Source organism: Cupriavidus sp. 01L43 (assembly GCF_056399925.1).
On record NZ_JBFTSH010000001.1, the window covers coordinates 390099 to 502896 of the forward strand.

Sequence of the window (112798 nt, forward strand, 5' to 3'; positions counted from 1 at the left end):
TGCGCGGCACGGCAATCGTCTTCATGCCGTCCTGCACCTGCCCGACGTTCTCGAAGATGCCATTGACCACCCACATGATCCAGCCGGACATATTGTTGATGCGGATGACCAGCCCGGTCGTCAGTGCGATGGCGCCCGTGGAGATCAGCCCCTGGTTCCACAGCCACAGCGCCAGCCCGGTCGTGCCGGCGATCAGCGCGCCGTTCATCGCCGTGATGGTCACGTCCATGGCGCTGACCATCCGCCCGGCCATGCGCATCTTGTCGGTGTGACTGGCCATGGCGTCGCGCGCGTAGCTTTCCTCGTGGCGCGTGTGGGCGAACAGCTTCAGCGTGGTGATGTTGGTGTAGCCGTCCACGATGCGGCCCATCAGCCGCGAGCGCGCCTCGGTGGCCACCACGGAGCGTTCCTTCACGCGCGGCGTGAAGTACGCCAGGGCGGCGATGTAGCCGGCAATCCACAGGATCAGCGGGATCATCAGCCGCCAGTCCGCCTCGGCGAACAGGATCAGCGCGCTGATGGCGTAGATGATCACGTGCCAGAGTGCATCGAGCGCATGCACGGCCGAGTCGCGCAGCGAGAACCCGGTCTGCATGATGCGCTGGGCAATCCGCCCCGCGAAGTCGTTCTGGAAAAAGGACAGGCTCTGCTGGAGCAGGTAGCGGTGGTTCTGCCAGCGGATCAGGTTGGCCAGGTTGGGGTTGATGACCTGATGCAGCAGCACATCGTGCAGGCCGAAGAACAGCGGGCGCAGCAGCAGCGCCACGGCGGCCATCCACAGCAGTTCATTCTGATGGCGCGCGAAGAACTGCCCGTCCGGTGTTCCCTTGGCGAGGTCCATGATCCGGCCGAGGAAGCTGAACAGCGACACCTCGATCAGCGCGGCGATCAGGCCCACCACCAGCAGCGCGAACAACACCCCCCGCACCTCGCGCAGGAAGTGCGCGTAGAACCGCCAGATGCTGGCCGGCGGCTGCGTATCCGGCATGTTCCGGAAGGGATCGATCAATCTTTCCAGGCGGCGAATCGGCATACGGCGGTCCCTCATCTCGTCTGTTGGAGTGAACCGGTGATGATACGCCCAACAAAAAGCCCCGCCATGAGGCGGGGCTTGTCTGCATGCCTGGTCGAGCAGGCAATGTCAGGGAATCGCCATCAGTGAATCACCATGTGCGTGAACGGCGGCACGTACGCCTGCAGGGTCACGAACAGGCCGACGAGGATGGCCAGCACGACCGAGTGGAAGAATACGTAGCGCAGGATCTCGCCCTCGTGGCCGTACCACTTGGTGGCGGTGGAGGCCACCACGATCGACTGGGCGTCGATCATCTTGCCCATCACACCGCCCGAACTGTTGGCGGCCGCCATCAGCACCGGCGACAGGCCCAGCTGCTCCGCCGTGGTCTTCTGCAGGCCGCCGAACAGGACGTTGGACGCCGTGTCGGAACCGGTCAGTGCCACGCCCAGCCAGCCCAGCATCGTGCCGAACAGCGGGTAGAACACGCCGGTCTGCGCAAAGGCCAGGCCCAGCGTGGCGTCGAGACCCGAGTAGCGGGTCAGGTAGCCGATGCCGAACATGGCGCAGATGGTCAGCAGCGAGTAGCGCACCAGCTTGATCGTCTCCCAGTACTCCTTGAGCAGGCGCGGCACCGAGTAGCCCATCAGCAGGCCGCCGACCAGCGCCGACACCAGGATGCCGGTGCCGGCCATCGACAGCACGTTGAAGTTGAACACCGCCCCTTCGACGATTTCCTTCGGCACCACCGGCGGACCCTTGATGATGGCCTTGTCGAGGCCCGGTATCGGGAATTTGTACTGCCAGATGCCGTCCACGAGCTTCTTGAACTCGGGGATGCCCCAGACGAACACGAACACGGTCAGGATGACCCACGGCATCCACGCCTTGACCACCGAAATGCCGACCGACGCCGCGTTGGCACGGGCTTCGGCTTCCAGGGCTTCGGGGTGATCGACCTTCGAGTCGTCGTGGCGGCCCAGGATGCGCGTGGAGGTCCAGATCTCCTTCGGATGCCAGATCTTCAGGAAGGCGGTCAGGGCCCCCATCGAGATCAGCGCGGAGATCACGTCCACCAGCCACGGGCCGTGGTAGTTCGAGACCAGGAACTGCGGCACGGCGAAGCTGACGCCCGCCACCAGGATGGCCGGCCAGATGGCCAGCATGCCGCGGAAGCCCGCGAACGCCCAGATCAGCCAGAACGGCACCAGCACCGAGAAGAACGGCAGTTGGCGGCCAATCATCGCGGAGAGCACGGTCTGTTCGATGCCGGTCACCGACGAGAGGCCGATGATCGGCGCGCCGAGTGCGCCAAACGCCACCGGAGCGGTATTGGCGATCAGCGCCAGGCCGGAAGCGGCCAGCGGCGAGAAGCCCAGCCCGATCAGGATGGCGCCGGTCACGGCCACCGGCGTGCCGAAGCCGGCTGCGCCCTCGAAGAACGCACCGAAGCTGAAGGCCACCAGCAGCAGTTGCAGGCGGCGATCTTCGGTCACGCCCGAGATCGAGTTCTGCAACACCCTGAATGACCCGTTAAGTGTGGTCAGCCGGTGCAGGAAGATGATGTTGAGGACGATCCACCCGATCGGAAACAGCCCGGAGACGATGCCCAGCCCGGCCGCCTTGCCGGCCATGGCCGCAGGCATGCCGAACACGAACGACGCCACCGCGATGCCGACCGCCAGCGCCAGTCCGGCAGCGATGTGGGCCTGCATGTGAAAGAATGCCAGCGCTGCGAGCAGCACGGCCACAGGGACCCCCGCGGCAATGGTAGACAGCGCCATATTGCCGAGCGGGTCATAGATTTGACTCCACACGATTGAATCCTCCTCTGGGTTTGGAAGGCAGCCGTGCCTCTGTCGGGCCTGGACTGCCGCTACTGCATAGCAACTGGGCGTGCGGCGGCAAGCGCATCGCTGCGCACAGAAAGGCGATTGTAAGGACGCGAGTTCCCCGCAATCGCTTAAATCCGGTCACCGGGTCGATGAATCGGATTCAGGGATCAGGGTTTGTTCGGGGGGAGCAGAGCGCACCTCACAACTCTCGGGCGAGGGTACTCCTAAAACGGACGTTCGAATTTGGCGTGGCCGTCGAGTGCGGCCAGGGAAAGTGACGCCTGCGCCGCTAGTCAGATCGGACAAAAACCGATCGACCAAAGGCGCAGGACGATTCAGCGCAGCGGCAGGACGAGGATGCCGGTGGCCGCCGGCCGGGCGCGCATGTCGTCCAGCCAGCGTTCGAGGTTGGGCCGTGCCGTGTGGGGCACGGGCGTGCCCATCCAGCGGTGTGCCGCGCAGGCCAGCGCGATGTCGGCCATGGTGAAGCGGTCGCCGCCGATGAACTCGCGGCTGGCGAGCGCCTTGTCCAGCATCGCGGCCAGCGGCTCGGTCCGTTCGCACGACTTGGCGATGACCGCCTCGTCGCGCTTCTCGACCGGCACGCGCACCATCTGCAGGAAGGCCGAGACCATGGCCGGGCTGAACGCCGTGGTCTGCCAGTCCATCCAGCGATCGGCGGAGGCGCGCTCCTTGACGTCGGACGGCCACAGCGTGCCTTCGCCATAGCGCGCGCACAGGTAGCGCACGATGGCGTTCGATTCCCACAGCACGAAGGGCTCGCCGGCCACGTCCGTATCGCGGAAATCCTCGATCACCGGAATCATCCGGTTCGGATTCAGGCGAATGTAGGCCTCGGTGTCCAGCTCGCCCTGGTGATTGCCGATGTCGATGCGCTCGTGGTCCAGGTGCAGCTCGCGCGCGCACCAGACCACTTTCTGCACATTGATCGACGACAGGCGGCCCCAGATGCGCAACAGGCCTTGCGGCTCCTCCACGTCCATGGCGATCGGCTCTCCTTCAGGGTTCCGAGGCTAGCCTCAGGCAGCGCGCGGCTGCGGCGCTGCCTTGGCGATGGCTTCGCGGAACAGTTCGCCGAGGATCGTCACGCCTTGCTCGATCCGCTCCGGCGGCACCGTCACGAAGGCCAGGCGCAGCGTGTTCATGCGCGGATTGCCCGCATAGAACGGCGCGCCCGGCACGTAGGCCACGTTGCGGCGCACGGCTTCCTCGAGGATCTTCATGCTGTCCAGGCCCTCGGGCAGTTCCACCCAGATGAACATGCCGCCTTCGGGCTGGTTCCACGTCACGCCGGCGGGCATGTGGCGCTTGAGTGCGTCAAGCATCACTTCGCATTGCTTGCCGTAGAGCGCGCGGATGGTCGGGATATGGCGTTCGAGCAGGCCGTCGCGCACGGACTCGTAGGCCATGCGCTGGGTGAAGCTCGGCGTGTGCAGATCAGATGCCTGCTTGGCCTGGCACAGCTTGAAGTGCAGTTCGGGCGGGGCGATCACGAAGCCCAGGCGCAGGCCGGGGGCCAGCACCTTCGAGAACGAGCCCATGTAGATCACGCCGTCCGGGTTCATCGAGAGCAGTGTCGGCAGGATGTCGCCGGTGTAGCTCAGTTCGCCGTAGGGGTCGTCTTCCACCAGCAGCAGGTTCAGTTCCTGCGCGCGCTTGACCAGCGCCTGGCGGCGCTCCAGGGGCAGGCGGCGGCCGGTGGGGTTCTGGAAGTTCGGCAGGGCGTAGAGAAAGCGGGCGCCGGCGGCCAGCTCCGGCGTCAGCGCCTCGGGCACCAGTCCGCGCTCGTCGGTCGGCACCGAGACGAACTCGGGTTCGAACAGCGAGAACGCCTGCAGGGCGCCGAGGTAGCTCGGCGTTTCCACCAGCACCGGGCTGCCCGGGTCGATCATCACCTTGGCGATCAGGTCCAGCGCCTGCTGGCTGCCGGTGGTGATCAGCACGCGCTCCACCTCCACGTTGTAGCGCTTGGCCACGAATTCGCGCAGCGGCAGATAACCCTCGGTGGCGGCATATTGCAGCGCGCCCTGGGGGTTATCGGCGAATACGCGGGCCACCGCCGCTTCCATGGCCGCTACCGGGAACGACGCCGGGGACGGCAGGCCGCCGGCGAAGGAAATGACTTCCGGACGCTCGGTGACCTTCAGGATTTCGCGGATGGCCGAGCTGGTCAGTTGCTGTGCTCGGCGGGAGATGGCCCATTTCATGATCTGTCTCTGGTGGGGTGAATCTTGGACTGCGTGGTGGAAAAAATACGAATTATGCGATTTCGACAATCATTTCGATCTCGACGCAGGCGCCCATCGGCACCTGGGCCACGCCGAACGCGCTGCGCGCATGGCGGCCCTTGTCGCCGAAGACCTCGACCAGGAACTCGGATGCGCCGTTGGTCACCAGGTGCTGCTCGGTGAATTCCAGCGTGGAGTTGACCAGGCTCATCACCTTGACGATGCGCTGGACCCGGTTCAGGTCGCCGATATGGGCGTGGAGCGTGGCCAGCAGGTCGACGGCGATGGCGCGCGCGGCGGCCTTGCCGGTCTCGGTGTCGACGTCCTTGCCGAGCTTGCCGGCCCAGACCTTGCCGTCCTTGCGGGCGATGTGGCCCGAGAGAAAGACGGTGTTGCCGCTGGTCGCGGCCATGACATAGGCGGCGGCGGGGGCGCTGACGGGGGGCAGTTCCACGCCGAGGCGGGCGAGGGTGTCATATACGGACATGCATGGCTCCTGTTAGTGAAGTCGTCCTGGAAATATGGGGGGCGCCCCTTCGGCCGCGCTGGCGGCCGGTGGCGTGGCGGGTGCCGTGTTGCGCACGGCGGCGCGGCGGCCAAGGGCCACCACGGCAATCACCGCCACGGCAAAGGCGAGGGTGGGGGCGTCGAGGGGCTCGGCCAGGATCACGGCGCCGCCCGCCAGCGTGAGGAACGGCTGGAGCAATTGTATCTGGCCTACGCGGGCCACGCCGCCTTTTGCGAGTCCGGCGTACCAGAACAGGAAGCCGATGAACATCGAAAAGACCGAGACATAGGCCATGCCGAGCCACGCCCGGGAGGATGCCGCGCCGATCTCGGGCCCGTGCGCCACGGCCAGCCACGCCACCACGGGCACCAGTACCGGCAGGGACACGACCAGCGCCCAGCTGATGGTTTCCAGCCCGCCCAGCTCCCGTGACAGCTTGCCGCCCTCGGCATAGCCCAGCGCGCCAAGCACCACGGCGGCGAACAAATACCAGTCGGCATGTTGCAGGCCGCCGGCCCCCTGCCACAGGGCGAAGGCGATCACCAGCGCGCTGCCGGCCACGGCCGAGAGCCAGAAGGCCGGGGAAGGGCGCTCGCTGCCGAACCACGCCGCGAACACGGCGGTGGCCAGCGGCAGCAGGCCAATCACGATGGCGCCATGGCCGGCCGGCACCTCGCGCATGGCGAGTGACGAAAACAGCGGAAAGCCGACCACCACGCCCAGCGCCGTCACGGCCAGCCGTGCCCACTGGCGCCCGCGCGGCCGCCGTGCCGGGGCCAGCGCGCCGCGCAGGGCGAGCAGGCCCAGCGCCAGGCAGGCCGCCAGCACCGCGCGGGCCAGCGCCACGAAGATGGGGTCCAGCTCGGCCACGGCCATGCGCGTGAACGGGAGCGTCTGGCTGAAGATCGCCACGCCGATGAAGCCGAGCCACATGCCGCCGGAAGCGGGCGGATGGGAGGGAGAAGCAGAAGCAGAAGGATTTGCCATGATGGGGAGGCCCGGGAAGATCAGTGCGGCTGCGCGGCAAGGGCGATCCAGACCGCCGTCACGCCGAGCGCCAGCCCCATCGTTCCATTGAACCAGCGCACGCGGTTGCCCTGCGCCAGCCAGTGCCGCAGCGAGGCGCCGAGCAGCCCATAGGCGCCGTTGCTGAAGAAGCCGAAGACCCCAAACACGGTGCTGACCAGCGCGATGCGCTGCGCGGGCGAGGGCGCGCCGGCCATGTACGAGGCCGCCACGGCCAGCGCCAGCATCCACGCCTTGATATTGGCGTACTGGAACGCGGCCGACTGCCAGACGTTCATCGGCTTGAGCACGGTCTTCTCGGCCAGCGAGGCGCTCCGGGCAATTTTCCACGCCAGCCAGAGCAGGTAGGCCACGCCGACGACATGGATGGCGCGCGCCAGCATCGGGCTGGCCAGTATCAGGGCGCCCACGCCGGTGGCGCACAGCGCGACGATGCTCGCGAAGCCGAACGCCACCCCGATGCAATGCGGCAGCGTGGCGCGCAGCCCGAAGTTGGCCCCGGTCACGGCGGCGATGGTGGTGTTGGGGCCGGGCGTGAACGCGCCCACGGCCAGCAGCGTGATCAATGCGAGGAACTGGGCCATCGACAGGCCCGTCAGCCAGTTGGCATCCATGACGGCGACCTCAGGCCAGCGCGGCGAAGTTGACCACCACGCGGCGGTTGGTGCGGCTCTTCTTCTCGATCTTGGTCACGGAGACCGCGCCGATCTCGCCCGTATTGGCCACGTGGGTGCCGCCGCAGGGCTGGCGGTCCACGCCGGGGATCTCGATGATGCGGATGGTGGACGTGCCGGCCGGCGGCGCGGCGCCCACGGTGCGCACCAGGTCGGGCTGCGCGGCGAGCTGCTCGGGCGTGATGCGGTCGATCCGCACATCGGTCTTCGCGCCGATCAGTGCGTTGAGCTGTTCGGTCAGTTCGGCCTTGTCCAGCGTGGACTCGGGGAGGTCGAAGTCGATGCGCGCGGAATCGGGCGAGATGCTGCAGCCGGTCACCGGCACCGGGATCAGCGATCCCAGCAGGTGCAGGCAGGTGTGCAGCCGCATCAGCTTGTGGCGGCGCGCCCAGTCGATGCGCACTTCGCCCTGATCGCCGGGCTGCACCGCCGGGGCGTCCGGCGCCGGCACGTGGAGGATGCGGGTGCGGTCCTCGGCGTAGATCGTGTCGATCAGCGCCACCACGCGGCCATCGGCCAGCACCAGCGTGCCGGTGTCCCCGGCCTGCCCGCCGCTGCGCGCGTAGCAGACGGTCTGGTCCAGCTCGATGCCGGCCTCGCTCACGGCCACGACCGTGGCGTTGCAGTGGTCGAGATAGGCGTCGTCGTCGAAACGCTTGGTGGTGGTGGCGGACATCGTCGGGGGCTCCTTCGGGGGTATCTATATAGTCAGCGCAGGGTCTTGGTGCCTGCTGGGGTGTCGATCTCGGCCACCAGTTGTGGCGGCCCATCGGTCTGTTCGATCTCGATCAGGTCTGCCGCGCCGATCCACGCCAGCCCCTGCCGCAGCAGTTCCGCCTGTGGATGGCTGCCGCGCAGCCGACGCAGCGCCAGGTCCTGGCGCGGGAGGCTGATGGCGGGGTGGTTGGGCACGTCCCACTGGATCAGCGTGGGGAACAGGCCATCGCCCGCATGCGTCGCCTCACCCGGCCAGGCCGGCAGGCTGCCGTCGTCGGGCACGGTCAGGCGCCAGTGCAGGGCGCCGCGCGTCATCGGAATGGCCGGGGCGATGCGGTCCGGGTACTGCGCCTGCCAGCGCGACAGGTCGATCGGCCGTTCCACGCGGGCGGCCCAGTGGGCCAGGAACGGGCCGTCGGCCAGCCGCTCGCGGATGGCTTCGCTGTCCAGCCCGAACCAGCGCGGCCGATCCGGCGCCGGGGCGGCCGGGTCGATCGCGATCACTTCGAGGTACATCCCGCCGAACAGCCCCATGACGCGGTTGTGCGTGCCCATGCGCGGGTGCGCGCCGCCGCCTTGCGGGGCAACGCCGAGCAGGTCGGCAACATGGTTCGCGCCGGATTCCAGATCCGGGGCCGCGATCACGAGGTGGTCTATGGCGAGCGTCATTGTCGGTTGATGGTAGACAAGGTTATCGGTACAGTACCGATACAGTTCAGCAGATCGTATTCAGTACAGTTGCGGGAGCACCACATGGAAGGCAGCGAAGCGGACGAAAGGCGGCACCCCGGGCCAGACCGCAAGGATAGCGGAGGCCGCTCGGGTGCGTCGGGCGGCACACGGCCCTTGAGGCTGGTGATGCCGACGGCCGGCCACGAGCAGTTGCCGGACCCGATTCCTTCGGCCCAGATGACGCTGGTCGAGCAATTGACTGAATGGGCACGGCTGCGCATCGACGAACGGGTGTTCCGGGCCGGCATGCGCATGCCGTCAATCCGGCAACTGGCCACCGAGAAGGGGATTTCGCGCTTCACCGTGGTGGAAGCCTATGAGCGGCTGGTGGCGCTGGGCTACCTGGAGTCGCGGCGCGGCTCGGGGTTCTATGTGCGGGAGCGCGTGGCACATCCGTCCACGGCCGCCACGCCGCCTTCGGACGCCATCCGCAATATCGACGTGACCTGGCTGCTGCGCAGCATGTTCCATTCGGCGGAGAGCCACAAGGCGCCGGGCTGGGGCTTCCTGCCGAACGAGTGGCTGGACGGCGAGCTGATGTCCGGCGCGCTGCGCAGCCTGGGGCGGCAACCGGGCAACCATTTTTTGTCGAGCGGCACGCCGCAGGGCTTCCTGCCGTTGCGGCAGCAGTTGCGCACGCGGCTGGAGGAGCTGGAGATCGGCGTCACGCCGGACCAGATCGTGATGACCTCCGGCATCACGCAGGCGTTCGACCTGATCGCACGGCAATACCTGCACCCCGGCGATACCGTGCTGGTCGGCGATCCGGCCTGGTTCGTGATGTTCGCGCGCTTCGCCGCGCAGGGCGCCCACGTGATCGGCGTGCCGTACACGGCCGATGGCCCGGACCTGGACGCGCTCGAGCGCGTGGTGCAGGCCCATCGGCCCAAGCTGTTCGTGGTCAATTCCGTGCTGCACAACCCCACGGGCACCTCGCTCTCCGCCGCCCGGGCCTTCCGGCTGCTGCAACTGGCCGAGCAGTACGACTTCCTGGTGGTGGAGGACGATATCTATTGCGACCTCTGCCCGCCCGGCCACGCCGCCACCCGGCTGGCCAGCCTGGACCAGCTGCGGCGCGTGATCTATCTCGGCAGCTTCTCCAAGACGCTGGCCGCCAACCTGCGCGTGGGGTTCATCGCCGCCAGCCCGGAGCTGGCCGTGACGCTGACCGACAGCAAGCTGCTGACCGGCATGGCCACGCCCGAGATCAACGAGCGCGTGGTCTACAAGGTGCTGACCGAGGGCCACTACCGCAAACACGTGGAGCGCGTGCGCGGCCGGCTGGACCGGGCGCGCGACGAGACCCGCCACCAACTCGAACGGCTGGGTTTGCGGATGTTCCCGGGCCAGCACGCCGGCATGTACCTGTGGGCCGATACGGGCGTGGACACCAATGTCATCGCTACGGCGGGGCACGAGGAGGGCTACCTGTTCGCCCCGGGCAGCCTGTTCTCGCCCAGCCAGATGCCATCCACCTGGACGCGCTTCAACGTGGCCAGCAGCGCCGATCCCGGCATGCTGCGTTTCCTGGCCGCGCAGATCGAGCGATTATCCGGCCAGCCGGCCTCTGGCACCCATACCGCCCATGCCCCCGCCACCCCGGGGGCTTGAAAAACCGTCCGTCCATCCCGATTTGAAGGGCCATCGACCCCGCCGCGCACCGCGCCCGGGGCAACCCCGGATGTGCCCGCTTTGTTTTCAAGCTTTCAAGAGGAGAACCATGACCGCACCGCACGAAACGATGAGCTTCCAGGCGGAAGTGAAGCAGCTGCTGCACCTGATGATCCACTCGCTGTACAGCAACAAGGAGATCTTCCTGCGCGAGCTGGTGTCGAATGCTTCGGACGCCACTGACAAGCTGCGCTTCGAGGCGATCGCCAACCCGTCGCTGCTCGAGAACGATGCCGACCTGGCCATCCGCATCGAAGCCGACGCCGCCAGCCGCACGCTGAAGATCACCGACAACGGTATCGGCATGAGCCGCGACGAGGCGATCCGCAACCTCGGCACGATCGCGCGCTCGGGCACCAAGGAATTCTTCCAGCAACTGTCCGGCGACCAGCAGAAGGACGCCGCGCTGATCGGCCAGTTCGGCGTGGGCTTCTACTCGGCCTTCATCGTCGCGGACAAGGTCACGGTGGAGACGCGCCGCGCCGGCGCGACCGCCGACGAGGCCGTGCGCTGGGAAAGCACCGGCGACGGCGAGTTCACGGTGGACGCCATCTCGCGCGCCGAGCGCGGCACCACCATCACGCTGCACCTGCGCGAGGGCGAGGACGACTTCCTGTCGTCGTACCGGCTGCGCCACATCATCCAGAAGTATTCGGACCATATCTCGCTGCCGATCCGCATGCCCAAGGAAGAGTGGGATGCCGAAGCCAGCGCCCCCAAGACCACCGGCGAGTGGGAGAGCGTGAACCAGGCCAGCGCGCTGTGGACGCGCGCCAAGTCCGACATCACCGACGAGCAGTACCAGGCGTTCTACCAGCACATCGCCCATGACCAGGAAGCCCCGCTGACCTGGACCCACAATCGCGTGGAAGGCCGCAGCGAGTACACGCAGCTGCTGTTCATCCCGGCGCGCGCCCCGTTCGACCTGTGGGATCGCAACCACAAGGCCGGCCTGAAGCTGTACGTGAAGCGCGTGTTCATCATGGACGACGCGGACCAACTGCTGCCGGCGTACTTGCGCTGGGTCAAGGGCGTGGTGGATTCGGCCGACCTGCCGCTGAACGTCTCGCGCGAGTTGCTGCAGGAGAGCCGCGATGTGCGCGCGATCCGCGAGGGCAGCACCAAGCGTGTGCTGTCGATGCTCGAATCGCTGGCGGACAGCGAGGACGAAGCCGATCGCGCCAAGTACAAGACCTTCTGGGAGCAGTTCGGCCAGGTGCTCAAGGAAGGCATGGGCGAGGACCAGGCCAACGCCGAGCGCATCGCCAAGCTGCTGCGCTTCGCGTCCACCCACAGCGACACGGCCGAGCAGTCGGTCTCGCTGGGCGACTACGTGAGCCGCATGAAGGAAGGGCAGGACAAGGTCTTCTACGTCACCGCCGACACCTGGGTGGCCGCCAAGTCGAGCCCGCATCTGGAAGTCTTCCGCAAGAAGGGCATCGAAGTGCTGCTGCTGACCGAGCGCGTGGACGAGTGGATGCTGTCCTACCTGCACGAATTCGACGGCAAGGAACTGGTGTCCGTGGCGCGTGGCGACCTGGACCTCGGCGCCCTGGCTGACGAGACCGAGAAGGCCGAGCAGGAAAAGGCCGAAACCGACTGGAAGGACGTGGTCGACCGTGCCAAGGGCGTGCTGGAAGGCAAAGCCAAGGACGTGCGCGTGACGCTGCGCCTGACCGAATCGGCTTCGTGCCTGGTGTCGGACGATGGCGACATGAGCGGCTACCTGCAGCGCCTGCTCAAGCAGGCCGGCCAGAAGGCGCCCGACGCCCAGCCGATCCTGGAGCTGAACCCCGAGCACGCGCTGGTGAAGAAGCTGCGCGACGTGGCCGGCGACGAAGCCTTCGCCGACCGCGTCAGCGTGCTGTTCGACCAGGCCCTTCTGGCCGAGGGCGGCATGCTGGAAGATCCGGCCACCTACGTGCAACGCGTGAACCGCCTGCTGGCCTGAGGCCGGTTTGCGGCCCCGCTCCCGCCTGCGGGGGAGGGGCCGCCAGCGAAGACCCTCCCAAGATGACCACCAAACGCTGTTTCCCGCCGGTCGTCGATGCCCACACCCGCGTCCTCGTGCTCGGCAGCCTGCCGGGCGAGGTCTCGCTCGCCCAGAACCAGTACTACGCGCACAAGCAGAACCGCTTCTGGCACCTGATGGGCGATGTCCTCGGGGTCGATCTCGTCGGCCAGGACTACCCGGCCCGCCTGCAAGCGCTGCTTGGGCACGGCGTGGGGCTGTGGGACGTGGTGGCCGAGGCGCGGCGCGATGGCAGCCTCGACAGCAATATCCGCGACCATGCCGGGAACGACCTGCTCGGGCTGATCGGCACGCTGCCGAACCTGCGGGCGATTGCCTTCAACGGCGGTACGGCCGCGAAGATCGGGGAAAAGGCGCTGGGGGCGCTGGGGGCGCTGGAGGAGCATGGCGACCGCCATGCCATCCTGCGGCTGCCGTCGAGCAGCCCGGCCTATACGCTGGCCTATGCGGAAAAGCGGGTCGCGTGGCAGGCCTTGCGCGCCTGGCTGGACTGAATCGCCCAGCCAGGCGTGGGGCGTCTTCTTTCGATGACGAAGGGGCGACGCCGTTCAGGCCGTCGTGTTGACGATGTTCCCGGTGCTGGAGGCGCCGGCCTGCTGAATGGCTTCGGCCAGCTTGGCGACGGCCTGCTGGAGCGACGCCGAGGTCGACGTGACACCGGCCTGCAGCGCGGCCACGGTGCTGGCCTTGGTGCTGTCGTCCGCGCCGCTGTTCTGCGCGGCCTGGAGCTGCTGCATCTGGGTTGCCAGCTGCTTCTGCAGCGCCTCGATCTGCTGCTTCAGCGCCTTGATGACCGCCGAGTCGCTGTCTTCGCTGCTGGCCGCGCTGGCGTCTGCGGGACCTGCGCCGCCCAGGCGTCCGGCGCCGCCCGGGCCCTTGATGTCGCCGCTGGCGCTGGCCGAGGAAGCCGAGGAAGCTGAGGAGGCCGACGCGCTGCCGTCCGTGCTGGCGGCGGCTTGCGCCGCGTCGTCAGCCGGCGCGGTGAAGCGGCGGGTGTTGGTTACGTTGGCGTCACTGGCGGTGACGATCTGAGGGGTAACGCTGCTGATTGTTGTCATATGCGTGGTTCCGATCGGGAGAGAGCCCACCCCTTCTTCGGCGCAAATCCGCAAAACTTTAGGCGTACCGAACAAGTCTCACCGTCAGTCACTTCTGTCACAATCGCGGCCATGGCTCGCCCCGCGCGGCGGGCCGGCCTCCCATTTCCATAAATTCCTATGTCCAGTCTCGGCCTTGGCGGTATTGGTGGCATCGGCCTGCATGTCATCGTCGCCATCTTCTTCGCGGTGCATGCGGTGCGCACGCACCAGAATATGTACTGGCTCCTGCTGCTGTTCCTGTTCCCGGGGCTCGGCAGCGTGGTCTATTTCTTCGCGGTCTACCTGCCCAGCCTGCGCCAGACGCGCGGGGCGCGGGCGGCGGGACGGGCGATCCGGCAGATCGTGGATCCGAACCGTGCCGTGCGGGAGGCCCGCGACGCCTTCGACCGGGCACCCACCGTGGACCACCGCATGCGCCTGGGCGCCGCGCTGCTCGATGCCGGCCAGCCGGCCGAGGCGCTGACGCACTACCAGACGGCCGCCAACGGCCCGTTCGCCTCCGACCCGGCCTTGCTGGAAGGGCTGGCGCGCGCCCAGGTGGCCACCGGCCAGCCCGGGCCGGCGCAGGCCACGCTCGAGACGCTGTTCTCGCACCACCCGCAGGCGCGCGAGCAGGCCACGCCCTCGCTGCTGTACGCGCAGACGCTGGCCGCTACCGGCGCGCCGGGCACGCGGGCTGCGTTCGAGCAGGCCCTGACCAGCGCCAGCGATGCCGCGCCGCGCTGCCTGTTTGCCGACTGGCTGACGGCCCAGCCCGATGCCGCCGACCGCGAGCGCGCGAAAGCGCTCTATGCCGATATCGTCCATGACGCGCGCCACTGGCCGCGCCATGCCCGCGAACACAATCGCGAATGGCTCCAGCGCGCCCAGACCGCGCTGGGCCAATGATTCGCCCCCATGATCCGCGCCCTTGGCGCCTTTTTCTCCGCTATGACGCTTCTGAAACGCAAATCGATCGAGGCCGTGGCCTCGCGCCGTCCCGCCCGCGGACACCGTGACGCATCGCGCGGCAACCTGAACGCCCGGCAGGATTCCCGGCAGGACCCCCGTCACGAAGCCCGCATGAAGCCGCGCTTCGCGCCGGTGACGTTCTCCGAGATGGACGGCGTGCGCTACCTGCATTTCGGCACGGAATGGGTCCAGGGCGCGATGCGCCTGCGCAAGCCGGACGCCATCGAGCTCGAATACGCGCAGCAGATGATGGCCTGGCTGCTGTTCCAGTCACCCTCGGTCGATGACTTCCACGTGGTGCAGTTGGGCCTCGGGGCTGCCGCGTTGACCAAGTTCTGCCATCGGCAGTTCGCCCGCGCCAAGGTGACGGCGGTGGAGCTGAATCCGGCCGTGATCGTGGCCGGCCGCAGCATGTTCGGCCTGCGCGAAGATGACGCGCGCCTGACCGTGCGCGAGCAGGACGCCTGGGACTTCGTGATGGACAGCGCCAGCACGGCGGCCATCGATACGCTCCAGGTGGACCTCTACGACGCCACCGCGCGCGGCCCGGTGCTGGACACCACGGCGTTCTACCGCGCCTGCCGCCGCGTGCTGAAGACGCCCGGCGTGATGACGATCAACCTGTTCGGCGACCACGAGAGCTTTCCGAAGAACATCGTGCGGATCTGCGATGCCTTCGACAACCGCGTGCTGGTGTTCCCGGAAGTGCATGACGGCAACGTCATCGCCATGGCGTTCAACGGGCCGGCCATCGACGTCTCCTGGGAAACGCTGGAAGCGCGCGCGGACGTGGTGGAAGCCGCGACCCAGCTGCCCGCCCGGGACTGGGTCAAGAAGCTGCGCGCGGCCAATGCCAATCAGGAAGACCGGCTGGTGATCTGATCGTTTTCCCGTGGAAAACGGTCATTCCTTGTGGAAGAACTGCGCCAGCGACCATTCGTCGGTGCGGGCCTCGTAGCGCAGTCCCTTGCGCATCGCCCACATCGCCAACTGGCTGTGCGAGGGGATGATGGCGTGATCCGCCAGCGCGACCTTCGCCGCGGCGCGCGCGGCTTCCTCGCGCGCCTTGTCGCTGCTGACCGTGGTCAGTGACGTTTCGATCAGCTTGTCGAGCTGCGGATTGCTGTACTTGCCCCAGTTCCACGTGCCATAGCCGGTCTTCGGGTTGGGCGTGCCGGTGATCGAGCGCAGCGCCACATCGGCCGCCGCCGAGCCCCATCCCAGCATCTGGAACGAGAACTCGCCCTGGCGCGCGCGCGTGAAGTAGGCTGCCACGGGCAGGGTCTCCACCTTGGTCTGGATGCCGATGCGCGTCAGCATGCCGGCCGTGGCCTGCGCCACCTGGCCGTCGTTGAGGTAGCGGTTGTTGGTGGCGTGCAGCGTCAGCGCGAAGCCATCGGGGTAGCCTGCCTGGGCCAGCAGCTTCTTGGCGCCCTCGACATCGTAGGCGTCCGGCTTGGTGCCCGGATGGCCGAAGATCTGCGGCGAGACGATCGACGAGGCCGGCACTGCCAGCCCCTCCATGATGCGGCTGACGATGGCGTCCCGGTTCAGCGCCTTGCTGACCGCTTCCCGCACGCGGGCGTCCTTGAACGGGTTCTTGGCCAGCGGCTTGCCGGCCTTGTCGGTCACGAACGGCGAGTTGTCGCGCGACTGGTCCATCTGCCAGAAGATGGTGCGCCACGACACCGTCTGCTCGATCTTGAACTTCGGATTCTGCTTGAGCTTCGCCACGTCGGCCGAGGGCACGCTCTCGATCACGTCCACGTCGCCGGCCAGCAGCGCCGCGCTGCGTGCGCCGTTGTCGGTGAGGATGCGGAACACCGCGCGGTCCCAGTCCACCTTCGGCCCCCAGTAGTCGGGGTTCTTCGCCATCACGATTTCCTGCCCGCGCGCGAAGCGCACGAACTTGAACGGCCCGGTGCCGATCATCGCCTTGCCCGAGTCGAAATCGGCCTGGGTCAGCGTGGCCGCGACCTTCTTCGGCATGATCGGCACGCTGTTCAGGTCGTTGGCGAGGTTGGCGTAATTCGGCACGTTCATGGTCAGGCGCACGGTGAGCGCGTCGGGCGTGTCGATGCGGGCGATCGGCTTGGTATAGCTGGTGAACGAGCCGGGGCTGTTGGTCAGCTTCTCGGGCCGCTCCAGGGACGCCTTGACGTCCTCGCTCGTGAACGGCGTGCCGTCATGCCACTTCACGTTCGGGCGCAGCTTGATCTCCCACGTGATGGCGTTCACCGGCTTCCAGGACAGTGCCAGCCCGGGGATATAGCGGGCGTTCTTGTCCATGAATACCAGCGATTCGAAGATATGCAGCGCGATGGCGTTGTTCGGGCCCGCGTTGTTCCAGTGCGGGTCCATCGAGGTGACATCGGCAGCCAGGCCGATGCGCAGGTCCTCGGCGTGCGCGGCGCCCACGGTCACCCCGGCGGACATCGCAACGGAGAGCAGGGTGCCCAGCAAGGCATGGCGGATCTTGGCGGAACGATGGCTCGCTTTCATCGACAGGCTCCTCGGGTGGTGCGGGATGTGGGATGGGATGCCATGCATTGTGCCGTCAAACGTACACGCCTGCGTGGGTTGGGGGACTTCCTGGGCGATGGCACGGGTATGGGGTGTTTTCGGCACTTCCGGTTGGCGGCACCTTCCGCCGCTTCGCGCCGATAAAAAAACCCGCTTGCGCGGGTTCTTTTATGAGTCGGCGGCCAGCTTAGTGGAACAGCGGCTGCTGGGTCGGCGCGTCCTCGGGCAGTTCGGCGTGGACGATCTCGCCCGAACGGTCCGCATAGAGCGGCGTACCGCAGTCTTCGCAGTACTCGGGGTCGAACAGCGCGGCGTGGCGGAAGATCTCCTCCACGCCGGCGTTGCGCAGTTCCTCGCAGATCTGCTCGAGCGGGTTGCCCTTTTCCTCGGCATCGACTTCGCCGGCCTCGCGGCCATAGACGGGCCAGACAATGCCGTAGATCACGTCCTTCTCGCCGCGCATGGTGAAGCCGACGCGGTATTCCTCGACCACTTCCTCGCCGAACGAGGCCACCACGGCAGCCAGTTGGCCGGCGGGCACGTCCAGCGTGCCGCACAGGTAGTTCACGGCGGCGCGCACGGTCAGCGGGCGGATGCTCTTGTCAGATTCGCGGCACGACAGGAAGAACGCATCGGGCAGCAGCAGTTCGAATTCGCAGCCCGGCAGCAGCACGGCCACGGACGGCTGCACCTGCTGGCGCCATTGCTCCAGGCAGGTGGAACGCTCGGCGTGGTGCTCCTTGGCATCTTCCTGCCAGCGGAACAGGGCGCCTTCGTGCGGCGCCACCACCACGGCCAGCAGGTAGCGCGGATCGGCCAGGATCGGGGCGGTTTCGGGCAGGTCGCGCAGATCCACCTTGGGCACCGTGCCGGCCAGCGCCGCCGAGGCGAGCTTGTGGGTCAGGGCGAAGGTGTCGCTATGGGTGCGCGGGAGCTGGTCGATGCTATATAGATACGGCGACAGCGCCACCTGGGTCTGCGTGGCCAGCACGTGGGCCTGCAGGTGCACGGCCAGCGTCTGGGCCAGCTCGGGCTTGAGCGCGCCGGACGGAATCGCGTAGCGGGTATGGGCGAGGATCGGCGCGGCGATCAGCAGGGCGTCATGCTGCACGCCGTCGATCTCGACCGTGGCGGACTCGGCCAGCGTCTCGGCCTGCTCGGCCAGCACGTCGGAGGCATCCGCGTTGTGCTTGAACAGGTGTTCGAGCGCGGCGTCGAGGGCGGTCTGGCTGCCGTTCTTCAGGAGGCGGCCCAGGCGCTGCGACAGCCGCCGCTCCCAATACCCGTCCTCCATGCGGCTGCCCGAGGCGTCGAGCGCAAGCGCGTCGGCCACCAGTCGCTCGGCATCGGGCGAGAGTCGGGGGGAAGACTTGGGGCGAAAACCTGCCATATGTGAAGACCGTCCGTTTTACGTAAAACGGTATTCTACTCGCTGCGTTGACAAACACCGCGCCTGGCGGCGTTCCGTCTTATTTCTGTGCGGGCGCTGCCGGGGCCTCGGCGGGGGCCGGGGCGTGGGTCTCGGCGCCGTGCTGTTCGCCGCCCATGGAGACGTCGCCGCCACCCTTCGTCAGCAGATACAGGGCGGCGCCGGCGACGACGATGAAAGCGATGAGGATCTTGACCATGGTGTCTCCAGTCGGTGCGGGGGCGTGCCGTGGCCGCGCCCGCTTATAGGGATGAACGCCGAATTGCGTAGGGACCAGTCTGGCAGTGCAGCCTTGCGTGGAACTTACGTGCCGGATCGGGGATAACCCGCAAGCTGGCCCGGCCGCGCGGCGCCCAGCAATGAAAAACGGCGCACCGTGGGGTGCGCCGTTGTCACTTCCTGGCCGGGGCCGGGACCGCTTATGCGGCCAGCAGCTGGCGCAGCACGAACGGCAGGATGCCGCCGTGGTTGTAGTAGTCCACCTCGATCGGGGTGTCGATGCGCAGCAGCACCGGCACGCGCTGCGTGTCGCCGTTGGCGCGATGGATCACCAGCACCACATCCTGCTGCGGCTTCAGGTCGCCCTCGATGCCTTCCACGTCGAAGGTCTCGTTGCCGATGATGCCGAGCGACTGCGCGCTGTCGCTGCCCTTGAACTGCAGGGGCAGCACGCCCATGCCGACCAGGTTCGAACGGTGGATCCGCTCGAAGCTGCGCGCCACCACGGCCTTCACGCCCAGCAGCTGCGTGCCCTTGGCCGCCCAGTCACGCGAGGAACCCGTGCCGTACTCTTCGCCGCCGATTACCACCGTGGGCGTGCCCTCGGCGATGTACTTCATGGCGGCGTCGTAGATCGACATCTGTTCGCCGGTGGGCTGGTGCAGCGTCAGGCCGCCTTCCACGCGCGAGCCGTCGGCCTTGGGCGGGATCATCAGGTTCTTGATCCGCACGTTGGCGAACGTGCCGCGCATCATCACTTCATGGTTGCCGCGGCGCGAGCCGTAGCTGTTGAAGTCCGCCTTCAGCACGCCGTGCGCGAGCAGGTACTTGCCCGCCGGCGAGGTGTCCTTGATCGAGCCGGCCGGGGAGATGTGGTCGGTCGTCACGGAGTCGCCGAACACGCCCAGCGCCCGCGCGCCGCGCACGCTGGCCGAGGCAGCCTTCGGCTCGAGCTGGAAGTCCTGGAAGAACGGCGGCTCGGCGATGTAGGTGGAAGTCGGCCAGTCATAGACCTGCCCCGTGGTGCCCTTGATGTTGGCCCACAGCTTGCTCGGCTTCTTGACCTGCTCGTAGTTCGTCTTGAACACCTCGGCGTCCAGCGCGAACTTCAGCAGCGCCTGGATTTCCTCCGACGTCGGCCAGATATCGCCCAGCCAGACATCCTTGCCGTTCTTGCCCTTGCCCACCGGCTCGGTCATCAGGTCGCGCGTGACGTTGCCGGCGATGGCGTAGGCCACCACCAGCGGCGGCGAGGCGAGGAAGTTGGCGCGGATGTTCGGGTGGATGCGGGCCTCGAAGTTGCGGTTGCCCGACAGCACGGCGGCCGCGACGATGTCGTTCTGGACGATGGCCTCGTTCAGCGCCGGGGTCAGGTCGCCCGCATTGCCGATGCAGGTGGTGCAGCCGTAGGCCGTCACGCCGAAGCCAAGCTTCTCCAGGTACGGCAGCAGGCCGGTGGCGGTCAGGTACTCGGTCACCACGCGGCTGCCCGGGGCCAGCGACGTCTTGATGTGCGGCGCCACGTTCAGGCCGGCTTCCACCGCCTTCTTGGCCAGCAGGCCGGCGGCCAGCAGCACGCTCGGGTTGGAGGTGTTCGTGCACGAGGTGATGGCGGCGATCAGCACGTCGCCGCTCTTCACCTTCACGCCGTCGGTGTTGGTGTACTCGCGGTCCAGGTCATCAGCATTCTTGTTGAAGCCGTTCTCGGCCACCGGCTTGGAGAACAGCGAGGCGAAGGTGCTCTTGACGTTGCCGATCTCGATGCGGTCCTGCGGGCGCTTGGGGCCGGCCAGCGACGGCGCCACCGAGCCCAGGTCGAGCGTCAGCGTGGTGCTGTAGTCGATGTCGCCGGCCATCGGCACGCCGAACATCTCCTGGGCGCGGAAGTAGCCCTCGAACGCGGCGATTTCCTCGGCGGTGCGGCCGGTGCCCTTGAAATAGTCGATGGTCTTCTCGTCCACCGGGAAAAAGCCCATCGTGGCGCCGTACTCGGGCGCCATGTTGCCGATGGTGGCGCGGTCCGGGGTGGTCAGGCTGGCGGTGCCTTCGCCGAAGAACTCGACGAACTTGCCGACGACCTTCTCGCGGCGCAGCATTTCGGTGATGGTCAGCACCAGGTCGGTGGCGGTCACGCCCTCGCGCAGGCGGCCCTTCAGTTCCACGCCGACCACGTCAGGCGTCAGGAAGTAGACCGGCTGGCCCAGCATGCCGGCTTCGGCCTCGATGCCGCCCACGCCCCAGCCCACCACGCCGATGCCGTTGATCATCGTGGTATGCGAGTCGGTGCCAACGAGCGTGTCCGGATAGTAGACACCGTCCTTCTTGTGCACGCCGCGCGCCAGGTATTCGAGGTTCACCTGGTGGACGATGCCGAAGCCCGGTTGCACCACGCCGAAGGTGTCGAAGGCCTGCATGCCCCACTTCATGAACTGGTAGCGCTCGTTGTTGCGCTTGAATTCCAGCTGCATGTTCAGGTCGAGCGCCTTTTTCTCGCGGAAATGGTCGATCTGCACCGAGTGGTCGACCACCAGATCCACAGGCACCAGCGGCTCGATCTTCTTGGGGTTCTTGCCCATCTTCTCGGCCACGTTGCGCATTGCGGCCAGGTCGGCCAGCAGCGGCACGCCCGTGAAGTCCTGCAGCACCACGCGGGCTACCACGAACGGGATCTCGTCCACGCGGTCGGCCTTGGGCTTCCAGTTGGCCAGTTGTCGAACGTGTTCCTCGGTGACCTTCTTGCCGTCGCAGTTGCGCAGCACCGATTCCAGCACCAGCCGGATCGAAATCGGCAGCCGTTCGATCTTCACGCCCAGTGCCTTGCCCAGCTGCGGCAGGGAGTAGTACTGGCCGCGGCCGCCGGTGGCGAGCTTGAATTCCTTGAGAGTTTTATTGAGATTGTGGGGCATTGCCTGACTCCAATCGAGGGATGACGCGGGACGCGATTTTCTAAACTTTCTTCTTCTTCAGACCCCGGTGCACGAGAGGGTTCCGCCGCCTTGACGCGGCGCGGCCGGAGATTCCCCGGACGCGCACCGTGACAACAAACTCAACTGCCGCGCGGCGAGGGGCCGCGCGAAGTACTGCAATGATCGCAAATTTACGACTTTACTGCTTCGGAGCCTGGGCGGCGGGGGCGGGCTGGGCTTCGGCGGCCGGGGCCGGAGCCATCAGCAGCGGCGTGGCCACCGGTGCGCGCAGGGCGCCGGCCTGGGTCGGGGCCGAGCCACCGGCCTGCATGTCGGCGTTCTGGCATTCGTCGGCCAGGCGCTGGCCCAGGTTCTTGTTGAACAGCATGGCCTTGCCCGGGATCACGACGAGGTCGAGGCCCGATTGCTGGTCGAAGTAGCGGTCGGCGCCGGTCACGGTGGACTGGCGCGGCAGGCGGTAGTCACGGCCTTGCCAGTGCACGGTCAGCACTTCGTCGCGCAGCATGTTGCCATTGATATAGATGACGTTGCCCAGCTCGCACTGCCACTTCTCGCCGGACGGCGTGGCGGGGGCGGCGGCAGCAGTCGTGGCCTTCTTGCTGGACTTGGCGGGCGCTTTCTTGGTCGCAGCCGGCTTCTTGGCGGGTTCCTGAGCCATGGCGGTGGAGGCGACGGTCAGCGAGAGGGCGCCGAGCAAGGAGGCAAGCACGATCTTTTTCATGGGTATTCCTTCCGGATTTTGAATGATTACTTGGGGGCTCTGATATTGGGCGGGGCCGGGTGCCCGTGCGGACGCCCGGCAACTTTCCGCCGCTATTCTCTACGATTTGCCTGACAGGGCGAAGTCCGTCATCTATTGGTTACACAATCGGAAATGTCTGGTTTGCCATGGGGCACTTCAGGCCGGAAAAGGGCAGTATCCGCGCGCGGAGGCGTCACCCGGGTCATTCAGTCGAAGAACAGCTCGGCCGCCGCTGCCGGCAGGTGGGTGCCCGTCGCGTGGGCACGCTGCAACAGCGCCCAGTAGTACCGGTAGCTGGCGCGGTCGTGCAACTGGCCGTCATGGCGGATTGGCGCCCAGTTGTTCTCGTGCGCGGCCAGCAGAATCTCGCTGGCCGCGCCGATCTCGGTGTCGGTGGGGCGGAAAGCGGCCACGATCGGGGCAATCTGACCCGGATGGATGCTCCACTTGCGCAGGTAGCCGAACTCGGCGCGGGCGCGGCTGGCGTCTTCGCCGGCGCGCTGCGGATGCTGAACGTCCGTGCTGACGTTGTGCGACGGCACTTTGCCGTGGCGATGGCAGGCCGCCGAGATCTCCAGCATCGCGCGGCGGATCAGCGGGTATTCGAACTGGCCCGGCGAGCGCATCGCATCGCCCGGAATGGCGCCGTGGTGCGCGGAGACGAAGTCCATCAGCCCGAAGCTGAGGCACTCCACCTGGACCAGCGCGGCGATATCGAAGACCTGTTCGAGTGCTGCATGTGTCTCAATCAGCACATGAATCGGGATATGCCGGGCGATGCCGGCACTGCGCGCCACGTGGTTGACGTGGTCGGTCACCCGGGCCACTTCCACCACATCGGTCACCTTCGGCACCACGACGTAGGCCAGCCGCGCGCCAGCGGCGGCGACCAGGATGTCGATGTCCTCGCGCCAGTGCGGGTGGGCCGGGTCGTGGATGCGCACGCCCACGCGATTGTGGACGTTCGCGGGGCTGTTGATCAACTGGGCGCACAGCGTGGCGTGCTCGCGCTCCAGGCCGACGGCGGCGCCGTCCTCGCAATCGAATGTGATGTCGAACACGGGCCCAAGCTCTTGCTGCAGGGCCAGCGACTTGCGCATGAGCTTTTCGCTGCCGGCATAGTGGTCACACACCGGCAACTGGACCGGGATGGCTTCGCCCTGGAACAAGACCTCGGAAGGATGCACGTTGAATACTTATGGAGTGGGGGGTAATTGACGAGACAAAGCCCGCGCCCATGAAAAAACCGGGGTCCGCGCCGATTGTTGCATCGATGCGGGACCCCGGTTCGTCATGCGCGGGAAGCTCCGGAAGATCAGCCCAGCAGATGCTGCACGCCGGCCTTTTCTTCTTCCAGTTCCTTCAGGGTGATGTTGATCTTTTCCTGGCTGTAGGCGTCGATCTCCAGACCCTTCACGATTTCATACTTGCCGTTGGCGGTGGTCACCGGGTAGCCGAACATGGTGTCGGCCGGGATACCGTATTCGCCGTTCGACGGGATGCCCATCGTGACGACCTTGCCGTTCGAGCCAAGTACCCAGTCGTGCACGTGGTCGATGGCGGCGTTGGCGGCCGAGGCAGCCGACGACAGGCCACGGGCCTCGATGATGGCGGCGCCGCGCTTGCCAACGGTCGGCAGGAACACGTCGTTGTTCCAGACCGGGTCGTTGATCATGTCCTTGACGCTCTTGCCGTCCACGGTGGCGTAGCGGTAGTCGGCGTACATGGTCGGGCTGTGGTTGCCCCACACGAACATCTTCTCGATCGACGCCACCGGCTTGCCGGTCTTGGCGGCGATCTGCGACAGCGCGCGATTGTGGTCCAGGCGCAGCATCGCGGTGAAGTTCTCGCGCGGCAGGCTCGGGGCCGACTTCATGGCGATGTAGGCGTTGGTGTTGGCCGGGTTGCCCACCACCAGCACCTTGACGTTGCGGCTCGCCACTTCGTCGAGCGCCTTGCCCTGCACCGTGAAGATCTGGGCGTTGGCTTCGAGCAGGTCCTTGCGTTCCATGCCCTTGCTACGGGGACGGGCGCCAACCAGCAGGGCCACGTCGGCGTCCTTGAAGGCAACCTTGGGGTCGTCGGTGATGACCACGCCGGCCAGCAGCGGGAACGCGCAGTCTTCCAGTTCCATCACCACGCCCTTGACGGCGGCCTGGGCTTGCGGGAGGTCGAGCAGTTGGAGGATAACCGGCTGGTCTTTGCCGAGCATGTCGCCGTTGGCGATGCGGAACAGCAGGGAATAGCCGATCTGGCCAGCGGCGCCGGTCACTGCGACGCGCATTGGGGCTTTAGCCATGAGTAAATCTCCAAACGAAATGAGGGGTAACCGGTCAGTGGCGCCTGCCGCACGGGGCGGGCGCGTCGCGTGTCGCCACGGGGCAGGCTGGCGTCCGCCGCGTCGGGGGCGACAAGGCGTAAGTCTACTACTGCTATGTGGTGCGCCGCATCCCGAACGGTGCCGCAATGCCCGAATCCGGGTCTTGCGGGGGATGGCGGCCGGGGGCGGCGGCGCGGACTGCGCGAGTGTAGGACGGGCCTCCGTGACTGTCAATTTATATGTCTTATATAAGACATAAGACATTTCATAGCGTGCTGGACGCGATTCTCGATTTTGTGGTGAAATCCGGGCTATGTCATCCCTGCCCACGTCCCTGTCCGCCGCAGCCGGCAACGGCGCGCCGGAATCTGGCGCCCCCCAGAGCGGTGCCGGGACGCAGCCGCCCGCGGCCAATGCGCCGGCCGGCCCGGTCAATCCCTCGCCGACGTTCAGTCCCCTCTATCAGCAGATCAAGGCCCTGATCACCCAGAGCCTGCAGTCCGGCGAATGGAAACCGGGCGAAATGATCCCGAGCGAGATGGACCTGGCCGCGCGCTACAAGGTCAGCCAGGGCACGGTGCGCAAGGCCATCGACGAACTGGCTGCCGAGAACCTGGTGGCCCGCCGGCAGGGCAAGGGCACTTTCGTGACCACGCACTACGAGGACGTGGTCAAGTTCCGTTTCCTGCGGCTGGTACCCGACGAGGGCGAGCCGCACTATGGCGCGAGCCGGGTGCTGGAATGCAAGCGCCTGCGCGCGCCGGCCGAGATCGCACGGCTGCTGGACATCCGAACCGGCGACAGCGTCGTGCAGATCCGCCGCGTGCTGACATTTTCGAATGAAGCCACGGTGCTGGACGAGATCTGGCTGCTGGGTACCAATTTCAAAGGACTGACGGCCGAGAAGCTCAACGAGTGGAAGGGCCCGATGTACGCGCTGTTCGAGGCCGAGTTCGGCACGCGCATGATCCGCGCCACGGAAAAGATTCGGGCGGTTTCTGCCGATAATACGGCGGCCGAGTTGCTGTCCGTGGCCGCGGGTACGCCGCTGCTGTCGGTGGAGCGGGTATCGTTCACCTATGGCGATCGTCCGGTGGAAGTCCGCCGCGGCCTCTATGTGACCACCCGGCACTATTACCAGAATGACTTGAGTTAATGCATGGTGGCGATGCTCGCCAGGGTCGGGGCGCGATTATTGCGGCGCCTGCAGATGACCTGTGCCGACCGTTGCGGCCATTGAATGGAATCATCGGGAATGCGCCGGGGAGAAGTCCGATCCGGCGTGGTGCGCGAAGTATTGCGTGCGATTGTCGGGCACGCCGGGTTGGTGCGCGATAGCTGAAAATTATTGGTGCGGCGCGCAACAAAGGCGCTAAAATCATCTGGATTTGCTCCAGTGCATTCATTTGCATCCAGCGCAACCCACGCGCAGGATCCAAACCGGTGCGCACCGGAAGGCGGGTGTGTCCCGTGCCTTCAAGGTACCCGGAGTCGCGTCACTGCGCAATCGTGTAGCGATCCGGTGAAACCCGGAGCAATGGCAGTTTTCGTTCTTTTGCAGTTTTTTTTCTACCGCAAATGGGGTCTCGCATGGCTGAAGCCGTCAAACAAGCCAGGCCGGAGTTCCGGAACATCGGTATTGCGCAAATCGCGCGTTATCGGTTGCCCTGGGCCGGCAAGGTATCCATCCTGCATCGCGTCAGCGGTGCATTGATGTTCCTCCTCCTTCCGTTCGTTCTGTACCTGTTTGAGCAGAGCGTCACGTCCGAGCTGAGCTTCGCCAAGTTCTCGGCACTGCTGTCCAACGGCTTCGTCAAACTGGTCATCCTGGCGCTGATCTGGGGTTACCTGCATCACTTCTGCGCTGGCATCCGCTTCCTGCTGCTCGACGTGCACGTCGGCGTGGCAAAGCCCACGTCTGCAAAGTCGGCCGTCGCGGTGCTCGTCGTCAGCCTGCTGCTCACCCTGATTTTCGGGCTGAAGCTATTCGGCCTGTTCTGAGGAGAATCAAGGTGGCAAACAATAATATCGGTCCCAAGCGTCTTGTCGTCGGTGCGCACTACGGTCTGAAGGACTGGCTGGCGCAACGCGTGACCGCCGTGATCATGGTGCTGTTCACCGTGATCCTGGCGGGTGTGTACCTGGCCTTCGGCAATCCGTCGTACGAAGGCTGGGCAGGTCTCTTCTCCAACCAGTGGATGAAGATCCTGACGTTCCTCACCATCCTCTCGCTGCTGTATCACGCCTGGTTTGGCGTGCGCGACATCTGGATGGACTATGTGAAGCCGATGGCCGTGCGCCTCGTGCTGCAAGTTCTTACGATTCTGTGGCTCGTCGGTTGTGCGGGCTACGCTGCTCAGATTCTCTGGAGGGTGTAATAAATGGTCGCAGTCAAGACTGGATTGCCGCGTCGTCGGTTTGACGTGGTCATCGTCGGGGCGGGCGGCGCCGGGATGCGCGCATCCCTCCAGCTCGCGGAAGCCGGCCTGAACGTGGCCGTGCTGTCGAAGGTTTTCCCCACCCGCTCGCACACCGTGGCGGCGCAGGGTGGCATCGGTGCCTCGCTCGGCAACATGAGCGAGGACAACTGGCACTATCACTTCTACGACACCATCAAGGGCTCGGACTGGCTGGGCGACCAGGACGCCATCGAGTTCATGTGCCGGGAAGCGCCGAAGGTCGTGTACGAGCTCGAGCACTTCGGCATGCCGTTCGACCGTAATGCCGATGGCACGATCTACCAGCGTCCGTTCGGCGGCCACACGGCCAACTACGGCGAGAAGCCCGTGCAGCGTGCCTGCGCCGCGGCTGACCGTACCGGCCACGCGCTGCTGCACACGCTGTACCAGCGTAATGTGCGCGCTAAGACACATTTCTTCGTCGAATGGATGGCGCTGGATCTGATCCGCGACGAAGACGGTGATGTGCTGGGCGTGACCGCGCTGGAAATGGAGACCGGCGAGGTCTACATCCTCGAAGCCAAGACCACCCTGTTCGCCACCGGCGGCGCGGGCCGGATCTACGCGGCTTCCACCAACGCCTTCATCAACACGGGCGATGGCCTGGGCATGGCGGCACGTGCCGGCGTACCCCTGGAAGACATGGAGTTCTGGCAGTTCCACCCGACCGGCGTGGCCGGCGCGGGCGTGCTGATCACGGAAGGCGTGCGTGGCGAGGGCGGCATCCTGCGTAACAAGGATGGCGAGCGCTTCATGGAGCGCTATGCCCCGACGCTGAAGGATCTGGCGCCGCGTGACTTCGTGTCGCGCTCGATGGACCAGGAAATCAAGGAAGGCCGTGGCTGCGGCCCGAACGGCGACTACGTGCTGCTCGACCTGACCCACGTCGGTGCCGAGACCATCATGAAGCGCCTGCCGTCGATCCGCGAAATCGGCATGAAGTTCGCCAACGTCGACGCGATCAAGGAACCGATCCCCGTCGTGCCGACCATCCACTACCAGATGGGCGGTATCCCGACGAACTTCCACGGTCAGGTCGTGGTGCCGAAGAACGGCAACCCGAACGAGATCGTGAACGGCTTCTACGCGATCGGCGAATGCTCCTGCGTGTCGGTGCACGGCGCCAACCGCCTGGGCACGAACTCGCTGCTGGATCTGGTGGTGTTCGGCCGTGCGGCCGGCAACCACATCATCGCCAACGCGAACAAGCAGAAGGAACACAAGCCGCTGCCGGCTGACGCCGCGGACCGCGCCATGTCGCGCCTGGCCAAGCTGCAGGGCACGACCTCGGGCGAATACACCCAGGACGTGGCCAACGACATCCGCCGCAACATGCAGTCGCATGCCGGCGTGTTCCGTACGCAGAAGCTGATGGACGAAGGCGTCGAGCGCATCCTGGAAGTGGCGGAGCGTGCCAACAACATCCACCTGAAGGACAAGTCCAGGGTCTTCAACACCGCGTTGGTGGAAGCCCTGGAAGTGTCGAACCTGGTGGAAGTGGCCAAGGCGACGATGATCTCGGCCGCGGCCCGCAAGGAATCGCGTGGCGCCCACGCCCACAGCGACTTCCCGAACCGCGACGACAACAACTGGCTCAAGCACACGCTGTTCTACAGCGAAGGCAACCGCCTCGACTACAAGCCGGTGAAGATGGAGCCGCTGACAGTGGAATCGGTTCCGCCGAAGGCCCGTACCTTCTGAGCCCCGCATCGTAGAGACAACAGGACCCACAGAAATGAAGCGTATTTTCGAAGTCTACCGCTACGATCCGGACAAGGACGACGCGCCCCGCATGCAGACCTACGAGGTAGAACTCGACGGTCACGAGCGCATGCTGCTCGATGCGCTGGTCAAGCTGAAGAAGCTCGACGAGACCATCTCGTTCCGCCGTTCGTGCCGTGAAGGCGTGTGCGGTTCGGACGCGATGAACATCAACGGCAAGAACGGCCTGGCCTGCCTGACGAACATGCGCGAGCTGCCGGACCGCATCGTGCTGCGTCCGCTGCCCGGCCTGCCGGTGGTGCGCGACCTGATCGTCGACATGACGAACTTCTTCAAGCAGTACAACTCGATCAAGCCGTTCCTGATCAACGACGAGCCGCCGCCCGAGAAGGAGCGTCTGCAGTCGCCGCAGGAACGTGACGAGCTGGACGGCCTGTACGAGTGCATCTTGTGCGCGAGCTGCTCCACGTCCTGCCCGTCGTTCTGGTGGAACCCGGACAAGTTCGTCGGCCCGGCCGGCCTGCTGCAAGCCTACCGCTTCATCGCGGACAGCCGCGATCAGGCCACCGGCGAGCGTCTGGACAACCTGAACGACCCGTACCGCCTGTTCCGCTGCCACAGCATCATGAACTGCGTCGACGTGTGCCCGAAGGGTCTCAACCCGACGAAGGCCATCGGCAAGATCAAGGAACTGATGGTTCGCCGCGCGGTATAAACCAGCGGTATAAACTGCCTCCTGCCACCACGCGGGAGGCTGCAGTATCGCAGTCTGCAGTTGAAGTAAGCGGCGCGTCAGCCTGTTGAGGTATATCAGGTGACGCGCCGATCGCAAGAAGGCTGACCATGAGTCTTTCCACCACTTTCTCCCATCAGGCCGATCCGCATAAGCGCGCCCGGTTGCGCTGGCGTGCCCGCCGCGGCCTCCTGGAGAACGACATCATCGTCGAACGTTTCTTCAACCGTTACGAGGAGAGCCTGTCCGATGAGGACGTGGCATCGCTGGGCGAGCTGTTCGAGCTCAGCGACAACGAGTTGATGGACCTGCTGCTTGTCCGCAAGGAGCTGGACGGTGAGCTCGACACGCCCCCGATGCACCGGGTCCTGGACCTGCTGCGTTCGGTCTGAGTTTGGTCAACACTATTATTCACAGCATTTGAAGGAACCGACATGACGCCGTCCGATGTGAAAGCCACGCTATCGTTTTCCGATGGTTCCCCCAGCGTTGAGCTGCCGATCTACAAGGGTACCGTTGGCCCCGACGTGATCGACATTCGCAAGCTGTACGGACAGACCGGCAAGTTCACCTATGACCCGGGGTTCATGTCGACTGCGTCGTGCAACTCCAAGATCACCTACATCGACGGTGACAAGGGCGAACTGCTGTACCGCGGCTATCCGATCGAGCAGCTGGCAGGCAAGTGCGATCACCTGGAAACCTGCTACCTGCTGCTGAAGGGCGAACTGCCCAACGCCAAGCAGAAGGAAGAGTTCGTCAACAGCGTGATGAACCACACGATGGTTCACGAGCAGCTGCAATTCTTCCTGCGCGGCTTCCGCCGCGATGCCCACCCGATGGCCGTGCTGACGGGTCTCGTGGGCGCGATGAGCGCGTTCTACCACGACGCGATGGACATCGATGATCCGCACCAGCGTGAGATCTCGGCCATCCGCCTGATCGCCAAGATGCCGACCCTCGTGGCCATGGCATACAAGTACAACATCGGCCAGCCGTACATCTACCCGCAGAACGACCTGTCCTACTCGGGCAACTTCCTGCGCATGATGTTTGGCACGCCGTGCGCCCCGTACACCGTGAACCCGGTGCTCGAGCGCGCGCTGGACCGCATCTTCATCCTGCACGCAGACCACGAGCAGAACGCCTCGACCTCGACGGTGCGCCTGGCTGGCTCGTCGGGCACGAATCCGTTCGCCGCCATCGCCGCTGGCGTGGCCTGCCTGTGGGGTCCGGCCCACGGCGGCGCCAACGAAGCTGCGCTGAAGATGCTGGAAGAGATCGGCAGCGTGGACAACATCAACGAGTTCATCAAGCAGGTCAAGGACAAGAACTCGGGCGTGCGCCTGATGGGCTTTGGCCACCGCGTGTACAAGAACTACGATCCGCGCGCCAAGCTGATGCGCGAAACCTGCCATGAAGTGCTGAACGAACTGGGCCTGCACAACGACCCGCTGTTCAAGCTCGCCATGGAACTGGAAAAGATCGCGCTGGAAGACGAGTACTTCGTGAGCCGCAAGCTGTACCCGAACGTGGACTTCTACTCGGGTATCGTGCAGCGCGCGCTGGGCATCCCGACCTCGCTGTTCACCTGCATCTTCGCCCTGGCACGTACGCCGGGCTGGATCTCGCAGTGGGAAGAGATGATCACGGACCCCGAGTACAAGATCGGCCGTCCGCGCCAGCTCTTCAACGGCAACGCCGCCCGCGAAGTGCCGGACATGGCCAAGCGCTGATCCCGCCGCGCGAGCGCAGGGTGGCCTAGTCGCCTTGCACTGCAGCAAACACGAACGCCCCGGCTTGCCGGGGCGTTTGTTTTTCCGGCGGCGTGGCGTTGTGCGGCGCCGCGCGAGGGTCATCGGCGCAGCTATGCACAACAGTTGTGAAAGGCCATTTTTGCGACGATTCCTGCCATGCGAAGGTTGCAACTGTCTACATTTGTTGTCTGATTTTCGGCAAAGTCGGGAACTATCGCCCCAACGGGTTGCAACTTCCCTCTATAATGCGGGCTGCTTTTGCCACCGGCAGCCGGGCCACCCTTCCGGCACGTCGCGAGGCAAGGCGGGGCAGGCGAAGCGCTTGCGCAATAGAGAACGCATCAACGTTGTCTTTCCGAACTTTTGGCGCCACGGGCTTCCGGGCGCTGACACATGCCGGGCCCCGCATCGCTTCACGTCTTCATCGCAGGCCCGTCTTCCGCTTCGGGTCGTCCCTCCGCCACCTCTGGCGGCTCTCCCCGCGGGTGTTGTTCGATTGCGCTGGTCATGCCGCCTCTGCCCGGAATGACCTAAACATAATCGAGGAGCTCCTGATGACGTTGTCCCGTCTCACGTCCACTGCCATGGCCGCCGTGATTGCCACCGCCGGCCTCACTGCCGCCAGCCTGGCCCACGCCGAAACCGTCAAGATCGCCATCGCCGGCCCCATGAGCGGCTCGGTCGCCCAGTACGGCGACATGGTCAAGGCCGGTGCCCTGACCGCCATCGAACAGATCAATGCCGCGGGCGGTGCCGGTGGCAACAAGCTCGAAGTGGTGCTGATGGACGACGCCTGCGAGCCGAAGCAGGCCGTGGCGGTTGCCAACAAGGTCGTGAGCCAGAACATCCGCTTCGTGATTGGCCACGTGTGCTCCGGCTCGACGATCCCGGCATCGGATATCTACGAGAACGAAGGCATCGTGATGGTCACGCCGTCGGCCACCGCGCCGCAGCTGACCGAGAACAAGAAGCGCAAGTTCATCTTCCGCACCATCGGCCGTGACGACCAGCAGGGTCCTGCCGCTGCCCAGTACATCATCGGCAAGGTCAAGCCGAAGAAGGTGGCTGTGCTGCACGACAAGCAGTCGTACGGCCAGGGCATCGCCTCTTCGGTGAAGAAGGACCTGGAAGCGGCCAAGATTCCCGTGGCCGTGTTCGAAGGCATCAACGCCGGCGATTCGGACTACTCCGCTGTCATCACGAAGCTGAAGTCGCAGGGCGTGGACTTCGTCTACTTCGGCGGCTATCACCCGGAAATGGGCCTGCTGCTGCGCCAGGCGCGCGAGCAGGGCGTGAAGGCCACGTTCATGGGCCCCGAAGGCGTGGGCAACAAGGACGTGACGGCCATCGCCGGCCCGTCGTCGGAAGGCATGCTGGTCACGCTGCCGGCCGACTTCTCGGCCGACCCGGCCAACGCCGCGCTGGTGAAGGCCTTCGCCGACAAGAAGCGCGACGCCAACGGCCCGTTCCAGATGCCCGCCTACGCCGCCGTGAAGATCATCGGCGACGCCATCGCCGGCGCCAAGAGCACGGACCCGGCCAAGGTGGCCGCGTACATGCACAAGAACGCGTTCACCACGCCGATCGGCAAGGTCGAGTACGACGAGAAGGGCGATCTGAAGTCGTTCAAGTTCGTCGTCTACACGTGGCACAAGGACGCCACGAAGACCGCCGCCAACTAAGTCCGGCGCCAGTCTGGCGAAACGCCTCGCTCCCGCATAGGGAGCGGGGCGTTTTGGTATCGGTTCGATGTCGGATAGTCGTCACATCATGATGGCCCGCGCGCCGCATCGGGCTCCCCGATCCACAAGGTCCCCCGCATGAACGAATTCCTTCCACAGTTCACCCAGCAGCTGGTCAACGGCCTGACACTGGGTGCGATCTATGCGCTGATCGCCATTGGCTACACCATGGTCTACGGCATCATCGGCATGATCAACTTTGCCCACGGCGAGATCTACATGATCGGCGCCTACGTGGGCCTCGTGACCCTGACCGCCATCGGCGCGCAGGCCGGCTACCCGCTGCCGCTGGTGCTGGGTGCTGCGCTGATCGTGTCCGTGGCCGTCACCGGCTGTTATGGCTTTGCCGTGGAGCGCGTGGCGTATCGCCCCTTGCGCGGCGGGCCGCGCCTTGTGCCGTTGATCTCGGCCATCGGCATGTCGATTTTTCTTCAGAACTACGTCCAGATCGGGCAGGGCGCGCGCGACGTGTCCGTGCCGGTGCTGATCTCGGGTGCCATCGAATTCCAGATGGGCAGTGACTTCGTCGTGACCGTGCCGTATTCGCGCCTGCTGATCGTGGGCGTGACGCTGGTGCTGATGGTGGCGCTGACGCTGTTCATCGGCCACTCGCGCATGGGCCGCGCCTGCCGTGCCTGTGCGGAGGACATGCGCATGGCCAACCTGCTCGGCATCGACACGAACCGCGTGATCTCGTTCACCTTCGTGCTCGGCGCGATGCTGGCCGCCGTGGGCGGCGTGCTGATCGGGCTGACCATCGGCAAGCTCAATCCCTTCATCGGTTTCATTGCCGGCATCAAGGCCTTTACGGCCGCCGTGCTGGGCGGCATCGGCAGCATTCCGGGCGCGATGCTCGGCGGCGTGCTGCTGGGTCTGGCCGAAACCTTCGCCTCCGGCTACATGCCGGCCGAGTACAAGGACGTGGTGGCGTTCGGCCTGCTGGTCCTCGTGCTGCTGTTCCGTCCGACCGGCCTGCTTGGCAAGCCGGATGTGGAAAAGGTCTGAGGAGGGCGCCCCATGACACAAGCGATGTATCAAAAATCCGTCTCGCATTCCGTCGCGCAGACGATGAAAAACGCGGTGACGGCGGCCGTGATGACGGCCATCCTCACCATTCCCGTGCTGGGCCTGCAACTGAAGCTGGACGGCTACAAGGTGGTGCTGGAGCCACACTGGCGGCCGGTCTGGATCGCCGTGGCGGCCGTTTTCGTCTTTCAGCTGCTCAAGCCGCTGCTCACGCGGGCCCGTAGCGCCGTGAAGCTGCCCGCCGCGCCGGCGATGGGCGCGCAGCAGCAGCGCGTGGTGATCTGGGTGCTGCTGGCGGTGGGGCTGGTCTGGCCGTTCTTCGGCTCGCGCGGCGCGGTGGACGTGGCCACGCTTGCCCTGATCTACGTGATCCTGGGCCTGGGCCTGAACATCGTGGTGGGCTTCGCTGGCCTGCTCGACCTGGGCTACGTGGGCTTCTACGCGGTGGGCGGCTATACGTATGCGCTGCTCAACCAGTATTTCGGGTTCACGTTCTGGGAGTGCCTGCCGATTGCTGCGGGCATGTCGGCGCTGTTCGGCTTCGTGCTCGGCTTCCCCGTGCTGCGGCTGCGCGGCGACTACCTGGCCATCGTCACGCTCGGCTTCGGTGAAATCATCCGCCTGCTCTTGAACAATCTGACCAGCCTGACTGGCGGCCCGGACGGCGTCTCGGGCATTCCGAAGCCGACCGTGTTCGGCATCGAGATGGCGCGCAGCGCCAGCGTGGAAGGCACGCGCACGTTCCATGAAATGATCGGGCTCGATTACACCGGCCAGCACATGGTGATCTTCCTGTACCTGCTGGCGCTGCTGCTGGTCGGCTTCACCCTGTTCGTGACGAGCCGCCTGATCCGCATGCCGATGGGCCGCGCCTGGGAGGCGCTGCGCGACGACGAGATCGCCTGCCGCTCGCTGGGCCTGAATCCCACGCGCATCAAGCTGTCGGCATTCACGCTGGGCGCCTCGTTCGCGGGGCTGGCCGGCGCGTTCTTCGCGGCGCGCCAGGGGCTGGTCAATCCGGAATCGTTCACGTTTATCGAATCGGCGTTGATCCTGGCCGTGGTAGTGCTGGGCGGCATGGGCTCGCAGCTGGGCGTGATCCTGGCAGCCATCCTGCTGACCGTGCTGCCCGAGGTGGCGCGCGATTTTGCCGAATACCGCATGCTGATTTTCGGCCTGGTGATGGTGCTGATGATGATGTGGCGTCCGCAGGGCTTGCTGCCCGCGAGCCGTCCCCACGTGGAGTTGCCGCAATGAGCGCGGAAATGCTGAAAGTATCCGGCCTGCAGATGCGCTTTGGCGGGCTGCTGGCCGTGGACGGCATCGATTTCGATGTGCGTCGCGACGAGGTCTTCGCCATCATCGGCCCGAACGGCGCCGGCAAGACCACGGTGTTCAACTGCGTGGGCGGCTTCTACAAGCCCACCGGCGGCGAAGTCACGCTGGACGGCCAGGCCATCGCCGGCCTGCCGAGCCACCAGGTGGCGCGGCGCGGGCTGGTGCGCACGTTTCAGAATATTCGCCTGTTCAAGTCGCTGACCGTGGTGGAGAACCTGCTCGTGGCGCAGCACCTGCAGGTCAAGGCCGGCCTGCTGCGCGGGCTGTTCGCCACGCCGGCCTACCGCCGCGCCGAGCGCGAGGCGCTGGAGCGCGCCGCCGTCTGGCTCGAACGCATGGGCCTGACCTCGGTGGCCAATCGCGAGGCGGGCACGCTGTCCTATGGACACCAGCGCCGGCTCGAGATCGCGCGCTGCATGATCACCAAGCCGCGCCTGCTGATGTTGGACGAACCGGCGGCGGGCCTGAATCCGCAGGAAAAGATCGAACTGCAACAATTGATCGACAAATTGCGCCACGAATTCAACATTTCGGTGCTGCTGATCGAGCATGACATGAGCCTCGTCATGGGCGTGTCCGACCGCATCCTCGTGATGGAGCACGGCAAGCCGATCGTCATCGGCAAGCCGGACGAAGTGCGCAACGACCCGCGCGTGATCAAGGCCTACCTGGGAGAGGACTGATGCTGAAGCTGGAACAGGTCCATACCCACTATGGCGCCGTGGAGGCGCTGAGCGGCGTATCGATCGAAGTGAACAAGGGCGAAATCGTCACGCTGATCGGCAGCAACGGCGCAGGCAAGACCACGCTGATGATGACCGTGTGCGGCTCGCCGCGCGCCTCGAGCGGCCGCGTGTCGTTCGAGGGGCAGGACATCACGCAGCGCAATACCCACGAGATCATGCGCATGGGCATGGCGATCTCGCCGGAAGGGCGGCGAGTGTTCCCGAGCCTGACCGTGCTGGAAAACCTGAAGATGGGCGCGTTCTTCGCCAGCCGGCACGACATCGAGGCCGGCATCGAGCACGTTTTCAAGCTTTTTCCGAGGCTGAACCAGCGCTCGGGCCAGCGCGCGGGCACGATGTCCGGCGGCGAACAGCAAATGCTGGCGATCGGCCGTGCCCTGATGAGCCGCCCCCGACTGCTGCTGCTGGACGAGCCAACGCTGGGCCTCGCCCCGCTGATCATCGCCCAGATCTTCGACATCATCCGCACCATTCGTGAGGAAGGCGTCACGGTATTCCTGGTCGAGCAGAACGCCAACAAGGCGTTGCAGGTGGCGGACCGAGGCTACGTGCTGGAAACCGGGAAGGTGGTGCTGGCGGATACCGGGGAGAATTTGCTGGCGAATGACCGGATACGGGCGGCGTATTTGGGTGGGTAATAGGACAGGCGGCACCAAGTGCCGCCTTTTTTCTGGCGAGCCGACTTGCCGTCTTGCTGTCTAGCGGCGCCTGAACAGGCGCTTGAGGAGAGGGCGCTCTATCTTTTGGGCGGTTTCTCCACGAGTCTTGAGATACGCTTGAGATTCCTTGGCGTCCTGATCGATATCCTGCTCAGAGAAAGACTCGAAGACGAACGCAATCGCCGCTCGCCATTCGGAACTAGCCTGCCAGTCGTCCAGATACCGACTCCGCTGCGTTGATGTAAGGGACGTCCAGAATGGTCGCCACTCCTGATCGAACCAGGGTTCCGCCACGCCTTGCCTGACATGTACCGCCAGTTCATCAGGCTTGATGTGTGGGAATACGATCCAAGGCGGCTGGGGAGCGTCCGGATACTGCGCCACGCGGCCTTGGATCGTCAGCATTCCGGCTCGTCGCTAAGGCCATATGCGCAAGCGAATGGGTCATGCCATTTGTTGCCCTTGTAGAGCAGGTCGACCGTATTGCCTCCTAACCAGAATAATGTCGCTGTCCCTCCTGAGTAGAGTCGAAATCTTCCGGAAGTGTTATCGCTGAACGATACCTCGCCGTTCGCAAAGCATGGGGAATAACGTTCGTGCGTCAGAATGCGGCTCTCTATCGGATAAGCCTTGGAGAAATACCGTTTTACTTGGCTGACCGTGGGCTTGAAGGTCTTGCAGTTTTCCGTGAGGCTGGCGTCGTCGATGTCGCTGTCGAGACCGGCCCCGTCTAGGATCACCTGTGTAACGGTTCGTTCCGCACTTGCAGCAGGAAATGCCTGCCACGATGCCAGAACCAAAAACAGCATTCCGAAGTTGAAATTCGGCATTTTGAATCCAGGAACCGTTAGCACGTTGGTTTGTCGGAAAGACCGTACATGCAAGCGAAGGGATCATGCCATTCGTTGCGCTTGTAGAGCAAACGCACTGTGTCTTCACTTCGTGACCAAGTTAATAAGGCAGTTCCGCCGGAAGACAGCTGAAATGTGCCAGAACTGTTGTCGCTGAACTTCACCTTTCCCGTCGCATAGCATGGGGAATAACGCTCATGTGTGTGTACGTAACCATCTACTGGATACGCCTTAGAAAAATAGCGTTTGACCTGGTTAACCGTGGGCTTGAATGCTTTGCAGTGCTCCGTGAGAAAGGTGTCCTGAGTGTCGATGTTGCGGCCGGTTTCCTCTATCACTATTACTGTCGCCGTTCGCTCTTGGCTTGCCGCCGGCAACGCATAGCACGAGATTAATACAGCGCCAATAACGGCTCGCGAATTTACCATTTTGCTGTGCTTGCCTCCGTAACGATTTTGTAAGACACATGAGGATGTCGATAGATTTCGCTCGCCAAGATCGTGAATGTTTGGACTGTTTCAGCGATTAACCAATGCAGGGAAAAGTTTTGCGCGGCAGTGACATTCTCATAGACAAGGGCTGGATTTTCCTTTCCTGGTATATTTTTAGGGTATGCCATGCCTACGAGTTCGATACCAATCGCATCATAATTTGCCGGGTATCGCTGGGGCCATGGTTTCTTGTGTTCATGATCGGATAGTCTTTGAGTGCCTCTCATCGAGGAGGCGATTTTGAGTTCCGTCGGCGAACAGGCGTGCGTGGCAATACAGCGTGATTTCAAGAGGCCAACATGATTTGTCCTCTTTAGCAAGGATGCGGTTTGATAGATGGTTCCGTCTTTTTCGATCAGGAAGTGTGCGCCATTTGCGCCCTGATCTCGGTAGCTGTTGAACGTGCTTTCCGCGGTCGGGCTGTAGGTTTGATGGACGACGATTCCATTCACCTTGGCCATCAACCCCCGTTCGATACCTGGAAATCTTTTGATCTTGATGCGCTCCGCATCGACGATTCCATTCTTGTCAATAAACAGCATGCCGTTTCCCCTTTCAGATTGCGCGATTTGCCTTCACATCGAAACCCATCGCGACCGTCCCTGCACTGCCACCCGACGCGTTCTGCACGACGTATTCCTGCTTCACCCGCGAAAACGAAAGGCTGACTTCTTCTCGGGGCGCGCGCATATTGATGTTGTGAGCCGGTTTCACCTGAGTCACCAGGACGTCCTCCATGGTGATCCTGAGAAACTCCAGCGGCTTCCCGCCGGCCTTGCGCATGACCAGCACGGCGCTATCGATATGCTTGCCGCTCAGGCAACACTGGACAAGGTTCGGCGTGGCGCGGTCGACATAGTGTTCGAACGTCAGGTCCTCAACGGTCGCCTTGCCTGCGCCGCCGCCCCTTCCTGCGTGCGTGTTCGATGGCTGCTTCACCGACCATTCCCACGTCAGAACCTCAATCTCTTTCGAATGGCTGGCGTCCGTCGCTTCGCCCTCGATTCCTGTCAGCTTCAAGAAGATGTCCTGCGCCATCAGATGCTCCCGTCGTTGGTTGAGAAACAACTCAGGGAGCCTATCGATCGGCAAAGAAGTGATCTATAGAACTAGTTCGAAAGGCGCCGCCACCCCGGACTTGCCGCCACCCACCCCTTTTCGCCAACCGCGAAATCCCCCTTTCGCCAATGACTACCGGGCGGTTGGCAGCGTCTGACCGCTTGGGCGGGCCCCCGCGTGGCATAATCGATTGCGATGTCAAGCAATCACCGGCCACGCCGGAGGCGCGGCACAATAGCGGCGCCGACCCGCGAAGGCATCCGGTAAATAACAATCCCCTGCAAACCACTGCGCGGACCTGCGCCGTTCCTGCCCGGACGGACGGTTCGCCCCCCCTGCATCATGGCCAAGACGCTCTACGACAAACTCTGGGATGACCACACCGTCCACGTCGAGGAAGACGGCACGACGCTGCTCTACATCGATCGCCACCTGCTGCACGAAGTGACCAGCCCGCAGGCGTTCGAGGGGCTGAAGCTGGCGGAGCGTCCGGTGTGGCGCATCAGCGCGAATCTGGCCGTGTCCGACCACAACGTCCCGACCACGGACCGTACGGAAGGCATCACCGACCCCGTCTCGAAGCTCCAGGTCGATACGCTCGACGCCAACTGCGACGCCTTCGGCATCACCCAGTTCAAGATGAACGATCACCGCCAGGGCATCGTCCACGTGATCGGGCCGGAGCAGGGCGCCACGCTGCCGGGCATGACGGTGGTCTGCGGCGACTCGCACACCAGCACGCACGGCGCGTTCGGCGCGCTGGCGCACGGCATCGGCACGTCCGAGGTGGAGCACGTGCTGGCCACGCAGACGCTGCTGGGCAAGAAGGCCAAGAACATGCTGATCCGCGTGGAAGGCAAGCTGCCGCGCGGCTGCACCGCCAAGGACATCGTGCTGGCCATCATCGGCAAGATCGGCACGGCTGGCGGTACGGGCTACACCATGGAATTCGCCGGGTCCGCCATCCGCGACCTGACGATGGAAGGCCGCATGACCGTCTGCAACATGGCGATCGAAGCTGGCGCGCGCGCCGGCATGGTGGCCGTGGATGACGTGACGCTGGAATACGTGAAGGGTCGTCCGTACGCGCCGCAGGGCGTGGAATGGGACCAGGCCGTGGCCTATTGGCGCACGCTGCATTCGGACGCAGGCGCCCACTTCGACAAGGTGGTTGAACTGCGCGGCGAGGACATCCGTCCGCAGGTCACCTGGGGCACGTCGCCCGAGATGGTGGTCAGCATCGAGGACCGCGTACCCGATCCCGAGAAGGAAAAAGACCCGAACCGCCGCAACGCCATGGAGCGCGCGCTCGAGTACATGAACCTGCAGCCGAACGTGCCGATGGAGTCGATCCAGATCGACAAGGTGTTCATCGGCTCCTGCACCAACAGCCGCATCGAGGACATGCGCGCCGCCGCCTGGGTGGTGCAGAAGCTGGGCCGCAAGGTAGCCGGCAACGTGAAGCTGGCGATGGTGGTGCCGGGCTCGGGCCTGGTGAAGGCGCAAGCCGAGCGTGAAGGGCTGGACAAGGTCTTCAAGGCCGCCGGCTTCGAATGGCGCGAGCCGGGCTGCTCGATGTGCCTGGCGATGAACGCCGACCGGCTGGAGCCGGGCGAGCGCTGCGCGTCCACCTCGAACCGCAACTTCGAAGGCCGCCAGGGCGCCGGCGGCCGGACCCACCTGGTCAGCCCGGCGATGGCCGCCGCCGCTGCCATCGAGGGTCATTTCGTCGACATCCGAAAGCTGGGCTGAGGCGTTACGCAACGGCATCCGTACACGGCTAATCGAATAAGCAGAACATGAAAAAGATCGTGATCACGTTCCTGGCATGCCTGGGCATGCTGCAACTGGCTGGCTGCAACACGATGGCTGGCATCGGCAAGGACACGCAGGCCGCCGGGCGTTCCCTCGAGAACGCGGCGCGCAAGTAAGGACATACTCATGGACAAGTTCACCGTACACAGCGGCCTCGTGGCGCCGCTGGACCGCGAAAACGTCGACACCGACGCGATCATCCCGAAGCAGTTCCTGAAGTCGATCAAGCGCACGGGCTTCGGCCCGAACCTGTTCGACGAATGGCGCTACAAGGACGTCGGCCAGCCCGGCCAGGACAACAGCAAGCGCCCGCTGAACCCGGACTTCGTGCTGAACCAGCAGCGCTACCAGGGCGCGAGCATCCTGCTGGCACGCAACAACTTCGGCTGCGGCAGCTCGCGCGAGCACGCGCCGTGGGCGCTCACGCAATACGGGTTCCGCGCCGTCATCGCGCCGAGCTTCGCCGATATCTTCTTCAACAACTGCTACAAGAACGGCCTGCTGCCGGTGGCGCTGACCGACCTCCAGGTCGACCACCTGTTCAACGAGACCAACGCGTTCCCGGGCTACCAGCTGACCATCGACCTGGACAAGCAGGTGGTGCTCACGCCGGGCGGCAACAGCTACCCGTTCGACATCGCCCCGTTCCGCAAGTACTGCATGCTGAACGGCTTTGACGACGTGGCGCTGACGCTGCGCCACAAGGACAAGATCAAGGCGTACGAAGCCGAGCGCCTGACGAAGATGCCCTGGCTGGGCAATCGCCTGGTCGGCTGACCGCACAAGACACACTCCAATACAGGAAGACAGATGAAGATTGCAGTCCTGCCGGGTGACGGCATTGGTCCCGAGATCGTTGCCGAAGCTGTCAAGGTGCTCAACGCCCTCGACGAGAAATTCGAACTGGAAACGGCGCCGGTCGGCGGCGCCGGCTACGAGGCCGAAGGCCATCCGCTGCCCGAGAACACGCTGAAGCTGGCCAAGGAGGCCGATGCCATCCTGTTCGGCGCCGTGGGCGACTGGAAGTACGACAGCCTGGAGCGCCCGCTGCGTCCGGAGCAGGCCATCCTGGGCCTGCGCAAGCACCTGCAGCTGTTCGCGAACTTCCGCCCGGCGATCTGCTACCCGGAGCTGACCGGCGCCTCGAGCCTGAAGCCCGAACTGGTGGCCGGCCTGGACATCCTGATCGTGCGTGAGCTGAACGGCGACATCTACTTCGGTCAGCCGCGCGGCATGCGCGAGGCCCCGGACGGCCTGTTCAAGGGCGCCCGCGAAGCCTTCGACACGATGCGCTACAGCGAGCCCGAGATCCGCCGCATCGCCCACGTGGCGTTCCAGGCCGCAGCCAAGCGTGGCAAGAAGCTGTGCAGCGTGGACAAGGCCAACGTGCTGGAGACGTTTCAGTTCTGGAAGGACATCGTGATCGATGTCAGCAAGGAATATCCGGACGTCGAGCTGTCGCACATGTACGTCGACAACGCGGCCATGCAGCTGGTCAAGGCGCCGAAGAGCTTCGATGTGATCGTTACCGGCAATATGTTCGGCGACATCCTGTCCGACGAGGCAGCGATGCTGACCGGTTCCATCGGCATGCTGCCGTCGGCGTCGCTCGATGCCAACAACAAGGGTCTGTACGAGCCGTCGCACGGCTCGGCGCCGGACATCGCCGGCAAGGGCGTGGCCAATCCGCTGGCCACCATCCTCTCCGCCGCGATGATGCTGCGCTACTCGCTGAACAAGGCCGACCAGGCCGACCGCATCGAGCACGCCGTCAAGAAGGTGCTGGCCCAGGGCTACCGCACCGGCGACATCCTCACGCCGGGCTGCAAGCAGGTCGGCACGCGGGAGATGGGCGAAGCCGTGCTGGCTGCGCTGTAATCGGCCGTTTTTTGCCAGTTCGTGCCAAAAACGGGGCCTTCGGGCCCCGTTGGCGCAAGAAAATCGTGTAGACTCCGCGAATGGTCCGAATTCCCCAGTTCCTCGCTACTGCCATCGCTGCCGTCATCACGGCCGGCGTGGGTTCGCGCGACCATACCGCGACGATTAAAACCATTACTACCAAAACGATCCCCTAAGATCGTTCGTCGTGCCTGCCCGTCTTCCCCGCGCAGCGTACGCYGGGCGAGGAAAATGGCGGGGAAGTACTCATCACATCCGAGGTAAGTCATGATTGTAGGTCTCGTCGGTTGGCGAGGAATGGTCGGCAGCGTCCTGATGCAACGCATGCAGGAAGAGCGCGATTTCGACCATATCGAGCCCGTTTTCTTCAGCACGTCCAACGCCGGCGGCAAGGCCCCGGCCATGGCGAAGAACGAAACCACGCTGAAAGATGCCAACGACATCGACGCACTGAAGCAGTGCGACGTGGTGCTCACCGCCCAGGGCGGCGACTACACCAGCGATGTCTTCCCGCGCCTGCGCGCGGCCGGCTGGAGCGGCTACTGGATTGATGCGGCGTCTTCGCTGCGCATGAAGGACGACGCGATCATCGTGCTCGACCCCGTCAACAACGACGTGATCAAGGATGCACTTTCGAAGGGCGTCAAGAACTTCATCGGCGGCAACTGCACGGTCAGCTGCATGCTGATGGGCCTCGGCGGCCTGTTCGAGAACGACCTGATCGAGTGGATGACCTCCATGACCTACCAGGCGGCCTCGGGCGGCGGCGCGCAGCATATGCGCGAGCTGCTGACGCAGTTCGGCACCCTGAACGCCTCGGTCAAGCCGCTGCTGGACAACCCCGCCTCGGCCATCCTCGAGATCGACCGCACCATCCTGGCTACGCAGCACGGCCTGTCGGCGGACGAAACCAAGCAATTCGGCGTGCCGCTGGCCGGCAACCTGATTCCCTGGATCGACAAGGATCTGGGCAACGGCGTGTCGCGCGAAGAATGGAAGGGCGGCGCCGAGACCAACAAGATCCTGGGTCGCGGCGATGGCTTCCTGGGCGCGACCGGGGCCACCCCGATCGCCGTGGACGGCCTGTGCGTGCGGATTGGCGCCATGCGCTGCCACTCGCAGGCGCTGACCATCAAGCTGCGCAAGGATGTGCCGCTGGACGAGATCGAAGGCATGCTGGCCTCCCACAACCCGTGGGCCAAGGTGGTGCCGAACACGCGCGAAGCGAGCATGACCGACCTGACCCCGGCTGCCGTGACCGGCACGCTGAGCATTCCGGTGGGTCGCCTGCGCAAGATGCAGATGGGCGGCGAGTACCTCTCGGCCTTCACGGTGGGCGACCAACTGCTGTGGGGCGCCGCCGAGCCGCTGCGTCGTATGCTGCGCATTCTGATCGAGAAGTAAGCAGGTACTGAGTCTCCCCGGCATTCGTTGCGGGGAGGCAACAGAATCCGCCGCTTTCCTGCCAACGCCGCGCCCCAGCGCGGCGTTGTTACGTTCGGACCCCTATTTTTCCCAGGCTTGCGTCACAATACAGCCGGCATTCGCCTGGCCAAGGGGTCACCGTCGCGTCATTGCGGCGAAGGGGTGAGACAATCGGGCACGACGTTTTTTTCGTCCGCACCGGCCGTCCGCCCGCCTGCCAGGCATTTGGGTCGGGTTTATTTTTCGCTACTAGAAACATAAATGGAGCACGAGGTGAGTGTGAGCCTACATCGCCGGAAAGATGCGCCTACTGTCCGTCAGCGCTGGTCAACGCTGGCCGTCACGGCTCTCGGTTTGCTGCTGATGCAGCCCGCCGCGTACGCCGCGGGGTTCGGACAATTACGGGTACAGTCCAATCTGGGGCAACCGCTCCAGGCTGAAATCGATATCAGCGGCGTTTCGGCCGAGGAAGCGGACAGTCTCAACGTCAAGCTTGCCTCGCCGGCCGCCTATGCCAGGGCAGGGCTGACGTACCTGCCGGCCGTGTCCGGCGTGCGACTCCAGGTGGAGCAGCGCCCCAACGGCACCTATGTGGCAACCGTCCGTTCCAACCAGCCGATCAGCGAGCCGTTCGTCGACATCCTCGTCGACATGAGCTGGTCGAGCGGCAAGGTGACGCGCGCCTACACGTTCCTGCTCGATCCGGCGGGCGCGAAGTCCAACCAGAGCTTCGCCCCGACCACGGTGGTGCAGGCGGCTACGCCCGATGCGTCCCCGGCCGAGGCCCCCGCGCAGGCGGCCAAGCCCGCCGCGCCGGTGCCGGCCGCCGCGTCGTCGGAGGCCGCTCGCCCGGCTCCGGCCCCGCGCCAGCCGCGCCGCGCCGCCGCCCCGGCGGCCCCCGCATCGACCGACGGCGCTGCCGCCGGCGAGCCATACACGATCCAGCGCGGCGACACGCTGTCCAGCATTGCCGGCGATGCCGCGCAGGGCCAGGACGTGTCGCTCGAGCAGATGCTGCTCGCGCTGTATCGGAATAATCCGAATGCATTCATCGGCGGCAACATCAACCGGATCAAGTCCGGCGCGGTGTTGAAGGTGCCGAGCGCCCAGCAGGCGCAGTCCGTCAGCCCGCGCGAAGCTCGCCGCGAGGTTGTGGCGCGCACGCAGGGCTTCGACAGCTACCGCGGCCGTCTGGCCGCCGCCGCTGCCGCGAAGTCCGTGGAAGCGGGCTCGGGGCGCGAGCAGTCCGGCAACGTGACGGCGCGCGTGCAGGACACCACGGTGCCCGCCGCCGGTCCGCGCGACGAACTGAAGCTGAGCAAGGCAGACCGCGCCGCGCAGGCCAAGGCGCAAGCCCAGGCCGAAGCCGAAGTGGCCTCGCAGCGCAAGCTGAAGGACGCCGAGTCGAAGCTGGCCCAGCTCGAGAAGAACGTCACGGACATGCAGCGCCTGATGGAGCTGAAGAATGCCGAGATCGCCAAGCTGAACCAGGCCAAGGCGGCTCCGGCCCAGGCTGCTGCGCCGGCCACGCCGGCGGCCAGCACCGCGCCGACCGTGGTGCCCGCCGAGCCGGCCAAGCCCGCTGACACGGCGACTGCCGCGACGAGCACGGCCACGCCGACGCCGGCTCCGGCCGCCACGGCAGCTGCACCGGCCTCCGCAGCCGATGCCGCCGCGCCGGCCGCAGCCGCTGTGGCTGCAACGGCCGCCGCTTCGGCGCCGCAGGCAGACGCCGCCGCACCCGCCCCGGCCGCCGCCGCTTCCGCCCCTGTGGCCGTGAAGAAGCCCGCGCCGCGCGTGCAGCCCGCACCGGTACCGGAGCCCTCGTTCCTGGACGAACTGCTGGGCAACCCGATGCTGCTGCCGGGCGCCGGTCTGCTGGTCGCGCTGCTGGGCGGCTATGCCGTCTATCGTCGCCGCCAGAAGCAGAAGACCGCTGACAACGGCGGCTTCGGCGACAGCATCCTGTCGCAGGAAAGCACGGTGATGGCCGGTGGCCATTCGCTGTTCGGCACCGCCGGCGGCCAGAGCGTGGATACCTCGCAGCACAGCGTGTTCGGCGCCGATTTCCGGATCGGCAACAACTCGCCGGAAGCTACCGAGGTGGACCCGATCGCCGAGGCGGAGGTGTATATCGCCTACGGGCGCGACGTGCAGGCCGAAGAAATCCTGCGCGAAGCGCTGCAACAGAGCCCGGAGCGTCAGGCCATTCGCCTGAAGCTGCTGGAGATTTACAACACTCGCCAGGATGTGGAAGGTTTCCGAGTGATTGCAGAAGAAATGTTCGCCCAGACGGGCGGGCAAGGCGCGGACTGGCTGCAGGCCGCCGAAATGGGTCGCAAGCTGGACCCGAGCAATGCCTTGTATTTGTCGGTAGCGCCGGACGCCACGGCCGAAGTGGATACCACCACGCCGGTCGCGGACCAATGGCGCACGCAGGACCCCGCGCACAACCTCGAGCAGCCGCCGCGCGAGCCCGCCATGGCGGATCTGGCGCTGCCGCTCGACGCCTTCCCGGCGCCCGCGCCGGGGGAGCCCATCGTGGCACCGGAGTCGGCCTCGCTGGTATTCGGTAACGAATTCCAAGCGGAACCGGTGGCACGTCTGGATGACGTACTCGACGAAAGCCACGACACCGGCCTCGACATGCCGGCTGACCTGGAAAGCCGCCACCTGGCCGAGGTGCCGGCGCTCGATACCCCGACGCGTTCGCGTCCGCTGGAGTTCGACATGTCGGGCATCTCGCTCGACCTGAACCCCGGCAGCGCCGGCAAGTCGGCGGGCAACGACCCGCTGGCCGACTCGGTGCCGCTCCCGGCGCCGACGATGCTGCAGAACGGCCGTCTGGCCGAGCCGATCGACCTGAGTCGCGTGACGTCCGAGGGCGGTGGTGACACCACCCACGGCGTGTCCGCCAGCACCCTGTCCGCCAACGGCATGGACGGCGGCCGCGACATGCAGATCAAGCTCGACCTGGCCCGTGCCTACATCGAGATCGGCGACAAGGAAGGGGCCCGCGAACTACTCCAGGAAGTGGTGGATCAGTCGCAAGACCCGCTCCAGGCCGAAGCGCGCACGCTGCTGCGCGAGGTGGCCTGACCGGTAGCGGTCACGCGTCGGAAAACGGCCTGCAAAGGCCGGTATGATGGAGGGCTTGCACGGCGCCACGCCGTTGCGGCCCGAAGCGATGCGCCGGAAGCGTCCCTTCCGGCGCATTTTCTTTTGGGATCCATGAATCGCATCGCCATCGGGCTTCAGTACGACGGGTCGGCCTTCTCGGGCTGGCAGGCGCAACCGCACCGCAATACCGTGCAGGACCATCTGGAAGACGCCATCGAGCGTTTTGCCGGGACTCGCCTGCTGACCACGGTGGCGGGGCGTACCGATGCCGGCGTGCATGCGCTCGGGCAGGTGATTCATCTCGATACCGAACTCTCGCGCGACAAGTTTTCCTGGGTGCGCGGCATCAACGCCTTCCTGCCGCCGTCGGTCGCCCTGCAATGGGCCGAGCCGGTGGACGAGGGCTTCCACGCGCGCTTCCTGGCGTTCGAGCGCAAGTATTACTACGCGCTCTACACCGGCCCGCACCGCGTGCCAATGCTGCATGGCCGCGCCGGCTACCTGATGCTCCCGCCGGGCCAGCAGCTCGACGTGGACGCCATGCGCGCCGCCGCGAGCTGCCTGCTGGGCGAGCACGATTTCTCGGCCTTCCGCGCCGCCGAATGCCAGGCCAAGTCGCCCATCAAGACGATGTACGACGTGACCCTGAAGGCCGACGGCAACTGGGTCTTCCTGCGCTTCCGCGCCAGCGCCTTCCTGCACCACATGGTGCGCAACCTGATGGGTTCCCTCGTAGCGGTAGGGCGGGGCCGCTATCCGGTGAGCTGGATGGCCGAAGTGCTGGCCGGCCGCGACCGCCGCCTGGCTGCGCCCACCTTCATGCCCGATGGCCTCTACCTGGCCGGCGTGAAGTATCCTGAGCCGTACCGGCTGCCCGCCGCGGACCCGTCCGCGAGCTTCTTCCACGGAGTCTTTACCGATGACGGCGCCTGATTTCAGCCAGATGCCCGGCCGCACCCGCGTCAAGATCTGCGGCCTGACCCGCGAGGACGACGTACGCGCCGCCGTGGATGCCGGCGCCGACGCCATCGGCCTGGTCTGCTACGCCGGCAGCCCGCGCTATGTGGACGTGGCGCGCGCGGCGGCACTGGCCGAGCGAGTCGCGCCGTTCGTCTCGGTGGTTGGCCTGTTCGTCAATGCCGATGCCGAGGAAGTGGCCCACGTGGCGGAGCGGGTGCCGTTGACGCTACTTCAGTTCCACGGTGACGAGACCCCCGAGCAGTGCGCGGAGATCGCCCGGCGCTGCCGGCTGCCCTTCATGCGTGCGGCCCGTGTTCGTCCGGGGCTCGATTTGGTAGAATTCGCCGATCAATACCGTGACGCCGCCGGCCTGTTGCTCGATGCCTTCGTGGAAGGCTATGGCGGTGGCGGCCACGTCTTCGACTGGACCCTGATTCCCGGCCAATGGCTTCCGACCGATCCGGCGCTGGTTTCCACCTCGCAGCCGGCACCCTCCGTGCCCCCCAAGGGCAGCCCGAACGCAAACGGCGCTCCTCGCATCGTTTTGAGTGGTGGGTTGAACGCGCAAAACGTCGCTGGCGCGATTGAGCGCGTACGCCCCTACGCCGTGGATGTGAGCAGCGGCGTGGAGGCGTCGAAGGGCGTGAAGGACCACGCCCGCATTGCCGCGTTCGTGCGTGCCGTGCGCATGGCGGAAGCAGGGTGACCCGGGGCCTCCCGGACCCGTTCCCGCCGCCTGCCGGCCGCATCCCCGAATTTCAGCGCCCCTGCCCGAACCGGGCCGGTGCGCCATCCTGAGAGCCTGGACATGTACGACTTGCCCGATTCCCGTGGCCATTTCGGCCCCTATGGCGGCACCTTCGTTTCCGAAACGCTGGTTCACGCGCTGGACGAGCTGCGCGAAGCCTATGCGCAATCCCAGAACGATCCCGCGTTCGACGCCGAATACCGGCGCGAGCTGAAGCACTTCGTCGGCCGCCCGTCGCCGATCTACCATGCGCAGCGCTGGAGCGAGACGCTCGGCGGGGCCCAGATCTTCCTCAAGCGCGAAGACCTGAACCACACCGGCGCGCACAAGATCAACAATGTGATTGGTCAGGCGATTCTGGCCCGCAAGATGGGCAAGAAGCGCGTGATTGCCGAAACCGGCGCCGGCATGCACGGCGTGGCCACGGCGACGATCGCCGCGCGCTTCGGCATGGAATGCGTGGTCTACATGGGGGCCGAGGACGTGCAGCGTCAGGCCGCCAACGTCTACCGCATGAAGCTGCTCGGTGCCACCGTCGTGCCCGTGGAGTCCGGCTCGCGCACGCTCAAGGACGCGCTCAATGAAGCGATGCGCGACTGGGTGACCAACGTGGAATCCACGTTCTACATCATCGGTACCGTGGCGGGCCCGCACCCGTACCCGATGATGGTGCGTGACTTCCAGTGCGTGATTGGCGAGGAAGCCAAGGTGCAGATGCCGGAGCTGGCCGGCCGTCAGCCAGACGCGGTCATCGCGTGCGTGGGCGGTGGCTCCAATGCGATGGGCATCTTCTATCCGTATATCGACTATCCCGAGGTGCAGCTGATCGGCGTGGAAGCCGCCGGCGACGGCCTGGAGACGGGCCGCCACGCGGCGTCGCTGACCGGCGGCTCGCCGGGCGTGCTGCACGGCAACCGCACCTACCTGCTGCAGGACGCCAACGGCCAGATCATCGAGACCCATTCGGTCTCGGCCGGCCTGGACTACCCGGGCGTGGGTCCCGAGCACGCGTGGCTCAAGGACATCGGCCGCGCGCAGTACGTGCCGATTACCGACGACGAGGCGCTCAAGGCCTTCCATGACTGCTGCCGCATCGAGGGCATCATCCCGGCGCTGGAGTCGAGCCATGCCATCGCCTACGCCTGCAAGCTGGCGCCGACGCTGCCGAAGGACAAGCTACTGCTGGTGAACCTCTCCGGACGGGGCGACAAGGACATGCACACCGTGGCCGAACGTGCGGGGCTGAAGCTCTGATGCAAGTGCTGCCTCCCGAATCCGACCTGCTGGACTCCTCCGCGTTGCGGCTCTATCAGGAAGACGTGCTGGAAGGGATCTCCAAGATCCCCGACGGCTCCATCGATCTCGTCGTGGCTGACCCGCCCTATGGGCTGGGCAAGGACTACGGCAACGATTCCGACCGCCTCTCGGGCCAGGCCTACCTGGAATGGTCCGAGCGGTGGATGGACGCCATCGTGCCGAAAATCGCGCCGCGCGGCTCGCTCTACCTGTTCTGCACGTGGCAGTACTCGCCCGAGCTGTTCGTGATGCTCAAGCAACGGTTGACCATGATCAACGAGATCATCTGGGACCGCCGCGTGCCGAGCATGGGAGGCACCACGCGCAAGTATTCGTCGGTGCATGACAACATCGGCTTCTTCGCCCGCCAGCGCGACTACTACTTCGACCTCGACCCGGTACGGATTCCGTACGACGCCGAGACCAAGAAGGCGCGCAGCCGGCCGCGCTTCGAGGGCAAGAAGTGGCTCGAGGTGGGATACAACCCGAAGGACCTGTGGAGCGTGTCTCGTATCCATCGCCAGGACCCCGAGCGCGCCGACCATCCGACCCAGAAGCCGCTCGAGATCGTGGAGCGGATGGTGCTGGCGAGCTGCCCGCCGGGCGGGCTCGTGCTCGATCCGTTCACGGGCAGCGGCACCACCGCCGTGGCCTGCGTGCGCCATGGCCGGCGCTTCGTCGGCTATGAGATGAATCCTGAGTACGCGCAACTGGTGCGCCAGCGGGTGGAGGCGGCGATCCCGCTGGTCACGCCCGCCGTGCCGGATCCGGTTCAACCCGCAGTACCCGCCGCCAATGACGATGCCGCGGAAGCCGATGCCGCCGTCCAACGCCTTATCTAATTCCTGACATGTCCCGCATCCAGAAGACTTTCGCGGCCTTGGCCGCGCAGCAGAAGAAGGGCCTGATTCCGTTCATCACCGCCGGCGATCCGGCGCCCGGCCTGACCGTGGACCTGATGCACGCGTTGGTGGCCGGTGGCGCCGATGTGATCGAACTCGGCGTGCCGTTCTCGGACCCGATGGCCGACGGCCCGGTGATCCAGCGCGCATCCGAGCGGGCGCTCGCGCAGGGCGTGACGCTGACGCAGGTGCTCGCCTGGGTCGCAGAATTCCGAAAAACCGACGCCAGCACGCCCGTCGTGCTGATGGGCTACGCCAACCCGATCGAGCGGATGGGCGACGAGGCCTTCGCCAAGGCCGCCCGCGCGGCTGGCGTGGACGGCGTGCTCGTGGTCGACTATCCGCCCGAGGAGTGCGAGGCGTTTGCCGCCCTGATGCGCGCCAATGAGATGGATCCCATCTTCCTGCTCGCCCCGACCTCCACCGATGCGCGCATCGAGGCGGTGGCGAAGGTCGCCAGCGGCTATCTTTATTACGTGTCGCTGAAGGGCGTGACCGGCTCGGCCACGATCGACCTGGAAAGCGTGGCGAGCCGCCTGCCGCTGATCAAGCGCCACGCCAACCTGCCGGTGGGCGTGGGCTTCGGCATCCGCGATGCCCAGACCGCGCGCGCCATCGGCAGCGTGGCGGACGCCGTGGTGATCGGCAGCCGTCTGGTGCAACTGCTGGAAGACGCCCCGCGCGACCAGGCAGTGACCGCGCTGCGCGACTTCATCGCCGAAATCCGCCGGGCCCTGGACGCCTGAGCCACGGCAAAACGTGACGCCATGCCGACATCGACATGGCTTGATTGTGATCGATGTATCACAATCGATGCGATTTGCTTCGGCCAGACCGGCCCGGCATGGTAAATTCGCGGCCTGATTCCCTGCCGTCTCACCGTCAGCGCCTGCGCATGCAGGCTGGCGCGCGGGCGGCGGCTATCCGTAAGGAGCTTTCATGAGCTGGTTGGATAAACTCCTGCCTCCCAAGATTCAACAGACCGACCCCTCCACCCGCAAGGGCATTCCGGAAGGGCTGTGGGTCAAGTGCCCGGCGTGCGAGTCCACGCTGTACCGGACCGACGTCGAGGCCAATCTGCACGTCTGCCCGAAGTGCGACCACCATATGCGCATCCGCTCGCGCGAGCGGCTGGACGCGCTGCTGGACGCCGAAGGCCGCTATGAAATCGGCCAGGAAATCGTGCCGGTGGACGCGCTGAAGTTCAAGGACACCAAGAAGTACCCGGACCGCATCAAGGCCGCCATGGAAGAGACTGGCGAGACCGATGCGATGGTCGTCATCGGCGGTGCCATCCACACCATTCCGGTGGTGGTGAGCTGCTTCGAGTTCGAGTTCATGGGCGGTTCGATGGGCTCCGTGGTGGGCGAGCGCTTCGCGCGCGGCGCGCAGGCGGCGCTCGAGCAGAAGGTGCCGTTTATCTGCATTACCGCCACGGGCGGCGCGCGCATGCAGGAAAGCCTGCTGTCGCTGATGCAGATGGCCAAGACCACGGCCATGCTGAACCAGCTGGCCAACGCCAAGCTGCCGTTCATCAGCGTGCTGACGGACCCGACCATGGGCGGCGTCTCGGCCAGCTTCGCCTTCCTGGGCGACGTGGTGATTGCCGAACCCAAGGCGCTGATCGGCTTTGCCGGCCCGCGCGTGATCGAGCAGACCGTGCGCGAGAAACTGCCGGAAGGCTTCCAGCGTGCCGAGTTCCTGCTGCAGAAGGGCGCGATCGACATGATCGTCGACCGTCGCAAGCTGCGCGCCGAGCTGGCGCAACTGCTGGCGCTGCTGCAGAAGCAACCGGCGGACGCGGTAGCCTGACGCGATTCGTGTGAATGCAGGACAATGGCGCGGGTGCCCCCACCCGCGCCATTTTGTTTTTCCAGTTTTGAATCTGGTTTTCCCATGCCCATCTTCCACAATCTCCCCGACTGGCTGACCCATCTGGAAAGCGCCCACCCCGTGGGCATCGACATGGGCCTGACCCGCATCACGCGCGTCAAGGAAGCGCTGGGCCTGCGCATCGACGCGGTGGTCTTCACCGTGGGCGGCACCAACGGCAAGGGTTCGACATGCGCGATGCTCGAGTGCATCCTGCTCGAGGCCGGCTACAAGGTCGGCATGCATACCTCGCCGCACCTGATCACGTTCAACGAGCGCGCGCGCATCAACGGGGAGATGGCCACGGACGCGCAGCTGCTGCCGCACTTCGAAGCCGTCGAGCGCGCCCGCACGAGCTTTGCCGATCCGGTCAGCCTGACCTATTTCGAATTCACCACGCTGGCCATCATCCACGCCTTCGCGGCGGCCGGGCTCGACGCCATCATCCTCGAAGTGGGCCTCGGCGGACGGCTGGACGCGGTGAATGTGATCGATACGGACTGCGCGGTCATCACCAGCGTGGACATCGACCATACCCAGTACCTCGGCGACACGCGCGAGAAAATCGGCTTCGAGAAGGCGGGCATCTTCCGCCCGAACGTGCCGGCGATCTGCGGCGACCCGATGCCGCCGAAATCGCTGATCGACCATGCGGAAGCCATCGGCGCGGAATTGTGGCTCGTGGGCCGCGATTTCCACCATCAGGCGGCCAAGGGGCAGGAACGGCAGCAATGGGACTGGATTGGTCCGGACCGCAAGCTGAACGGCCTGGGCTACCCGGCGCTGCGCGGCGCCAACCAACTGCTGAACGCCTCGGCGGCGCTCGCGGCGCTGCAGGCCATGCGTCCGCGCCTGCCGGTGAGCGCGCAGGAGGTGCGTAACGGGCTCGCCTTCGTCGAATTGCCGGGCCGGTTCCAGGTGATGCCGGGCCGTCCGGCGGTGATTCTCGATGTGGCGCACAATCCACATGCAGCCGCCACGCTGGGTCAGAACCTCGAGAACATGGGCTTCTTTCGCTACACCTACGCGGTGTTCGGGGCGATGGCAGACAAGGACATTGCCGGCGTACTAAGCCACGTGGCGGACAAGGTGGACCACTGGTGCTTCTGCGACCTGCCCACCGACCGCGCCGCCAGCGCGGCGGACCTGCGCGAGCAGCTTGAGGCAGGCGGCTTCCGCGAGGGCCCGGACAATACGGCCGCGTGCTTCTCCAGTCCGGAATTGGCGTATCGCGATGCCATCGAGAGAGCGACCGAGAATGATAGAATCCTGGTCTTCGGGTCGTTCTATACGGTGGCCGGCGTGCTCGCGTATCGCGCCACGCAGGCGAATTGATCGCCGCCGGAATGACATCGCACCGAATCACTCTCTAGGCATCGGCATCCATGGGCCTGCTTTCGCTGTTCTCGTCCCGCAAGGGCTCTGATCCGGCACCGGAGCGCGGTCGTCGTACGCGCGCGGATGTGGGCGCTGGCGTCGGCGCGTCGCGCCGGTTGAACGAGGAATACGCCGACGACACCCTCGACCCCGACTTCCCGCAGAAGCAACGCGCGCGGCGCCGCCTGATTGGCGCCGTGGTACTGCTTGTGGCGGCGGTCATCGTGCTGCCTATCGTCTTCGAACACAAGCCCCGTCCGGTATCGGAGGACGTGGCGGTCAAGGTAGCCAACGGGCAGGGCGCTACGCAGAAACCGAAGGTGGAGGCGCGCAAGGCCGATCCGCTGCCACCCACGCCGTCCGCCACGCGCAATGACGCCGCGCTGGACGCCGGCGAGGAACTCGTCAGCGCGCCAGCCGCGGCCGACAAGCCGCGTGCCGATGCCAAGCCAGAAGCCAGGCCCGATACCAAGGTCGCCGAGACCAAGCCCGCCGACAAGCCGGCTGACAAGGCCACCGGCAGCGGCAAGTTCATGATCCTGATTGGCGCGTTCTCGTCCGAAGAGCGTGCGAAGAACTGGCTGGCCAAGCTCAAGGCGAGCAAGGTGCCGGCCTATGTGGAGAAAAAGACGCTTGCCGACGGCGAGCGGATCCTGCTGCGCGCCGGCCCGTTCACCGATCGTGACGCCGCCGATGCGGCCGACAAGAAGGTCAGGGCCGTCGGCCTGACCTCCAAGGTGGTGGAACTGTAAATCGCCCCCATCTGACGGGTCATCTGCCAGGAACAAGCGCCAGACGCATGGCTTTTACTTTTTTCGATTACGGCGTTGCCTTCATCCTCGTGGCCTCGGGCCTGATCGGCATCCTGCGCGGGCTGGTCCGCGAGGTGCTGGCCCTGGTGGGCTGGGTGGTGGCCTTCCTGCTGGCCTACCACTTCGGCGCGATGGCAGCCCAGTGGATGCCGGAAACGCTGCCCGGCGGGCAGCTCACGCGCAGTGCGCTGGGCTTCCTCGCAGTGTTTCTGGGTACCTGGATCGTGTCGGCACTGGCCGGCGCCATCCTCGGCCAGTTGCTGGAAACCACGGGCCTGAAGCCCGCGGATCGCGGCCTGGGGCTGGTATTCGGCCTCGCGCGCGGCGTGCTGATCGTGATGCTGGTCGTGGTGCTGGCCGGGCTCACCAAGCTGCCGGAAGAACAATTCTGGCGCGACGCGGTGTCGCGCCCCTATGTGATGCAGGCCATGGACGAGTTGCGGCAATGGCTGCCGCCGGACCTGGCCAAGTATGTAAAGACCTGAAGTCAACGCGGGTCCCGACGCCTCCTACCGGATTGCAGCCGGGACCGCGCCCCTGAATCAAAGTTGCCTTTCCTGGGAGTGCGGCATGTGCGGTATCGTCGGCGTGGTTTCCACCAGCCCTGTCAACCAATTGATCTATGACAGCCTGCTGCTGTTGCAACACCGCGGACAGGATGCAGCTGGCATCGCCACGGCCAACGGCAGCACCTTCCACATGCACAAGGCCAACGGCCTCGTGCGCGATGTGTTCCGCACCCGCAACATGCGCGGCCTGCCGGGCACGTCCGGCATCGGCCAGGTGCGCTACCCGACGGCCGGCTCCGCCTCGAGCGAGGAAGAAGCCCAGCCGTTCTACGTGAGCGCGCCGTACGGCATCATCCTGGCCCACAACGGCAACCTGACCAACTCGGAACAGCTGCGCGAGGAGATGTTCCGCCGCGACCGTCGCCACATCAACACGCATTCGGACACCGAAGTGCTGCTGAACGTGCTGGCCGACGAACTCCAGCGCGGCAGCGACGGCCTGTCCCTGGACCCCGAGGCGATCTTCAAGGCCGTCTCCGGCATGCATCGCCGCGTGAAGGGTGCCTATGCGATTACCGCCCAGATCGCCGGCTACGGCCTGCTGGCTGTGCGCGATCCGTTCGGCATCCGCCCGCTCTGCATCGGCAGCGTCGACACCCCGACGGGCAAGGAATACCTGATCGCGTCGGAATCCGTGGCGCTGGAAGGCATGGGTTATCGCATGGAGCGCGACGTGGCGCCCGGCGAGGCCATCTTCATCGACATGGACGGCAAGTTCTACAGCAAGCAGTGCGCCGAGAACCCGGTGCTGACGCCCTGTATCTTCGAGTACGTGTACCTGGCCCGCCCGGATTCGTGCATCGATGGCGTGCCCGTCTACGACGCGCGCCTGCGCATGGGTGACTACCTGGCCGAGAAGATCCGCCGCGAAGTGTCCTCCGGCGACATCGACGTGGTCATGCCGATTCCCGACTCGAGCCGCCCGGCCGCCATGCAGGTGGCCAACTCGCTCGGCGTGGATTACCGCGAGGGCTTCTTCAAGAACCGCTACGTGGGCCGCACCTTCATCATGCCGGGCCAGGCCGTGCGCAAGAAGTCGGTACGCCAGAAGCTCAACGCCATGGGCGTGGAGTTCAAGGGCAAGAACGTGCTGATCGTCGACGATTCCATCGTGCGCGGCACCACCTCGCTCGAAATCGTCCAGATGGCCCGCGACGCCGGCGCAAACAAGGTGATCTTCGCCTCGGCCGCGCCGCCGGTGAAGTACCCGAACGTGTACGGCATCGACATGCCCACGCGCAGCGAACTGGTGGCCCACGGCCGCACCGACGAGGAAGTGGCGCAGATGATCGGCGCCGACAAGCTCGTGTACCAGGACGTGGAAGCGATGAAGCAGGCCGTGCGCGACATCAATCCGGCGCTGCGCGACTTCGACGCTTCGTGCTTCGATGGCCGCTACATCACCGGCGATATCGACGAGGAATACCTGGTGCGCCTGGAGACGGCGCGCAGCCAGGCTGACCGCGACGGCACCAATGCCGACACGGAGCGCTCGCAACTGCATCTGCAGCGCTCGGGCAACCACGATTAATCCGATCAGAAGACAGCCAGCAGCATGAGCGAACCGTTCCAACCAGAGTCCCTCGGCATCGATACCCTCGGCGTGCGCGCCGGCACGCTGCGCAGCAGCGAGTTCATGGAGCACTCCGAGGCGATGTACCTGACCTCGAGCTTCTGCTTCCACAGCGCCGCAGAGGCGGCCGAGCGGTTTGCCAACTCGGAAGAGGGCTACACGTACTCGCGCTTCACCAACCCCACGGTGTCGATGTTCCAGTCGCGGCTGGCGGCGCTGGAGGGCGGCGAGGCGTGCATGGCCACGGCATCGGGCATGAGCGCGATCCTCTCCGTGGCGCTGGCGTCGCTGCAATCGGGTGACCATCTGGTCAGCTCGCGGTCGATCTTCGGCTCGACCATGACGCTGTTCAACACGATCCTGGCCAAGTTCGGCGTGGAGACGACCTACGTGGACACGGGCGACCTGTCCGCGTGGCGCGCCGCCGTGCGCCCGAATACGAAGCTGTTCTTCCTGGAAACGCCGTCGAATCCGCTGACCGAGGTCTCGGACATCGCGGCGATTGCCGACATCGCCCACAATGCGGGCGCGCTGTTCGTGGTGGACAACTGCTTCTGCTCGCCGGCGCTGCAGCAGCCGATCAAGTTCGGCGCGGACGTGGTGGTGCACTCGGCCACCAAGCACATCGACGGCCAGGGGCGGGTGCTGGGCGGCGCGGTGGTCGGCAAGCACGACTACATCATGGGCAAGCTCTTCCCGTTCGTGCGCACGGCCGGCCCGACGCTGTCCGCGTTCAATGCGTGGGTGATGCTCAAGGGCATGGAGACGCTGGCCATCCGCATGGAGCGGCATTCGCAGAGCGCGTTGGCGGTGGCCGAGTTCCTGGAGTCGCACCCGGCCGTGGCCAAGGTGTACCACCCGGCGCTGAAGTCCCACCCGCAGTACGACATCGCCATGCGCCAGCAGAGCGGCGGCGGGGCGATCGTCTCGTTCGAGCTGAAGGGCGCCACGCCCGAGCAGCAGCGCGCCAATGCCTGGCGCGTGATCGACAGCACGAAGGTGTGCTCGATCACGGGCAACCTCGGCGACACGCGCACGACCATCACGCATCCGTACACCACCACGCACGGCCGCGTGGCGCCGGAAGCGAAGGCGGCGGCGGGCATCACCGAAGGGCTGATCCGCCTGTCCGTGGGACTGGAATCGGTGGTCGACCTGAAGGCCGACCTGCTGCGCGGGCTCGGCCAGTAAGCCAGTAAGTCGTATCGTTTTAACCCCTCTCCCGGTGCCGGGAGAGGGCGTACCCCTCAGCGCAGCATCCTGCGCCGCAGCAGCACCAGCGCCACCAGCAGCGCGGCCACGGCGTACACCGCCAGCACGGCCAGGTGCAATCCCCCATGTTCCACCGGACGACCCAGCATCAGGGGGCGAATCAGCGCCACCGCGTGGGCCAGCGGCAAGACCTGCGTCGCGGCCTGGGCGCCGGCCGGCAATTGCTCCAACGGGAAGAACACGCCCGAGAGCAGCAGCATCGGCGTCATCACCAGCGTCTGGTAGAACATGAAGAAGTCGTAGCTCGGCGCCAGTGCCGTGACGATCATCGCCAGACTCGCGAAGGCGATGCCCGCCAGCACGATCACCGGCAGCGCCGCCAGCGCGCCCGGGAACTGCGCGTAGCCGAGCGCGCCCGCCACCAGCATGATCGCCACGCCGGACAGCACGGCCTTGCTGGCCGCCCAGAGGATCTCGCCCAGCACCACGTCGCCCAACGTCAGCGGGGCATGCATGATGGCCTCCCACGTGCGCTGCACGTGCATGCGGGAGAACGCGGAATACATCGACTCGAAGCTCGCCGACATCATCACGCTTGACGCCGTGGTGCCCGCCGCCAGGAAGGCAATATACGACACCCCGTGCACCTCCCCGACCAGCAGGCCCAGCCCCAGGCCGAGGCCGAACAGGTAGATCATCGGGTCGGCCAGGTTGCCGATCATCGACGGAATGGCGAGCTTCTTCCACACCATGTAGTTGCGATACCAGACCATCATCCAGTTGCGCGCATTGCGTGGCAGCAGCGGTTGGGGATAGTGCTGGCGGGGTGGCGGCGCGGGGCGTGGCACGGTGGCCGCCACGTCGGGCGTGCGGGGGTCCTGTTCGCTCATTTCAGTCTCTCATGTCGCGGCCGGTCAGCTTGAGGAACACGTCCTCAAGGTTGGCCGGCCGGTGCAGGTAGCGCACGCTGCCATTCCCGTGCAGCGCGGCCAGCAGTGGGCCCGGTTCGCGCACGTAGCAGAACAGCGTCTCGCCCCGCATCTCGGTCCGTTCGGCTAGCGGCGTCACGCGTTGGCGCAGCGGCTCCAGTTCGTCGCCGTAGACCTCCACTACATCGCAGCCGATTTCCCGGTCGATCAGTTCGTGGGGCTTGCCTTCGGCAATCTTGCGGCCACCGTCGATCACGCAAAGGTGATTGCAAAGGCGCTCGGCCTCTTCCATGAAGTGCGTGGTCAGCAGGATGGTCTTGCCCGCCGCGATCAGCGACTTCAATCGCTCCCAGATCAGGTGGCGCGCCTGCGGGTCCAGGCCGGTGGTGGGCTCATCCATGACCAGCAGGTCCGGATCGTTGATCAGTGCCCGCGCCACGGTCAGGCGGCGGCGCATGCCGCCGGAGAGGTCGCGTACCTGCGCGTCGGCCCGGTTCTCCAGCCGCGCGAACTCCAGCAGCATCGGCACGCGCCGTGCAATCTCGGCGGATGACAGGCCGAAATAGCGCCCGAAGATGCGCAGGTTCTCGATCACGGAAAAATCCGGGTCGAGGTTGTCGAACTGCGGCACCACGCCCACGCGCATGCGCGCCTGTGGCGCCCGCTGCGGAATCGGCTCCCCGCACAGCATGAGCGTGCCGGAGGCCGGCGTGGTGAGGCCCAGCAGCATGCGCAGCGTGGTGGTCTTGCCGGCGCCATTGGGGCCGAGCAGGCCGAAACACTGGCCGCGCTGGACTTCGAGGTCGAGGTTGTCGACGACGACCGTGTCGCCATACAGCTTGCGCACGTTGCGCATCTGCAGGATGGGAGGGGTAGCAGCAGTCAAGGCGAAGGCCCGGTGAGTGCGATCCCGCCATTATGCCGGTTTGCGGGTATCGTTCCGGAGTGCGGGGCCAATCCTCCGCGATGACAGGGGAGACAAGATGAGTGTGGAAGAAGTGCTGGCCCAGTGGCAGGCCGACGAGGAGCGTGTTCGGGCACAACTGGCACCGGTGGGGCTGATTACGCGCGACCAGCTGCGCGCGCGCTCCGGGGCGGAGTTTTTCGACGATATCCTGTCTGGCAAGCTGCCGGGCATCCCCATCGGCAATCTGGTCGGCTTTGTGCCGGTGGCGTTCGAGGCGGGCCGCGTGGTGTTCCAGGGCACGCCGGGGCCGGAGCACTACAATCCGCTCGGCACCGTGCATGGCGGCTACGCGGCCACGCTGCTCGATTCCTGCGTGGGATGTGCCGTACACAGCATGTTGCCGGCCGGGAAGGGCTATACGACGCTGGAACTCAAGGTGAACTACGTGCGCCCGCTGACCAGTAGCACCGGCCCTGTGCGCGCGGAGGGCAACGTCGTGAGCCTGACCAACCAGATCGGCATTGCTGAAGGGCGGCTCACGGACGCGCAGGGCAAGCTCTACGCCTACGCCACCACCACGTGCCTGGTATTTCCGCTGCCGGTCTGAGCGGGGCGCGACCCAGATCCAACAACAACAAGGAGAACATCATGACGTTTGAACACTGGCTGGCGTTCGCGCTGACGAGCCTGGTGCTGCTGGTCATTCCGGGGCCGACGATCTTGCTTGTGATTGGCGATGCACTCGCCCACCGAGGCCGCAGCGCGTTTGCCACGGTGGCCGGGGTAGCGGCGGCGGATCTGACGGCTTTCACGCTGTCGATGGCCGGACTGGGCGCGGTGCTGGCGGCTTCGGCCACGCTGTTCACGGCGCTGAAGTGGGCCGGGGCGGCCTATCTGGTCTATCTGGGTGTGCAGGCGTTGCGCTCGGCCAGCCGTGCCAGCGCGCTCGACGTGCCGGCGCAGGCAGGCAGCGCGGGGCAGCGTTTCGCCAAGGCGTGGCTGGTGACGGCGCTGAACCCGAAGAGCATCGTGTTCTTCGTGGCATTCGTGCCGCAGTTCCTGGACGCGCATCAGGCGTTCTGGCCGCAGGCTGCGGTGCTGATCCCGACCTTCGTGGTGCTGGCCAGCGCCAACGCCATGGTCTACGCGCTGCTGGCGCGCTCCCTGGCCACCCGGCTGACCACGCGCCGTGCGCAGGCCAATGTGCAACGTGCCGGCGGCATCACCCTGATCGGGGCCGGCGCGCTGATCGCCACGCGCACTTGATGGGGTGAATTGGGACGAAAAAAAACCGCCAGCATGCTGGCGGTTTTTTATGCAATGCGCGAATCAGTAGAGCTTCTTCGGCAGCATTTGCATGCGCAGACGCTTACGCAGACGCGACTCGGCAGCCTTCTTCTTGCGCTTGCGCTCGGTCGTCGGCTTTTCGTAGGCGGTACGGCTCTTCAGTTCCACGATCAGGCCAGTCTGCAGAATGGCGCGACGGAAACGACGCATTGCAACTTCAACGGGTTCACCCGGCTTCAGAACGATCTTAGTCAACTCAGTCCTTTGAGGGAATGCCGCGGGGCGGCGGGTTCATACGAGGGGGAAACGTCGTCGCTGTGGGGCTCCGGAGCCTTCTGCGACGGTGGTATTGCACGCTGCGGCGAATGCCGAGGTGCGCCCCCGTCGAACCTGCAAGCTTGGACCGGGGTCCGGACTGCCAGTGTCAGGGGTGAAGGGCCAAATTTTCCTACGTAGTAAAAAACTTGGCGAGATACCTGTTTCCTTGGATATTGCGCAAATGATACGCCGGTAAGCTTTTACAGGTATACGAGCCCGGAGTCAAGATGAAGGCGCGCACGGGCCGCATATCCGCGAAAAATGCGTGGAAAAGTGCCCGATAGGACGTGCGAAGGTGGGATGGATGGCGCCGATGGAGGGGCCCCGGCCACCTCCAGTCCACCCGCCGCGAGGGGGCAGGCGAAGGCTGCCGCTGTGCTTTCATGGATTCTCGCTAACCACAACAAGACGAGGAGAAGGGCCATGATTCGCAAGTTGCTGCGTCAGAGCGCATGCGCGCTGGGCATACTCGGGTGCCTGTTCACGGTGTCCAGCCCGGCACATGCCGGCTACACCACGACCAAGTATCCGATTGTCCTGATCCACGGCTGGGGCGGCTGGGACAGCCTCGCCGGCTTCTACAGCTACTTCTACGGCATTCCGCTGGCGCTGGAGGCCGATGGCGCCGACGTGTATGTCTTGCAGGTGTCGGCGGTCAACAGCACCGAGACGCGCGGCGAGCAGGCGCTCGAGCAGATCCAGCAGATCCTGGCCGCCACGGGCGCCGAGAAGGTCAACCTGATCGGCCACAGCCATGGCGGGCCGACCTCCCGCTATGTGGCCGGCGTGCGCCCCGATCTGGTGGCATCGGTCACGGCGGTCGGCGCGCCGAACTGGGGGGTGCCGTTCGCCGACGCCGCCAATGGCCTCGGCAATTTCAGCCAGTCCGTGGTGAACAGCGTCACGACGGCTGTCGGCACCTTGATCGACCTGCTGTCGGGTGGCGGCCAGCCACAGAGTTCGGCAGCGGCGCTGGCCTCCCTGTCGACGCCCGGCATGAGCGCGCTCAACGCCCAGTTCCCGGGTGGGCTTCCCAGCACATACTGCGGCACCGGCGCGCCCGTCGCCAACGGGGTGCGCTACTACTCGTGGGGCGGGGACCGCGTGGTGACCAACGGCGCGGATGCCAGCGACGCCGCACTGATCGCCCTCAACGCGGCGAACACCGAGACCAGTGATGGCGCGATCCCTACCTGCAGCATGCACCTCGGCCAGTTCATCAAGGCCTATCACCTCAACCACCTYGACGAGATCAACCAGYTGGCAGGGCTGAGCAACGTGTTCGAGACCAATCCGATCACCATCTATCGCCAGCACGCCAACCGGCTGCAGCAAGCAGGGCTGTAATCGGTATGGGCATCCGTACGCTCGCTATGACTGGGGCCGTCGTTGCGGTGGTGGCCGTGGTGGCGATCCGGTCGCTGCCAGCCGACTCGGCATCGCCGCCCGCCACACCCGTTGCGACGACGGATGCCGCCGTGCCCCCAGCGATGGGGCAGGTGGCATCGGACGATGACGCGACGGCTGCTTCCTTGCCGATTCCGTCCCACCTGCGGGGCGTGGCAGTCGACGGTGGGGTCGACCTCGATCGCAACGGCAGTCTGATCTTCAATCGCAAGCTCAAGAACCTGTTTCACCACATGATCGGCATGGCCGAGGGGGATCCCGCGCGGCTGTCTGGCGTGCGGGAGAGCCTCCGGACGTGGCTGCTGGAGCAGGCCACGCCAGCAACCGCGCGAGACGAAGTCATGGCGGCGTTCGATCGCTATATGACCTATCTCGAGGCGGCGTCCCACGTGCAACTACCGTCGCAATCGCCCGGCGATCTTGAACGCGTCTATCAGACCCTCGCCTTGTTGCGCCGTCAGCATCTGGGTCAAGTGATGGCCGAGGGCTTCTTCGCCGAGCAGGAATCGCTGGATCGCTATACCGTCGAGCAGCGCCGGGTCCTGGCGGATGACACGCTGAGCCCGGATGAGCGCAAGCAGCGTCTCGATGCGCTGGCGCAGCAGTTACCCGAGTCGCTGTCCCGGCCTTTGGCACAAACGCGCAAGATTTCGCAGCTGGCGCAGGACACCGAGTCACTGCGCGCAAGCGGTGCCAGCCAGGAGGCGATCGACCGCCTGCGAACCGAGCGCTTCGGCCCCGAGGCCGCCGAGCGATTCCGCGCGCTCGACCAGCAGCAGGCCCACTGGAAGCAACGTCTGGTGAGCTATCAGGCAGAGCGGGATGCGATACGCGCGGACAGCAGTCTCGCGCCGGAGGCCCAGGCGCGCGCGATCGATGAACTCGTCGCCAGGCGCTTCAGCGGCACCGAGGTCGTGCGGGTCCGGGGTTTGGGAAACTACTGAGAGGGGAGGGTGCTGCGAAGGGCAAGCAGAAAACAAAAAAGCCAGCAGGCGCTAACCTGCTGGCTTCTGTATTTCTTGGCTCCCCGACCTGGGCTCGAACCAGGGACCTACGGATTAACAGTCCGGCGCTCTACCAACTGAGCTATCGGGGAACAGCTGAGATGGAAATTATAACCAGCCTCTCTTCGTTTCGTCAACAACTTTTCAACGTTTTATTATCCATCGAAAGCTGCTGCAAAAACTCTGGTTCGCCTCGAAACCGGCCTGCAGCGGGCGTTTCCGCCGATTGCTGCGTATCGTGTTCGACAGCGAGGCCGCATTATAGCGAGCTTTTCGATTTGTGCAAACAAAAAAACCGCCCGAGGGCGGTCTTTCTGCATCGGCACTCGACAAGCTTAGTCGAACACCGGCGATTCCACGCCGAGGATCTTGTGCAGCTTCGGCGAAGTCGTCGTGTACTGCATGTGGATCTTCTTCTCGGGGAAGATGTACGGGGCGGCGCCGAACGCGGCCAGCGCGCACTCGTGGAAGCCCGACAGAATCAGCTTCTTCTTGCCCGGGTAAGTGTTGATGTCGCCCACGGCGAAGATGCCCGGGATGTTCGTCTGGAACTTCTCGGTATCCACCTTGATCTGCTTGCGCTCGAGCTCGAGGCCCCACTCGGCGATCGGGCCGAGCTTCGGCGACAGGCCGAAGAACACCAGCAGGTCGTCCAGCGGCAGGCGGCGGGTGACGCCATCGGCACCCGTGACCTTGATTTCGGTCATCAGGCCGTCGCGTTCCTCGTAGCCGCTGATCTGGCCCACCAGGAATTGCATCTCCATCTGTTCGCACAGTTCCTTCATCTTGGCGACCGATGCCGGCGCGGCGCGGAAGCCGTCGCGGCGGTGGATCATCACCACCGATTCAGCCTTGCCAACCAGGTCCAGCGTCCAGTCCAGCGCGGAATCGCCGCCGCCCACGATGACCAGGTTCCGGCCGTGGAAGCGGCTCGGATCCTTCACGCGGTAGAACAGCTGCTTGCCGTCGAACTTGTCGATGCCTTCCACCTTCACGGTACGCGGCTGGAACGAACCCACGCCGGCGGCGATGAAGATGGTCTTGGTGATGAAGCGCGTGCCGGTCGAGGTCTCGACGAAGAAACGGCCGTCCTCGCGGCGCTCCACGACGGCGACTTCCTGGCCCAGGTGGAACGTGGGCTCGAACGGCTCGATCTGCTTGAGCAGGTTGTCGGTCAGCTCCTGGCCCGTACAGATGGGCACGGCCGGGATGTCATAGATGGGCTTGTCCGGGTACAGCTCCACGCACTGGCCGCCCACTACCTTGAGCGAGTCGATCACGTGCGCCTTGATTTCGAGCAGACCCAGTTCGAAGACCTGGAACAGGCCAACGGGGCCGGCGCCAACGATCAGCGCGTCGATTTCCAGCGGCTGGCCGCCGGGATTGCCGCCGGCCTGCTGGGTCGCGTCGGCCACGGGATTTGGAATGCTCAAGTCCATATTCGTCCTGATACGTTTGTGGGCACGCTGTGCCCGGTATTGCGGAAAGCGCGTGGGGCGGCTTTCTTGTTGTGGTGTTGCCGGGCTCAGCGCTGCAGGTATTGCAGCTTGTCGGTGGCGTCCTTCCATTCCTCGGCCTCGGCCAGCGGGGCCTTGGTCTTGGTGATGGACGGCCACGAACGAGCCAGTTCGGCGTTCAGATCGATGAAATTCTGCTGATCGCCGGGGACGTCTTCCTCGGCATAGATCGCGTTGACCGGGCACTCGGCCACACACACGGCGCAGTCGATGCATTCGTCAGGGTCGATGGCCAGGAAGTTCGGGCCTTCGCGGAAACAATCGACCGGACACACATCAACGCAGTCGGTGTAGCGGCAACGGATGCAGGATTCGGTGACAACGTGAGTCATTTCGGTTCCAAAAAGCGGATCGGTCTTCGATGGGAAACAGTTCAGGCCACTTGTGGTGCCGCCGCGCCCGGCCGCCGGACACGCGCGCACGCGCATGTCAATCGGTGGAAGTCGGGGCGCACGGGGGCCGTGGCCTTTCAAAGACCGATATTGTATCCGAGCCTTCCCGCAAGGATAGCGAGTCTATATAGCCGGGTCAGATAGTTTTCTTATTTCTTTATGTGCTTTTGGGCGCGAACCGGCCAAAAATGGCCCAGAATCGGCCTCGCAACCGCCTGTTGCGCCACGAAAGGCCCACAACGGACTAGTATTCCCCTGTGTGGCCCGGGGGCTTTCGGGTCATTTTTTCGCCTTCTAGCTCGATTTTCGGGACGCGCCATGCCGATTTCGTACCGCCTGACCTGCCTGCTGATCGCCATTTCGCTGGCGCCGGCCGCCGGCGCGCAGCCGATGGGCGGAGGCGGCGGGAATATGGCCGACAGCGTTGTCTCGCGGCTCGTGGCATGGCGGGCGCGCACCGACCAGCCCGTGGCGCTGGCCGCGCTGACCGCCTTCGACTGGGACAGTTTCAGCGTGGTGCGGGCCCCGGCCGGCGACAGCATGGCCAACTGCAGCCGCGAGGGCCTGGTGCCGTGCGGGCCGGAATTGCATCCGCCGCCGGGCACGCAGGTGCAGGTGCTGCGGTTCGACCGGGCCGGCCAGCAGGTCTATCAGGAGCGGATCATGGTGCCATTGGGCAATTTTGCCGATCCGCTGCCCTCCGCGGTCACCCGCGCGCGGGCCACGCTGGTCACCTGCGCCGATGGCGGCGGCGCGCCGCTCTGGTGCCTGCAGTCGGGCGCGCAGCCGGGGGTGTCGACGGGCACGCAGCCGGGCCTGCGCTGGCTCGATGGCAGCTAGTCCATCCCGGGGCCTTCCCTGGCCATTCGGCCAGTTTCGGTTAGCATGTGGACCTCGTCCCCGGCATGCCGTTTGCGCCACGCTATGATCATCCGCTCCCTGCTAGACACCGACCTGTACAAGTTCACGATGATGCAGGTGGTGCTGCACCGCTTCCCGCAGGCTCAGGTCGAATACCGGTTCAAGTGCCGCAACGCGGGCGTCGACCTGACCCCGTATATCGACGAAATTCGCGCCGAAGTGGCCAGCCTCTGCCAGCTCCGCTTCACCGAGGAAGAGCTCGACTACCTGCGCAGCATGCGCTTCATCAAGAGCGATTTCGTCGATTTCCTGGCCCTGTTCCACCTGAGCGAGAAGCACGTCGCGATCACGGCGTCCGAGAAGGGCGGCGGCGAAATCGACATCACGATCCGCGGCCCGTGGCTGCACACGATCCTGTTCGAGGTGCCGTTGCTGGCCATCGTCAACGAGGTCTATTTCCGCCGTACCCAACCGGAGCCGGATCTGGCCGAGGGTCGTCGGCGCCTGGAGACCAAGCTCGCGCTGCTGAAGGCGGCACCGTACGCCGACTGCGTGATTGCGGACTACGGCACCCGCCGGCGTTTCTCGGGCCGCTGGCAGGAGGAGGTGCTGCTGACCTCGCGCGGCGTCCTTGGCGCGCAGCTCGCCGGTACCAGCAACGTCCACTTCGCGCGGCTGCACAATATGACCCCGCTCGGCACCATGGCCCACGAGTACCTGCAGGCCTGCCAGGCGCTCGGCCCGCGCCTGCGCGACTCGCAGGTCTACGCGCTCGACCACTGGGCGCAGGAGTATCGCGGCGACCTGGGCATTGCGTTGTCCGATACCTATGGATTCGATGCCTTCCTGCGCGATTTCGATCTCTTCTTCTGCAAACTGTTCGATGGCGTGCGGCACGATTCGGGCGATCCGCTCGAGTGGGGCGAGCGCATGCTCGCGCATTACGCCTACCACCGCGTCGATCCGCGCAGCAAGACGCTGATCTTCAGCGATGCGCTGAACATCCCCAAGGTCATCGAGCTGTACGAGCGCTTCCGCGGCCGCTGCAAGCTGGCCTTCGGCGTGGGCACCAACCTGACCAACGACCTCGGCTACACGCCGCTCCAGATCGTCATCAAGATGGTGCGATGCAACGGCCAGCCCGTGGCGAAGCTCTCGGACACGCCCGAGAAGACCATGTGCGACGACCCCGGCTACCTGGCCTACCTGCGCCAGGTGTTCGCGATTCAGCCCCCGGCTTAACAACATTCACGCCCGGCGGCGCCCGCGTGCCGGCGCGGCCTTCTATAATCGGCCAGCCCCAGGAACCAACCCCTTACGCCATGGAAACCAACGCCGCCCGTGACCGCATCTTCGCCCGCATCCGCGCCGCCCAGGGCAGGGGGGCGAAGGTGACCACCGGCGAGCGCGAGGCCGTGGACGACTATCTCGCACGCCATCCGCAGGGCCCACAGCCGGACATCGCCGCCGATCGCATCGAGGCGTTCAGCCTGCAGGCGCAGAAGATGGCGTCCACCGTGGAGCGCGTGGCCACGCTGGCCGACGTGCCGGGCGCCGTATCCCGCTATCTGGATGGCCTGGGCCTCGTGCGCCGCGCCGTGGCGTGGGACAGCCTGGGCGACCTGCCGTGGCAGGCGCAGGGGTTGGACGTGGCATGCCGGCCGCCGGCGCGCGATCCGCAGGTCGATCATGATCATGGCGACCTCGTCGGCATCACCGGCTGCTTCGTGGCGATTGCCGAGACCGGCTCGCTGATGCTGCTGTCGGGGCCGCAGACCTTCGCCTCGGCCGCGCTGCTGCCCGAGACCCATATCGCCGTAGTGCCGATTTCGCGCATCGTGGCGAACCTCGAGGAAGCCTTCGCGCGCATGCGTGCCGAGCATGGCCAGCTGCCGCGCGCCACCAATGTCATCAGCGGCCCGTCACGCACGGGGGACATCGAGCAGACTATCGTCCTCGGCGCCCATGGCCCGTACCGTGTGCACGTGATCCTCGTCGACCAGGACTGAGGGACAGCGCAGGTCCAATCCGAGGGCCGCCGGGCGTCACATTCCGGGTAATTCCAGCAGCATTTTCAGACCAGTCTCAAAGGGGTTTGCTTTACACTGGCCGCTTTCGAGACAAGGAGAACCTGCCCGATGATGCGACGCGCACGACGTGCCCTGGCACGGTGGCCCACCGCGATGCTTGCGGTCATCGCCCTGTTTCCGTCCATGGCCGGTGCCGCCGAGATCGACGGCGCCACGCTGTCGCCGCTCTGGGGCGTGCCGTTCGCCGGCGTTCTGCTGTCCATCGCGCTGTTCCCTCTACTGGCCCCGCACTTCTGGCACCACCACTATGGCAAGGTGGCTGCGGCCTGGGGCGCGCTGTTCCTGGTGCCGTTCGCGATACAGTTCGGTGTCCACGCCGCCGTGGCCAACACGGTGCACGCGCTGCTGGGCGAATACATCCCGTTCATCATGCTGCTGGGGTCGCTCTACGTGGTGGCCGGCGGTATCTGCCTGCGTGGCAATCTGCACGGCACGCCCAGGCTGAACACAGGCATCCTCGCGCTCGGGACCGTGCTGGCCAGCCTGATGGGCACCACCGGCGCGGCGATGCTGCTGATCCGGCCGCTGCTGCGCGCCAACGACAACCGCCGCCATGTGGCACACGTGGTGGTGTTCTTCATCTTCCTGGTGGCCAACGCGGGCGGCTCGCTGACGCCGCTCGGCGATCCGCCGCTGTTCCTGGGCTTCCTGAAGGGCGTGGAGTTCACGTGGACGCTACGCAACATCTTCCCCGAGACGGCGTTCCTGTGCGTGGCGCTGCTGGCGCTGTTCTATGTGGTGGACCGCCACTACTTCCTGAACAAGGAAGAAGAATTGCCGCTGGCGCAGGACCCGACGCCGGACTCCAAGCGCCTTCAAATCGACGGCAAGATCAACTTCCTGCTGCTGCTGGGCGTGCTGGCGCTGGTGCTGATGAGCGGGCTGTGGAAGCCGGGTATCGCGTTCGACGTGATGGGCACCGAGGTCACGCTGCCGGCGCTGATCCGTGATGTGCTGTTGGTGGGGATTACCATCGTGTCGCTGGTCGCCACGCCGCATAGCGCGCGCAGCGGCAACGAGTTCAACTGGGAGCCGATCCTCGAAGTCGGCAAGCTGTTCGCGGGCATCTTCCTGACGATCATCCCGGTCATCGCGATGCTCAAGGCCGGCACCGACGGCGCGTTCGCGGCGGTGATCCACGCGGTTAGCGATTCCTCCGGCCAGCCCATCGACAGCATGTACTTCTGGGCGACCGGTATCCTGTCCTCGTTCCTGGACAACGCGCCGACCTACCTGGTGTTCTTCAACACCGCCGGCGGCGACCCCGCCACCCTGATGACGCGCGACGCCTCGACGCTCGCCGCCATCTCGGCCGGCGCGGTGTTCATGGGCGCCAATACCTATATCGGCAATGCCCCCAACCTGATGGTGAAGGCCATTGCCGAAAGCCGCGGCGTGCGCATGCCGAGTTTCTTCGGCTACATGGCATGGTCCGGCGCCGTGCTGCTGCCGCTGTTCCTGGTGATGACGTTCCTCTTTTTCCACGTGTGACTGCCATGAAGCCCTCCGTCCTCGTTACCCGCGCGATCTACACCGACGTCATCGAACGTCTTTCGCAATATTTCGATGTCGACAGCAACCAGGAAGACCTGGTGCTGGACGCCGCCGCACTGAAGGCCCGCCTCGCGGGCAAGGCCGGCGTGCTGGCCAATGCGGCGGACAAGATCGACGGCGCGGTCGTTGCCGCGCTGCCGCAGCTGCGCGCGGTGTGCAACATGGCGGTCGGCTACAACAATCTCGACGTTCCGGCCCTCACCGCCGCCGGCGTCGTGGCGACCAACACGCCCGACGTGCTGACCGAAACCACGGCCGACTTCGGCTGGGCATTGCTGATGGCCACCGCTCGCCGCGTGACGGAGTCCGAGCATTACCTGCGGGCCGGCAAGTGGAAGCGCTGGAGCTACGACATGCTCGTGGGCATGGACGTCTACGGCAGCACGCTCGGCATCCTCGGCATGGGCCGCATCGGACAGGCGCTGGCCCGCCGCGCGGCCGGCTTCGGCATGAATGTGCTGTATCACAACCGCAGCCAGCTGCCGGCGGAGACCGAGCGCGCGCTCAATGCGCGCTACGTCAGCAAGGCGGAGCTCCTTGCGCAGACGGATCACCTCGTGCTGGTGCTGCCGTACAGCCCGGAGAGCCATCATGCGATTGGTGCAGCAGAGCTGGCGGCGATGAAGCCGACCGCCACCCTGATCAACCTCGCGCGCGGTGGCATCGTCGACGACGCCGCGCTGGCCGCCGCATTGCGCGATGGCCAGATCTTCGCGGCCGGCCTGGACGTGTTCGAGGGCGAGCCGAGCGTCCACCCAGACCTGCTGACCGTGCCAAACGTGGTGTTGACGCCGCATATCGCGAGCGCATCGGAAAAGACGCGTCGCGCGATGGCCAATCTGGCCGCCGACAACCTGATCGCGGCACTCGATGCCGGCCCCAAGGCAGGCAACCCGCCTTCGGTGATCAACCCAGAGGTCATGGCGCGCCGCCGCTGAATCGGATATTCCTGAATTGATGACGTTGATTTCCGTCCTGACGCTTGCCGCCACCCTCGTGGCGGTGATCCTGCTGGCGGTGCTGCTGTGGCGCGCGCGCGCCGGGGCGGCATCCGCGGAACTGCTTGATGGCCTCGACCGGCTCGAGCGCGTGTTGCGTGGCGAAGTGAGCGCGGCCGCCCGGGATGGCCGCGACGAGTCTGGTCGGCAGATGCTGCGCTTCCAGCAGACCTTGTCGGCGCACCTGACCAGTATTGCCACGGTGCAGAACCAGCAAATCGCGCAGATGTCCGAGTCCAACGACCGCAGGCTGGCCGAGGTGCGGGCCACGCTTGAGCAGAAGCTACGCGACATCGAGGCAAATAACGCCGCGAAACTGGAGGAAATGCGACGCACCGTGGACGAGAAGCTCCATGCGACGCTCGAGCAGCGGCTCGGCGAGTCGTTCAAGCTGGTGTCGGACCGTCTGGAGCAGGTGCATCGTGGGCTGGGCGAGATGCAGGTGCTGGCGCAGGGCGTGGGCGATCTCAAGCGGGTGCTGACCAACGTGAAGTCGCGTGGCACGTGGGGTGAGGTGCAGCTTGAGATGCTGCTGGAACAGATCCTCACGGCAGACCAGTACGGCAAGAATGTCGAGACCGTGCGCAACTCGGGGGCGCGGGTCGAGTTCGCGATCCGGTTGCCGGGCCGTGACCCGTCCAGCGGACCGGTCTGGCTGCCGATCGATGCGAAATTTCCGAAGGAGCAGTACGAGCGCCTTGTCGATGCCCAGGAGCACGGTGACGTTGACGGCGTGGCCGTGGCCGGCCGTGAACTCGAGGTGGCGCTGCGCCGGGAGGCACAGTCGATTGCCGAGAAATATCTGGCGCCGCCGGCCACCACTGACTTCGCGATCCTGTTCCTGCCGACCGAGGGGCTTTACGCCGAGGTGCTGCGCCGCCCGGGCCTGACGGACCTGCTGCAACGCGATTTCCGCGTAACCGTGGCCGGGCCGACCACGCTGACCGCCTTGCTCAACAGCCTGCAGATGGGCTTCCGGACGTTGGCGCTGGAAAAGCGTTCCAGCGAGGTGTGGGAAGTGCTGGGTGCCGTCAAGACCGAATTCGGCAAGTTTGGCGAGGTGCTGGCCAAGACGCGCGATACGCTGGTGCGCGCGGCGCGCAATATCGAACAGGCCGAGGTGCGGACCCGTCAGATGGAGCGCAAGCTGCGCACGGTGGAGGCGCTGCCCGGGGAACTCGCCGAACAGCTTTTGGGAACCGCCGCAACGGCGGGATCACCGGAGGAAGTGCAAGCACCTCCGTCCCAGGAGGACGCCGGCGGGGCGCAAGCCGCCAACGGCGACGTTACTGGTGATCTTCGGGCGTGAGTTCGCGCACGTGCACTTCGATGCCGCCGAAGCGGGCGGCCACCCAGTTGTAGGCCTTGCAGCCGAGCCACAACAGGCCGAAGCCAATCAGTGCATTCAGGATCAGCGCGGTGAAAACCGTAATCCCCGGCAGGTCGCCATAGCGGATAAAGGCCACGAACAGGCCCATCGCCACGATTGGCACCGAGAAGCACAAATAGACCAGGACCAGTGCGCGCGCGGTCTTGACGGGGTGGAGGTACGCGATCTCCTGATTCATGACGACAGACAAGATATTGGGGAGTTGATTTTTCGTGCTGCAAGTGTAGCGACTGGGGCTTGCGACGCATAGTCCGTCACTCGCGGGGCGCACAAAAAACGACACCGCAACGTGCGCTGTCATACGACGACCGCCGATTCGGTCATTGATTCCGCTCATCAATGCGGCGCACCTATGCCCTGGGTGTTCCGCATGGCGGATTGCAACGAATTACATCAGCCCGTCGAACAGCATCACCTCGACCAGATCGCCAGCCGCGACGGCGTCCTGCTCGTGGCCCAGCACGATGAAGCAGTTGGCCTCGCTCATCGACCGCAGCACGCCCGAGCCTTGCTGGCCGGTGATACGGACTTCCCAGCCGCCATCGGCCGCCGGCGCCAGGATGCCGCGCTGGTATTCCGTGCGGCCGGGCTTCTTGCGGATGGCTGCCGCGCTGCGCACGCGCATCAGCGGCAGCGGCGGCACGTTGGCGCCCATCTGTCGGTGCAACGCGCCGCGCACGAAGTGGTAGAAGGTGACCATCACGGCCACGGGGTTGCCGGGCAGGCCGAAGAGCAGGGCCTCCCGACCGTTCGATGCAATGCGTCCGAATGCCATCGGGCGGCCCGGACGCATGGCGATCTTCCAGAAAGTGACATCGCCCAGCCGCGCCATGATCTGCTTGGTGTAGTCGGCTTCGCCCACGGACACGCCGCCAGACGTGATCACCGCATCGGCGTTTTCGCAGGCACTGCGGAACGCGGCTTCGAGCGCGGCGGGGTCGTCGCGGACCACGCCCATGTCGATCAACTCGACATTGAGCCGCCGCAGCATGCCGTGCAGCGTGTAGCGGTTGGAGTCGTAGACGCAGCCGGGGTCGAGTGGCTCGCCAATCGAGCGCAGTTCGTCGCCGGTGGAGAAAAACGCCACGCGCAGCCGGCGCCGGACCTTGATTTCGGCCACGCCGAGCGATGCCAGCAGGCCGAGGTCCGCCGGTTGGAGAATGCGGCCGGCGGCCAGTGCCGCCTGACCGCGGGCCAGGTCTTCGCCGCGCAGCCGGCGGTTGTCACCGGGGCGCACGGCATCGGCCGCAAAACGAATCTGGTTGCCGCCCGCCTGCACATCCACGAATTCCTGCGGCACCACAGTGTCGCAGCCATCGGGCATGATCGCGCCGGTCATGATGCGCACCGCCTGGCCCGCCGTGGGCGCCGCATCGAGCGCATTGCCGGCGTAGGCCGTGCCGATGACTTCCAGGACCACGTCGCCGCCGGCTGCCAGCGCAGCGCTCTGGAAGGCGTATCCGTCCATCGCCGAGTTGTCGTGAGCGGGCACGTCGATGGAGGAGATCACGTCCTCGGCCAGCACGCGGTCGAGCGCGGTGCGAATCGCCAGTTGCTCGGTGCCGCGCACCGGCTCGATCACCTGGCCGATAATCGCGTTGGCCTGGGCCACGGGCAGGGCGGTCGGGTCGTAGTCAGAAAGGCAGGAGATGACGGATTGCAGGGATGGCATGAGCAGTCTGCGGCGAAAAGAAGCGAAAACAGCGAAAAATGGCGGAAAACGCGGGGGAAAACGCGGGGGAAAACGCGGGTAAGGGCGGATGCCCGAGTCTAACCCGCGCGATGCGCTCAGCGGGCCTCGTGTGTGCGTAGTTCGTCCAGCGTATTGATGTTGGCGAACGCGTCGGCGTCGGGGAACGGCACCTCCGCGAGCCGGTGGCTGGCCGCCCAGGTTTCGATCTTGCGCCCGCCGCCATTGATGTAGGCGATCAGGCTATCGAGCGCAGTGACCGGCATCAGGCAGAACACCGGCTGGGTTTGCCGGTGCCCGTCGGCATCCACCGTGACCGGAATCGCCATCTCGGCGCCTTCGGCCTCGATCGCCTGCGCCAGCCGCTCGACGAGGTCGGTGGGCAGGAACGGCGTATCGCACGGCGCCGTGACGAGCCAGCCGGTGCTGCACTGCTCGAGCCCGGCCATCATGCCGGCCAGCGGGCCCGCGAAATCGGGCACGGAGTCGGTGACCACGGGCACCCCGAACGACTCGTAGGCGGCGAGGTTGCGATTGGCGTTGATCAGCATCGCGCCGGTCTGCGGTGTCAGGCGCATCAGCGTGTGCATCGCCATCGGCACGCCGCGCAGCGGTTGGAGGCCTTTGTCGGTGCCACCCATGCGGCTACCCCGGCCGCCGGCCAGGATCAGGCCCGTGATGTCTTCGCGTGCGATCATGACTTTCGGAAAGTTGTGAGGCGGCGCCGGGGGCCGGGATGGCCCGGGTCAGCCGCCAATGTAGGACATCTCGATCTTGCGTTCGGCGCGCGCCAGGCGCACGGCCGGATCGCCCCGCTGCTCGGAATAGTTGTCGGTGCGGCCTTGCCAGACCTGGGCGATGGCATTGGCGATTTCCAGGTCGCTATGGCCGCCGCGCAGCAGCGCGCGCAGGTCGTAGCCCTCGGTGGCGAACAGGCACAGGTACAGGCGGCCCTCGGTGGACAGCCGGATGCGGCTGCAATCGCCACAGAACGCGTGCGTCACGCTAGAGATCACGCCGATTTCGCCGGCGCCGTCGCGATACCGCCAGCGCTCGGCCGTCTCGCCCGAGTAGTTGGCGGGAATCACCTCGAGCGGAAATACTTCGTCAATCCGCCGCACCACGTCGGCCGAAGGTAGCACTTCGTCCATTTGCCAGTGGTTGCTGGCGCCAACGTCCATGAATTCGATGTAGCGGACGATGATGCCGCTGCCGCGGAAATGGCGGGCCATCGGCACGATCTCGGCGTCGTTGGTGCCGCGCTTGACCACCATGTTGACCTTGATCGGCGCCAGGCCGACGGCCTGGGCAGTCTCGATGCCGTCCAGAACGTCGCGCACCGCGAAGTCAACGTCGTTCATCTTGCGGAACGTGGCGTCGTCGATAGCGTCCAGACTCACGCTCACGCGCGACAGGCCGGCATCGCGCAGCGACTGCGCCTTGCGTCCCAACAGCGACGCGTTGGTGGTCAGCGTCAGGTCCAGCGGCTTGCCCGAGACGGTCTCGATGCGCGCCAGCATTTCAACGAGTTTTTCGATGTTCTTGCGCAGCAGCGGCTCGCCGCCGGTCAGCCGGATCTTCTCCACGCCCTGCGACACGAACACGCGCGCGGTGCGCTCGATCTCCTCGAAGCTCAGCAACTCGGAGTGCGGCAGGAAGGTGTAGTCCTTGTCGAACACTTCCTTGGGCATGCAATACACGCAGCGGAAGTTGCAGCGGTCCGTCACCGAGATACGCAGATCGTGCAGCGGCCGGCCGCGGGTGTCCGCCACGAGGCCCGAGGGTGTGTCGAGGCGGGACGGAATGCTTGGCACCATCGAGCGATAGCGATGGTCGCGCAGGTCGAGGATGGGAATGACGGTGTCGGTCATGGCCTGGGGGTGGCGACGCCGCTCTCCGGCGCGATGTGTGCATCCGGGGCGGTTCTGTCTGCCATTCTAGCCGAGGTGGCTGACGCGCCGGCGGCGACCGTGCACTTCGCAGGGGCACAGTGGGGCGGTGGCGGCGCCAGTACAGCGGTGTGATGCCCGCATCATATGTGGCGCCCCATGAAAAAAGGGACGGCTTCGGCCGTCCCTTTTCCCTTTTGGGCTGCCAGCTTGCGCTGGCCGACCTTACTGCTGTTGCTGCTGCTGGTCGCGCTGAGCGTCAGTTTCGACCATGACCATCGGACCTTCCGGCAGCGGGGGCAGCGGCTTGCGCTCGCGTTGCACACGCGGGGCCGGTGCCACGTTGGCGGCGGCGGCCTGGGCGGATTGCAGCTTGGCGGTGTCCGTGTGCACCCACTGGAGGCCGGCCGAAGCCAGCATCGGCTCGAGGGCATCGGCACGCAGCGGGGCGGCGGCCGGTGCTGCCACCGGGGTCGGCGCGACGGCAGGCGTCGCGATGACCGGCTCGGCAACCGAGGCGGCCACGATCGGGGCTGCCACGACCGGCGCAGCTTCGACCGGCGCCGGTGCCGGGGCTTCCACCGCCGGGGCGGTGTAGACCGGTGCGGGCGTCACGACCGGCGCGGCTTCGGGGGCGCTGACCGGTGCGAACACCGGTTCGGCCACCGGGGCCGGGCTCACGGGCTGGGCCGGTTGGCTCGGTTGGGCGTAGGCGGCCGGTTCCACACGGGCCACGGTTTCCACCGTCTCACGCGTTTCCACGGCTTCGGTGACTTCGGCGACTTCCGCCACGTGGGCCACGCGGGGGACTTCAGCCACTTGGGCCACGGCAACCGGTTCCGGCTGGGCCACGACTTGCGGTGCAGCCTGGGCGGCCACCGGGGCGAATTCCGTCTCGGTCACGCCTGCGGCCACTTCGGCCAGGTTGGACGTGTCGTTGGCGTCGCCATTCTCGCCGTTTTCGCCGTCGGCGCCTTGCACACCATCTTCGCGCTCGCGGCGATAGCGGTTACGGCCACGACGGTTGCGGCGGCGGCGTTCTTCGCCCTCAGCACCTTCCGTCGCCACGGCTTCCACGCCTTCCGGCAGTTCCGTCGCGGCGGCGGCTGCCACCACGGCCACGGCCGGAGCGGCTTGCGCCGCTTCGAATGCGGTCGGCGGCGCGCCTTCGGCGTTCAGGGCTTCCTCGGTCTCGCGGGTATCGCCACGCTCACGTTGACGTTCGCGTTGACGCTCGCGGCGTTCCTGGTTGCGCTCGCGGCGGTTGCCTTCCTGGCGGGCTTCGCCACCTTCGGGCTGACGGGCGATGGCCGGCGTGGCCTGCTGGCCGTCGCGCGGGGCGCGTGCCGGACGCTCACCACGTTCGGTGCGCTCGGTGCGTTCACCACGCTCAGTCCGCTCGCCACGTTCTGCACGATCCCCGCGTTCCGCGCGCTCACCACGCTCGGCGCCACGTTGTTCACCGCGCTCGCCACGTTCACCGCGTTGGCCACGGCCCTGGCGTTCACCACGCTCGCCGCGTTCACCACGTTGTTCGCGATCACCGCGTTCGCCACGTTCACCGCGTTCGCCACGACCTTGGCCACGGCCTTCGCCGCGACCTTCGCCACGCTGGCCGCGTTCGCGACGACCGTCGCCGCGCGCCTGGGCGTCAGCGGCCGGCTTGGCCGGCTCGGCCACCGGGGCGGCGGCCGGACGTGCGCCGAACAGGCCCTTCAGCCAGGCGATGAAACCGCCGGCTGCCACGGGCTGCGTGGCCGGTACCGGCCGTGCCGCAGCGGCTTCCGGGCGCGGGGCGCGCTCGGGGCGGGGCACCGACACCGGGGCCGGCGCGTCGGGCGTAATGCCCTTGACTGCGGCTTCCTGGCGCGGACGCGCATCTTCCTTCTTGCGGCTGCTGTAGCTCGTGTCCGCCTCGAGTTCCTTGGCGGCGGCCTCGGCCATGCGATAGCTGGCCGTGGATTCCTCCAGGCGCGGATCGTCGTGGCGCAGGCGCTCCAGCTTGTAGTGCGGCGTCTCCAGGTGCTTGTTCGGGATCAACAGCACGTTCACCTTGAAGCGCAGCTCGATCAGGTTGATTTCCTGACGCTTTTCGTTCAACAGGAAAGCGGCCACTTCCACCGGCACCTGGCAGTGGATGGCGGCCGTGTTTTCCTTCATCGCCTCTTCCTGGATGATGCGCAGCACCTGCAGGGCGGACGATTCGGTATCGCGGATGTGACCTGTTCCATTGCAGCGCGGGCAGGTGATGTGCGAGCCTTCCGACAGCGAAGGACGCAGGCGCTGGCGCGACAGTTCCATCAGGCCGAAGCGGCTGATCTTGCCCATCTGCACGCGGGCGCGGTCGTGGCGCAGGGCGTCCTTCAGGCGCGTTTCCACGTCCTTCTGGGCCTTGCTGGACTCCATGTCGATGAAGTCGATCACGATCAGGCCGCCCAGGTCGCGCAGGCGCAGCTGGCGGGCGATCTCGTCGGCCGCTTCCACGTTCGTGCGCAGCGCCGTTTCCTCGATGTCCGCGCCCTTGGTGGCGCGGGCCGAGTTCACGTCAACGGAAACCAGGGCTTCGGTATGGTCGATCACGATGGCGCCGCCGGACGGCAGCATCACCATGCGGGAATAGGCAGACTCGATCTGGTGTTCGATCTGGAACCGCGAGAACAGGGGCACGTCGTCCCGGTACTTCTTCACGCGGTTCATGTTGTCAGGCATGACCACGCTCATGAAAGCGCGTGCCTGTTCATAGATCTCGTCGGTATCGATCAGGATCTCGCCGATATCGGGCTGGAAATAGTCGCGAATGGCGCGGATGACCAGGCTCGATTCCAGATAGATCAGCAGCGGGGCCTTGTTGTCGCCGGCGGCGCCGTCGATGGCCTTCCACAGCTGCAGCAGGTAGTTCAGGTCCCACTGCAGTTCCTCGGCCGCGCGGCCAATGCCGGCGGTGCGGGCGATGATGCTCATGCCGTCCGGTACGGTCAGCTGGCCCATCGTCTCGCGCAGTTCCTGGCGGTCCTCGCCCTCGATGCGGCGCGATACGCCACCGCCACGCGGGTTGTTCGGCATCAGCACCAGGTAGCGGCCGGCCAGCGAGATAAAGGTGGTCAGGGCGGCGCCCTTGTTGCCGCGCTCTTCCTTCTCGACCTGGACGATCAGTTCCTGGCCTTCGTGCAGGGCGTCCTGGATGCGCGCGTTGCGCACGTCCACGCCGTCCTTGAAGAACGCGCGGGCCACTTCCTTGAACGGCAGGAAGCCGTGGCGCTCTTCGCCGTAGTTGACGAAGCAGGCTTCCAGCGAGGGCTCGATGCGGGTGATGACGCCCTTGTAGATGTTGCCCTTGCGCTGCTCGCGCCCGGCGGTTTCGATGTCGATATCGATCAGTTTCTGACCATCGACGATCGCGACGCGCAATTCTTCCTGTTGCGTCGCGTTGAACAGCATGCGTTTCATCGCAATACCTCATTCCAGTGTCGCGGAAGTCACACGAAAGGTGTCCGCGACGATCCATGGAGCACGCGAGGAAATAGAGCGGGGGCGGGAGAATTGCCGGAGTCGCCGGCGCGCAATACGACGCGGCCGGGCGGGGCGCGGGTGAAAGAGAGAGGCTGTCGACGTCTAGGCAGGCGTCCGCTGGGTCGGGGAGAGCGCCATGGCACTGCTCCTGATACAGCGACTTGCGGCGGATGCCCGGAATGGCCGGGGGCGATGCGGCAACGCACAATGCAAACGGCACTGGCTTCGCGGCATCGCGGCCGGCCGGGAATGGCCAAGACGCGTCAAAGAGCAAGTTTTCCGGACGCGGCAAGCGGGGCCGAATGTCAACCTGACCTGTCTCCTGGCGGGCGCGCCGCTGCTTCTTGGAGTTCTGCGACCGGGCGCCGGTAATACGACTAGCCGATATTGCAGGTCGGTTGGCAGGCTCGCCTGCCGGCCGGCACCGAGTTCCCGGTGCGGGCGGTCTTCTCTCACCGATGTGGATGCCTGTCGGGCATCCACATTGAATTCTGTTCTACCTGGATCACTCTGTTTCCAYGTGCCCGCCGTTTCTCGCCGAAGCTGCCTCTGGGCAACTTCCTGCGCGCCGGCGCGGCGCGTGCGTGCTGCTGATTTCCACCATTTGCCCATCTGGCGCCTGCGGGGTACGCAAAATGCGGGAGACGGGCCGGGTTGATGGCAACCCGAAGTGTAAAATGCGTGATCCTGCGCGGATATTGGTGGCAATCCCCATCGGGCTCGCCACCCGCCAGCCCAACGTGGGCCCGCGCCTATATTGCTCACAGAATCGCTTACACAGGTCGTGCGCTGCCGGTCTTTGGCCGGAACAGCCGGGAAATTATATTGAAAATGAATGAGTTACGCCATCAAATTGAAAAGGAGCCGCGCGTCGCGCCCGGCGCGCTCCAGGTGGTGTACGTCACGGTGGACGAAAGTGCCGAGGGCCAGCGCATCGACAACTTCCTGCTGAAGGTCTCCAAGGGTGTGCCCAAGAGCCATATCTACCGGGTATTGCGCTCGGGTGAGGTACGCGTGAACAAGGGCCGGATCGACGCCACTTACCGGCTGAAGCTGGGTGATGTGATCCGGATCCCGCCCATGCGGGTGGCGGAAAAGTCACAGGATGCCGATGCTTTCGTGCCGTCCTCGGAATTCCCAATCCTGTTCGAGGACGCCTGGCTGCTGATTATCGACAAGCCGGCCGGCGTGGCCGTCCATGGCGGCTCGGGCGTGGCGTTCGGGGTGATCGAGCAGTTGCGCCGCGCGCGGCCCGAGGCGAAGTTCCTGGAACTGGTACACCGGCTGGACCGCGAGACGTCCGGCATCCTGATCCTGGCGAAGAAGCGTTCGGCGCTGGTGCACCTTCACGAGCAGATGCGCGGCACGGGCATGGACAAGCGCTACTTCGCGTGCGTGGCCGGCGAATTCCAGAACACGCGGCAGCACGTCAAGCTCTCGCTATATAAATACAGCACGCCCGACGGCGAGCGGCGCGTGCGCGTGCAGGCCGATGGGCTGACCGCGCACACCATCTTCAACAAGGTGGAGGCCTTCCCGGGCTACACCCTGCTCGAGGCCGAACTGAAGACCGGCCGCACGCACCAGATCCGCGTGCACTTGCAAGCGTCCGGCTTCCCGATCGTCGGCGATGAGAAGTACGGTGATTTTGCGCTCAACAAGGCACTTTCACGCAGCAATGCCAAGCCCGGCATCAAGCGGATGTTCCTGCACGCGCACCGGATGACGCTGGCGCACCCGTCCACGGGCGAGCCGCTGACCGTTTCGGCGCCATTACCCGCCGAATGTGTTGATTTTCTGCAACAATTGCGTCAGCACAGCGCGGCGGACTGACGCGTCGCATCGCCACCTCCGCAGCCGCCACACCACTTTCCGCATCGACCAAGGACCTCAATGGCCAGGCAGCGCTTCGACCTGATCGTCTTCGACTGGGATGGAACCCTTATGGATTCCACCCCGACCATCGCCAAATGCATCCAGCTGGCCAGCCGCGACCTGGGCCTGCCCGTGCCGGATGACAGCGCTGCGAGCCACGTGATCGGGCTTGGGCTGAAGGACGCGCTGTCCTATGCCGTGCCCACGCTCGACCCGGCCGACTATCCGCGCCTGGCCGAGCGCTACCGCTACCACTTCCTCACGCGCGATGCGGACCTCGTGCTGTTCGATGGCGTGCGCGAGATGCTCGAGGCCCTGCATGGCGAGCACTACTTCCTCGGCGTGGCCACGGGCAAGACGCGCGTGGGCCTGGAGCGGGCGCTGGCGGCCACCGGCCTCGGCAAGCTGTTCGATGGCACGCGTTGCGCCGACGAGACGTTCTCCAAGCCGCACCCGGCCATGCTGCAGGAACTGACGCGAGAGCTGGGCCAGGACGTGGCGCGCACGGTCATGGTGGGCGATACCACCCATGACCTGCAGATGGCGGTCAACGCCGGCGCGCACGGGCTGGGCGTCTGCTACGGCGCGCATCCGGCCGATTCGCTGCGCGCGATGGCGCCGGTGCACTGCGCCACGTCGATCGCCGATCTCCAGGAATGGCTGCTCACGCATGCCTGAGGCCAGCCTGCCGCCGCACCGCCTGTGCGCCAGCGACGAACTCGTCGATGGCGGCGCCGGCGTGCGGTTCTCGGTGCGCGTGGAAGCGCGCGAGATCGGCGCGTTCGTGGTCCGTTTCGACGGCGTTGCGCATGCCTACCTAAACCAGTGCGCGCACGTGCCGATGGAACTGGACTGGCAGGAGGGGCAGTTTTTCGATAGCGCGGGCCTATACTTGATGTGCGCGACACATGGCGCGGTTTATGCGCCAGACACCGGCCTTTGCGTGGGCGGCCCTTGCCGGGGCGCCGCGCTGGCCAAGCTCCGGACCGAGGAACGTGAGGGTGCTGTCTACTGGCTCCCCGAACCGCCTTTTTACCCGCCCGACGCCACCTGAATGATCCGCCGGGCCGCCGTCTGACTTTATCGAGTCCATCGCATGACAGAACAGCAAAAACCGCCGGTCGAACCGGGTCAAACGCAAGACGAACACGAACAACAGGCCGACGATAGCCAGCGCCTGGAAACGGCCCGGCAGGCCGATTTTCCACTCGAGCACGAGCTGCGCGCCGGGGACGACGCGGCGCGGCGCGAGGCCGACGAGCGCCGCGCGCGGCTGAGCGGGCAGGGCACTGCCGCCCCGGTGGGCGCTGGCAGCGCCACCGGCGGCTGGGAGCGCGACGTGCTGGAGAAGGTGCTGATGGCCACGCTGCGCGAGCAGCGCGCGGCGCGGCGCTGGAAGATCTTCTTCCGGCTGGTCGGGCTGGGCATCCTGGCGCTGATCCTGTACGCAGTGATCGACTTCAAGGGCGATGGTATCGCCAGCACCACGGGGCGCCATACCGCGATGGTGTCGCTGGAAGGCGAGATCGCGGCGGGCACGCCGGCCGGCGCGGAATCGATCAATGCCTCGCTGCAGGCCGCCTTCGCCGATACGAATGCGGCCGGCGTGATCCTCAAGATCAACTCGCCGGGCGGCTCGCCGGTGCAGGCGGGCATCATCAACGACGAGATCAAGCGCCTGCGCACCGTGTATCCGGGCAAGCCGTTCTACGTGGTGGTGGAGGAAATCTGCGCCTCGGGCGGTTACTACGTGGCGGCGGCGGCTGACAAGATCTATGTCGACAAGGCCAGCATCGTCGGCTCGATTGGCGTGCTGATGGATGGCTTCGGCTTCACCGGCCTGATGGAGAAGCTCGGCGTGGAGCGCCGGCTGTACACCGCGGGCGCCAACAAGGGCATGCTCGACCCCTTCTCGCCGCAGGTGCCGCGCCAGAAGGTCTATGCCGAGACCATGCTCAAGGAGATCCACCAGCAGTTCATCGACGTGGTGAAGGAAGGCCGCGGCGACCGGCTGAAGGACGATCCGGACCTGTTCTCGGGCCTGTTCTGGTCCGGCGAGCGCGCCGTGGCGCTGGGTCTGGCCGATGGCGTGGGCAGCACCGACTACGTGGCGCGTGACCTGTTCAAGGCCGAGGATATCGTCGACTACACGGTCAAGGAAAACATCGCCGAGCGCGTGGCCAAGCGGTTCGGCGCGGCCATGGGCAGCGCGGCGATGAAGACCATGATGATGTCGACCGGCGCGCAGTCGCTCCGGTAAGCACGACTAGGCGGCCAGCAGCGAGAAGATCGCCGGCCGCTTTTGCAGGGCAACCCGCTCCGGCCGCCAGGCCGACAGCGGCAGCGTGACGATGGTTTCGGTGGGCAGCGTCAGATCGACGGCCACCGATACCATCGTGGTGCCGGCGCAATGCTGGCGCAGCGCTTCCAGCAACGCGGCGTTGCGGTACGGGGTCTCGATAAAGACCTGCGTCTGGCGCGCCTTGCGCGAATGCGCTTCCAGTTCCCGCAGCTTGCGCGCGCGCTCGTCGGCGTCCACGGGCAGGTAGCCGTTGAACGCGAAGCTCTGGCCGTTCAGCCCGGAGCCCATCACCGCCAGCAGGATCGAACTCGGCCCCACCAGTGGCCGCACCGTCACGCCGCGCGTGTGGGCCAGCCGCACGAGGTCCGCGCCGGGGTCGGCCACGGCCGGCACGCCGGCTTCGGAGAGCAGGCCGCCATCGCGGCCCCCGGCGATCGGGTCCAGCAGCGCGGCCAGCGCCTCGGCGCGCGTATTCACGTTCAGTTCGCGGATCTCGATCTGTTGGATCGGGTGCGCCAGCGGGCTGGTTTCGCCCAGCTTCTTCAGAAAGGCGCGGGCCGTCTTGGCGTTCTCGGCCACCAGGTAGTCGAGCCGCGCGGCGATCTGCTGCACGCCGGCGGGGATGACATCGGGCAGCGGATCGAATTCGTCGCGCTTGCCGAGCGTGTTGGGAATCAGGAACAGGGTGCCAGCCATCGTTCAGGCTCCGAAGAACGGGTAGCCGGCGGCGCGCAGCATGCCGGTCAGCGCGATCAGCGGCAGGCCGATCAGCGCGGTGGGGTCGTCCGATTCCACGCGGGCGAGCAAGGCGATGCCCAGCCCCTCGGCCTTGGCGCTGCCGGCGCAGTCGTAGGGGGTCTCCAGGCGCAGGTAGGCGTCGAGTTCGGCATCGGGCAGGTCGCGGAAGGTCGCCCGGGTCTGCACATCGGCCAGTTGGGCTTCGCCGGTGCGGCTGTCGAGCAGGCATAGCGCCGAATGAAATGTGACGGTTCGTCCACGCATCCGCTGCAGCTGGGCCAGCGCCTTCTCGTGGCTGCCGGGTTTGCCGATCTGGGCGCCGTCGAGTGTGCAGACCTGGTCCGAGCCGATAACCAGCGCGCCGGGGTGGCGCGCGGCGATCGCCTCGGCCTTGCGGCGCGAGAGGCGCAGGGCCGTGGCTTCAGGCGCCTCGCCGGCCAGCGGGGTTTCGTCGATGTCTGGCACGGCCACGTCGAACGGAATGCGCAGCCGCGCGAGCAGTTCGCGCCGGTATGGAGAACTCGACCCGAGGATCAGGGGCGGGTGGATAGCGGAGGACGACATATATATAGAGGTAGCGTCGGAAGGAGAGGGGAATGGTCGGTTGTATACTTTGACCGGCTCCCGTTTTTCAGCTTATAATCGCGCGTTTAGCCACACAGGCACATTCGTGCCCGGCCGTGATCGGAAGCCATCGCGGCAGGCGTATCCGCCCTCGATGGCGTGGATCGTCCCAGGTGTGGCAAACAAGGCATTTTTCCAGCGATTCAGCGTACATGAGTCAGCCGACCCAGCCAGCGGCGTCCGCCGCGGCATTCGATCTGCGCGAAACCGATCTGTTCGCCTTCTGCCGCAAGGGTGGCAGCGTGGCGGGCGACGTGGCGACGCGCGATTTGCCGCGCATCTTAGCCGAGACGGCCGCGGATGCGCCAGCATCGGCACCGGACGAGACGTTTCACTACACGCTCACCGGCTTCATGCGCGAGGAAGCTGTGGAAGTTGGCGCAGCGGTGTCGCAGCGGCTGTTCGTCGACGTGACCATGCAAGGCCGGGTCTGGCTCGATTGCCAGCGCTGCCTGCAGGTCTACCCGGAGCCGATCGACACGTCGATGCGCTTCGAGGTCATGGCCAGCGAAGAAGCGGCGGATTCGGCACCCATGGATGACGACGACGTCGACGTGATCGTCGGGTCGAAGAAGTTTTCGCCGCTGGAACTGATGGAAGACGAGGTGCTGCTGGCGTTGCCGTCGGCACCCAAGCATATGGTCTGTCCGGCCGTGCACGAGTCGCTCGTGACCGGCGCGGACGGTGAGGTGGAGCCTGAGGCTCCGCCCGAAGAGGAAAAGCGGCCATCGCCCTTTGCGGCGCTGGCCGGCCTGAAGACGAAGCACTGACGCCGCAACAGAGCGGCCGGCGCACCCGTCCTCGGGTAGCAGGTCAAGCATCCGGCCGGGCCCCGGCTACGCCTCGCGCAGGATGCGTGTGTTAATATCGGAAAATTCTCGAAGGAGTCATCATGGCAGTTCAACAGAACAAGAAGTCGCCGTCCAAGCGCGGCATGCATCGTTCGCACGACCATCTGTCGGTCGCACCCCTGGCCGTTGAGCCGACCACGGGCGAGACCCACCTGCGTCACCACGTGAGCCCGAACGGCTACTACCGTGGCCGCAAGGTCATCAAGACCAAGAACGACTGACCAGGTCGTCTGGCGTGACCCTGTGTCTCGCTCGCGCACGTTGTCAGGTGTAAAACAGGAAAGCGGCAAGCTCGTTGCCGCTTTTTTGTTGGGCGCTCGGCGCCCACCCGGCAACGTATCCGCGCGTCCGGCTGGTTGCGTCCCCGCAAACCGAGGCGGCGGATGCCGGTGCGCATTCCGTATCTGGAAACAATGACGATCAAGCTCGCTATCGACTGCATGGGCGGCGATCACGGAGTGTCCGTGACCGTGCCGGCGGCGATCAGTTTTCTTTCCCGTCACGATGACGCCGAGATGATCCTCGTCGGCTTGCCCGACGCCATCGGCGCGCAGCTCAAGAAGCTGCATGCCACCGATCATCCGCGCGTCACCGTGGTGGCGGCAACCGAGGTCATCACGATGGATGACCCGGTGGAAGTGGCGCTGCGCAAGAAGAAGGACTCTTCGATGCGCGTGGCGGCCACGCAGGTCAAGGAAGGCCGCGCCGACGCGCTCATCTCCGCCGGCAACACCGGCGCGCTGATGGCCGTGTCGCGCTATGTGCTGAAGACGCTCGAGGGCATCGAGCGGCCAGCCATCGCTACGACCATTCCCAATGAGCAGGGCTGGGGCACCACGGTGCTCGACCTGGGCGCCAACGCCGACTGCGAGCCGGGGCACCTGCTCCAGTTCGCCCGCATGGCGGAGGCCATGGTGTCCGTGGTGGATCACAAGGATCACCCCACGGTGGGCCTGCTCAATATCGGCGAGGAAGTGATCAAGGGCAACGAGGTGGTCAAGGCCGCCGGCGAGTTGCTGCGCGCTTCCGAGCTGAATTTCTACGGCAACGTGGAAGGCAACGACATCTTCAAGGGCACGACGGACATCGTGGTCTGCGACGGCTTCGTCGGCAATGTGGCGCTCAAGAGCACCGAGGGCCTGGCCAAGATGATCGGCGGCATGATCAAGGAAGAGTTCACGCGCTCCTGGTTCACCAAGCTGCTGGCCGCCGTGGCCATGCCCGTGCTGTCGCGCCTGGCGCGCCGGCTGGACCCTGCGCGCTACAACGGCGCCTCGCTGCTGGGCCTGCGCGGGCTGGTGATCAAGAGTCACGGTTCCGCCGACGCCCACTCTTTTGAATGGGCGATCAAACGCGGGTATGATGCGGCCAGAAACGGCGTAATCGAACGTATAGCAAGGGTCTTCGCCAACAAGTCCGGCGCCGCGGCGCCCGCGACCGGCGGCCCGGAGACCGACGCACCGGACCCACATCCCGATACCCATGCCGCCTGAAGCTTCGTGCCCCCTGAGTGGCGGGGGCCGTGGCGGCTGTCCAAGGGCGGCCCGGGTGAGCATCACGATCCGACAGACATGACCAAGTTCGCAAAAATCATCGGTACCGGGAGCTACCTGCCCCCGCGGCGTGTCACCAATCAAGAGCTGGCAGCACAGCTGGCCGAGCGTGGCATCGAAACCAGCGACGAGTGGATCGTCTCGCGCAGCGGCATTTCGGCGCGGCACTGGGCCGAGCCGGACGTCACGGCCAGCGACCTGGCCGTGCAGGCGGCCGAGCAGGCGATCAAGGCGGCCGGCATCGAGCGCCAGGACATCGACCTGATCATCGTGGCCACCTCCACGCCCGACTTCGTGTTCCCGAGCACCGCCTGCCTGGTGCAGCAGAAGCTCGGCATTACGAACCATTGTGCGGCCTTCGACATGCAGGCCGTGTGCTCGGGCTTCGTCTACGCGCTCTCCACGGCGGACAAGTTCATCCGCAGCGGCTCCCACAAGAACGTGCTGGTGATCGGCACCGAAGTGTTCTCCCGCATCCTCGATTTCAACGACCGCACGACCTGCGTGCTGTTCGGCGACGGCGCCGGCGCCGTGGTGCTGACCGCCTCGGACGAGCCGGGCATCCTGTCGTCGGCCATGCATGCCGATGGCAGCCACGTGGACATCCTCTGTGTGCCGGGCAATGTCTCGGGCGGCGCCATCACCGGCAATGCCTTCCTGCACATGGACGGCCAGGCGGTGTTCAAGCTGGCCGTGAACGTGCTGGACAAAGTGGCGCGCGAGGCCATGGCTGCGGCCGAGATCCAGTCGGATGAAATCGACTGGCTGGTGCCGCACCAGGCCAATATCCGCATCATGCAGGGCACGGCGCGCAAGCTGGGCCTGCCGGCCGAGCGGATGATCGCCACGGTGCACGAGCATGGCAATACGTCGGCGGCGTCGATCCCGCTGGCACTCGATGTGGCCGTACGCGACGGCCGCATCCGCCCGGGCCAGACCGTGATGCTGGAAGGCGTTGGCGGCGGCTTCACCTGGGGCGCGGTGCTGCTGCGCATGTAAGATGCGGTCCGGCGCGGCGTGCCTGAGAGGGCGCGTGCGCCCCGACACGCTCGTCTGAATCGTTAAGACTGGATTCCCGATGAAATTCGCATTCGTTTTCCCTGGCCAGGGCTCGCAATCGGTCGGCATGCTCAACGCGTTCGCCGACAACCCGGTGGTCCGCGCCACGCTGGAGGAAGCCTCCACCGCGCTGGGCCAGGACATCGGCCGCCTGATCGCGGAAGGTCCGGCGGAAGAACTGAACCTGACGACCAACACCCAGCCCGTGATGCTGACCGCCGCCGTGGCCGTGTACCGCGCCTGGCTGGACGCCGGCGGCCCGGCCCCGGCCCTGGTGGCTGGCCACAGCCTGGGCGAGTACTCGGCGCTGGTGGCTGCAGGCGTGATCCCGTTCGCCGATGCGGTGCCGCTGGTGCGCTTCCGCGCACAGGCGATGCAGGAAGCCGTGCCGGTGGGCCAGGGCGGCATGGCCGCCATTCTCGGCCTGTCCGATGACGACGTGCGCGCGGCTTGTGCCGAGGCGTCCGTCGCCGGCGTGGTCGAGGCCGTCAACTTCAACGCCCCTTCGCAGGTGGTGATCGCCGGCCACAAGGCCGCCGTGGAAAAGGCCTGCGAGATTGCCAAGGCCAAGGGCGCCAAGCGCGCGCTGCCGCTGCCAGTCTCGGCGCCGTTCCATTCGTCGCTGCTGAAGCCCGCCTCGGACCGCCTCAAGGAGCGCATGGCAGGGCTGGCGTTCTCGGCGCCGTCGATCCCGGTCATCAATAACGTGGACGTGGCCATCGCCAACGACCCGGCCCAGATCAAGGACGCCCTGGTGCGCCAGGCCGCCGCCCCGGTACGCTGGGTAGAGTGCGTGCAGAAGATGGCCGCCGAAGGCGTGACCCATGTGATCGAATGCGGCCCCGGCAAGGTGCTGGCCGGCATGACCAAGCGCATCGACGGCAACCTCGTCGGCGGCGCGATCTTCGACCCCGCATCGCTGCAAGACACGCTGGCGCTGCTGAAGTAAGCCAAGGAACATCGCAACATGAGCAAGACTCTGGAAAATCAGGTCGCCCTGGTGACGGGTGCGTCGCGCGGCATTGGCCGGGCCATCGCCCTGGAACTGGCGCGTCAGGGCGCCACCGTGATCGGCACCGCCACGAGCGAGTCCGGCGCGGCTGCCATCGGCGAATACCTGACGGCCGAGGGCCTGCAGGGCCGCGGCGTGGTGTTGAATGTGAACGACGCCGCACGCTGCGAAGCCGTGATCGAAGAGATCGTGAAGGCCCACGGCGGCCTGGCCGTGCTGGTGAACAATGCCGGCATTACCCAGGACCAGCTGGCCATGCGCATGAAGGACGATGACTGGACGAGCGTCATCGACACGAACCTGACGGCAGTGTTCCGCCTGTCGCGCGCCGTGCTGCGCCCGATGATGAAGGCCCGCACCGGCCGCATCATCAACATCACCTCGGTGGTGGGCTCCACGGGCAACCCGGGCCAGATGAACTACGCGGCGGCCAAGGCCGGCGTGGAGGGTATGGCCCGCGCGCTGGCGCGCGAGATCGGCAGCCGCAACGTCACCGTGAACTGCGTGGCGCCGGGCTTCATCGACACCGACATGACCAAGGTCCTGTCGGACGAGCAGCATACGGCGCTGAAGACCCAGATCCCGCTGGGACGACTCGGCCAGCCGGAAGACATCGCGCATGCGGTGGCGTTCCTGGCCGGTCCGCAGGCCGCCTACATCACGGGCACCACGCTGCACGTGAACGGCGGCATGTACATGAATTGATTGCATTACCCGACGTACATTTCGGCGAAGAAGCCGAAAGATGGCGGGCGAAGCAGTTGTTTTTCAAACCGAACGGGCGCGATTCTTGCAATAGATGGCAGGCGGATTTTTTGTGGTCCAAACCTGCTAAAATGCGCCCACTTTTTGTCGAACTTCCCTGGAGGGTTACATGGACAATATCGAACAACGCGTCAAGAAAATCGTGGCTGAACAGCTTGGCGTGGCCGAGGCAGACATCAAGAACGAATCGTCGTTCGTGAACGATCTCGGCGCGGACTCGCTGGACACGGTTGAACTCGTGATGGCGTTGGAAGATGAATTCGGCATGGAAATTCCTGATGAGGAAGCCGAAAAGATCACGACCGTGCAACAGGCCATCGACTACGCCACCGCGCACGTCAAGGCCTAAGCCGTCGTCTTCGTATTCCGAGCCACAGAAGGCACAAGGGTGGGGCCGTCACGGTCCTGTCCGGTTGTTTTCTGTGGCTTTCGTCTGTTCGAAGAAGCAGAATCGGAATGATCTCAAACCGTATTGCGCGCCGCATGCAATGACTAACGGCCCGATCGGCGAGATCCTGAATCAATCCAATTCCGCTTCACGCACTCGTAGGAAATCATAGTGAGCCGTCGTCGCGTCGTCGTCACTGGGCTTGGCCTTGTGTCTCCGGTCGGAAACACGGTTGCCGAAGGCTGGGCCAACCTGGTTGCCGGCAAGTCCGGCATCGCCACCATTACCAAATTCGATCACTCCGCGCTCGCCGTGCATTTTGCTGGCGAAGTGAAGGGTTTCAACGTCGAGGAATATGTTCCGGCGAAGGAAGCCCCCCGTATGGATACGTTTATCCATTTCGGTATCGCGGCGGGTACCCAGGCGCTGAAGGATAGCGGCCTGGAAGTGACCGAGGAAAACGCCGAGCGCATCGGCGTGCTGGTTGGCTCCGGCATCGGCGGACTGCCGATGATCGAAGATACGCAGATGGAGCTGGCCAATCGCGGCCCGCGCCGGATTTCGCCGTTCTTCGTTCCGGGCTCGATCATCAACATGATCTCGGGCCATTTGTCGATCTACCACGGCCTGAAGGGCCCGAACCTCGCGGCCGTGACGGCCTGCACGACCGGCCTGCACAGCATCGGCCTGGCCGCCCGCCTGATCCAGGCTGGCGACGCCGACGCGATGCTGGCCGGCGGTGCGGAGTCGACGGTTTCGCCGCTGGGCATTGGCGGCTTTGCCGCGGCCCGCGCGCTGTCCACCCGCAACGACGACCCGGCTACGGCCTCGCGTCCGTGGGACAAGGACCGCGACGGTTTCGTGCTGGGCGAGGGTGCCGGCGTGATGATGCTCGAGGAGTACGAGTCGGCCAAGGCACGTGGCGCCAGGATCTATGCGGAGCTGATCGGCTTCGGCATGAGCGGCGACGCGTTCCACATGACCGCCCCGAACACCGACGGCCCGCGCCGTTGCATGGTGGCCGCGCTGAAGAACGCCGGCGTCAATGCCGACGAAGTGCAGTATCTGAACGCGCACGGCACGTCCACGCCGCTGGGCGACAAGAACGAGTCCGACGCCGTGAAGCTGGCCTTCGGCGAACACGCCTACAAGATGGTGGTCAATTCGACGAAGTCGATGACCGGTCACCTTTTGGGCGGTGCCGGTGGCCTCGAGTCGGTCTTCACCGTGCTGGCGATCCACAACCAGCTTTCGCCGCCGACGATCAACATCTTCAATCAGGATCCGGAATGCGATCTTGACTACGTGGCGAATACGGCGCGTGAGATGAATATCGACGTGGCCGTGAAGAACAACTTCGGTTTTGGCGGCACCAACGGTACGCTTGTTTTCCGCCGCGTCTGACCGCGACGGGTATCACGGGGCTCGCCACGGCGAGCCCCGCTTCATTTCGGCATGCGGAACCAAACATGCGGACGGGCGGTCACAGAATGCGCTTCGCGACACCCGGTGGGTCCCGATTCGTAGGTAAAATACAACGTTTGTCGTGACGACAAAACCAAGAGATACACTGCAGGTGAACCATTCGTGAGCGAACGCGAAGCCGATCAGCTTCTAGTTGAACGCGTCCAGCAGGGCGACAAACGAGCCTTTGAGTTGCTGGTGGCCAAATACCACCGCAAGATCATCCGGCTCATTTCGCGCCTTGTCCGCGATCCCGCTGAAGTGGAGGATGTGGCGCAGGATGCCTTTATCAAGGCATACCGCGCGCTTCCCCAGTTCCGGGGCGAATCCGCCTTCTACACGTGGCTGTACCGCATCGCCGTGAACACCGCCAAGAACTACCTGGCCACGCAGGGCCGCCGCCCGGAGGCGTCCAGCGATATTGACGCCGAAGAGGCTGAAACTTTTGCAGACGGCGAGCAACTAAGGGATATCAATACGCCGGAGTCCATGCTCCACACGCGTCAGGTGGCCGAGACGGTCAACCGCGCGATGGAGGCGCTGCCGGAGGAATTGCGTACCGCCATCACCCTGCGCGAAATCGAGGGCCTCAGCTATGAGGAAATCGCCGAAGCCATGGGTTGCCCGATCGGCACCGTGCGGTCACGGATCTTCCGCGCCCGCGAGGCGATTGCCGACAAGTTGCGCCCCCTGCTGGGAACAGCCGAGGGCAAGCGGTGGTAGAGGTAGCAAGTTGAAGAATGTCGTGCAGCCAGCGTTGCAGCCAATTCCTGCATCGATAAACGACAAGCAGCAGTACGGGATTTATCGGTGTTCAATGGAATTTCTTGGGGTGGGAAATGGGTCAGGCTCATAAGCAGTCGGTTCATGTAGTGGAAGCATCGGAGCAAATCTCCGTTTTGATGGATGGCGAGCTGGCGCCGAACGAAGTGGACGCCGTGCTGGGTCTCGCGAAGAGCGACACCGGCATGACGGACTGGACCGTCTACCAGCTGATCGGTGACACGCTGCGTTCGGAAGAGCTGACGCACGCTGGATCGACCGATGCGTTTCTTTCCCGATTCTCCGCACGCCTGGAAGCCGAGCCCCATGTGCTCGTGCCCGCCGTGGCTGCCGCTGGCCGTCAACGCCTGCTGGTGCGCCCGTCGTGGGTGCGCCGCGTGATGCCGGGCACGGCCATCGCCGCCGCTGTGGCGGCCGTGAGCTGGGTTGTGGTGCCGCAGATGCGTGGTCCGGGTGATATCGGTACGCCCGATGCCGTCGTGGCCCGCGTCGAGCAATCCGCCACGCCGGCCAAGGCCGGTTCGATCGTGACCGTGGCCGCTGACAGCGCCCAGATGATTCGCGATCCGCGCCTTGACGAATACCTGCGTGCCCATCGCACGTCGGTCGCGACCGAAGCCTTTGTGCCGACCATGCGCACAGTGGCGAATGGCGCAAACTTCTCACAGGAAAATTCGCAGGAATAATGCCGGACATGCATAAAGGAATGTCGCTCGCCGACGTAGCGGGCGTACACAGAAGGAAGGGCCTGCGCAGGTCCTTTTTTCTGGCCTTGTGTCTGACCGCTGCCGCCGCAACGGCGCAGCCGTCTGACAATACGCTGAACCGACGCGACGCCACGGCGTGGCTCAACAAGATCCACCGTGCCGCCCAGCGCGAGAATTATGTCGGCACGCTGATCTATCAGCGGGGCAGCGTCATGCATGCGTCGCGAATCCAGCATTACAGCGATCTCGTCCACAACGAGTACGAACGCCTGGAAACGCTCGACGGCAAGCCGCGCGAGGTGCTGCGCCAGAACGACGTCGTGCACAGCCTGATTCCGGAAGCCAAGCTCGTGGTCGTGGAGAAACAGGAGGCGAAGGACCGCTTCCCGGCGCTGCTCGCCACCAACAAGAGCGATGTGCTCGAGCTGTACGACATGCGCAAGCTGCCCGGCGAGCGCGTGGCGGGCGTCGAGTGCGAGGTGTTCTCGCTCGAACCGCACGACGCCGCGCGCTACGCGGTGCGCCTGTGGGCCGACAAGGGCTCGGGTCTGCTGATGCGCGCCCAGACCATCGGCGAGGGCGGCAAGGTGCTCGAGCAGGTGGCGTTCTCGCAGGTCGATATCGGCGTGCCGTCGGACAAGCAACGCATCCTGTCCGCCATCAAGAGTTCGCAGTCGTGGAACCGCTACGAAGTCACCTACCAGCCGGCCAATGTGGCCGACGAGGGGTGGATCATCGGTTCGCCGCTCAAGGGTTTCCAGAAGATCCGCGAAGTGCGCCGCCCGCTGGGCGATTTGCGCCCGCCCGCCCAGGGCAGCAAGCCGGGGCAGGTCTTCGAGGTGCTTCAGATCGTCTACAGCGACGGTCTGACCGGGTTGTCGATCTTTATCGAACCCGTATCGGAACAACGCGCACGCCGAGAAGGCGTGGCTTCGCTCGGCGCCACGCAGGTCGTGGTGCGCCGCGTGGCTGACTACTGGATCACGGTGGTGGGCGAGGTGCCGGCCGCCACGGTCAGGCAGTTCGCCGCCGGCGTGGAGTACCGCCCGCCCAAGACGGTACACTGAGCGCATGAGCGCGCTGGCTCCGGGGCAGCGAACCCCGGGCCGGCCGCTTGGTGCAGGCCAGTAGCGCTTGAAGTTCCGCCTTGCGGGGTCGATCGGCTCCGACGTCCCGCAAGGCATCCGTTTCTCGCTGATCTCCCGGGAGTTGTCGATGATTTCCAAATCCCCAGCCCTGGTGCGAACCATGGTCATGGCTGCCATGCTCGTGCTGGGTCCGGCTGTTGCCCAGGTGGGGCATGCCCAGGCGGCTGCCTCGAACTACAACCTGCCCGATTTCACCGACCTGGTGGAGAAGGCCAGCCCGGCCGTCGTCAACATCCGGACCACCGAGCGCATCCGCTCGCGTGGTGGCAATTCGCCCGAAGACGACGAGATGGCCGAGTTCTTCCGTCGCTTCTTCGGCGTGCCGATGCCGGGCGCACCGGGTGGGCCGACCCCGCCGCGCCGTGGCCAGCCGCCGCAGGGCGAGGAACAGAGCCGTGGCGTAGGGTCCGGCTTCATCATCAGCCAGGATGGCTACGTGATGACCAACGCCCACGTGGTGGCGGACGCCGAGACCATCTATGTGACGCTCCCCGACAAGCGCGAATTCAAGGCCAAGCTGATCGGCTCCGACCGCCGCACCGACGTGGCCCTGATCAAGGTGGAAGCGAACAACCTGCCGCGGCTGCCGCTTGGCGATTCGGACAAGATCCGCCCGGGTGAGTGGGTGCTCGCCATCGGCTCGCCGTTCGGGCTCGACAACAGCGTGACCGCCGGTATCGTTTCGGCCAAGGGCCGCGACACGGGCGACTACCTGCCGTTCATCCAGACCGACGTGGCCGTGAACCCCGGTAATTCGGGCGGGCCGCTGATCAATCTGCGCGGCGAAGTGATCGGCATCAATTCGCAGATCTACAGCCGTAGCGGCGGCTACATGGGCATTTCGTTCGCGATTCCGATCGACGAAGCGATGCGCGTGTCGGAGCAGCTTAAGTCGTCCGGCAAGGTGACCCGTGGCCGGATCGCCGTGGCCATCGGCGATGTGACCAAGGAAGTGGCGGACTCGCTGGGCCTGGGCCGTGCGCGTGGCGCACTGGTCGGCAGCGTGGAGCCGGGCGGACCGGCCGAGAAGGCTGGCATTGAGGCCGGCGACATCATCCTGAAGTTCAACGGCCGCGACATCGAAAAGGCGTCGGACCTGCCGCGCATGGTCGGCGACACCAAGCCGGGCACCCGTGTGCCGCTGCAGGTGTGGCGCAAGGGGCAGACGCGTGACGTTTCCGTGACGGTGACCGAACTCGAGCCGGACAATGCCCGTGCCGTGGCGCGCCGGGGCGACAAGCGGGGCGGTAGCGCGGACGAAGCCGCGCCGGCCGCCAAGCCGAACGCGCTGGGGATGATCGTCACCGACATAGCCGAGACCAAGCTCAAGGAGCTGAAGATCAAGTCCGGCGTGGAAGTGGAGGCGGCAGACGGCCCGGCGGCACGTGCCGGCATCCGTCCGGGCGACATCATCCTGCGCCTGGGCGACGCCGACGTGACCAACGCGCGCCAGTTCAACGACATGGTGAAGGCGCTGGACAAGAACAAGATGGCGGCCGTGTTCGTGCGCCGTGGCGACGCTACCCAAGTGCTGACGCTGCGCCCGAGTCAGGCGCGGTAAGACGGTCCGGGGGAGTCCCCTGGCCAGAACTACCCATCGCGCCGGACTCGATGTCCGGCGCGATGTGTTTTCAGGTGCGCGATACGCCATTTTCGGGCGCCTGCACGGAAAGTGCCGATCACGGTTCCGACACCATTTACCGCGCCGGAAGTCCTTGAAAATCCGGTAAAATCGCGGATTGGCGCACGCATTGCGCCCCACCTTATTTATGCTCCCGCGCCCCCGTCCCACCTGGCGCGCCGGCGCTCCCCAGAACGCTAGATGGACCACATTCGTAATTTCTCGATCATTGCCCACATCGACCATGGGAAATCGACCCTGGCCGACCGAATCATTCAACGGTGTGGCGGGCTGTCCGATCGCGAGATGGAAGCGCAGGTGCTCGACTCGATGGACATCGAGAAGGAGCGCGGCATCACCATCAAGGCCCAGACCGCGGCGCTTAGCTACAAGGCGCGCGATGGCCAGGTCTACAACCTCAACCTGATCGACACCCCGGGGCACGTGGACTTCAGCTACGAAGTCAGCCGCTCGCTGTCCGCCTGCGAAGGCGCGCTGCTGGTGGTGGATGCTTCGCAGGGCGTGGAAGCCCAGACCGTGGCCAACTGCTACACGGCCATCGAACTGGGCGTGGAAGTGGTGCCCGTGCTCAACAAGATCGACCTGCCGCAGGCGGACCCCGCCAATGCGATCCAGGAAATCGAGGACGTGATCGGCATTGACGCCCACGACGCCACGCCGTGCTCGGCCAAGACCGGCCAGGGCGTGGAAGACGTGATCGAGGCGATGATTGCCAAGGTGCCGCCGCCCAAGGGCGACCCCGCGGCCCCGCTGCAGGCGCTGATCATCGACTCCTGGTTCGACAATTACGTCGGCGTGGTCATGCTGGTGCGCGTGGTCAATGGGACGCTGCGCCCGAAGGACAAGGTCCTGCTGATGGCCACGGGCGCGCAGCATCTGGTGGAGCAGGTGGGCGTGTTCTCGCCGAAGTCGATGCCGCGCGAGTCGCTCTCTGCGGGGCAGGTAGGCTTCGTGATCGCGGGCATCAAGGAACTGAAGGCGGCCAAGGTGGGCGATACCATTACCACCACGGCGCGCAAGGCGACCGAGCCGCTGCCGGGCTTCAAGGAAGTCAAGCCACAGGTGTTCGCCGGCCTGTATCCGGTGGAATCGAACCAGTACGAGGCGTTGCGCGAATCGCTCGAGAAGCTGCGCCTGAACGACGCCTCGCTGCAATACGAGCCGGAAGTGTCCCAGGCGCTGGGCTTCGGCTTCCGCTGCGGCTTCCTGGGCCTGCTGCACATGGAAATCGTGCAGGAACGCCTCGAGCGCGAGTTCGACATGGACCTGATCACCACCGCGCCGACGGTGGTCTACCAGGTGCAGATGCGCGACGGCACGGTGCTGACCGTGGAAAATCCGGCCAAGATGCCCGATCCGAGTCGGATCGAGGCGATCCTGGAACCGATCGTCACGGTCAACCTGTACATGCCGCAGGACTACGTTGGCTCCGTGATCACGCTTTGCACGCAGAAGCGCGGCTCGCAGATCAACATGAGCTACCACGGCAAGCAGGTGCAGCTGACCTACGAGATCCCGATGGCCGAGATCGTGATGGACTTCTTCGATCGGCTGAAGTCGGTGTCGCGCGGCTATGCGTCGATGGATTACGAGTTCAAGGAATATCGCCCATCGGACGTGGTGAAGGTGGACATCCTGATCAACAGCGACAAGGTCGACGCGCTGTCCGTGATCGTGCACCGCTCGAACTCGCAATATCGCGGGCGCGAGGTGGCTGCCAAGATGCGCGAAATCATCCCGCGCCAGATGTACGACGTGGCTATCCAGGCGGCGATCGGGGCGAACATCATCGCCCGCGAGAACGTGAAGGCGCTGCGCAAGAACGTGCTGGCCAAGTGCTACGGCGGCGACATCTCGCGGAAGAAGAAGCTGCTGGAGAAGCAGAAGGCGGGCAAGAAGCGCATGAAGCAGGTGGGCACCGTGGAGATCCCGCAGGAGGCTTTCCTGGCGATCCTGCAGGTGGATGACAAGTAAGCCGCAGGCCAGCGCCAAGTCCGCTGGCTGGGTGACAAGACGATCTTCTAAAAAATCAACGCCAAGCCGTCATGAATTTTGCACTGATCCTTTTTGTGCTGGTGGTCATTACAGGCATTGCCTGGGTTGCCGACAAGCTGGTCTTCGAGCGCCAGCGCCGTAGCGTGGCGCATCTGGCCCTGGCCGAGTTCGACGCGCGCCGCGGCGACATGCAGGCGGTGCACGGTAGCACCGAGCTGGACGCCTCGCGCGCCCGGCTGGCCGAGGAAAAGCTGCGCCAGCCGTGGTGGCTCGAGTACTCGGCGAGCTTCTTCCCGGTCATCCTCGCGGTGTTCGTGCTTCGCTCCTTCGTGGTGGAGCCCTTCAAGATCCCGTCCGGCTCGATGATCCCGACGCTGCTGATCGGCGACTTCATCCTCGTCAACAAGTACGACTACGGCATCCGCCTGCCGGTGGTGAACAAGAAGGTCCTCGACGTTGGCACGCCGCAGCGCGGTGACGTGATGGTGTTCCGCTACCCGAAGGACGAGTCGCTCGACTACATCAAGCGCGTGGTAGGCGTGCCCGGCGACATGGTGCGCTACGAGAACAAGAAGCTGACCGTGAACGGCAAGCCGGCCGAGTACAGCGCCTTGCCCGACTACCTCGACGAGGAGCGGCTGTCCTATTCGAAGCATTTCACCGAGACGCTGCCGGGCGGCGTGGCGCATGGCATCCTGAACGATGCCGACCGTCCGGCGTTCGTGGCGGGCGCGGATCCCGATTTCCCGTTCCGCGAGAACTGCACTTACAATCAGCAGGGGCTGACGTGTAAAGTGCCGGAAGGGCACTATTTCGTCATGGGCGACAACCGTGACAACAGCCTGGATTCACGTTACTGGGGCTTCGTCCCGGACAAGAACGTCGTAGGCAAGGCGTTCGTGATCTGGATGAACCTCGGCAATTTTGGGCGCGTGGGGTCGTTCAAGTAACGGTCGGACGCCTCGCGCAGCGCAAATACACTCAAAAAACGAGGGAAGCGCAAAATGGGTCAGAAGTTGGGTTTTTCGGGGAAGAGGGGAAATATCCGCGTGGGTGTGCTTGAAAGATCACGTGGATTTTCGTTGGGGTCGTTGCTGATCGTCATCATTATCGTGATTGCGGTGGTGCTGCCGGCGGTAAAGGCGATTCCTAGCATGCTCGAATACTTCTCGGTCAAGCGGGCAGTGAATTACGCGAAGGATCGGTCGGTCAACCGCAAGGATGTGGCGGCCAACTTCGACAAGCAGGCCCAGATCGATCGCATCGAGGCGCTCAAGGGCGACGATCTCGACGTGATCGAGGACGAAGCCGGCAGGATACGCAGCATTGGTTTTTCGTACCGGACCGAGATTCCCGTCTATGGTCCGATGAGTCTATTGATTACCTATTCGGGAACGCAGTAACGACATGATCCTCGACGCCTTGCAGCAACGTCTCGGCTACCGATTCAGCAAGCCCGAATTGCTGCAGCAGGCGCTCACCCATCGCAGTCATAGCGCCCATCACAACGAGCGCCTGGAATTTCTGGGCGACTCGGTGCTGAACTGCGCCGTGGCCGACATGCTCTACGGCATGTTCGGCAAGCTCGATGAGGGTGATCTTTCCCGCGTGCGCGCCAACCTGGTCAAGCAGCAGGCGCTGTACGAGATCGCCCAGATGCTCCAGCTTTCCGACGCCCTGCGCCTGGGCGAGGGCGAGTTGAAGAGCGGCGGCTTCCGCCGTCCGTCGATTCTGGCGGATGCGCTGGAGGCCATTGTCGGCGCAGTGTTCCTCGATGCCGGCTTTGACGCCGCGCGGGCGCTGATCCGCAAGCTGTATATCCCCATTCTGGAGCAGGTGGACCCCCGTACGCTGGGGAAGGACGCCAAGACCCTGCTCCAGGAGTATCTGCAGGGCCACAAGATCGCCCTGCCGCAGTACAACGTCATCGCCACACACGGTGCCGCACACAGCCAGCAGTTTGAAGTCGAATGCACCGTGCCTAAACTGGAGGTGCGCGTGTTCGGCACCGGCGCCTCGCGCCGTGCGGCCGAGCAGGCGGCGGCCAAGCTCGCGCTGGATGAGGTGCAGAAGCTCGTGCCCCAGCTGCTCAAGCGCAGCCGGGCCGAGCGCACGGGCAAGACCCGCAAGCAGCCGGTGCCACCGGATCCCCAGTTGTCTCTCAGGTTGAAGGAATGACCGAATCTACCCCTCCGCAGCAGGACGCCCAGGCACCCTCGGATGCCAAGGCGTTCCGCTGCGGCACGGTGGCCATTGTTGGCCGCCCCAACGTGGGCAAGTCCACGTTGATGAATGCACTTGTCGGCCAGAAGGTCAGCATCACGTCCCGCAAGGCGCAAACCACGCGCCATCGCATCGTCGGTATCCAGACCACCGATGACGCGCAGTTCGTTTTCGTMGATACGCCAGGCTTCCAGACCCGCCACGCCAGCGCGCTGAACCGCTCGCTGAACCGCGCAGTCACGTCCACGCTGTCTACGGTGGATCTGGTGCTGTTCGTCGTGGAAGCCGGCTATTTCAGCGCCGATGACGAGAAGGTGCTGTCGTTGCTGCCGAAGAACGTGCCGGTGCTGCTGGTCACCAACAAGCTCGATCGCCTGGGCGAGAACCGCGCCGAGGTGATGATGCCGTTCCTGGAAAAGATGGGACAGCTGTTCCCGTTCCGGGAAGTGGTGCCGATGTCGGCGAAGACGCACGATCACATCACGCGGCTGCTGGCCATCATCCGTCCGTACCTGCTCGAAGGCGAGCCGATGTACGACGCCGATGCGATGACCGACCGCAGCGAGCGCTTCCTGGCCTCGGAAATCATCCGCGAGAAGGTCTTCCGCTGGACTGGCGATGAGCTGCCGTACACGAGCACCGTGATCATCGACAAGTTCGAGACCGAAGGTCGGCTGCGCCGCGTGTTTGCGACGATCCTGGTCGAGCGCGACGCGCACAAGGCCATGATCATCGGCAACAAGGGTGCCAAGCTCAAGCAGATCTCCACCGAGGCGCGCCTCGACATGGAGAAGCTGTTCGACGGCAAGGTCTACCTGGAGATGTGGATCAAGGTCAAGAGCGGCTGGGCCGACAACGAAGCCGGACTGCGGGCCTACGGCTACGAGTGAGCAAGATGCCTGACGCGCCCCGAGCCGCGCCCAGGCGCGCGCGGAGCGCCGATCCCATCGCCGAGGAGGCCGCCGAACTGCTGGAAGTGCAGGGCGGTACCGGGCTGTCCCCGGCCGTGGCCGCCGGCCGCGAGATGATGGACCGGGCCATGCGGATCGTGCCCGCGCGCACCGAGCTGCGCGTGACCAACGAGTCCGGCTTCGTGCTCCACGCCTATCCCTATCGTGAGACCAGTCTCATTCTGGACGTCTTCACGCGCGACCACGGCCGCATGGCCATGGTGGCGAAGGGCGCCAAGCGGCCGCATTCGGCGCTGCGCTCGGTGCTTCAGCACTTCCATCCGATTTCGCTCTCCTGGACCGGCCGCGGCGAGGTCAAGACGCTGACTAAGGCCGAATACATGGGCGGCATGCTGCCGCTGGCCGGCGATGCGCTGCTATCGGGCTTCTATCTCAACGAATTGCTATTGCGCTTCTGCCCGCGCGAGGATGCACATCCGGCGCTGTTCAAGCACTACATGATCACGCTGACGCGGCTCGCGCATGGTGAGCCGGCCAGTCTGGTGCTACGCAGCTTCGAGCGCGTGTTGCTGCAGGAGACCGGGTTCGCGGTGGCGTTCGACCAGTGCGTGAGCACCGGGGAGTCGGTGCAACCGGGCCTCGACTACGTGTATCACCCCGAACGCGGCGTGCGCCGCGCGCAGCCGAGCGATCCGTCGAGTTGGCCCGTGGTGTCCGGCCAGACCTTGCTGGACATGGGGCGGGACGACTACGGCCGCGCCCAGACCGCCACACAAAGCCGCGCCCTGATGCGTTTCCTGCTGCATTATTATCTGCAGGGTGCGCCGCTGAAAACGCGGCAAATCCTTATCGACCTGCAATTTCTGTAAAGCCATGATTTTTCACGCGAATCCCGGCGTCATCGACCTTGGCGTCAACATCGACCACGTGGCCACGCTGCGGAATGCGCGCGGCACCGCCTACCCTGACCCGATCGAGGCCGCCCTCCAGGCGGAAATCGCCGGCGCAGACGTGATTACGCTGCACCTGCGCGAGGATCGCCGCCATATCCGCGACGCGGACGTGCGCGCACTGCGCCCGAAGCTCGCCACCCGGATGAACCTGGAGTGCGCAATCACACGCGAAATGCTCGATATCGCCTGCGAAATCCGTCCGCAGGACGTCTGCCTCGTACCTGAGAAGCGCGAGGAAGTGACTACCGAAGGCGGTCTCGACGTCGCCGGCCATTTCGAGCAGGTCAGCGCTGCCTGCCGGCAACTGGCGGATGCGGGCATCCGCGTCTCGCTGTTTATCGATCCTGATCCGGACCAGATCGCGGCCGCTGCCGCGTGCAAGGCGCCGGTCATCGAGATCCACACGGGCCGTTACGCCGACGCCCATACGCCCGAGGAGCAGGCGGCGGAATTTCGTCGTGTGTCCGAAGGCGTGGACGCAGGCATCCGCCACGGCCTCGTCGTCAATGCCGGCCACGGCCTGCATTACACCAATGTCCAACAGATCGCGGCACTGCCCGGCATCAAGGAGCTGAATATCGGTCATGCGATCGTCGCGCATGCGGTGTTCGTCGGTTGGCAGAACGCGGTGCGCGAGATGAAGGCCATCATGGTGGCCGCGCGCCTTGGCACCCGTTATCCCGTGCCGGGACAGGCGGCGTGATCTACGGCATCGGCACCGACATCATCCAGATCGATCGCGTGCAGGGCGTGATGGAGCGCACGCGCGGCCGTTTCGCGGAGAAGGTGCTCGGCCCGCGTGAGCTGAAGGTCTATCACGCGCGCAAGGCGCGCTCGGAGAAGCGCGGGCTGGCCTTCCTGGCCACGCGCTTCGCGGCCAAGGAGGCGTTCTCGAAGGCCATCGGCCTGGGGATGCGCTGGCCGATGACGTGGCGCGCCATGGAACTGCTGAACCTGCCGTCGGGCGAGCCCACGCCGCAATGCACCGGTGAGCTGGCCGACTGGGTGCAGGAACGCGGGCTGACCATCCGGGTCAGTGTCAGTGACGAACACGAGTACGCGGTGGCGTTCGCCATCGCGGAGCGGGGCGGCCAGCCGGCCGACACCGCATCCTGAACCTACGCAGCCTGAATTCAAGATATTCCTATGATCAAGAAAGTTTCCGGCAAGCATCCGGGCCCGGTGGTGCTCGACGTGGTTGGCAAGCAGCTCGACGCCGAGGACATGCGTCGCATCGCCCATCCGCTGACGGGCGGCGTGATCCTGTTCGCACGGAATTTCGAGTCGCGCGCCCAGTTGACCGCGTTGACGCGGGCGATTCGCGCGGTGCGCGAGGACGTGCTGATCTGCATCGATCATGAAGGCGGCCGCGTGCAGCGCGCCAAGACCGATGGCTTCACGCACCTGCCGGCGATGGCAAAACTCGGCGAATTGTGGGATCGCGATGTGATGACGGCCACCAAGGTCGCCATCGCGTGCGGCTACGTGCTGGCCGCCGAACTGCGCGCGTGCGACATCGACCTGAGCTTCACGCCGGTGCTCGATCTCGACCATGGCCGCAGCGCCGTGATCGGCGACCGCGCGTTCCACGCCGATCCACGCGTGGTGACGATGCTGGCCAACCATCTCACGCACGGCCTGCTGCTGGCTGGCATGAGCAACTGCGGCAAGCATTTCCCGGGTCATGGCTTCGTCGAAGCTGATTCGCACGTGGCCGTGCCGGTCGACGAGCGTGACGTCGAAGAGATTCTGGCCCTCGACGCGCGTCCGTATGACTGGATGGGCAATGCGCTGGCGTCCGTGATGCCCGCGCACGTGATCTATCCGAAGGTCGACCCGAACCCGGCCGGCTTCTCGCCGTTCTGGCTTCAGGATGTACTGCGTACGCGACTCGGCTTCGAGGGCGTGATCTTCAGCGACGACCTGAGCATGGAAGGCGCCAGCGTGGCCGGCACGGTGACCCAGGGCGCGCGAGCCGCGCTCGATGCGGGCTGCGACATGGTGCTGATCTGCAACCATCCGGAGCGCGCCGACCAGTTGCTGAAGGAACTGGACGATCTGAAGGGCGACAAGGTGTCGCAACGCCGCATCCGCAAGCTGTTCGGTCGCAAGCGTCCGCTGGACTGGAACAAACTGCAACAGGATGCCGACTATCGTGCCGCACTGCGCCTGCTGCGCGAGCATGACCTGATCGCCTGACACGTCGACGTCGGCGGGCAAAAACAAAAAGGGCAGCCGAAGCTGCCCTTTTTGCTGTCTCGCGGCGACGCCTTAGTTGGCGCGGCTGCGGTATTCGCCGGTACGCGTGTCGATTTCGATCTTGTCACCGATGTTGCAGAACAGCGGCACTTGCAGCTCGAACCCGGTGTTAATCTTGGCGCCCTTGAGCACCTTGCCCGACGACGTGTCGCCCTTGACGGCCGGTTCCGTGTAGATGATCTCGCGGACCAGCGTGGTCGGCATGTCCACCGAGATGGCCTTCTCGTTGTAGAACACCACTTCCACGTTCATGCCGTCTTCGAGGTAGTTCAGCGCGTCGCCCATGCTGTCCTGCTCGACTTCGAACTGGTTGTAGTCCGTGTCCATGAACACGTACATCGGGTCGGCGAAGTACGAGTAGGTGCATTCGCGGCGATCCAGCATCACCACTTCGAACTTGTCGTCAGCCTTGAACACCGACTCGCCCGGGGCGTCCGTCAGCAGGTTCTTGTACTTCATCTTGACGACGGCGGCGTTACGGCCCGACTTGTTGTACTCGGCCTTCTGCACGACCATCGGGTCGGAACCGATCATGAACACGTTGCCGACGCGGAGTTCTTGTGCGATCTTCATCTGAACTATCTTCCTGAAAAAAGTAATCCGGGGCGCTCATGACCCCGATTCGCGATATGCGGTATGGCGAAGGCGCGCGGCCGGCAGTTGCTCTTTTTGGCTCGCCATCATCAAAATCAACCCGTTATTTTACCCGATTTTCGCAAAAGGCCACCAGATTTGCCGCGAGGTCGCCCAAGTGCTGCAATTGCCGCTGCCAGCGGTCCATGGCCGTAGCGAGAGCCGGCAATTGTGCGTGGAACTGCGCCCAGTCGGGCGCGTGCGGGGTGGCGCCATGGCCGTTCCAGGCATGGCAAAAGGCGGTCATGGCCTGGGCAGCCTCCGGCGACACGCCGCACCGGCTGAATCGCTCGAGCCACGCATCGAGCTTCACATGGTGCGCCACGTCGTCCTGCGGGTAGATGTGCCAGACCATGGGCCGCGCGGCCCAGTGCGCGCGCACGCAGGAATCCTCGCCACGCACGAAGTTCACGTCGCAGGCCCAGAGCAGTTCGTCGTAGTTTTCCTGCCTCACGAACGGAATCACCTGGAGGGTCAGGTTGCCTTGCGTCAGCGAGGTGCCGGGGGCCACCTGCTCCGCCGGGGCGCCGAACCACGCGGCCGCCTGCTGCGCTGCCGGGCCTTGCGGCACCAGGCACTGCACGGGCGTGCCGCCGTCGCGCCATTGGGCCAGCAAGGCGGGTAGGGCGGGATTCGTATAGGCGAACAGGCTTACGCGCAACGCATCTGGCAGGGGTTGCGTGCCGAGCCGGTACCAGAGCGTCGATTGCGCGGCGCGGCTGGATAGGAAGGCATCGCGCTGCGCGCCCAGCATTGACTCCCGCAGCAGCCCGCCCGTGCCGTGCGCAAAGCCGGGGAAGAAGAAGTACTTCACCAGCGGCAGCTTCGGATGGGGCGAGGACAGCGCATGGTGCTCGCTGACCCATGCCTCGGCGCTCAGGTATTCCAGGTTGATCCATACCGGCGGGCGCGGCGCGGCGGCCATCGTGGCCAGGAAGGGCTCGGGCAGGTGGCAGGCGAACGCCTCGATGACGAGGTCGTGCGGCGGCAGCGGCTCGAACGGGGCACCGGGAGAGGCATCCCAGCGACGCACCTCCACGCCGCCCAGGTGCTGGCAGGCGCGTGCCGGGTCGATCTCCGGCGCCAGCCGCGCGAAGCTGCCCAGGTCATCCACCCAGAGTCGCACCGCGTGGCCGTGCTCCTGTGAGAGTTGGCGCGCCAGGCGCCAGCAAACGCCGATATCGCCGAAGTTATCGACGACCGTGCAGAAGATGTCGCAGGATTGAATGGGCATGGCGGCGTCCCGTTCCGCGAGGGCACGCGGAAGATTTGCTCTAAACTTGCGATTCTAGAGCGAGGCCAGCCCCAGCGCGCCTTGCCGCCCAAACTTTCTTGTCCCCCGATGCCCGAGCAGGAACCGGTTTCCCCGAACGACGCTTCGAACGATGCACCCGCCGAGGTCCGCGTGGATCTCCCGGCAGAGGCCCCCGCCGACATCCCGGCATTCGACCCCCGGCAGATCCTGGCGCGGCTGCCCGGCCTGCCGGGCGTGTACCGCTATTTCGACGCCGACGGCAACGTGCTCTACGTGGGCAAGGCGCGCGACCTGAAAAAGCGTGTCTCGAGCTACTTCAACAAGACCCAGCTGTCGCCGCGCATCGCGATGATGGTGGGGAAGATCGCTCGCATCGATACCACGGTGGTCCGGACGGAGGCCGAGGCGCTGCTGCTTGAGAACAATCTCATCAAGGCACTCGCCCCGCGCTACAACATCCTGTTCCGCGACGACAAGTCTTATCCATTCCTCAAGCTGACCGGCCACAAGTTCCCGCGCATGGCCTACTACCGGGGGGCGACGGACCGCAAGCACCAGTACTTCGGCCCGTTCCCGAGTGCCTACGCGGTGCGCGAAAGCATGCAGATCCTGCAGAAGGTGTTCCAGCTGCGCACCTGCGAGGACACGGTGTTCAACAACCGCACCCGGCCTTGCCTGCTGCATCAGATTCATCGCTGCACGGCGCCGTGCGTGAAGGCGATCAGCGAAGAAGATTACGCGCGCGACGTGCATAACGCCGCGCGCTTCCTCCAGGGCCGCGAGACCGAGGTGCTCGACGGCCTCCAGGTCAAGATGGAAGAGCACGCGGTGCAACTGCGCTTCGAGCAGGCCGCCGCTGTGCGCGACCAGATCGCCGCGCTCTCCACGGTGCTCAAGCGGCAGGCTGTGGAGGAGGTGGGGCAGGCGCGCGACATCGACATTCTGTCCGTGGCCGTGCAGGGTGGGCGTGCGTGCGTGAATCTGGCGATGGTGCGCGGGGGCCGCCATCTTGGCGACAAAGCCTATTTCCCCGCGCATGCCGACGAAGCGGCGATGATCGTCGAAGATAGCGACGATGCCGGGGAGGGCGAAGGCGAGCAGGTGGTGCCGGAAGCCGGGCCGCTGTCCGTGGACCGCATCGCGGCCCGCGTGCTGTCGGCCTTCATGGTCCAGCACTACCTTGATCAGGCGCCTCCGCCGATCATCGTGGTGAGCCATCTGCCAGCCGATGCCGCGCTGGTGGAGGCCCTGTCGATGCAGGCAGGCCGCAAGATCGCGCTGGTGCGGCAGCCGCAGGGCCAGCGCAAGATCTGGCTCGAGATGGCGACGCAAGGCGCGGCGCTGGCGTTGGCGCGCCGGCTGGCGGAGCAGGGCAGCCAGGAGGCGCGCACGCGTGCGCTTGCCGAGACCATCGCCCTGGATATGGAAGACCTGGCGATGCTCCGCATTGAGTGCTTCGACATCAGCCACACGGCGGGTGAGGCCACCCAGGCATCCTGCGTGGTGTTCCACCACCATGAGATGCAGAACAGCGAATATCGGCGCTACAACATCCAGGACATCACGCCCGGCGACGACTATGCGGCCATGCGTCAGGTGCTCACGCGCCGGTACCAGAAGCTGGTGGAGCAGATCCAGGAAGATGGCGGCGAGTTGGGCGGAGAAGGCGCCCCGGACGGCGTGCCGCGCATGCCGCGCGTAGTGCTGATCGACGGCGGCAAGGGGCAGGTCGAGGTGGCGCGCCAGGTGTTCGAGGAGCTTGGGCTCGACATCGGCCTGCTGGTCGGCGTGGCGAAGGGCGAAGGCCGCAAGGTGGGGCTGGAGACACTGGTCTTCGCCGATGGCCGCCCGTCGCTGGAACTGGGGCAGGGCAGCGCAGCGCTGATGCTCGTCGCCCAGATCCGCGACGAGGCCCACCGCTTTGCCATCACCGGCATGCGGGCGCGGCGCGCCAAGGCGCGCAACACGTCGCGGCTGGAGGAAATCGAGGGTGTGGGCGCGCGCCGGCGGCAAAAGCTGCTGACGCGTTTCGGCGGCCTGCGCGGCGTCATGGCTGCCAGCATCGACGAACTTGCCAGCGTGGAAGGCATCTCGCGCACCCTGGCCGAGGAGATCTACCGCCAGTTGCATTGACCGGCCCGCCCGGCCGGTTGCCAGCCATTTCAGCCCGAAACTGGCGGGTTCGGCTGGAAATCGGCGACAATCGCGGCATTCGCCTTCCAGACCATCGCCGGATCGGCCCGTTCCTTTTTCAACGCTCCGCCCATGCCCCTGAATATTCCCATCCTGCTGACCTGGCTTCGCGTGGCCATGATCCCTCTCGTGGTCGGGGTCTATTACCTGCCTGAAACCTGGTTGCCGATGCATACCAAGAACGTGACCGCGGCCGCGTTCTTCGTCATCGCCGCGGCGACGGACTGGCTGGATGGCTTCCTGGCGCGACGCTGGAACCAGACCTCGTCGTTCGGCGCGTTCCTGGACCCGGTGGCCGACAAGCTCATGGTGACCGCGGCGCTGCTGTCCCTGCTGGCGCTGGGCCGCGTGGCGGACCTGATCGCGCTGGTCATCATCGGACGTGAAATCACGATTTCCGCGCTGCGTGAATGGATGGCGCAGATCGGCGCGTCCAAGAGCGTCGCCGTGAATTTCCTCGGCAAGCTGAAGACCACGGTGCAGATGATTGCGATTCCGTTGCTGCTGTTCAACGACTCGCTGTTCGGCATCGATGCCTCGTTGCTCGGCGGCTGGATGATCTATCTGGCGGCGGTGCTCACGCTGTGGTCGATGTTCTATTACATGAAGCTGGCGTGGCCGCAGATCCGCGAGCGCAGCAATGTCACGGGTAGTGCGGGCGCGCAGAAGTAAAAGTGAAGCGTTGCGCAAAAAAGTCCTTGACGCCCCGGTCCCCTCTTTGCAATAATCTCGTTCTCGCTGCTGACGACGAAAGACGAAAGCAGCAAGATAAGCGGTACTTAGCGCGAAATACCAGCACAAAGCTGCGTGTTTAAAAGAAGTTGCGCGATAGTCTGCTTTTCTGTAAGATGCAGGGCCCTGCGGGAGTAGCTCAGTTGGTAGAGCGCAACCTTGCCAAGGTTGAGGTCGCGAGTTCGAGACTCGTCTCCCGCTCCAGGTTAAGTAAGGTTCGACGGTAGCATCGTCGGGCTGGCGGTAAGTAGTAGAAGTAGAAAGTTTGTACGCGGGAGTAGCTCAGTTGGTAGAGCGCAACCTTGCCAAGGTTGAGGTCGCGAGTTCGAGACTCGTCTCCCGCTCCAATCCCAAAGGGAAGCGTGGCTTCCCTTTTTGTTTGACAGGATTGTCGTACAATCCTGCATCGTCACCTGGCGGGGTGGCAGAGTGGTTATGCAGCGGCCTGCAAAGCCGTGTACGCCGGTTCGATTCCGACCTCCGCCTCCAAGTTTTACCGACGTTTCAAGCCTACGGCGCCCATTGTGGCGCCGTTTTGCGTTCTAGCCGTTCAGTTGTTCTAACGCCGGTATCGCAGCTCAGGCACACAGCACGGGTGCCGCGCCGCGTAGGTATTCGGTAAAGGCGAGCAGCCCCTGAGTCGGGAATTTGTCCTGATGCACGACCAGTTGCAGTGGCCGGATCACGCGCGGCAGGCCGGCGCGCAGCGGTACTAACTCACCGCGCGCGATTTCATCGCCGACGACATGCAGTGACAGGCAGCTGACGCCAAATCCGCTCATGACGGCGCGCTTGATGGCTTCTGTGTTGCCTAGCTCCAGCGCAAAGCGCAGCGCGCCCAGGGCGGGCACGAGGCGCGATTCGATGATCTCGCGCGTGCCGGAGCCCGGCTCGCGCACGATCCAGTCGGCCTCGCGCAGCATGTCGTGCAGCAACTCGGGCTGCTCGGCCACCATCGCCAGCGGATGCGCCGGCCCCACGATCACCACCATCTCGTCATCGCACCAGTGCATGCTGCGTAAGTCCCGCTCATGGCTGGTCCCTTCGATCAGGCCGATATCGGCCTCGAACTTGAGGAGGGCGTGCAGCACGTCCTGCGTATTGCCGATGCGCATGTCCAGTTCGCACGGCCCGGTTTGCGCATTGCGGAACCCGGCCAGCAGGGCAGGGAGGATGTAGCTGCCGATGGTGTTACTGGCCGCGATGCGCAGCTGCACGCCGCCTTCCGAGGCAAATCGCTCGAGTTCGTGCGCCTGGTCGAGCAGGGACAGCGCGCGCGGAAAGAATTGCCGCCCGGTTTCGTTGATGCTCAGGCGGCGCGCTACGCGGTCGAACAAGGGGCCGTTCAGCGCACGTTCCAGTTCGGCCAGCGACGCGCTGACGGCCGACTGGGACATCGCGAGCGACTCGGCCGCGGCCGTGGTGCTGCCGTGCTGGGCCACGGCCACGAAGACCTGCAACTGGCGCAAGGTAAGGCGAAGCGGGCGTTGCTCCATGGCTTTATCGATAATAACGGTAAGTCATAACGATATTACCCGTTTTACTGGTCAAGGCGGCATGCGTACCCTTCAGGCAATCCCTAGAAGAACTGCTATGTCCACGACCCCTGCCACCCCGCTCACGCTCGCCCCCACCGGTTTCAACCTGTGGCGTATCCGTCTCGTCACTTTGCTGCCGCTGGGTGCCATTGCGGGCTTGGCGCTGGTGCTGGCCGATCACCCCGCCGTGTCCCAATACGGGCTGTCCGCGTTGACGCTGGCGATGTGTGCCGGCATGGTCGCGGCCAATACGATGCCGAAGCACTGGCTGACGCCCCTGGCGCCGGGCATGCAGTTCGCGCGCCATCATCTGCTGCGGCTTGGCGTGGCGTTGTATGGCCTGCGGCTGACGTTCGGGGCGATTGCTGCACTGGGCCTGGGTGGCGTCGTGGTGCCGCTCGTGATGCTGGTGGCCACGCTTCTCTTCGGTACGTGGGTGGGATCGGCGTTTTTCGGCCTGAGCCGGCGCGAGGCCATCCTGGTGAGCGCAGGCAGCGCCGTATGCGGTGCGGCGGCGGCCATCGCGGTCTCGTCCGTGGTGCGTACCGATGACAAGCAGACGGCGGTGGCCGTGGCCACCGTGGTGCTGTTCGGCACGGTCGGCATGCTGCTCTATCCG

General features: G+C 65.4%; 108 protein-coding genes and 4 tRNA genes (2 of these 112 only partly in view). 75 read left to right on the plus strand and 37 right to left on the minus strand.

Annotated features, from left to right (window positions below; genetic code table 11):
• From AC1DP9_RS01920 to AC1DP9_RS01960, 9 genes are all read right to left on the minus strand, one after another.
• Nucleotides 1-1033 carry the 5' portion of an ABC transporter ATP-binding protein gene (locus AC1DP9_RS01920; protein WP_477106476.1) on the minus strand. Its footprint begins 800 nt before the window's first position, so only the first 1033 of its 1833 coding nucleotides appear in the window; its start codon is at nt 1031-1033; its stop codon lies beyond the left edge, outside the window.
• Nucleotides 1034-1155: 122 nt separating this feature from the next.
• The gene (locus tag AC1DP9_RS01925; protein WP_092290213.1) at nt 1156-2832 is read right to left on the minus strand and encodes an L-lactate permease; all 1677 of its coding nucleotides are present in this window, start codon (nt 2830-2832) and stop codon (nt 1156-1158) included.
• 353 nt (nt 2833-3185) lie between these two features.
• A complete protein-coding gene (locus AC1DP9_RS01930; protein ID WP_454757473.1) occupies nt 3186-3830 on the minus strand; it encodes a glutathione S-transferase family protein in 645 nt (214 codons plus the stop codon).
• 60 nt (nt 3831-3890) lie between these two features.
• Nucleotides 3891-5078, minus strand: coding sequence for an aminotransferase-like domain-containing protein (locus AC1DP9_RS01935; RefSeq protein WP_477106477.1), 1188 nt, complete (start codon nt 5076-5078; stop codon nt 3891-3893).
• Between the two features lie 52 nt (nt 5079-5130).
• A complete protein-coding gene (locus tag AC1DP9_RS01940; RefSeq protein ID WP_092290209.1) occupies nt 5131-5586 on the minus strand; it encodes a RidA family protein in 456 nt (151 codons plus the stop codon).
• Between the two features lie 12 nt (nt 5587-5598).
• On the minus strand, nt 5599-6594 hold the full coding sequence (locus tag AC1DP9_RS01945; protein WP_477106478.1) for a DMT family transporter: 996 nt from the start codon (nt 6592-6594) through the stop codon (nt 5599-5601).
• Between the two features lie 20 nt (nt 6595-6614).
• Complete coding sequence (locus AC1DP9_RS01950; protein WP_441590551.1) at nt 6615-7247, minus strand: LysE family translocator; 633 nt, start codon at nt 7245-7247, stop codon at nt 6615-6617.
• A 10-nt stretch (nt 7248-7257) separates the two neighbouring features.
• Nucleotides 7258-7983: an alanyl-tRNA editing protein gene (locus AC1DP9_RS01955; protein WP_477106479.1), complete on the minus strand. Its 726-nt coding sequence runs from the start codon at nt 7981-7983 to the stop codon at nt 7258-7260.
• Between the two features lie 32 nt (nt 7984-8015).
• Nucleotides 8016-8693 carry a VOC family protein gene (locus AC1DP9_RS01960; protein ID WP_441590549.1) on the minus strand — a complete coding sequence of 226 codons (678 nt, stop codon included), beginning with the start codon at nt 8691-8693 and terminating at the stop codon, nt 8016-8018.
• 84 nt (nt 8694-8777) lie between these two features.
• Between AC1DP9_RS01960 and AC1DP9_RS01965 the strand changes: the two genes are divergently transcribed.
• The 3 genes from AC1DP9_RS01965 to AC1DP9_RS01975 all read left to right on the plus strand — a co-directional run bounded on the left by AC1DP9_RS01965 (nt 8778) and on the right by AC1DP9_RS01975 (nt 12953).
• Nucleotides 8778-10367: an aminotransferase-like domain-containing protein gene (locus AC1DP9_RS01965; RefSeq protein ID WP_477106480.1), complete on the plus strand. Its 1590-nt coding sequence runs from the start codon at nt 8778-8780 to the stop codon at nt 10365-10367.
• Between the two features lie 109 nt (nt 10368-10476).
• Nucleotides 10477-12378, plus strand: a complete 1902-nt coding sequence (htpG, locus tag AC1DP9_RS01970; RefSeq protein WP_477106481.1) for a molecular chaperone HtpG — start codon at nt 10477-10479, stop codon at nt 12376-12378.
• 62 nt (nt 12379-12440) lie between these two features.
• Nucleotides 12441-12953 carry a DNA-deoxyinosine glycosylase gene (locus tag AC1DP9_RS01975; RefSeq protein WP_477106482.1) on the plus strand — a complete coding sequence of 171 codons (513 nt, stop codon included), beginning with the start codon at nt 12441-12443 and terminating at the stop codon, nt 12951-12953.
• Between the two features lie 54 nt (nt 12954-13007).
• On the opposite strand, the gene AC1DP9_RS01980 is transcribed toward AC1DP9_RS01975, so the two are convergent.
• Nucleotides 13008-13517: a hypothetical protein gene (locus tag AC1DP9_RS01980; protein WP_477106483.1), complete on the minus strand. Its 510-nt coding sequence runs from the start codon at nt 13515-13517 to the stop codon at nt 13008-13010.
• Nucleotides 13518-13676: 159 nt separating this feature from the next.
• Between AC1DP9_RS01980 and AC1DP9_RS01985 the strand changes: the two genes are divergently transcribed.
• On the plus strand, nt 13677-14447 hold the full coding sequence (locus AC1DP9_RS01985) for a tetratricopeptide repeat protein (protein ID WP_092290191.1): 771 nt from the start codon (nt 13677-13679) through the stop codon (nt 14445-14447).
• A gap of 42 nt (nt 14448-14489) precedes the next feature.
• Nucleotides 14490-15392 (plus strand): class I SAM-dependent methyltransferase, encoded by a 903-nt coding sequence (locus tag AC1DP9_RS01990; protein ID WP_454757199.1) that lies wholly within the window; start codon nt 14490-14492, stop codon nt 15390-15392.
• A 21-nt stretch (nt 15393-15413) separates the two neighbouring features.
• Here the strand turns inward: AC1DP9_RS01990 and AC1DP9_RS01995 are convergent, their stop codons facing one another.
• From AC1DP9_RS01995 to AC1DP9_RS02025, 7 genes are all read right to left on the minus strand, one after another.
• Nucleotides 15414-16946, minus strand: coding sequence for an ABC transporter substrate-binding protein (locus tag AC1DP9_RS01995; protein ID WP_441590748.1), 1533 nt, complete (start codon nt 16944-16946; stop codon nt 15414-15416).
• A 274-nt stretch (nt 16947-17220) separates the two neighbouring features.
• On the minus strand, nt 17221-18423 hold the full coding sequence (locus AC1DP9_RS02000; RefSeq protein ID WP_092290187.1) for a DUF2863 family protein: 1203 nt from the start codon (nt 18421-18423) through the stop codon (nt 17221-17223).
• Nucleotides 18424-18502: 79 nt separating this feature from the next.
• The gene (locus AC1DP9_RS02005; RefSeq protein ID WP_177219833.1) at nt 18503-18661 is read right to left on the minus strand and encodes a hypothetical protein; all 159 of its coding nucleotides are present in this window, start codon (nt 18659-18661) and stop codon (nt 18503-18505) included.
• Between the two features lie 220 nt (nt 18662-18881).
• Nucleotides 18882-21587, minus strand: a complete 2706-nt coding sequence (gene acnA / locus AC1DP9_RS02010; RefSeq protein WP_092290185.1) for an aconitate hydratase AcnA — start codon at nt 21585-21587, stop codon at nt 18882-18884.
• A gap of 199 nt (nt 21588-21786) precedes the next feature.
• The gene (locus AC1DP9_RS02015; protein WP_092290183.1) at nt 21787-22329 is read right to left on the minus strand and encodes a hypothetical protein; all 543 of its coding nucleotides are present in this window, start codon (nt 22327-22329) and stop codon (nt 21787-21789) included.
• Between the two features lie 227 nt (nt 22330-22556).
• Nucleotides 22557-23537: an HpcH/HpaI aldolase/citrate lyase family protein gene (locus AC1DP9_RS02020; protein WP_092290181.1), complete on the minus strand. Its 981-nt coding sequence runs from the start codon at nt 23535-23537 to the stop codon at nt 22557-22559.
• Between the two features lie 128 nt (nt 23538-23665).
• Nucleotides 23666-24649, minus strand: coding sequence for a malate dehydrogenase (locus tag AC1DP9_RS02025; RefSeq protein WP_092290179.1), 984 nt, complete (start codon nt 24647-24649; stop codon nt 23666-23668).
• 334 nt (nt 24650-24983) lie between these two features.
• Between AC1DP9_RS02025 and AC1DP9_RS02030 the strand changes: the two genes are divergently transcribed.
• The 12 genes from AC1DP9_RS02030 (at nt 24984) to AC1DP9_RS02085 (ending at nt 36831) form a co-directional block, all read left to right on the plus strand.
• Nucleotides 24984-25826 (plus strand): GntR family transcriptional regulator, encoded by an 843-nt coding sequence (locus AC1DP9_RS02030; protein WP_092290175.1) that lies wholly within the window; start codon nt 24984-24986, stop codon nt 25824-25826.
• A gap of 434 nt (nt 25827-26260) precedes the next feature.
• A complete protein-coding gene (gene sdhC / locus AC1DP9_RS02035) occupies nt 26261-26671 on the plus strand; it encodes a succinate dehydrogenase, cytochrome b556 subunit (protein ID WP_092290173.1) in 411 nt (136 codons plus the stop codon).
• 11 nt (nt 26672-26682) lie between these two features.
• On the plus strand, nt 26683-27048 hold the full coding sequence (gene sdhD, locus AC1DP9_RS02040; RefSeq protein ID WP_092290168.1) for a succinate dehydrogenase, hydrophobic membrane anchor protein: 366 nt from the start codon (nt 26683-26685) through the stop codon (nt 27046-27048).
• A 3-nt stretch (nt 27049-27051) separates the two neighbouring features.
• Complete coding sequence (sdhA, locus tag AC1DP9_RS02045; protein WP_092290166.1) at nt 27052-28830, plus strand: succinate dehydrogenase flavoprotein subunit; 1779 nt, start codon at nt 27052-27054, stop codon at nt 28828-28830.
• Between the two features lie 34 nt (nt 28831-28864).
• Nucleotides 28865-29566, plus strand: a complete 702-nt coding sequence (locus tag AC1DP9_RS02050) for a succinate dehydrogenase iron-sulfur subunit (protein WP_092290164.1) — start codon at nt 28865-28867, stop codon at nt 29564-29566.
• A gap of 128 nt (nt 29567-29694) precedes the next feature.
• On the plus strand, nt 29695-29976 hold the full coding sequence (locus tag AC1DP9_RS02055; protein WP_092290162.1) for an FAD assembly factor SdhE: 282 nt from the start codon (nt 29695-29697) through the stop codon (nt 29974-29976).
• Nucleotides 29977-30018: 42 nt separating this feature from the next.
• Complete coding sequence (gltA, locus tag AC1DP9_RS02060) at nt 30019-31320, plus strand: citrate synthase (protein ID WP_092290160.1); 1302 nt, start codon at nt 30019-30021, stop codon at nt 31318-31320.
• Between the two features lie 575 nt (nt 31321-31895).
• On the plus strand, nt 31896-33023 hold the full coding sequence (locus tag AC1DP9_RS02065) for a branched-chain amino acid ABC transporter substrate-binding protein (RefSeq protein ID WP_092290159.1): 1128 nt from the start codon (nt 31896-31898) through the stop codon (nt 33021-33023).
• A 138-nt stretch (nt 33024-33161) separates the two neighbouring features.
• Nucleotides 33162-34088 carry a high-affinity branched-chain amino acid ABC transporter permease LivH gene (livH, locus tag AC1DP9_RS02070; protein ID WP_092290158.1) on the plus strand — a complete coding sequence of 309 codons (927 nt, stop codon included), beginning with the start codon at nt 33162-33164 and terminating at the stop codon, nt 34086-34088.
• 12 nt (nt 34089-34100) lie between these two features.
• Nucleotides 34101-35366 (plus strand): high-affinity branched-chain amino acid ABC transporter permease LivM, encoded by a 1266-nt coding sequence (locus AC1DP9_RS02075; RefSeq protein WP_441590545.1) that lies wholly within the window; start codon nt 34101-34103, stop codon nt 35364-35366.
• Entirely contained in the window at nt 35363-36130 is a 768-nt protein-coding gene (gene livG / locus AC1DP9_RS02080) for a high-affinity branched-chain amino acid ABC transporter ATP-binding protein LivG (protein ID WP_092290156.1), read from the plus strand. The genes AC1DP9_RS02075 and livG overlap by 4 nt, the downstream gene beginning before the upstream one ends.
• Nucleotides 36130-36831: an ABC transporter ATP-binding protein gene (locus AC1DP9_RS02085; RefSeq protein WP_477106484.1), complete on the plus strand. Its 702-nt coding sequence runs from the start codon at nt 36130-36132 to the stop codon at nt 36829-36831. Before livG ends, AC1DP9_RS02085 begins: the two co-directional genes overlap by 1 nt.
• Before the next feature lie 60 nt (nt 36832-36891).
• Here the strand turns inward: AC1DP9_RS02085 and AC1DP9_RS02090 are convergent, their stop codons facing one another.
• From AC1DP9_RS02090 to AC1DP9_RS02105, 4 genes are all read right to left on the minus strand, one after another.
• The gene (locus AC1DP9_RS02090) at nt 36892-37257 is read right to left on the minus strand and encodes a hypothetical protein (RefSeq protein ID WP_477106485.1); all 366 of its coding nucleotides are present in this window, start codon (nt 37255-37257) and stop codon (nt 36892-36894) included.
• A complete protein-coding gene (locus AC1DP9_RS02095) occupies nt 37251-37682 on the minus strand; it encodes a hypothetical protein (protein ID WP_477106486.1) in 432 nt (143 codons plus the stop codon). Before AC1DP9_RS02095 ends, AC1DP9_RS02090 begins: the two co-directional genes overlap by 7 nt.
• A 442-nt stretch (nt 37683-38124) precedes the next feature.
• A complete protein-coding gene (locus AC1DP9_RS02100) occupies nt 38125-38736 on the minus strand; it encodes a peptidoglycan recognition protein family protein (protein WP_477106487.1) in 612 nt (203 codons plus the stop codon).
• Nucleotides 38737-38749: 13 nt separating this feature from the next.
• A complete protein-coding gene (locus tag AC1DP9_RS02105; protein ID WP_477106488.1) occupies nt 38750-39232 on the minus strand; it encodes an Hcp family type VI secretion system effector in 483 nt (160 codons plus the stop codon).
• A gap of 363 nt (nt 39233-39595) precedes the next feature.
• On the opposite strand from AC1DP9_RS02105, the gene leuC reads away from it, so the two are divergent.
• From leuC to AC1DP9_RS02190, 17 genes are all read left to right on the plus strand, one after another.
• Complete coding sequence (leuC, locus tag AC1DP9_RS02110) at nt 39596-41005, plus strand: 3-isopropylmalate dehydratase large subunit (protein ID WP_092290149.1); 1410 nt, start codon at nt 39596-39598, stop codon at nt 41003-41005.
• A gap of 47 nt (nt 41006-41052) precedes the next feature.
• Nucleotides 41053-41184: an entericidin A/B family lipoprotein gene (locus AC1DP9_RS02115; protein WP_092290135.1), complete on the plus strand. Its 132-nt coding sequence runs from the start codon at nt 41053-41055 to the stop codon at nt 41182-41184.
• A gap of 10 nt (nt 41185-41194) precedes the next feature.
• A complete protein-coding gene (gene leuD, locus AC1DP9_RS02120) occupies nt 41195-41845 on the plus strand; it encodes a 3-isopropylmalate dehydratase small subunit (protein ID WP_441590542.1) in 651 nt (216 codons plus the stop codon).
• 33 nt (nt 41846-41878) lie between these two features.
• On the plus strand, nt 41879-42946 hold the full coding sequence (leuB, locus tag AC1DP9_RS02125) for a 3-isopropylmalate dehydrogenase (protein WP_477106489.1): 1068 nt from the start codon (nt 41879-41881) through the stop codon (nt 42944-42946).
• A 288-nt stretch (nt 42947-43234) separates the two neighbouring features.
• Nucleotides 43235-44371 (plus strand): aspartate-semialdehyde dehydrogenase, encoded by a 1137-nt coding sequence (gene asd, locus AC1DP9_RS02130; protein ID WP_477106490.1) that lies wholly within the window; start codon nt 43235-43237, stop codon nt 44369-44371.
• A 282-nt stretch (nt 44372-44653) separates the two neighbouring features.
• Nucleotides 44654-47491, plus strand: a complete 2838-nt coding sequence (locus tag AC1DP9_RS02135) for a motility hub landmark protein FimV (RefSeq protein ID WP_477106491.1) — start codon at nt 44654-44656, stop codon at nt 47489-47491.
• 132 nt (nt 47492-47623) lie between these two features.
• A complete protein-coding gene (truA, locus tag AC1DP9_RS02140; protein ID WP_477106492.1) occupies nt 47624-48445 on the plus strand; it encodes a tRNA pseudouridine(38-40) synthase TruA in 822 nt (273 codons plus the stop codon).
• Nucleotides 48432-49178, plus strand: a complete 747-nt coding sequence (locus AC1DP9_RS02145) for a phosphoribosylanthranilate isomerase (protein ID WP_092290126.1) — start codon at nt 48432-48434, stop codon at nt 49176-49178. The genes truA and AC1DP9_RS02145 overlap by 14 nt, the downstream gene beginning before the upstream one ends.
• A 102-nt stretch (nt 49179-49280) precedes the next feature.
• The gene (trpB, locus tag AC1DP9_RS02150) at nt 49281-50474 is read left to right on the plus strand and encodes a tryptophan synthase subunit beta (RefSeq protein WP_477106493.1); all 1194 of its coding nucleotides are present in this window, start codon (nt 49281-49283) and stop codon (nt 50472-50474) included.
• Nucleotides 50474-51358, plus strand: a complete 885-nt coding sequence (locus AC1DP9_RS02155; RefSeq protein WP_092290121.1) for a DNA-methyltransferase — start codon at nt 50474-50476, stop codon at nt 51356-51358. The genes trpB and AC1DP9_RS02155 overlap by 1 nt, the downstream gene beginning before the upstream one ends.
• Before the next feature lie 8 nt (nt 51359-51366).
• Nucleotides 51367-52164: a tryptophan synthase subunit alpha gene (gene trpA, locus AC1DP9_RS02160; RefSeq protein ID WP_441644002.1), complete on the plus strand. Its 798-nt coding sequence runs from the start codon at nt 51367-51369 to the stop codon at nt 52162-52164.
• Nucleotides 52165-52357: 193 nt separating this feature from the next.
• On the plus strand, nt 52358-53230 hold the full coding sequence (gene accD / locus AC1DP9_RS02165) for an acetyl-CoA carboxylase, carboxyltransferase subunit beta (RefSeq protein WP_092290111.1): 873 nt from the start codon (nt 52358-52360) through the stop codon (nt 53228-53230).
• Nucleotides 53231-53314: 84 nt separating this feature from the next.
• Nucleotides 53315-54625: a bifunctional tetrahydrofolate synthase/dihydrofolate synthase gene (gene folC, locus AC1DP9_RS02170; protein ID WP_092290109.1), complete on the plus strand. Its 1311-nt coding sequence runs from the start codon at nt 53315-53317 to the stop codon at nt 54623-54625.
• Between the two features lie 50 nt (nt 54626-54675).
• Nucleotides 54676-55419: an SPOR domain-containing protein gene (locus AC1DP9_RS02175; RefSeq protein WP_477106494.1), complete on the plus strand. Its 744-nt coding sequence runs from the start codon at nt 54676-54678 to the stop codon at nt 55417-55419.
• A gap of 47 nt (nt 55420-55466) precedes the next feature.
• Nucleotides 55467-55964, plus strand: coding sequence for a CvpA family protein (locus tag AC1DP9_RS02180; RefSeq protein ID WP_092290105.1), 498 nt, complete (start codon nt 55467-55469; stop codon nt 55962-55964).
• A gap of 85 nt (nt 55965-56049) precedes the next feature.
• Nucleotides 56050-57579 carry an amidophosphoribosyltransferase gene (gene purF, locus AC1DP9_RS02185; RefSeq protein ID WP_092290103.1) on the plus strand — a complete coding sequence of 510 codons (1530 nt, stop codon included), beginning with the start codon at nt 56050-56052 and terminating at the stop codon, nt 57577-57579.
• Nucleotides 57580-57603: 24 nt separating this feature from the next.
• Nucleotides 57604-58812 (plus strand): O-succinylhomoserine sulfhydrylase, encoded by a 1209-nt coding sequence (locus tag AC1DP9_RS02190; protein ID WP_092290101.1) that lies wholly within the window; start codon nt 57604-57606, stop codon nt 58810-58812.
• Nucleotides 58813-58868: 56 nt separating this feature from the next.
• Here AC1DP9_RS02190 and AC1DP9_RS02195 read toward each other — a convergent pair whose 3' ends face one another.
• Together AC1DP9_RS02195 and nodI are read right to left on the minus strand one after the other, a co-directional pair.
• On the minus strand, nt 58869-59723 hold the full coding sequence (locus tag AC1DP9_RS02195) for an ABC transporter permease (RefSeq protein WP_092290099.1): 855 nt from the start codon (nt 59721-59723) through the stop codon (nt 58869-58871).
• A 1-nt stretch (nt 59724) separates the two neighbouring features.
• Nucleotides 59725-60618, minus strand: coding sequence for a nodulation factor ABC transporter ATP-binding protein NodI (gene nodI / locus AC1DP9_RS02200; RefSeq protein WP_369823373.1), 894 nt, complete (start codon nt 60616-60618; stop codon nt 59725-59727).
• 127 nt (nt 60619-60745) lie between these two features.
• On the opposite strand from nodI, the gene AC1DP9_RS02205 reads away from it, so the two are divergent.
• Both AC1DP9_RS02205 and AC1DP9_RS02210 read left to right on the plus strand, forming a co-directional pair.
• Entirely contained in the window at nt 60746-61276 is a 531-nt protein-coding gene (locus AC1DP9_RS02205) for a PaaI family thioesterase (protein ID WP_092290095.1), read from the plus strand.
• Nucleotides 61277-61317: 41 nt separating this feature from the next.
• Nucleotides 61318-61935 (plus strand): LysE family translocator, encoded by a 618-nt coding sequence (locus AC1DP9_RS02210; protein ID WP_477106495.1) that lies wholly within the window; start codon nt 61318-61320, stop codon nt 61933-61935.
• A gap of 63 nt (nt 61936-61998) precedes the next feature.
• Here the strand turns inward: AC1DP9_RS02210 and rpsU are convergent, their stop codons facing one another.
• Complete coding sequence (rpsU, locus tag AC1DP9_RS02215) at nt 61999-62211, minus strand: 30S ribosomal protein S21 (RefSeq protein ID WP_029044331.1); 213 nt, start codon at nt 62209-62211, stop codon at nt 61999-62001.
• A 486-nt stretch (nt 62212-62697) separates the two neighbouring features.
• On the opposite strand from rpsU, the gene AC1DP9_RS02220 reads away from it, so the two are divergent.
• Nucleotides 62698-63621, plus strand: a complete 924-nt coding sequence (locus AC1DP9_RS02220; RefSeq protein ID WP_092290091.1) for an esterase/lipase family protein — start codon at nt 62698-62700, stop codon at nt 63619-63621.
• A 5-nt stretch (nt 63622-63626) separates the two neighbouring features.
• Nucleotides 63627-64625 (plus strand): lipase secretion chaperone, encoded by a 999-nt coding sequence (locus tag AC1DP9_RS02225; protein WP_477106496.1) that lies wholly within the window; start codon nt 63627-63629, stop codon nt 64623-64625.
• Between the two features lie 76 nt (nt 64626-64701).
• On the opposite strand, the gene AC1DP9_RS02230 is transcribed toward AC1DP9_RS02225, so the two are convergent.
• The 3 genes from AC1DP9_RS02230 to fdxA form a co-directional block, all read right to left on the minus strand.
• Nucleotides 64702-64777: transfer RNA gene (locus tag AC1DP9_RS02230), tRNA-Asn, on the minus strand.
• A 243-nt stretch (nt 64778-65020) separates the two neighbouring features.
• The gene (locus AC1DP9_RS02235) at nt 65021-66124 is read right to left on the minus strand and encodes an NAD(P)/FAD-dependent oxidoreductase (protein ID WP_092290087.1); all 1104 of its coding nucleotides are present in this window, start codon (nt 66122-66124) and stop codon (nt 65021-65023) included.
• 86 nt (nt 66125-66210) lie between these two features.
• On the minus strand, nt 66211-66534 hold the full coding sequence (fdxA, locus tag AC1DP9_RS02240) for a ferredoxin FdxA (RefSeq protein WP_092290086.1): 324 nt from the start codon (nt 66532-66534) through the stop codon (nt 66211-66213).
• A gap of 378 nt (nt 66535-66912) precedes the next feature.
• On the opposite strand from fdxA, the gene AC1DP9_RS02245 reads away from it, so the two are divergent.
• The 6 genes from AC1DP9_RS02245 to rmuC all read left to right on the plus strand — a co-directional run bounded on the left by AC1DP9_RS02245 (nt 66913) and on the right by rmuC (nt 73406).
• Nucleotides 66913-67434, plus strand: coding sequence for a hypothetical protein (locus tag AC1DP9_RS02245; protein WP_441590536.1), 522 nt, complete (start codon nt 66913-66915; stop codon nt 67432-67434).
• A gap of 84 nt (nt 67435-67518) precedes the next feature.
• Complete coding sequence (pncB, locus tag AC1DP9_RS02250) at nt 67519-68697, plus strand: nicotinate phosphoribosyltransferase (protein ID WP_477106497.1); 1179 nt, start codon at nt 67519-67521, stop codon at nt 68695-68697.
• An 80-nt stretch (nt 68698-68777) separates the two neighbouring features.
• Nucleotides 68778-69464 (plus strand): LutC/YkgG family protein, encoded by a 687-nt coding sequence (locus AC1DP9_RS02255; protein ID WP_092290077.1) that lies wholly within the window; start codon nt 68778-68780, stop codon nt 69462-69464.
• Nucleotides 69465-69596: 132 nt separating this feature from the next.
• Complete coding sequence (locus AC1DP9_RS02260; RefSeq protein ID WP_477106578.1) at nt 69597-71036, plus strand: sodium:proton antiporter; 1440 nt, start codon at nt 69597-69599, stop codon at nt 71034-71036.
• A gap of 5 nt (nt 71037-71041) precedes the next feature.
• Nucleotides 71042-72037: a 2-hydroxyacid dehydrogenase gene (locus AC1DP9_RS02265; protein ID WP_092290073.1), complete on the plus strand. Its 996-nt coding sequence runs from the start codon at nt 71042-71044 to the stop codon at nt 72035-72037.
• A gap of 19 nt (nt 72038-72056) precedes the next feature.
• The gene (gene rmuC, locus AC1DP9_RS02270; protein WP_441590534.1) at nt 72057-73406 is read left to right on the plus strand and encodes a DNA recombination protein RmuC; all 1350 of its coding nucleotides are present in this window, start codon (nt 72057-72059) and stop codon (nt 73404-73406) included.
• Here rmuC and AC1DP9_RS02275 read toward each other — a convergent pair.
• From AC1DP9_RS02275 to AC1DP9_RS02295, 5 genes are all read right to left on the minus strand, one after another.
• Nucleotides 73384-73665 carry a hypothetical protein gene (locus tag AC1DP9_RS02275; RefSeq protein WP_092290069.1) on the minus strand — a complete coding sequence of 94 codons (282 nt, stop codon included), beginning with the start codon at nt 73663-73665 and terminating at the stop codon, nt 73384-73386. The two genes, rmuC and AC1DP9_RS02275, sit on opposite strands and share 23 nt — an antisense overlap.
• Before the next feature lie 210 nt (nt 73666-73875).
• A complete protein-coding gene (gene moeA, locus AC1DP9_RS02280) occupies nt 73876-75159 on the minus strand; it encodes a molybdopterin molybdotransferase MoeA (RefSeq protein WP_477106498.1) in 1284 nt (427 codons plus the stop codon).
• A 116-nt stretch (nt 75160-75275) separates the two neighbouring features.
• Complete coding sequence (mobA, locus tag AC1DP9_RS02285; RefSeq protein ID WP_441590532.1) at nt 75276-75875, minus strand: molybdenum cofactor guanylyltransferase MobA; 600 nt, start codon at nt 75873-75875, stop codon at nt 75276-75278.
• A 48-nt stretch (nt 75876-75923) separates the two neighbouring features.
• Nucleotides 75924-77048 carry a GTP 3',8-cyclase MoaA gene (gene moaA, locus AC1DP9_RS02290; protein ID WP_477106499.1) on the minus strand — a complete coding sequence of 375 codons (1125 nt, stop codon included), beginning with the start codon at nt 77046-77048 and terminating at the stop codon, nt 75924-75926.
• A gap of 243 nt (nt 77049-77291) precedes the next feature.
• The gene (locus AC1DP9_RS02295) at nt 77292-80513 is read right to left on the minus strand and encodes an Rne/Rng family ribonuclease (RefSeq protein ID WP_477106500.1); all 3222 of its coding nucleotides are present in this window, start codon (nt 80511-80513) and stop codon (nt 77292-77294) included.
• 894 nt (nt 80514-81407) lie between these two features.
• Between AC1DP9_RS02295 and AC1DP9_RS02300 the strand changes: the two genes are divergently transcribed.
• The 4 genes from AC1DP9_RS02300 to AC1DP9_RS02315 are packed head-to-tail and all read left to right on the plus strand — an operon-like array spanning nt 81408 to nt 84711.
• A complete protein-coding gene (locus AC1DP9_RS02300) occupies nt 81408-82409 on the plus strand; it encodes an RluA family pseudouridine synthase (protein ID WP_477106501.1) in 1002 nt (333 codons plus the stop codon).
• Nucleotides 82410-82469: 60 nt separating this feature from the next.
• Nucleotides 82470-83129: an HAD-IA family hydrolase gene (locus tag AC1DP9_RS02305; RefSeq protein WP_092290052.1), complete on the plus strand. Its 660-nt coding sequence runs from the start codon at nt 82470-82472 to the stop codon at nt 83127-83129.
• The gene (locus AC1DP9_RS02310; protein ID WP_092290048.1) at nt 83122-83505 is read left to right on the plus strand and encodes a Rieske (2Fe-2S) protein; all 384 of its coding nucleotides are present in this window, start codon (nt 83122-83124) and stop codon (nt 83503-83505) included. Before AC1DP9_RS02305 ends, AC1DP9_RS02310 begins: the two co-directional genes overlap by 8 nt.
• 42 nt (nt 83506-83547) lie before the next feature.
• Complete coding sequence (locus tag AC1DP9_RS02315) at nt 83548-84711, plus strand: S49 family peptidase (RefSeq protein ID WP_092290046.1); 1164 nt, start codon at nt 83548-83550, stop codon at nt 84709-84711.
• Between the two features lie 6 nt (nt 84712-84717).
• Here AC1DP9_RS02315 and AC1DP9_RS02320 read toward each other — a convergent pair whose 3' ends face one another.
• Both AC1DP9_RS02320 and AC1DP9_RS02325 read right to left on the minus strand, forming a co-directional pair.
• Nucleotides 84718-85449: an SAM-dependent methyltransferase gene (locus tag AC1DP9_RS02320; RefSeq protein WP_477106502.1), complete on the minus strand. Its 732-nt coding sequence runs from the start codon at nt 85447-85449 to the stop codon at nt 84718-84720.
• A 3-nt stretch (nt 85450-85452) separates the two neighbouring features.
• Entirely contained in the window at nt 85453-86055 is a 603-nt protein-coding gene (locus tag AC1DP9_RS02325; RefSeq protein WP_477106503.1) for a Maf-like protein, read from the minus strand.
• Nucleotides 86056-86267: 212 nt separating this feature from the next.
• Here AC1DP9_RS02325 and AC1DP9_RS02330 point away from each other — a divergent pair, with 212 nt between their 5' ends.
• From AC1DP9_RS02330 to nagZ, 21 genes are all read left to right on the plus strand, one after another.
• The gene (locus AC1DP9_RS02330) at nt 86268-86885 is read left to right on the plus strand and encodes a YceD family protein (RefSeq protein ID WP_477106504.1); all 618 of its coding nucleotides are present in this window, start codon (nt 86268-86270) and stop codon (nt 86883-86885) included.
• A gap of 122 nt (nt 86886-87007) precedes the next feature.
• The gene (gene rpmF, locus AC1DP9_RS02335) at nt 87008-87187 is read left to right on the plus strand and encodes a 50S ribosomal protein L32 (RefSeq protein ID WP_008644820.1); all 180 of its coding nucleotides are present in this window, start codon (nt 87008-87010) and stop codon (nt 87185-87187) included.
• 192 nt (nt 87188-87379) lie between these two features.
• Nucleotides 87380-88459, plus strand: a complete 1080-nt coding sequence (gene plsX / locus AC1DP9_RS02340) for a phosphate acyltransferase PlsX (RefSeq protein WP_092290037.1) — start codon at nt 87380-87382, stop codon at nt 88457-88459.
• A gap of 78 nt (nt 88460-88537) precedes the next feature.
• Nucleotides 88538-89518: a beta-ketoacyl-ACP synthase III gene (locus AC1DP9_RS02345; protein WP_092290036.1), complete on the plus strand. Its 981-nt coding sequence runs from the start codon at nt 88538-88540 to the stop codon at nt 89516-89518.
• A 79-nt stretch (nt 89519-89597) separates the two neighbouring features.
• A complete protein-coding gene (gene fabD / locus AC1DP9_RS02350) occupies nt 89598-90527 on the plus strand; it encodes an ACP S-malonyltransferase (RefSeq protein WP_477106505.1) in 930 nt (309 codons plus the stop codon).
• 18 nt (nt 90528-90545) lie between these two features.
• Nucleotides 90546-91295 (plus strand): 3-oxoacyl-ACP reductase FabG, encoded by a 750-nt coding sequence (gene fabG / locus AC1DP9_RS02355; RefSeq protein WP_092290034.1) that lies wholly within the window; start codon nt 90546-90548, stop codon nt 91293-91295.
• 169 nt (nt 91296-91464) lie between these two features.
• Entirely contained in the window at nt 91465-91704 is a 240-nt protein-coding gene (gene acpP / locus AC1DP9_RS02360) for an acyl carrier protein (RefSeq protein ID WP_008644813.1), read from the plus strand.
• A 210-nt stretch (nt 91705-91914) separates the two neighbouring features.
• Nucleotides 91915-93147, plus strand: coding sequence for a beta-ketoacyl-ACP synthase II (gene fabF / locus AC1DP9_RS02365; protein ID WP_477106506.1), 1233 nt, complete (start codon nt 91915-91917; stop codon nt 93145-93147).
• 183 nt (nt 93148-93330) lie between these two features.
• A complete protein-coding gene (rpoE, locus tag AC1DP9_RS02370) occupies nt 93331-93930 on the plus strand; it encodes an RNA polymerase sigma factor RpoE (RefSeq protein WP_092290028.1) in 600 nt (199 codons plus the stop codon).
• A 116-nt stretch (nt 93931-94046) separates the two neighbouring features.
• Nucleotides 94047-94676 (plus strand): sigma-E factor negative regulatory protein, encoded by a 630-nt coding sequence (locus AC1DP9_RS02375; protein WP_092290027.1) that lies wholly within the window; start codon nt 94047-94049, stop codon nt 94674-94676.
• A gap of 8 nt (nt 94677-94684) precedes the next feature.
• Nucleotides 94685-95764: a MucB/RseB C-terminal domain-containing protein gene (locus AC1DP9_RS02380; RefSeq protein WP_092290849.1), complete on the plus strand. Its 1080-nt coding sequence runs from the start codon at nt 94685-94687 to the stop codon at nt 95762-95764.
• Between the two features lie 148 nt (nt 95765-95912).
• On the plus strand, nt 95913-97406 hold the full coding sequence (locus tag AC1DP9_RS02385; protein WP_092290847.1) for a DegQ family serine endoprotease: 1494 nt from the start codon (nt 95913-95915) through the stop codon (nt 97404-97406).
• Nucleotides 97407-97667: 261 nt separating this feature from the next.
• A complete protein-coding gene (gene lepA, locus AC1DP9_RS02390; protein ID WP_477106507.1) occupies nt 97668-99461 on the plus strand; it encodes a translation elongation factor 4 in 1794 nt (597 codons plus the stop codon).
• 71 nt (nt 99462-99532) lie between these two features.
• Nucleotides 99533-100432, plus strand: coding sequence for a signal peptidase I (gene lepB, locus AC1DP9_RS02395; protein WP_092290018.1), 900 nt, complete (start codon nt 99533-99535; stop codon nt 100430-100432).
• A 54-nt stretch (nt 100433-100486) separates the two neighbouring features.
• Nucleotides 100487-100885, plus strand: coding sequence for a DUF4845 domain-containing protein (locus tag AC1DP9_RS02400; RefSeq protein ID WP_092290015.1), 399 nt, complete (start codon nt 100487-100489; stop codon nt 100883-100885).
• A gap of 4 nt (nt 100886-100889) precedes the next feature.
• Entirely contained in the window at nt 100890-101660 is a 771-nt protein-coding gene (gene rnc / locus AC1DP9_RS02405) for a ribonuclease III (RefSeq protein WP_092290014.1), read from the plus strand.
• A complete protein-coding gene (era, locus tag AC1DP9_RS02410) occupies nt 101657-102595 on the plus strand; it encodes a GTPase Era (RefSeq protein WP_092290013.1) in 939 nt (312 codons plus the stop codon). Before rnc ends, era begins: the two co-directional genes overlap by 4 nt.
• Nucleotides 102596-102600: 5 nt before the next feature.
• Nucleotides 102601-103485 carry a DNA repair protein RecO gene (gene recO / locus AC1DP9_RS02415; protein WP_092290845.1) on the plus strand — a complete coding sequence of 295 codons (885 nt, stop codon included), beginning with the start codon at nt 102601-102603 and terminating at the stop codon, nt 103483-103485.
• Nucleotides 103486-103489: 4 nt separating this feature from the next.
• Entirely contained in the window at nt 103490-104272 is a 783-nt protein-coding gene (gene pdxJ, locus AC1DP9_RS02420; RefSeq protein WP_477106508.1) for a pyridoxine 5'-phosphate synthase, read from the plus strand.
• Nucleotides 104269-104685 (plus strand): holo-ACP synthase, encoded by a 417-nt coding sequence (gene acpS, locus AC1DP9_RS02425; RefSeq protein ID WP_092290011.1) that lies wholly within the window; start codon nt 104269-104271, stop codon nt 104683-104685. Before pdxJ ends, acpS begins: the two co-directional genes overlap by 4 nt.
• Before the next feature lie 30 nt (nt 104686-104715).
• Nucleotides 104716-105768 (plus strand): beta-N-acetylhexosaminidase, encoded by a 1053-nt coding sequence (gene nagZ, locus AC1DP9_RS02430; RefSeq protein WP_092290005.1) that lies wholly within the window; start codon nt 104716-104718, stop codon nt 105766-105768.
• A 72-nt stretch (nt 105769-105840) separates the two neighbouring features.
• On the opposite strand, the gene efp is transcribed toward nagZ, so the two are convergent.
• Both efp and earP read right to left on the minus strand, forming a co-directional pair.
• Nucleotides 105841-106401 (minus strand): elongation factor P, encoded by a 561-nt coding sequence (gene efp, locus AC1DP9_RS02435; RefSeq protein ID WP_092290000.1) that lies wholly within the window; start codon nt 106399-106401, stop codon nt 105841-105843.
• A 124-nt stretch (nt 106402-106525) separates the two neighbouring features.
• On the minus strand, nt 106526-107695 hold the full coding sequence (gene earP, locus AC1DP9_RS02440) for an elongation factor P maturation arginine rhamnosyltransferase EarP (RefSeq protein WP_477106509.1): 1170 nt from the start codon (nt 107693-107695) through the stop codon (nt 106526-106528).
• A 108-nt stretch (nt 107696-107803) separates the two neighbouring features.
• Between earP and uvrC the strand changes: the two genes are divergently transcribed.
• The 5 genes from uvrC to AC1DP9_RS02465 all read left to right on the plus strand — a co-directional run bounded on the left by uvrC (nt 107804) and on the right by AC1DP9_RS02465 (nt 111130).
• Complete coding sequence (gene uvrC, locus AC1DP9_RS02445; protein WP_477106510.1) at nt 107804-109849, plus strand: excinuclease ABC subunit UvrC; 2046 nt, start codon at nt 107804-107806, stop codon at nt 109847-109849.
• A gap of 132 nt (nt 109850-109981) precedes the next feature.
• Nucleotides 109982-110581: a CDP-diacylglycerol--glycerol-3-phosphate 3-phosphatidyltransferase gene (gene pgsA, locus AC1DP9_RS02450; RefSeq protein ID WP_092289979.1), complete on the plus strand. Its 600-nt coding sequence runs from the start codon at nt 109982-109984 to the stop codon at nt 110579-110581.
• Nucleotides 110582-110769: 188 nt separating this feature from the next.
• Nucleotides 110770-110845: transfer RNA gene (locus AC1DP9_RS02455), tRNA-Gly, on the plus strand.
• A 67-nt stretch (nt 110846-110912) separates the two neighbouring features.
• A tRNA-Gly gene (locus AC1DP9_RS02460) sits at nt 110913-110988 on the plus strand.
• 68 nt (nt 110989-111056) lie between these two features.
• Nucleotides 111057-111130 (plus strand) — tRNA-Cys (locus AC1DP9_RS02465).
• 89 nt (nt 111131-111219) lie between these two features.
• On the opposite strand, the gene AC1DP9_RS02470 is transcribed toward AC1DP9_RS02465, so the two are convergent.
• Complete coding sequence (locus tag AC1DP9_RS02470) at nt 111220-112137, minus strand: LysR family transcriptional regulator (RefSeq protein WP_092289977.1); 918 nt, start codon at nt 112135-112137, stop codon at nt 111220-111222.
• A gap of 97 nt (nt 112138-112234) precedes the next feature.
• Here AC1DP9_RS02470 and AC1DP9_RS02475 point away from each other — a divergent pair, with 97 nt between their 5' ends.
• Nucleotides 112235-112798: the 5' portion of a YeiH family protein gene (locus tag AC1DP9_RS02475; protein ID WP_092289976.1), read on the plus strand. Its footprint extends 522 nt past the window's final position; the window shows 564 of its 1086 coding nt (coding positions 1-564); it begins with the start codon at nt 112235-112237; the stop codon falls past the right edge of the window.

What these genes read in the sequence shown, in the direction of transcription:
- rnc (WP_092290014.1), top strand. Translation starts at nt 100,890, where the DNA reads ATGATCCTCGACGCCTTGCAGCAACGTCTCGGCTACCGATTCAGCAAG.
- AC1DP9_RS02235 (WP_092290087.1), bottom strand. Translation starts at nt 66,124, where the DNA reads ATGGACTTGAGCATTCCAAATCCCGTGGCCGACGCGACCCAGCAGGCC.
- AC1DP9_RS02155 (WP_092290121.1), top strand. Translation starts at nt 50,474, where the DNA reads ATGCAAGTGCTGCCTCCCGAATCCGACCTGCTGGACTCCTCCGCGTTG.
- AC1DP9_RS02225 (WP_477106496.1), top strand. Translation starts at nt 63,627, where the DNA reads ATGGGCATCCGTACGCTCGCTATGACTGGGGCCGTCGTTGCGGTGGTG.
- AC1DP9_RS02400 (WP_092290015.1), top strand. Translation starts at nt 100,487, where the DNA reads ATGGGTCAGAAGTTGGGTTTTTCGGGGAAGAGGGGAAATATCCGCGTG.
- gltA (WP_092290160.1), top strand. Translation starts at nt 30,019, where the DNA reads ATGACGCCGTCCGATGTGAAAGCCACGCTATCGTTTTCCGATGGTTCC.
- AC1DP9_RS02210 (WP_477106495.1), top strand. Translation starts at nt 61,318, where the DNA reads ATGACGTTTGAACACTGGCTGGCGTTCGCGCTGACGAGCCTGGTGCTG.
- purF (WP_092290103.1), top strand. Translation starts at nt 56,050, where the DNA reads ATGTGCGGTATCGTCGGCGTGGTTTCCACCAGCCCTGTCAACCAATTG.
- AC1DP9_RS01985 (WP_092290191.1), top strand. Translation starts at nt 13,677, where the DNA reads ATGTCCAGTCTCGGCCTTGGCGGTATTGGTGGCATCGGCCTGCATGTC.
- AC1DP9_RS01980 (WP_477106483.1), bottom strand. Translation starts at nt 13,517, where the DNA reads ATGACAACAATCAGCAGCGTTACCCCTCAGATCGTCACCGCCAGTGAC.
- AC1DP9_RS02145 (WP_092290126.1), top strand. Translation starts at nt 48,432, where the DNA reads ATGACGGCGCCTGATTTCAGCCAGATGCCCGGCCGCACCCGCGTCAAG.
- AC1DP9_RS01955 (WP_477106479.1), bottom strand. Translation starts at nt 7,983, where the DNA reads ATGTCCGCCACCACCACCAAGCGTTTCGACGACGACGCCTATCTCGAC.
- AC1DP9_RS02275 (WP_092290069.1), bottom strand. Translation starts at nt 73,665, where the DNA reads ATGAATCAGGAGATCGCGTACCTCCACCCCGTCAAGACCGCGCGCGCA.
- AC1DP9_RS02255 (WP_092290077.1), top strand. Translation starts at nt 68,778, where the DNA reads ATGGAAACCAACGCCGCCCGTGACCGCATCTTCGCCCGCATCCGCGCC.
- AC1DP9_RS02470 (WP_092289977.1), bottom strand. Translation starts at nt 112,137, where the DNA reads ATGGAGCAACGCCCGCTTCGCCTTACCTTGCGCCAGTTGCAGGTCTTC.
- AC1DP9_RS02085 (WP_477106484.1), top strand. Translation starts at nt 36,130, where the DNA reads ATGCTGAAGCTGGAACAGGTCCATACCCACTATGGCGCCGTGGAGGCG.
- sdhA (WP_092290166.1), top strand. Translation starts at nt 27,052, where the DNA reads ATGGTCGCAGTCAAGACTGGATTGCCGCGTCGTCGGTTTGACGTGGTC.
- mobA (WP_441590532.1), bottom strand. Translation starts at nt 75,875, where the DNA reads ATGATCGCACGCGAAGACATCACGGGCCTGATCCTGGCCGGCGGCCGG.
- AC1DP9_RS02055 (WP_092290162.1), top strand. Translation starts at nt 29,695, where the DNA reads ATGAGTCTTTCCACCACTTTCTCCCATCAGGCCGATCCGCATAAGCGC.
- pdxJ (WP_477106508.1), top strand. Translation starts at nt 103,490, where the DNA reads ATGATTTTTCACGCGAATCCCGGCGTCATCGACCTTGGCGTCAACATC.
- trpA (WP_441644002.1), top strand. Translation starts at nt 51,367, where the DNA reads ATGTCCCGCATCCAGAAGACTTTCGCGGCCTTGGCCGCGCAGCAGAAG.
- AC1DP9_RS02260 (WP_477106578.1), top strand. Translation starts at nt 69,597, where the DNA reads ATGCGACGCGCACGACGTGCCCTGGCACGGTGGCCCACCGCGATGCTT.
- recO (WP_092290845.1), top strand. Translation starts at nt 102,601, where the DNA reads ATGCCTGACGCGCCCCGAGCCGCGCCCAGGCGCGCGCGGAGCGCCGAT.
- AC1DP9_RS01940 (WP_092290209.1), bottom strand. Translation starts at nt 5,586, where the DNA reads ATGTCCGTATATGACACCCTCGCCCGCCTCGGCGTGGAACTGCCCCCC.
- AC1DP9_RS02175 (WP_477106494.1), top strand. Translation starts at nt 54,676, where the DNA reads ATGGGCCTGCTTTCGCTGTTCTCGTCCCGCAAGGGCTCTGATCCGGCA.
- AC1DP9_RS02315 (WP_092290046.1), top strand. Translation starts at nt 83,548, where the DNA reads ATGACAGAACAGCAAAAACCGCCGGTCGAACCGGGTCAAACGCAAGAC.
- AC1DP9_RS02305 (WP_092290052.1), top strand. Translation starts at nt 82,470, where the DNA reads ATGGCCAGGCAGCGCTTCGACCTGATCGTCTTCGACTGGGATGGAACC.
- AC1DP9_RS02090 (WP_477106485.1), bottom strand. Translation starts at nt 37,257, where the DNA reads ATGCTGACGATCCAAGGCCGCGTGGCGCAGTATCCGGACGCTCCCCAG.
- AC1DP9_RS02015 (WP_092290183.1), bottom strand. Translation starts at nt 22,329, where the DNA reads ATGAAAAAGATCGTGCTTGCCTCCTTGCTCGGCGCCCTCTCGCTGACC.
- AC1DP9_RS02295 (WP_477106500.1), bottom strand. Translation starts at nt 80,513, where the DNA reads ATGAAACGCATGCTGTTCAACGCGACGCAACAGGAAGAATTGCGCGTC.
- fabD (WP_477106505.1), top strand. Translation starts at nt 89,598, where the DNA reads ATGAAATTCGCATTCGTTTTCCCTGGCCAGGGCTCGCAATCGGTCGGC.
- AC1DP9_RS02030 (WP_092290175.1), top strand. Translation starts at nt 24,984, where the DNA reads ATGTCATCCCTGCCCACGTCCCTGTCCGCCGCAGCCGGCAACGGCGCG.
- livH (WP_092290158.1), top strand. Translation starts at nt 33,162, where the DNA reads ATGAACGAATTCCTTCCACAGTTCACCCAGCAGCTGGTCAACGGCCTG.
- AC1DP9_RS02095 (WP_477106486.1), bottom strand. Translation starts at nt 37,682, where the DNA reads ATGCCGAATTTCAACTTCGGAATGCTGTTTTTGGTTCTGGCATCGTGG.
- AC1DP9_RS02385 (WP_092290847.1), top strand. Translation starts at nt 95,913, where the DNA reads ATGATTTCCAAATCCCCAGCCCTGGTGCGAACCATGGTCATGGCTGCC.
- nodI (WP_369823373.1), bottom strand. Translation starts at nt 60,618, where the DNA reads ATGCGCAACGTGCGCAAGCTGTATGGCGACACGGTCGTCGTCGACAAC.
- AC1DP9_RS01960 (WP_441590549.1), bottom strand. Translation starts at nt 8,693, where the DNA reads ATGACGCTCGCCATAGACCACCTCGTGATCGCGGCCCCGGATCTGGAA.
- AC1DP9_RS02190 (WP_092290101.1), top strand. Translation starts at nt 57,604, where the DNA reads ATGAGCGAACCGTTCCAACCAGAGTCCCTCGGCATCGATACCCTCGGC.
- AC1DP9_RS02310 (WP_092290048.1), top strand. Translation starts at nt 83,122, where the DNA reads ATGCCTGAGGCCAGCCTGCCGCCGCACCGCCTGTGCGCCAGCGACGAA.
- leuD (WP_441590542.1), top strand. Translation starts at nt 41,195, where the DNA reads ATGGACAAGTTCACCGTACACAGCGGCCTCGTGGCGCCGCTGGACCGC.
- AC1DP9_RS02345 (WP_092290036.1), top strand. Translation starts at nt 88,538, where the DNA reads ATGACCAAGTTCGCAAAAATCATCGGTACCGGGAGCTACCTGCCCCCG.
- moaA (WP_477106499.1), bottom strand. Translation starts at nt 77,048, where the DNA reads ATGACCGACACCGTCATTCCCATCCTCGACCTGCGCGACCATCGCTAT.
- AC1DP9_RS02065 (WP_092290159.1), top strand. Translation starts at nt 31,896, where the DNA reads ATGACGTTGTCCCGTCTCACGTCCACTGCCATGGCCGCCGTGATTGCC.
- folC (WP_092290109.1), top strand. Translation starts at nt 53,315, where the DNA reads ATGCCCATCTTCCACAATCTCCCCGACTGGCTGACCCATCTGGAAAGC.
- pncB (WP_477106497.1), top strand. Translation starts at nt 67,519, where the DNA reads ATGATCATCCGCTCCCTGCTAGACACCGACCTGTACAAGTTCACGATG.
- moeA (WP_477106498.1), bottom strand. Translation starts at nt 75,159, where the DNA reads ATGCCATCCCTGCAATCCGTCATCTCCTGCCTTTCTGACTACGACCCG.
- lepA (WP_477106507.1), top strand. Translation starts at nt 97,668, where the DNA reads ATGGACCACATTCGTAATTTCTCGATCATTGCCCACATCGACCATGGG.
- earP (WP_477106509.1), bottom strand. Translation starts at nt 107,695, where the DNA reads ATGCCCATTCAATCCTGCGACATCTTCTGCACGGTCGTCGATAACTTC.
- AC1DP9_RS01935 (WP_477106477.1), bottom strand. Translation starts at nt 5,078, where the DNA reads ATGAAATGGGCCATCTCCCGCCGAGCACAGCAACTGACCAGCTCGGCC.
- AC1DP9_RS02005 (WP_177219833.1), bottom strand. Translation starts at nt 18,661, where the DNA reads ATGGTCAAGATCCTCATCGCTTTCATCGTCGTCGCCGGCGCCGCCCTG.
- rmuC (WP_441590534.1), top strand. Translation starts at nt 72,057, where the DNA reads ATGACGTTGATTTCCGTCCTGACGCTTGCCGCCACCCTCGTGGCGGTG.
- AC1DP9_RS01975 (WP_477106482.1), top strand. Translation starts at nt 12,441, where the DNA reads ATGACCACCAAACGCTGTTTCCCGCCGGTCGTCGATGCCCACACCCGC.
- AC1DP9_RS01945 (WP_477106478.1), bottom strand. Translation starts at nt 6,594, where the DNA reads ATGGCAAATCCTTCTGCTTCTGCTTCTCCCTCCCATCCGCCCGCTTCC.
- accD (WP_092290111.1), top strand. Translation starts at nt 52,358, where the DNA reads ATGAGCTGGTTGGATAAACTCCTGCCTCCCAAGATTCAACAGACCGAC.
- AC1DP9_RS01995 (WP_441590748.1), bottom strand. Translation starts at nt 16,946, where the DNA reads ATGTCCGCCGGGGTGACCGTGGGCGCCGCGCACGCCGAGGACCTGCGC.
- acpP (WP_008644813.1), top strand. Translation starts at nt 91,465, where the DNA reads ATGGACAATATCGAACAACGCGTCAAGAAAATCGTGGCTGAACAGCTT.
- asd (WP_477106490.1), top strand. Translation starts at nt 43,235, where the DNA reads ATGATTGTAGGTCTCGTCGGTTGGCGAGGAATGGTCGGCAGCGTCCTG.
- AC1DP9_RS02300 (WP_477106501.1), top strand. Translation starts at nt 81,408, where the DNA reads ATGAATGAGTTACGCCATCAAATTGAAAAGGAGCCGCGCGTCGCGCCC.
- AC1DP9_RS02325 (WP_477106503.1), bottom strand. Translation starts at nt 86,055, where the DNA reads ATGTCGTCCTCCGCTATCCACCCGCCCCTGATCCTCGGGTCGAGTTCT.
- AC1DP9_RS02330 (WP_477106504.1), top strand. Translation starts at nt 86,268, where the DNA reads ATGAGTCAGCCGACCCAGCCAGCGGCGTCCGCCGCGGCATTCGATCTG.
- AC1DP9_RS02380 (WP_092290849.1), top strand. Translation starts at nt 94,685, where the DNA reads ATGCATAAAGGAATGTCGCTCGCCGACGTAGCGGGCGTACACAGAAGG.
- AC1DP9_RS02075 (WP_441590545.1), top strand. Translation starts at nt 34,101, where the DNA reads ATGACACAAGCGATGTATCAAAAATCCGTCTCGCATTCCGTCGCGCAG.
- plsX (WP_092290037.1), top strand. Translation starts at nt 87,380, where the DNA reads ATGACGATCAAGCTCGCTATCGACTGCATGGGCGGCGATCACGGAGTG.
- AC1DP9_RS02100 (WP_477106487.1), bottom strand. Translation starts at nt 38,736, where the DNA reads ATGCTGTTTATTGACAAGAATGGAATCGTCGATGCGGAGCGCATCAAG.
- livG (WP_092290156.1), top strand. Translation starts at nt 35,363, where the DNA reads ATGAGCGCGGAAATGCTGAAAGTATCCGGCCTGCAGATGCGCTTTGGC.
- AC1DP9_RS02375 (WP_092290027.1), top strand. Translation starts at nt 94,047, where the DNA reads ATGGGTCAGGCTCATAAGCAGTCGGTTCATGTAGTGGAAGCATCGGAG.
- uvrC (WP_477106510.1), top strand. Translation starts at nt 107,804, where the DNA reads ATGCCCGAGCAGGAACCGGTTTCCCCGAACGACGCTTCGAACGATGCA.
- fabG (WP_092290034.1), top strand. Translation starts at nt 90,546, where the DNA reads ATGAGCAAGACTCTGGAAAATCAGGTCGCCCTGGTGACGGGTGCGTCG.
- lepB (WP_092290018.1), top strand. Translation starts at nt 99,533, where the DNA reads ATGAATTTTGCACTGATCCTTTTTGTGCTGGTGGTCATTACAGGCATT.
- AC1DP9_RS02195 (WP_092290099.1), bottom strand. Translation starts at nt 59,723, where the DNA reads ATGAGCGAACAGGACCCCCGCACGCCCGACGTGGCGGCCACCGTGCCA.
- AC1DP9_RS02320 (WP_477106502.1), bottom strand. Translation starts at nt 85,449, where the DNA reads ATGGCTGGCACCCTGTTCCTGATTCCCAACACGCTCGGCAAGCGCGAC.
- AC1DP9_RS02180 (WP_092290105.1), top strand. Translation starts at nt 55,467, where the DNA reads ATGGCTTTTACTTTTTTCGATTACGGCGTTGCCTTCATCCTCGTGGCC.
- nagZ (WP_092290005.1), top strand. Translation starts at nt 104,716, where the DNA reads ATGATCAAGAAAGTTTCCGGCAAGCATCCGGGCCCGGTGGTGCTCGAC.
- AC1DP9_RS02205 (WP_092290095.1), top strand. Translation starts at nt 60,746, where the DNA reads ATGAGTGTGGAAGAAGTGCTGGCCCAGTGGCAGGCCGACGAGGAGCGT.
- truA (WP_477106492.1), top strand. Translation starts at nt 47,624, where the DNA reads ATGAATCGCATCGCCATCGGGCTTCAGTACGACGGGTCGGCCTTCTCG.
- AC1DP9_RS02115 (WP_092290135.1), top strand. Translation starts at nt 41,053, where the DNA reads ATGAAAAAGATCGTGATCACGTTCCTGGCATGCCTGGGCATGCTGCAA.
- AC1DP9_RS02025 (WP_092290179.1), bottom strand. Translation starts at nt 24,649, where the DNA reads ATGGCTAAAGCCCCAATGCGCGTCGCAGTGACCGGCGCCGCTGGCCAG.
- leuC (WP_092290149.1), top strand. Translation starts at nt 39,596, where the DNA reads ATGGCCAAGACGCTCTACGACAAACTCTGGGATGACCACACCGTCCAC.
- AC1DP9_RS01990 (WP_454757199.1), top strand. Translation starts at nt 14,490, where the DNA reads ATGACGCTTCTGAAACGCAAATCGATCGAGGCCGTGGCCTCGCGCCGT.
- pgsA (WP_092289979.1), top strand. Translation starts at nt 109,982, where the DNA reads ATGCCCCTGAATATTCCCATCCTGCTGACCTGGCTTCGCGTGGCCATG.
- AC1DP9_RS02050 (WP_092290164.1), top strand. Translation starts at nt 28,865, where the DNA reads ATGAAGCGTATTTTCGAAGTCTACCGCTACGATCCGGACAAGGACGAC.
- AC1DP9_RS01965 (WP_477106480.1), top strand. Translation starts at nt 8,778, where the DNA reads ATGGAAGGCAGCGAAGCGGACGAAAGGCGGCACCCCGGGCCAGACCGC.
- AC1DP9_RS02105 (WP_477106488.1), bottom strand. Translation starts at nt 39,232, where the DNA reads ATGGCGCAGGACATCTTCTTGAAGCTGACAGGAATCGAGGGCGAAGCG.
- AC1DP9_RS02265 (WP_092290073.1), top strand. Translation starts at nt 71,042, where the DNA reads ATGAAGCCCTCCGTCCTCGTTACCCGCGCGATCTACACCGACGTCATC.
- AC1DP9_RS01950 (WP_441590551.1), bottom strand. Translation starts at nt 7,247, where the DNA reads ATGGATGCCAACTGGCTGACGGGCCTGTCGATGGCCCAGTTCCTCGCA.
- efp (WP_092290000.1), bottom strand. Translation starts at nt 106,401, where the DNA reads ATGAAGATCGCACAAGAACTCCGCGTCGGCAACGTGTTCATGATCGGT.
- trpB (WP_477106493.1), top strand. Translation starts at nt 49,281, where the DNA reads ATGTACGACTTGCCCGATTCCCGTGGCCATTTCGGCCCCTATGGCGGC.
- leuB (WP_477106489.1), top strand. Translation starts at nt 41,879, where the DNA reads ATGAAGATTGCAGTCCTGCCGGGTGACGGCATTGGTCCCGAGATCGTT.
- sdhC (WP_092290173.1), top strand. Translation starts at nt 26,261, where the DNA reads ATGGCTGAAGCCGTCAAACAAGCCAGGCCGGAGTTCCGGAACATCGGT.
- AC1DP9_RS02000 (WP_092290187.1), bottom strand. Translation starts at nt 18,423, where the DNA reads ATGGCAGGTTTTCGCCCCAAGTCTTCCCCCCGACTCTCGCCCGATGCC.
- AC1DP9_RS02135 (WP_477106491.1), top strand. Translation starts at nt 44,654, where the DNA reads ATGGAGCACGAGGTGAGTGTGAGCCTACATCGCCGGAAAGATGCGCCT.
- acnA (WP_092290185.1), bottom strand. Translation starts at nt 21,587, where the DNA reads ATGCCCCACAATCTCAATAAAACTCTCAAGGAATTCAAGCTCGCCACC.
- htpG (WP_477106481.1), top strand. Translation starts at nt 10,477, where the DNA reads ATGACCGCACCGCACGAAACGATGAGCTTCCAGGCGGAAGTGAAGCAG.
- AC1DP9_RS02245 (WP_441590536.1), top strand. Translation starts at nt 66,913, where the DNA reads ATGCCGATTTCGTACCGCCTGACCTGCCTGCTGATCGCCATTTCGCTG.
- fdxA (WP_092290086.1), bottom strand. Translation starts at nt 66,534, where the DNA reads ATGACTCACGTTGTCACCGAATCCTGCATCCGTTGCCGCTACACCGAC.
- rpmF (WP_008644820.1), top strand. Translation starts at nt 87,008, where the DNA reads ATGGCAGTTCAACAGAACAAGAAGTCGCCGTCCAAGCGCGGCATGCAT.